Source organism: Caenimonas koreensis DSM 17982 (assembly GCF_009646335.1).
Taxonomy (GTDB): Bacteria; Pseudomonadota; Gammaproteobacteria; order Burkholderiales; family Burkholderiaceae_C; genus Ramlibacter; species Ramlibacter koreensis.
Window position 1 is genome coordinate 1 of the sequence record NZ_WJBU01000010.1, and the last position, 113,621, is coordinate 113,621.

Below are 113,621 nucleotides of genomic sequence, written 5' to 3' on the forward strand. Positions count from 1 at the left end.
GCAATCTGCCTCAGCGCCTCCAGCTTGAATTCGAGCGTGTACCTCGCCCTCGGCTTCTTACCCATTTGTCGTTTCTCCTTGCCAAATTACACCTCAGCAAGGAATCCGTTTTTCGGGGGCAAGGTCAGACATCGTGGGGCTCACTTCAGCCGGCTGGCGGCTGGTGGTGCCTGCCGGTGCCTGGGCCATGGCGGCGGTCGATGCGATGGTGACGAGTGCGATCAGTGCGAGTTTTTTCATGAGGGTCCTCAATGGGTCAGGGCAATTTGCCTGCTCTTCATCATGGGTGCGCGGGCTGCATCCGGGCTGTAGGCGGTGTGGTTCCACACGCGTCAGACGGCGCGCCTTCGCGCCCCGGCCAGCCAATGCCTGCCCACGGATGAGCGCATTTTTTTTCAGCAAACGTGATCGAGGTCACAAGCAGGCGCCTTCCCGTTACTTCCAGCAACGCACTTGACGTTCCGTGGGGTATTCGGCGGCACCGCCAGCGCGTTAAATGGGTTCAAACAGGAGTACCCATCATGAAATTCAGCAGTTTTGCCAAGACCGCCGCCGTGGCCCTTGTGGTTGCGGGCGCTGCCGGCGCCGCCCAGGCCCGCAGCAATGTGTTCTTCAGCGTGAGCGCGCCCATCGCCCCTGGCGTGGTCATCGGCGCATCCAACGCGCCGTATTACCCGCAGGTGTATTCGCAGCCTTACTACGCACCGGCACCGGTGTACTACTCGTCGAACTACTACCCGGCAGAGTACTACCCCACCACGTACTACCCCACCACGTACTACCCCACCACGTACTACCAGCCGACTTACTACGTGCGCCCGGCCCCTGTGATCTACGGTGGCTACTACGGCCGCCCCGTGTATCGCGCCGGGCACTACAGGCACCACGGTTACCGCTAAGCGCGCCGCGCTTTTTTGATCCAGATCTGACAGAGTTCTCCAAGGCTGGGCCCCGCCGCATGAGCGTCGGGGCCTTTTTTTTGCGTGTGCTGCAAAGGCGCTACCCAAAAAAAGAGGCCCCAGTCACAAGGACTGGGGCCAACATGCCAGTTCCGGGACGGAGGGCCGGTTCCAGCTCACCCCGGAGGAGGAGGGGACTCAGAGGAGTCGGGGTGATTGATTCGCAGTAAACAGCGCCGGCGCAGTGGCATCACGTAGGACAAGGACCACATCAATTGACGGACGCGAGCGCGGCGGCTCTGCCTTACATCGCGCGGTAGAAGATGTAGTCGGCCTGGTACTTCACGACTTGCTTGGCACCCATGTTCGCGGCGCCGCAGGCCATTGCCGGTGCAACGCCGCCCATCGTGGCCACGCGCTGTATGTAGGTGGTGCCATTCATCATGCCGTTGCCCATGGCGGGGTTGGCTTTGACGAGCTGGTAAGGAATGCTGCCGGCCATGGCAGGGGCCACGGCGACTTGCGCGCCCGTGACCTTCGAGCCGTCCATGTTCTCCCACGTGGCGGGCGGGCCGAAGTAGCGGCCCACTTGCTTGCCGCTGCGGTCCATGAGTTTGGCGTCGGGGCCGACGAACACCCACTCGTGCTCGCCGGGCATGTTCGCCTTGGCGCGGCATTCATACGTGATGTCGCCAGCGCCCACGGTTTCCATCGCCACCTTGTGGCCGGCAGGCACTTGCACACCGGGGGGCAGCATGGCCTGGTCGTAGGGCTTGGCCATCATCATCCCGCCGCAGGCGGAAAGCAGGGTGGCAGATGCGGCACAGGCGGCAGCAAGAAGGGAAAGTCGAATCATGGATGGGCTCCTGAAATGTTGAGGTTGCCCGCCATGTACGCGGCGCTTGCCGCGGTGGATTCAACTACGCGCTCGGATCGCCTTGTGCGTCACATAAATTCCCAGCCGTGCGATTGCAGCCCTGCGAAGTCGATGTTGGCAAGGTTGAGCGGCGTGTCGCTGGCCAGCAAGGCGAGCGCGACGGGCGTGAAGCCACTCGGCCCGGTGAGTGACACGAAGTAGGCCAGCTCGCCTGGCGATGGCGCCTGGCCGGCCAGGTTCTGGTACACGAGCGCGACCATGTCCGCAGCGGTGTAGCCCGCGCCCAGCCGGAAGTCGAGCGCAACGCTCATCAGCTGAGTCGGCGTCATGCCGGAGTCCACCAGCGAAAGCGCGATGCCGGCGTAGTAAGGGCTGTCAACAACGCCTGCACCAAACACTGAGGCCAGCACCTTGGCTGCGGTGCCAGCATGCCCGTCGAGATCCATGGCGATAGAGCCATCTGCAAAGCGCAAGCGTTCAACACCGGCAAGCGTGTCGTTGCCATCGAAGCCCCATGTATCAGCAACGATCAACGCGCTGCCGTCATGCGCCAGGCTGTAGCCCGCTCGCACGCCCGCGTATTGCACGGTGTCGATGCCATCGCCGCCATAGACGTGGTCGTTGTCAGGCGAAGGGCTGATCACGACGGGTGCAATGGCCGCGCTGATTGCAACGTCGAAGCGCCCGCCGTGCACCGAATCGAAGCCGCCCGGCTGCGTCTGGCCTTCGGGCGTGACGTACACCAGCGACTGCGGCAGGTTCAACGGCACGCCATTGACGGTGATGCCTTCAATGCGCACAAACCGGTTGCCCTGCGGCGAAAAACCGAGAAAGGCCCAGTTGTCTTCACGGATGGTGAAGCCCGCCGGGTCGTCCGTGAGGAACTGGAGGTGCTCGGCCGGGCCGCTGTTGCCCGGTTGCGCCGGGTCGAGCGAGGCGGTGAGCGTGTGCGTGAGGAACGCGTGCCCGTCGGAGTCGAGGATCGAGACGACGGGTGTCGCACCGCCCGCGAGCACACCGCGCAGCGTGATGTCCACCATATAGCCAGTCAAGGGCGTGGAGTTGGCCGGCCCAGGCACAAATAAGTCATCGCCAACTGCGCCAACAAGCGTGTCTTGCCCTGCGCCGCCGGTCAACGTGTCGTGGCCATAGCCGCCGCTGACTTCGCCATTGTGGAAGTCGTCCACCACCGTGATGCCGGGGCCTTGCCGCAGCCCGTTGAACCACGCTGCCAGCACCGCTTCGGCGGGTTTGTTTTGTGGCGATTCAGACAGCGGGCCATCGAGAAAGCGCGCGGTGTTGACGGCGCCGTCGATGAAGTTGTTGAAGTTCTGGAACGAGACGCCCGCGAGCCAGCCGTCGTTGGTGGCCGTCATCACATGAAGAAAGCTCTCATACAGCCGGACTTGTTCCTGCAGGTCCTGCACGAGTGGAATTGTGGGGTCGAAGATGCGGCCTTCGTCGGCGGCCGCGCCGTCGAAGCTGTGAAACGCTTTGTCGGTGATCCACACCGGCTTGTCGTAACGATCGCCCAGGCCACGAATGAAGTCGAGCACGTCGTTGCCGTGGACGTCGCTGCTATAGGACGCTTCGAGCGCCTCTTGCGACGCATTGGTGTCGTGCGTGAGGTTGGGAAAAAGGCCCAGGCCGAGCATGTCCAATTGCTCGATCACGCTGGCCGGGATGGACGTGATCGAGTCGCCGTTGCCGGGTGTCCACCAGTTGGTCGTGAGGATACCCGAGTAGGTGGCGCGAATGCTCGCTGTCAGGTCGATCCATTGCTGGGTGATCGTCGGGTCGCGCAGCAGATGCTGTGTCTCGTCGCCAAAGGGGATGAAGGCCAGCGCCCCGATGTCCTGCGCAAACCCCGCCCAATGCAGCACCGATGCGCCGAAGTTCTGCATCCATAAAGCAGGGTCGGTCGGATGCGGCCTGTCCTGGCCGGTGCTGGTGCCAGTGATCGTGCTGGCGACATGCGCGAACAGGTTGATCGTGACGCTCAGCCCTGCTGCCTGAATCGCCTCGGCGAGTGCACGCACTGTCGCATCTGACGGCATGTAGCGCAGGCTTGGATCGAACGCGTTGTCGTCGTAGTGGGCCAGCACGCCCGCTGACAGCATGAGCGTGACGTTGTTAGCGCCGTCGGCCTTGATGGACTGGATCACGTCTGACCACGGCGTGTACCAGTTGGTATTGAGCACGCCGCCCTGGAGATCGGCGTATTGGCCGAAGTCCTGCAACAGCGGAATCTTGATGCCCTGAATGTCGAAGGGCGCCACATCACTCATGCACTACATCGCTTTGACTACATTGCTTTGAATAAATGGCCATACAGCCGGCTCACGGCGAGTTTCTCGGCACGCCCGCGCAATTGCAAGTAGAGTTTTCCCGCTTCATCGCGCGAGACACTGTCGATCGCACTCGCACGCACGACCGTGCCGCGATGGATCTGCCAGAACTTCGATTCATCGAGCTGCGGAATCAGGTCTTTGAGCGGCGTGCGGATGAGGTATTCATGCGCTTCGGTCAGCACGCGCACGTACTTGTCGGCAGCTTCGAAATACACGATGTCTTCGATGGGCACCATGCGGATGTTCGTGCCCACGCTCACTTGCACCACGGACAGTTTTTGTGCCGTGGCGCCCGGCGCGTTCACGGCACCCAGCAGGCTGCGCAGCTTGTCCATGGCGGCGTCGATATCGCCAGGTGCTTCGCCCTGCGATCGCAGCGCGAGCGCTTCCTGCACCTTCTTCACGGTTTTTTGCAGGCGCGCGGCTTGCACGGGCTTGAGCACGTAGTCAACGGCTTGTGTCTCGAACGCCTGCACCGCGTATTGGTCATAGGCCGTGATGAACACCAGCGCAGGGAATGGCTTGCCCTCGGGCCATTCATCCGCCAGTTCCGCTGCTGCATCGAGGCCGCTTTGCCCCGGCATGCGAATGTCGAAGAACAGCACGTCGGGCAGGTGCTGCAATGCCTGCGTGACGGCCGATTGGCCATCGCCTGCAATGCCTGCCACGGTGAGCTGCGGCCACGCTTTTTTCAGCTCGATCTGCAGGGCCTGTGCGAGCAGCGGCTCGTCTTCGGCAATGAGGGCGGTGGGCGAGGTGGGGGCCGTGGTGGCGCTGGAGGCGTGAGGCATGGTCATGCTCCTGCCGGAATGCGAATGATCGTGCGGGTGCCGCCTTCGGGGGCTGCTGCGAAATCCATGGTGGCGCGCGCACCGTGCATGGTGCCCAGCCGCTCGCGCACGTGGCTCATGCCGTAGCCTTTGGGCGCGCCGTTGTTGTCTTGAAGGCCCACGCCCGTGTCGCGCACTTCCAGCACCAGCTCGCCGCCTTCGCGGCGCGCGCTCACGTCGATGCGGCCGCCTTCCAGCTTGGGCTCCAGCCCGTGCTTGATGCTGTTCTCGACGATGGGCTGCAGCATCAGCGCGGGCACAGGCAACTGCGCCAGCTCGGGCGGCAGCGCGAGCGTGAATGCCAGGCGCTGGCCCATGCGGATCGACATCAACACCAGGTAGTCGTGCAGGCGGTCGAACTCGGCCTGCAGCGGGTGCGTGGTGCTGCGCGATGCGCTGAGTGTGGCCCGCAGGTAGGCAATCATGTGGTCGAGCATCGTCTGTGCGCGCTCGGGGTCCACGCTGATCAACGCGCGCAGGTTGGCGAGCGTGTTGAACAGCATATGCGGCTCCAGCTGCGTCTCCAGCACCTTGAGCCGCGCGTCATCAGCCTGGCGGCGCGCCTCGCCCATCTTGCGTTCAAGGTAAGAGCTGCGGTTGATGCTATAGAAGTAGTAGCTGCAGACGACGCCGGCCACGACGGTGATGAGCACGGAGTTGCGAAACTCGTTGCCGTCGCCCGGCGGGGCGGGGCTTGGCGGGTAGAAGCCGTAATACAGGCAGACCTGGTTGGCCACGAGGTTGCCGAAGAACCAGCCCACCACAATGCCGCCGACCACCAGCGCAACACCGGCGATGCCCTTTGGCCAGCCTGTTTCGGCGCTGGAAGGAAACAGGTCCCGGCCGAGGTCGATGCACAGCCAGGTGATCAGGCCGATGAACATCGAATACACGACCGGGGTTGCATAAGACCGGTCCGGGCGAAAGGCGTACTGCAAGGTGGCGACGACGAGGCAGAACGCCATGACCTGCAGCAAGTGCCGCAGCTTGCTGATCCAGTCGATGTTCATTGCCCGCCGCTGCGCTGGCGCTGCAGGCGCTCGCGCTCCTGCTGCACCATCTTCTCGCGGATGCCGCCGCCCTGGCCGATCAGGAAGACCGACAGGCCATGCAGCGCCACACCCAGGCCCCAGCCGAGCACCGGGTACATCGACCAGGCGCGTTCACGCAGGCCAAAGTAAGACAGCGCGAACAGGAAGGTATTGACCACCACGTACACCGCGAAGTGGAAGTACCACCCCAGCTTGGCACCCGCACGCTTGTGGGCGAGTCGCTCGATTTCGTCATTGCTCAGGCGGTTCATGGCGGGGGGTGTTCTCAGGTTGCAAATCATTGTAGGCGTCTGCCATGCCGGGCTGCGAATACGCGCAGGCCACAGCCAGCAGGCAGACCAGGATGAAACTTTTCATGGCGCGCTCGTGGCCTGCCTGTTTATTGCTGGCCGTCGCGTTGCGCCTGCAGCCGCTCGCGCTCTTGCTGGACCATGCGGTCCTGCAAGCCGCCACCGCCGGTCGCAAGAAACACGACAACGCCGTGGATCGCCAGGCCAAGGCCCCAGCCCAGGGCCGGGAAGATGGCCCAGCTGCGATCGCTCATGGCGGACAGCACGGCGAGCATCAGGTTCACGACGATGTACACAGCGGCGTGGATGAAAAAGCCCATCTTCATGCCGGCGCGGCGGCGCGCGATGCGGTCGATGTCGTTCGGGTCGTAGTTCTTGCTCATGATGGTCTTTCAGAAGATTCGGTTGATGTGATGGATGTGATTTGTTGGCGCGGCCTGCTCAGGCCGGCACGCCCTTGTGGCCCAGGCCGAAGGCCAGCTTCAGCAGGCGTGCGGCGCGGCCGGCAAACAGGCCGCTGAACAGGCCATACAGGCCGCCGACGACCAGCGTGTATTGCGCATCGCGGGCCAGGCCGGGGTTCATGGCCGTATCAACGCCCACGATGTACTTCGTGAGGAAGATGCCCAGGATCAGCACCATCGGGATCCAGCTGCCGCGCATGAAGAACGTGCGGCTGAGCGGGTCGTACGTGGTGCCTTGGGGTACGCGTTGCGGCGCGACCAGCGCGAGCATCACGGCGGCCGCAAACATCCAGGTGATCATGACCCAGCCGAACATCGGCGAGTTGCCGAAGGCCGAGACCATGCCCCAGATGGACAGGCCGGTCATGACGACGGGCATCACGGCGATGCGGGCGACGCTGGCCGTACGGTCGCGCGCTTGCGATGCGCCGAGCACTGTGAGGCCGGCGAGCAGGCCGCCGACCCATGCGGGCGTGTTCTTGAGCACCTGGCCGATGGCTTCGGGGTGTTGGGCGATGAGTTGAATCAGCAGCATGGTTTTCTCCGGAAGATGAATGTGTGGCGAACGGGTTGGCGGGGCGAATCAGGCAAAGAGGAAGTTGCCGACGATGCGGCTGGGTAGCAGGGCGAAGGCACCGGCGCCGACGCATGCGCCCCAGTACAGGTTGGTCATGAACTTGCGGTGGGCGACGACGTTGCCCTTGGCCAGCGCCCAGAAGGCGCGCACCAGCCCGAAGAACACGAACGGGATGAACAGGTGGATGGGGCTGAAGCCGTTGATGTTGGGCAGGTGGCCGCCGCGGATGAAGAAGGCGGAAGCCGCGGCAATGATCATCAGCGTGACCCAGGCGTAGCCGAAGGCGCGGTGCAGCTTGGGGCGTTGCAGGGCGCCCTTGCGGGCCCACAGGGCGATCGGGCCGGTCACGACAGCCAGGATCGCAGCGGTCATGTGGATCGCGATGACGGGGGTGACGGGTGACATGTTCGGCTCCTTGGTTGCGGGGGCTGCGTTCTGCAGCGATGGAGCGGACTTTGCCGGGCGGCCTGCCCCCGCGCCACGGCGCTGGGACGAAATGAAAAAAGGGCGCCGCGAAATGCAGGCGCCCGGGAGCGAAATGCAGGCCCGCCGGGGCGAGATGCACGCTCGCCGGGGCGAGATGCACCCTCGCCGGGGGGAGAGGCGGGCGCGCCGCAGCGCTAGACCAGCTGTTCGGACCGGGGCGACGCGCCGCGCAGGTAGATGACGCAGCCCTCGTCGCTGGAGCTGTCGCAGTCGAGCACGTCTTTGCGCACGGCGTGGAAGCTGCCTGGCGGCAGCAGGTGGTCGCCAATGCGCAGCGTGCCTTCGAGCACGACGCATTCCTCGTCGACCGGGTGGCGGTGCGCGGGCAGCACGGCGCCCGGGGCGAACTTCAACAGGTACGACATGACGCCCGCCTGCTCCTGCAGCACCTTGCGCTGGATGCCGGGCAGGAAGTTGCGCCACGGCCCTTGCCCGGCGGGCACGAACGTGTGGTGCGATGCCGAGTCGGCGGCGATGTTCTGCATCAGGCGCGACCGCACGCGTTCCACGGCAGCGTCGTCGCCGGCGCTGGATGTGGCGCGCTGGGCAGCGTTGAGTGCCTGCGCGATGTCGGGGTCGAGGGAGTCGCCTTTTTGGCTCATGGTGTCATTGTTGCTGAACGCTGCCTTGCAGGCATTCACGCAGCTTTTCCTGGGCACGCTTGATCTGGGACTTCACCGTGCCAAGTGGCAAGCCGGTGATGCGCGCGATCTCGCTGTGGGAGTGATCGCGAAAGTAGGCCAGGCCCAACACCCAGCGTTCGCTGCCGGACAGGTCGGCCAGTGCCCGGTACAGCCGCGACGAGGCCTCCACCGATTCGCAAATCGCTTGCGGACCGGGCTCGTCGCTGGCCTGCAGTTCAAGTGATTCGTCGGCGGGCGTGGCTTTCATGCCGGCGTGCCGCAGCTTTTCCTGGCGCAGGCGGTCGAGCGCGCGGCTGCGCGCCATGGTGAGAAGCCACGTCAGCCCGCTGCCGCGCTGCGGATCGAACTGGCCCACGTTGCGCCACGCCTGGAAATAGCAGTCTGCCAGCACGTCTTCGCCGAGCGAGTCGCCGACGATGCGCCGCACCACAGCCATGGCATAGCGGATGGTGGCGTTGTAGAACTGCTCGAAGGCGCGTGCATCGCCGCGCGCTGCTGCGGCCAGCTGGGCGGCGATTTGCGCGTCGCGAAGTGTGTTTGACGCGGTTGGATCGAGATCAGGCTCACGCATACCAGTCCATGAGGCTAGCACGGATGAGCTTGGCCGCGGTTCAAGCAATTCGAGGGCCGTCATGCACTGACTACGTGCCAGGACGGCAGGTGGATGCATCCACCCCCGGAAATTTCGCGTAAGGCCAGGATCCGGACCAATAATCGATCAGATGCCGTTCACCCCCATTCGCTGCCTCGTCTTTCTTTTGGCCTCGCTGGCCGCCTGCGCGGCCAGCGCCCATGAGTTCTGGCTGCTACCGGACCGCTTCAACGCGCCTGTCGGCAGCACCGTGCGCCTGCGCATGTTCGTGGGCGAGCAGTTCGCAGGCGAGCAGATCGGCTTTTACCGGGCGCTGGTGGCGCGGGCCCACCACTATTCAGCGACGCGCGATGTGGACCTGACTTCGACGGCGCCTGATGTGCCCGTAGGCGATTTCGCCGTGGCCCTGCGCGAGCCGGGCACGCACCTGCTGGCGATCGACTCGCAGCCGAGCCAGATCGAGCTGGAGGCGGGGCGCTTTTATGCGTATCTGCATGACGAGGGGCTGGACTTTGTGAACGAGGCCCGGGCGGCTGCGGGCAAGGCCGCCGCGCCGGGGCGTGAGCGGTACAGGCGCAATATCAAGACGCTGGTCACTGCGGGTGGGCCGGGCGCATCGGGCACAGCTGCCGACCAGACCTTTGCGCGGGTGACGGGGCAGCGGCTGGAGATCGTGCCGCTGAGTGACCCGCAGCGCGGCGGCGTCGGGCGTGACCTGGCGTTTCGGGTGTTGTGGGAAGGCAAGCCGCTGCCGAATGCGCTGGTGAAGTTCTGGCAGCGCAGCGGTGCGCAGTCGTTGCTCATTCGCGTGGTGACGGATGCGCGGGGGCAAGCCACTTACACACCGCCGTTGGCCGGCACGTGGATGGTGAGCGTGGTTCATATGGTGCCGGTGACGGATTCGCCCGATGTGGACTGGGACAGCTATTGGGGCAACCTCACGTTCTCGCTGCCTGCGGCAAGTCGCCAGTAACCCAGGTCGTCCTTAAGCCAAGCGCCAGCGATAATCCGCGCACTTTTCAAGGAGCGCGTGTGGACTTCGTGTTGCTGGCCAAGGCCGCGGTGATGGGTGTGGTGGAAGGGCTGACCGAGTTCCTTCCGGTGTCGAGCACGGGGCACCTCATCCTGGCGGGCGCGCTGCTGGGCTTTGATGACGAGAAAGCGAAGGTCTTCGACATCGCGATCCAGACAGGCGCGATCTTCGCCGTGATCATCGTGTACTGGCAAAAGATCCGCGAGACGCTGGTGGCGTTGCCCACGCAAAAGTCCGCCCAGCAGTTCGCGCTGAATGTGCTGATTGCGTTTGTGCCTGCTGTGGTGCTGGGCCTTCTGTTTGGCAAGGCCATCAAGGCGAACCTGTTCACGCCGGCTGTGGTGGCCAGCACGTTCATCATCGGCGGCTTCATTATTTTGTGGGCCGAAAAGCGCCCGCCTTCGGCGGTGCGCGTGAACTCGGTCGATGAGATGACATGGCTCGATGCGCTCAAGGTTGGCCTGGTGCAATGCCTCGCGATGATCCCGGGCACGAGCCGCAGCGGCGCGACCATCATCGGCGGCATGTTGCTGGGGCTGTCGCGCAAGGCTGCGACAGACTTTTCTTTCTATCTCGCCATTCCAACGCTGATTGGCGCGGGCGCGTACAGCTTGCTCAAGGAGCGCGCGCTGCTGTCGATGGCCGATTTGCCGCTGTTCGCTGTCGGCCTCGTTTTCTCGTTCGTGAGTGCGTGGCTGTGTGTGCGCTGGTTGCTGCGCTATATCTCGACGCACAGCTTCGTGCCGTTTGCGTGGTACCGGATCGCGTTTGGGATTGTGGTGCTGGGGACGGCCTGGTCTGGTTTGGTGAAGTGGGCTGCTTAGCGCTCGTTCGGGGCGCTTGCGGCAGGTGGACTCTGGCGAGACCTTCCATTGCCACGCCGACTCGGGCCATCGGTGTGCCGCGGCCATGGCCGTGTCGCCCATTGGCAGGCGCATAAGATTTTTGAACCGACGGATCAACTGCGCAACGTCGTCAGCAGCTTGACCAACTCCATGATGGCAGTGAACGGTTCTGGTTCGGTGTAGGCGCTGAAGCGCGCCGCCAGCCCTTCAGCTCGCTGGATGGCAACTGCCAGATGTCTGGCCGTGGTTGAGAATGCGTCGCCTGCACCCTTGTCATAGCCTGGAATGTGCAGTTTGAGGCGTCGCATCACTTCATTGCGATGCAGCGGTGCTTGAACTTCTTCGTAGTGAAGCAGCAGCCACAACTCGAAACTGGGCACAGATGCAATGGCCTGAAAGCGGATCGGCTGCCTGGCATCGTTCTTGAGCTTGCCGTTCAGGGACGCGGCCAGTGCCAGGGCATCGTGATAACTGGCGTGGTCGTCACGGTCAAAAACTGCATAGACCTGCTCGAATGCGCGGCGCTGAATATTCTTGTAGCGATCGCCTTCTTCGAATAGCGCCTGCGCGTATTGCACCACCTGAATCGGCGCAGTGCCCGACTCGCTGGGGCGGACTTCCACATTGGCCGTGTGCAATCGATAGGCTGCACGGATCTCCCGAAAGTAGTTTGGCTCCGTCTTGCTGCCTTCGGAAACGATCAGGATGCGGTCGTAACTTGCCCGCTGCCCCTGCTTGCGCTCCAGCTGTTTCTTCTGGCGCTCTTGCGGGGAGTTATCGCGAGCCATCAGTGTTTCAGCCCGAGAGTGTGGCCAAGAAACGGCACACCGCCGTACCGCCCCATCAGGTAGCCGCGCTCCAGAGCCTCGTTCTTGCGCGGGCTGAACTCAGACAAGCTGACCAATGCCGAGGCTTGATCCTGGTCCTTCTCAACAAACCACACCTGATCGCGACGCAGCAGATCGGGCGCGTCCAGCAGCGATGTGTCGTGGGTCGTAAAGATCAACTGCGCGCCCATTGTGTTGACTGTGGGGCGGTGGAACAACTGCACCAATTCACGCACCAGCAAGGTGTGCAAGCTGGTATCGAGTTCATCGATGACCAGCGTCAGCCCTTTGCTGAGGATGTCGAGCACTGGCCCGGCAAGAAACAGCAGATTGCGCGTGCCATTGGATTCATCCATCAACTCAAACACCGCCTTGCCCTGTTCAGTGACATGGTGGAAGCGCAGCCTGTGCTCCTCCATCTCTTCAGCGCGCACCTCGGTTTTGCCCGCCACCAGATCGAAGTGAATGGCCTGTCCCGGCACCCTGCGTGTTTCCACGTCGATGTCAGCGATGCTGATGTCTGCGGATGTTAGAAATCTGCAGACATCCCTGCGTCCGCCGGCCTCCTTGAGCATCTGGATAGAGACCTGCGCAGAGAGCTGGGCCAGCTCGTTGAAGATCACTAACCGATTTGAAAACCAGTCGAACACTGGCCTCAACGCATCACTGTTGAGTTGCACGGCCATCGACAGGAACAATGCGTTAGGGCGCGTCGCACCTTCCCACAAGTTCTTGGGCCCCTTCAGGCCGGGACCGAAGTCGTAAACGTCCTTGCCTGTTTCACTGTCAAAGTGGCGTTCAAACCAGCGCTGCGGCTTGAATGCCTTGTAGACCAGCAGGTGCTCGCCAACGATACGTTGTGCCGTCATGGCAAATCCGTACTGATAGCGCACACCGTCAAGCAGGAACGTGACTTCGAATTCACTGGGCTGACTGGCAGAGTCAGCGTCGAGTCGGAAGGGCTGCACGCCGAAGGTCTGACCCGGCTGGATCGCCGTCGCCGATTCGATCACCACGCCCCGCATGTATTGCAGTGCCTTGATGAGGTTGGATTTGCCGCCCGCGTTGGCACCGTAGATCACGGCACTGCGCAGCAGGGTGGGCGCTGCACTGATGCCCGTCGCCTGGGTGTGGGTGTCCTTCAAGGTCTTGTCCTTGGACGCAACAAGGCTTAGCACTTGCTCATCGCGCAGGCTGCGGAAGTTTTTGACGCGGAACTCGACCAGCATCGTATTCACCTCGGACAACAGAAATAAATCAAAATTATGCACCAACTGCACAAAATTTGAATTTATTAAAAAGCTAGCCTCGGTTTATCTTCGCGTGAGCACTGGGGCCAAGCTGCTGCCTAAAGCTCAAACCCCCGCAACGCCGCCTCAATCGCAGCGGCCGTTGCCAGCGGCTTCTCCATCGGGAACAGGTGTGAGCCGTCGAGCATCATGTTGCGGCCCCGCGTGACCTGCAGCGTCATGGTCAGGCCGACTTGCTTCATCTCGTCGGACCGCGTGCCGCCGATAAAGCCGACGCCACATTTGAGCGGATGCCTGCGCAGCAACCGGTCCAGATTGTCGGGAAGCGTGTTGTAGATGGCTGTCTCGATGTCACGGTCGAAAGCCAGCACGCGGTCACTGCCGTCGTCGACCATGCAGTGCTCGACATAGTCGCGCAGCACCTGCTCGTCCCAGTGCGCAAACGCCTTCTTGCTGCGGAAGTGATCGAACGCAGCCTGGTTTGACGGCCACCGATTCTTGCGCTGGCGGCTCACGCGCCCCGGTGAAATCGAGCCGACGATCTGCGTGCGCTTCATCGCGCCCAGCGCCGTCGCGCGCCAGCCGCCCAACAGCGGCGAGTCGAGCAGCAGCACGCCCCGGGCGAGGTCCGGGTGACGCGCAGCACACATCAAACTCAAAAAACCACCCAGCGAATGCCCGACGAGGAAAGCGGGCTCGCCCTCTTTGTCAACTTCGCGGCGTGCCAGGTCATGCAGCTGCTGCACCAGGTGCGGCCAGTTGTTCGTGACGGGGTAGTCAGGGTGATGGCCGAACTTGTCGACGGCCTTCACGCGGAACCCGCGTGAGCGCAGGCTCTTGAAGAGCACCGCGTATGTCGCGGCAGGAAAGCTGTTGGCGTGGGAAAAAACAATAAGACTCAAAACATCCGCCCGGTCGTTGGCTGACTCAGATCAGCCGCTCATCGGGCCGCGTGATCTTCTTCAAAGGCTTGCTCACGCTGCTATCGACCTTCAACGGCGTGTCGGTCTTGGCGTCGTCCCAGACCGGGTCATCAAGGCTGTCGAACACTTCGCGCAGCTTTTGCCCCCACGTGCTGTGCAGCATGCGGTAGTACGGGTTGTTCTGGTCGATGCTCACGATCTTGTCGGTCTTGAAGGTGTTCGCTTCGTACACCACGAGATCGAGCGGCGGGCCGACAGAGAGGTTCGATTTCATCGTCGAATCCATCGACACCAGCGCGCACTTGGCGGCTTCGTCGAGCGGCGTGTCAGGCGTGATCACGCGGTCGAGCACCGGCTTGCCGTACTTCGACTCGCCAATCTGGAAGTACTGCGTTTCACTGGTGGCCTCGATGAAATTGCCGGCGGAATATACATTGAACAGGCGCATGCCTTCGCCGCGAATCTGGCCGCCAAAAATCAGCGACACATTGAATTCCACGCCCGCGTTCTTCAGTGATTCGGCGTCGCGGTCATACACGTGGCGCACGGCCGTGCCCAGCACGCGTGCAGCGTCGAACATGCTGGTCGCGTTCCAGATCGTGAGCGCTTCTTTCTCGCCGGGTTCCTTGAGCTTTTCGACCTGCAGGATTTCGCGCACCGATTGGGAAATGCTCAGGTTGCCCGCCGACAGCAGCACCATGAAGCGGTCTCCTGGGCGCTCGTACACGATCATCTTGCGGAAGGTGCTGATGTTGTCCACGCCGCCGTTCGTGCGCGAGTCCGAGAGGAACACCAGGCCGGCGTTGAGTTTGATTCCGACGCAGTAGGTCATGTTGACCTCCGACGAGCCGCCTCTAGGAGGTCAGCCCCCTCGGGGGGCAGCGAACGAATGTGAGCGTGGGGGTTCATAGTTTGTCTTGCAGGTTCTTGAGTTGGTAGAGCGCGTCGAGGGCTTCGCGCGGGCTCATCGCATCGGGGTTGAGTGCGCCGACCGCTGCCTCGACGGCGCTGTGCATGGGCGCTTGCGCGGCAGGCGGTGCTTCAAACAAGTCTACCTGCTCACGGCTGAGGGTTTGCTGGTTTTCCAGTGCAGTCAATGCATGCCGCGCGTGATTGACGACGCCCGTGGGCATGCCGGCCAGTTTGGCGACCTGGATGCCGTAGCTGCGGCTGGCCGGGCCCGGCTGTATCTCATGCAGGAACACGATGTCGGTGCCGGACTCGGCGGCGCTCACATGCACGTTCACGGCCGCATGGTGCTTCGCCGGAAACTCCGTCAGCTCGAAGTAATGGGTGGCGAACAGCGTGAATGACTGGCTTTTGTCGTGCAGATGCGCGGCAATGCCCGAGGCGAGCGCCAGGCCGTCGAAGGTCGAGGTGCCGCGCCCGATCTCATCCATGAGCACCAGCGAATTCGCTGTGGCCGCATGCAGGATCTGCGCGGCCTCGGTCATCTCGAGCATGAAGGTCGATTGCGCGTTGGCGAGGTCGTCAGCCGCGCCGATGCGCGTGTGGATCGCGTCCATGGGCCCGAGGCGGCACGCCTGTGCGGGCACGTAAGAGCCCATGGCAGCCAGCAGGCAAATGATGGCCACCTGCCGCATGTACGTTGATTTACCGCCCATGTTGGGGCCGGTGATCACTTGCATGCGCTGCTTGGGGCCCAGGCGCGTGTCGTTGGCAATGAAGCTGCCGCCGGTGGTTTCTGCAAGGCGGCTTTCCACAACCGGGTGGCGGCCTTGCGTGATCTCGATGCCGGGTTCACGCGTGAACTGCGGGCGGCACCAGTTCAATACGAGCGAGCGTTCTGCCAGCGCGCACAGCGCATCGAGCGACGCCATGGCGCGCGCCAGGCGGGTGAGGGCGCCCACGTGCGGCTGCAGCTGGTCGAGCAGTTGTTCGTACAGCCACTTCTCGCGGGCGAGCGCGCGGTCTTGTGCCGACAACGCCTTGTCTTCGAATGCCTTGAGTTCGGGCGTGATGAAACGCTCGGCGTTCTTCAGCGTCTGGCGGCGGCGGTAGTCGGCGGGAATCTTGTCGAGCTGGCTTTGCGTGATCTCGATGTAGAAGCCATGCACTTTGTTGAACTGCACGCGCAAGTTGGCGATGCCGGTGCGCGCGCGCTCTTTCACTTCAAGTTCGAGCAGGAAGCCGTCGCAGTTGTCCTGGATGGCGCGCAGCTCGTCGAGCTCGGCGTCCAGGCCCGCTGCGATCACGCCGCCGTCGCGAACGAGCGCGGCAGGCTCGTCCTTGATCGTTCGGGCAAGCATCGTGTAGCAGCCGTCGGGTGGCGACATGCTGGCCGCGACTTCAGCCAGCAGTGGGTCGCTGACGGTGAGTTGAGTCGATAGCTGTGCCGCCCGCTCAATCGACTGCTTCAAGCCGACAAGCTCGCGCGGGCGCACTTGCCGCAGTGCGATGCGCGCTGTGATCCGTTCCACATCGCTTGTGCCTTTGAGGCTGGCGCGCAGCTGCTGCCAGAGGTTGTCGCGCAGCGTGGCGATCGCATCGTGACGCTGCAACGCCTGACTGCGCTCGCGCCTGGGCTCCAGCAGCCACGACTTCAGCATGCGGCTGCCCATGCCTGTCATGCACGTGTCGAGCAGCGAGAAGAGCGTGGGCGAGTCTTCGCCGCGCAGTGTCTGCACGAGCTCCAGGTTGCGCCGCGTCGTCACGGGCAAGTCGATCAGCTCGTCATCGCGCTGCACCTGCAGGCTCTGCACGTGCGACAGCGCCCGGCCCTGTGTGTGTTCGGCGTAAGTGAGTAGCGCGGCAGCGGCGGCGTGCGCCTGCACCAGCTCTTCTGCGTTCCAGGCTGCGAGCGTGGCGCTGTTCAACTGCTCCAGCAGTTTGCGCAGGCCCAGGCCCGAGTCGAATTGCCATTCGCCGCGCTCGGTGAGGGAGAACGATGCGGCTGAACGCATGGCCTTCAGCCGCTGCGCGAAGACGGGCGTCACGTCGGCGCTGAACAGCAGTTCGCTCGGCGATATGCGCGCGACCCATGCCTCGAGTTCATCGGCTGCGCACTCGGCCAGCTGCAGCGCGCCCTGCGTCACGCTCAGCCAGGCCAGGCCCAGCCGGTGCCGCGAGCCCTGGTGCACGGCGAGCAGGATGGCTTCGCTCTTGTCGTTCAGCAGTTCAGTGTCGGTGAGTGTGCCGGGCGTGACGACGCGCACGACCTTGCGTTCCACCGGCCCCTTCGATGTGGCGACATCGCCGACCTGTTCACAGATCGCCACTGACTCGCCCTGCTTGATCAGGCGGGCGAGATAGCCTTCAACCGAGTGGAATGGCACGCCCGCCATGACCACGGGCTCGCCAGCGGAGTTGCCGCGTTTGGTGAGCGTGATGTCGAGCAAGCGCGCGGCTTTTTCGGCGTCGGCGTAGAACAGCTCGTAGAAGTCGCCCATGCGGTAGAACACCAGCGTGTGCGGGTGCTGGGCTTTGATGGCGAGGTACTGCGCCATCATGGGGGTGTGGGCGGCCGGGGCGCTGGGGGCGGGAAGGGGACTCAAGGTAGGCGTTGGTCAGGTGATGCCGCCATTATCCCGGTGTCCATTTGAGAGCCACCTGGCAGCGGGCCGCACTTCGTAGGACATCGCCGACGCCGCTTCAGCAGTTTGGCGTCTGGCGCTCGCCGCCGCCGCGCTGCACAGTCACAGTCACATTCAGTGTCAACGCCTTCATGCGTGGACTCCTCCCATTGCCCTGAAGGCCCCGTGACTCTCTCGCAATTCATCACCGCCCATACAGAACAGATCCTGCAGGACTGGGACGAATTTGCCGCCAGCTGCGCGCACGATGGCAAAGAGCTCAACCAGCGCGAACTGCGCGACCACGCTGGCGAGATTCTCAAGTCGATTACACGCGACATCGAGCAGCCCCAGAGCCCTGAGCAGCAGGAGCAAAAGTCCAAAGGCAAGGGCCCGCGCTCCGCCACCTTGAGTGCAGCTGAAGTCCATGCAGACTTTCGCATCCGCTCCGGCTTCGCGATCGACACCATGATCACGGAATACCGTGCGCTGCGTGCCAATATCCTGCGGATGTGGTCTGCCTCAGGCGCCGCGAAGGAACCCGTGGGCGAGATGACCCGCTTCAATGAGTCGATCGACCAGGCCATCGCTGAGTCGGTGAGCCGCTACACCCTGCAGACCAAGAAATCGACCGATCTGTTCATCGGCATCCTGGGCCACGACATCCGCAATCCGTTGGGCACGATCGTCATGTCCGCCGAGATTCTCGCGCGTACCTCACAGGCGCCGCAGAAGGTGGTGACGACCATCATCAACAGTGCGGTACGCATCAACGGATTGATCGAGCAGGTGCTGGACTTCACGCGGGCGCAGGCGGACGGCGCCATGCCGATTCACCGCCTGCCCGGCAACCTGGGCGACCAGCTGGCGAAGGTGCTGCATGAAACGCAGGTGCGCCACCCCCAGCGGCAGCTGGAGCTGCAGCGCAGCGGCACGTTCGACGGCAACTGGGACGAAGGGCGCGTGGGGCAGCTGCTGTCCAACCTGTTGGGCAATGCGCTGCGGTACGGCGACCCGGTCGGGGCCGTGACGCTGGCGCTGTGGTCCGACGAAACGGATGCGTACTTCTCTGTCCACAACTGGGGAGGGCCCATTCGCGAGCAGGATCTGGGGCGCATCTTCGAGCCCATGGCCAGGGGGCCAGGTGTCGAAGGCGCGGAGCAGCGGCGTGAGCCCGCAGGGCTGGGCCTGGGGCTTTATATCTGCCGCGAAATCGTGCGCGCGCACGGCGGGGCGCTCACGGTGACTTCAAAAGCCGAAGAAGGCACGACCTTCACGGTTCGGCTGCCTCGCGTGGCGCCAGCTGTTCGCTGAGCTGTGAGTACTGCGCCATCATGGGTGTGTGTGCGGCCGGGGCGCTGGGGGCGGGGAGGGGACTCAAGGTAGGCGGGTTCAGTCAGGTGAGCTTTCGCAGTATCCGGGCATGGAACGGGCGAATGCGAAGGTCGCACCCGCAACTGTGGAACGCATAGGTGATTTTGGTTACTGACTGGGATCGCCAACTCGTTTAACAAGCCATGCCTGGGATTACTAACCCCTTTAAGTTTTGGAAGACCCGAAACGCCAGATGCACTGTCCATCCCGGAGCGCCTGAAGCGAGCAGCAGTTCGTCTGCCGGACGGCGTCCGTCGGCAACCCAATTGCCTGCGTCGAATCCCCGAGTCGATCCGCTTGTCCTGTCGCCCGCCAGACCCGCAGGCCCTTTGTCTGGTGAGTTCGCTCAGCCGGTTAAGTCGCGTGTCACGCCGGTCACGGTGGAAACGCCTGGAGCGCCGCGAGCGCAACTGCAGCCGGCGAGCTTGGCGCACGCCGGATTGGTTCCGGTCGAAGTGCCTGTTGAAATTCCGCCGCCTCCGCCGCCGGAAGAAGAGCTGAATCCGGAATCGCACCAGGAGGGTGCGGGCCCTCGCCAAGATGCTGACCCTGATCTGACGCGCCTTCGTCAACACGAAATTGCTCTTGAGGAAGAGGCGGCGAAAGCGCGAAGAGAGCTTGAAACACCGCTTCCTCCCGATGTGCCGCATCCGGATATTGAGGCCTCACGCATTAGAGCCGTCAAAGCGCATATGTTTGATGTTTTGCACTCTAACAGCGCGTCTTCGATCACGAGCCACTTTGAACTGGCCGAAAGTTTCTTCAAACCGCTCAGCGCGTCCGTGAATCTCGATATGCGTCATCCCGATCTGTTGGGACAGATTCACAAGATGAAGGAGTTCTTTTTTGAAGGTGCTATGGATGAGGATGGCTTGCGTCTTTTGCTCAAAGTACATGAGGCATTCTGGGCGATGGCAACAGGCGCGACGGAGACTGAACGGGGCGAGGGCGTGGATAGATTGATGGATTTACTGCGACTTGCCCGTCTCAGCGACAGCCCTCACGTCAAGCCGTCAACCGGTCAACTCACTTCATTTGCGGACATCGTGATGTCGTTCGAAGTCGAGTTAGGCGCTCGTGCCCACCCTGCATCCCGACTCGACGCTGGAACGGCGATGCTCTTCGACGCAGTAGGAAAATCTGGCTTCTACCGCAATCCCACCAAGGCGCCCCAAGCCATCGACGTACTGGCGGTTTGCCGTGCGCTCAGATACTTTCCTGCAACTCCGGTATGCCTTTGGACAGATGAGTACAAAAGCAAAGTCAATATACAGATCGACCCGAGTCGACTTACGCGGGACGAAGTCGCTGAGATCCTGAGCTCTGAGAGAAAACCGGCCTGGGCATGGCTGCCAGTCCTTGAATGGGAGGCGATGCTTGCAGCCAGCAAGGCGGCCAATGCCTATGGCGAAACGATGGCAGCAGTTCCGCTACATCCCGAGCTGACTGGCATGATTTAGCAATATGAATGACATTCGCACCGCCATCAGTGCTTTCGCACGGTGTCAATCTTCAGACGCACTGACTCGCACTCTGCGCAAAGCTGATCTGCCGCGTGCGAGGCAGGCACTGCGGATAGTCGCGCGCCACGAAGGCGATCAACTGCTCGCGCAACCAATGGCCCAGGTCGCCGGCAAGGCCTGAGTTCTCCGCCGACACCAGCACGCGAATCTTCATCGACGACTCTGTCGCGTCGATCACCGCGAGCTTGCCGACTCGCTTGTCCCATTCGGGCGCGACCGCGAGCAGCCGGTCGAGCTCGGCGCGCAGTGCCTCCAGCGGCATCGTGAAATCGACGAAGAAGAAGACGCTCTGGACGATTTTGGAGCTGGAGCGCGTCCAGTTCTCGAACGGGTTTTCGATGAACCAGTTCAGCGGCACGATCATGCGCCGCTCGTCCCACAGCTTCATCACGACGTAAGAGCCGGTGATCTCCTCGACGCGGCCGTGCTGGTCTTTGACGATCAGCACGTCGTCGATGCGAATGGGTTGCGCGAAGGCGAGTTGCAGGCCAGCAATCAAGTTGCTGAACACCGGCCGCGCGGCGATACCGCCCACCAGGCCCAGCACACCGGCCGATGCCAGCAAGCTCGCACCGAGTTGCCGGGCGCCCGGGAATGTCATCAGCGCCATCGATGCGCCGCCAATGACCAGCAGCACATTGGCGCTGCGGGAAAGCACATGGGCCTGCGTCTGGATGCGCCGCGCCTCGAGGTCGTCAGAAACTGACACGGGATGGCGCGCGATCAGCCCGTCTGCCAGGCCGTTGATCACGCCCATCACGAACCACGTCAGGGCCGCGATCAAGAGCAGTGCATTGCCGTGCCGCACGGTGCTGATGTGAGCCAGCGTGTCCGGCGCCAGCACCCAGATGATTTGCAGTGCGGCCAAGGGCAGTACTGCGCCGGCAGCGCGCTGTGTCGCTTCGATGATGGCTTTGACGACCACGGTGTCTCGCGCGACGCGGCGCAGCACCGCCAGGCCGACGCGGTGCACGACCAGCGCGGCAAAGACCGCGACCAGCGCGGCAGTGGCCGTGGCTGTCCAGACGTGCGTTTGCAGGATGTCGGGCAGCAGGCTCGTCAGGTCAGGATTCAGCGTCTCGGTGCGCACGGGTGTCGTCGGTGGTTGCGTCAGTCGTTGCGTCTGTGGCTGCATCGGCGGCTGCGTCGCCGATACCCAGCGGCTTGGTTTCGCGCGCCGCATAGTCAACCGCTTGCTGGCGCACGATGGCCTTGTCGCCAGCGCTGGCGAACTTGCTGTACTTGCTCAAAATGCCGACGAGCTGGCCGTAGATCTTCGGGTTGCCGGCCACGCATTCCTTTTGCTCCAGGAAGTCGGATTCGCCAGTGAAGTTGCCGATCAGCCCGCCGGCCTCCTGCACGAGCAGCGAGCCCGCAGCGACATCCCAGGGCGACAGCCCGGTTTCAAAAAATCCGTCGGTGAAGCCGGCTGCGACATACGCGAGGTCGAGCGCAGCAGCACCCGGGCGGCGCAGGCCGGCCGTGCGTGTCATCACGTCGGACATCATGCGCAGGTAGTTGTTGAAGTTGTCGCCCGGGCGGAAAGGAAAGCCCGTGGAGATGAGGCACTGGCGCAGGTCGATGCGCTTGGACACGCGCAGGCGGCGCTCGTTCATGTAAGCGCCGCGGCCCTTGGTGGCGGTGAACAGGTCGTTGCGGCTCGGGTCGTAAATCACGGCCTGTTCGACCTTGCCGCGCACGGCCAGCGCAATGCTCACGCAATAGACTGGAAAGCCGTGGATGAAGTTGGTGGTGCCGTCGAGCGGATCGATGATCCAGACGTTGTCGGCATCCTTGACGCCATGTGTCTTGCCCGATTCCTCGGCCCAGATGCCATGCGTGGGGTAAGCCGTGAGCAGGGTTTCGATAATCGCGTTTTCGCTCGCATGATCGACTTCGGTGACGAAATCGTTGACCTGCTTTTGCGAGATGCGGACTGCTTCAACGTCGAGCGCCGCGCGGTTGATGATCGCGCCTGCGGCACGCGCCGCCTTGACGGCGGTGTTGAGCATGGGGTGGAGGTTGGGTGACGACATGAGTTGTATGGAAGATCGGGGCGCGTCCGTGAGGAGCGAAACGCTGCCAGCGATGGGCAGCGACAATAGGCGTGATTTTACAGCCCAATGAAAACACGCTTCATCCTCATCAACACCAGCCATGCTGGCAATGTCGGCGGTGCTGCGCGCGCAATGAAAGTGATGGGCTTTGACGAGCTCGTGCTGGTCGCGCCGCGCTGGCCGAATGTGTTGCGCCGAGAAGAGACGATCCAGCGGGCGAGTGGCGCGCTCAACGTGCTTGAAAACGCGCGAATTGTCGAGACGCTCGATGAAGCGCTCGACGGCGTGACGTACCTCTGCGCCACAGCAATGACACCGCGCGATTTTGGGCCACCGACGTATTCGCCGCGCGAGCATTTGCCAACGCTGCCCGGCAAGACAGACAGCGTGGCGTTCCTGTTCGGCTCCGAGCGATTCGGCATGAGCAACGACGATGTGTATCGCTGCCATGCGGCGCTCACCATCCCGACCAATCCCTCGTTCGGCTCGCTCAATCTCGCAGCAGCGATCCAGGTGATTGCGTACGAGTGGCGCACGGCGCTCGGTGGCTTTGCGGCGCCGCCCGTCGAAGCACAAGAGCTCGCCGATGCGCAGTCTGTCGCCGGCATGCTGGCGCACTGGGAGCAGGCGCTGGTGGATATTGGCTTTCTCGACCCGGCTGCGCCCAAAAAGCTGATGCCGCGGCTGAACAGCCTTTTCAACCGCGCGCAGCTCACCCCTGAGGAAATCCACATCCTTCGTGGTGTTGCCAAGGCGATGCGCCAAGCAGCGGCCGGGGTAAAACGATAGACTGGTGTGGCTATGTTCAAGCGCATCCGCTCCGATATCCAGTGCATCCTCGACCGCGACCCTGCCGCGCGCAGCAAGTGGGAGGTGCTCACCTGTTATCCGGGGCTGCATGCAGTGGTGCTGCACCGCTTCTCGCACTGGTTCTGGACGCACGGCTTCAAGTGGCTCGGCCGCTTCACGTCGATGCTGACGCGCTGGCTCACGGGCATCGAAATTCATCCGGGCGCCGTGATTGGCGAGCGCGTGTTTTTCGATCACGCCATGGGCGTTGTGGTGGGTGAAACCGCCGAGATCGGCGATGGCTGCACGATCTACCAGGGCGTGACGCTGGGCGGCACATCGCTCTACAAAGGTGAGAAGCGGCATCCGACGCTGGGCCGCGACGTGGTCGTGAGCGCGGGCGCGAAGGTGCTGGGTGGCTTTGTGGTGGGTGACGGCGCCAAGATCGGCAGCAATGCTGTCGTCATCAAGCCGGTGCCTGCGGGCGCGACAGCGGTCGGTATCCCGGCGCGGATCATTCCGTCGAAAGAAGGAACCAGTGCCGACGTGACGGGCCAGCCCAGCAAGTTCTCGGCTTACGGCATCACGCTGGAAGACGATCCGCTGTCACTTGCGCTGAAGGGCTTGATCGACAACGCGACGGGGCAAGAGCACCAGATCGCCTTGCTGTGGCAGGCCATCGAGAAGTTGTCGAAGGTTGAAAAGACTGCCGATTGCGTGCCGGAAGATGCCGCACGCAAAGAGCAGTTCGAGCACGAGAAGCTGTCGCAGCTGGTGGGCAAATAGCGGCACAGCTACGAGGCCGCGCGGCGGGCCGACTTCGGCCTGAACGCGGCGCACACGTCGTCGTTCGTTTCAAGGTAAGGCCCACCGATCAAATCGATGCAATAGGGCACTGCGGCAAAGATGCCGTCGACCAGCTGTTCCCCGCCAGCCGCCCGCAAGCCTTCCAGCGTTTCCTGGATCGCTCTCGGCTGGCCCGGCAAATTGATGATGAGGCTCTTGCCGCGAATCACCGCCACCTGACGAGACAGAATCGCCGTCGGCACAAAGCGCAGGCTGATCTGGCGCATCTGCTCGCCGAAGCCGGGCATGACTTTGTCCGCGACAGCCAGCGTGGCCTCAGGCGTCACGTCGCGCGGTGCAGGGCCGGTGCCGCCCGTGGTAAGCACGAGCGAGCAGCCTGCGTCCACCAGTTCAATGAGGGCGCCGCTGATCGCGGGTTGCTCGTCGGGAATCAGGCGCGCATCGAACGTGATGTCGTTCTTCAGCGCCTTCGTGAGCCAGTCTTTCAGCGCGGGCAGGCCCTTGTCTTCATACACGCCCGACGACGCGCGGTCGCTGATCGAGACAATGCCGATGCGGACAGCTTCGTGTGCCATCAATGTTCGTGTGCGGCGCGATCCAGCTCTTCGCGCACGATCTGGAAAATCTCGCGGAAGGCGCGGCCATGGCGCGGCGCGAGGCCCTTGGACTCTGCGGCTTTATCGGGCGGCGTGTCTTTGCGGGCCTGGCGGATCAATGCGCGCAACTGCTGGGTGTCAGTTTGCGGATGGGCGAGGAGCCATTCTTCGAAAGCGCCATCGCGCGCAATCAGGTCATCGCGCCACTGCTCGGCTTGATGCAATGCCAGCGAATCGCGCGCGGAGCCGTTTTGCTGTGTCTCGAGCGCTTCGCGGATGGCGGCAAGCGTTTCTTCGTCGAGGCCGCGCATCAGCTTGCCGATGAATTGCATCTGCCGGCGCTTGCCCTCGAAGTTGGTGATGCGCTTGGCATCGGCGATTGCGTCGGCGAATTTTTCAGAGATGGGAAGCGCGCCCAGCAGGTCGGCGCGCAGCGTCAACAGAGCCTCACCGATCTTTTGCAGCTCGGTGCTCTCGCGTTTGAGGTCGGTTTTGCTGGCTTGCGTCGTGCCTTTGAGCTCAGCCTTGAGTTCGAGGTCGAGCTCACTGCCTTCGGCGACAAACTCGCCGCGGACGAAATAGCCTTTTTTGGGTTTACGTGACATGCGGCCAAGTATCATAGCCGCGACCATGAAGAACAAAGATACACAGGCCGCCCGCGGCTTCAGCTACAGCCGCGCGAAGTTCGAAGAGCTGGTCGATGCAGCGCTTGCACATGCAAAGAAAATCGGCGCCACGGATGCAGGCGCCGAAGCCTCGGAAGGCTGCGGCCTGAGTGTTTCCGTGCGCAAGGGCGAGCTGGAAAACGTCGAGCGCAATCGCGACAAGTCGCTGGGCGTGACGGTGTATGCGGGCAAGCGGCGCGGGAACGCAAGCACGTCAGATTTTTCGCAAGCCGCTATCGAACAGACGGTGCAGGCGGCTTTCGACATTGCCCGTTTCACCGCTGAAGATCCATTTGCCGGTCTGCCCGACGCGCAGGACATCGCGCAGGCCAAAGACCAGCCCGACCTCGACCTGTTCCACCCATGGGACATTGACAGCGAACGCGCCGCGAAGATCGCGCTGGCCTGCGAAGCCGCTGCCTTCAAGACCGACAAGCGCATCCGCAACAGTGAAGGCGCGGCGGTGTCGGCGCAGCAAAGCCATTTTTTCAGCGCCCACACAGCGGGCTTTTGCGGCGGCTATTCAAGCTCGCGTCACTCGATTTCGGTAGCGCCTATCGCGGGCAAGGGCGACGACATGCAGCGCGACGCCTGGTACACCTCCATGCGCGATGCGAGCGAGTTGTCTGCGCCCGAAGCGGTTGGCAGGTATGCGGCTGAGCGTGCGTTGTCGCGGCTGAAGTCACGCAAGATTTCCACGCGCGAATGCCCGGTGCTGTTCGAATCCCCACTGGCAGCGGGCCTGCTCGGCGCCTATGTGCAAGCGACGAGCGGCGGTGCGCTGTACCGCAAGAGCACGTTCCTGCTCGATTCGCTGGGCAAGAAAGTGCTGCCCGGCCACATCGACATCGTTGAAGACCCGCATGTCATGCGCGGCAAGGGAAGTGCGCCGTTCGATGAAGAAGGTGTCCGCACCCAGGCCCGCAAAGTGGTGGATGCCGGCAAGGTGCAGGGCTATTTCCTGAGCAGCTATTCGGCCCGCAAGCTCGGCATGAAGTCCACCGGTAACGCGGGCGGCTCGCATAACCTGTCGATGACGTCCCGGCTCACGAAGCCGGGCGATGACCTCGATGAGATGCTGCGCAAGCTGGGCACGGGCCTGTTCGTGATCGAGTTGATGGGGCAGGGCACCAATTACGTGACGGGCGACTACTCGCGCGGCGCGAGTGGCTTCTGGGTCGAGAACGGCGAGATCGCGTATCCGGTGCAGGAGATCACGATCGCCGGCAACATGAAGACGATCTTCACGGGCATCGAGGCTGTGGGCGCCGACGTTTACAACTACGGCGCCAAGAGCGTGGGCTCGATCCTGGTCAACAAATTGACCGTAGCCGGCTCCTGAAATAAGCCTTCAGGGAGCCAGCGCGGCCTTCACGGCGGCTGACACCTGGCCCATGTCTGCCTTGCCGGCCAGCCGGGTTTTCACGGCACCCATGACCTTGCCCATCTCGCCGGGGCCCGGTGTTTTGCCAAGTTGCTCGCCCAGTTCAGCGACGATGGCCTTCACTTCAGCCGCCACTTCATCTGCTGACAGGCGCGCGGGCAGGTAGGCCTGCAGCACGACAACTTCGGTCTTTTCCTTGTCGGCCAGGTCCTGGCGGCCGGCTTTCTCGAACGCCTCGATGCTGTCTTTGCGCTGCTTGAGCATCTTGTCGACGATGGCGATCACGGCCACGTCGTCCATTTCGATCCGCTCGTCCACTTCCTTTTGCTTCATGGCGGCTGTCAGCAAGCGGATGGTGCCCAGGCGCTCGCTGTCCTTGGCGCGCATGGCGGCTTTCATGTCGTCGGTGATGCGTTCCTTGAGGGTCATGTGTCTCTCCTGTCTGTCCAGATGAATTGGAATCGGAAACGACAAAGCCCGCTTGAGCGTCCCCAGGCGGGCTTTGGTGCGGTGCTTGCGCGCCGCGGCTCTTGCCAGGAAGTCTAGTAGAGCTTCTTGGGCAGCTGCATGCTGCGAACGCGCTTGTAATGGCGCTTGACGGCGGCTGCCTTCTTGCGCTTGCGCTCTGCAGTGGGCTTTTCGTAGAACTCGCGTGCGCGCAGTTCGGTGAGCAGGCCCAGTTTTTCGATGGTGCGCTTGAAGCGGCGCAGTGCCACGTCAAAGGGCTCGTTTTCCTTAACTCGGATAGTCGTCATTAGCTAATGAATCCAAAATTTGCTGCCAGAGGGTGCTCAGGAGATCGGGCCCGGGCGCCATGACAAGCGTTTGTTCCCCAACTTGAAAGGTGATCAGGCCGTTGGGGTTTGCCAGCAAAGCCCTAGATTATAGACCCAGACCCAGTCTTTGCCATGGCCTGGGCGCAGGCATGGGCGCTGGCCCAGGCCCACTGGAAGTTGTAGCCGCCCAGCCAGCCTGTGACATCGACCACTTCCCCAATGAAATACAGGCCCGGCTGCTTCGATTCCATCGTCTGCGACGACAGGTCGCGCGTGTCCACGCCGCCGGCCGTCACCTCCGCCTTTTTGTAGCCTTCGGTGCCCGACGGCACGAGTGGCCAGCGCGCGATGCGATCGGCCAGCTGCGCCAGGGATTTGTCGCTGGCTTCGTTGATGGGGCGCTTGAGCGTGGCGTCCTGCGCGACCCAGGCGTCGGCCAGGCGCGTGGGCACCAGCGCCGCCAGCTCGTTGGCCACCAGCTTTTTCGACGTTGCCTTTGCATGCTGCAGCGCCTGCACGATATCGACGTCAGGCGCCAGGTTGATGCGTATCGGCTCGCCCTCGCGCCAGTAGCTCGAAATCTGCAGCACTGCCGGGCCGGACAGGCCGCGATGCGTGAAGAGCAGGTCTTCATGGAAAGCGATGCGGCTTTTCTTCTCGCCCGTTTCGATGATCACGGGCAGCGACAAACCGGCCAGCTGCGAATAGGGCTCCCAGCTCGCGCCCTCGAAAGTCAAGGGCACCAGCGCAGGCCGCGGCTCCACCATCCGGATGCCGAACTGCCTGGCGATGCGGTAGCCGAAATCAGTCGCACCGATTTTCGGGATCGACAGGCCGCCCGTTGCAATCACGACGTTGTTCGCCGCGACGCTGCCGCGATCTGTCTCGATGCGATAGCGCGGGCCACTTTCGCTGGTGTGCACCGACTTCACCGCGCACGGCTGCCAGCGCGTGACGCCGCCAGCGTCGCACTCACTGACGAGCATGGTGATGAAGTCGTCAGACGAGCGGTCGCCGAAGAGCTGACCCTTGTGCTTCTCGTGGAAGGCGATGTGGTGCTTGCTGACGAGCGCCAGGAAGTCGGCGGGCGTGAAGCGCGACAGGGCAGAGCGGCAAAAGTTCGGGTTGTCGCCGATGAAGTGCTTTTGCGGCGCGCGAATGTCGAGATCGCGATTGGTGAAGTTGCAGCGGCCACCGCCGGAGATGCGGATCTTCTCGGCCACCTTCTCGCTGTGGTCGATGAGCAGCACCTTCAACCCGCGCTGGCCCGCCACTGCCGCGCAGAACAGGCCTGCCGCGCCCGCGCCAATGATGGCCGTATCGAATGCGGCCGGTCCGCTCATCACCTGTCCCCGTTGATTTCGAGCGGGCAGTGTAGCTGTGTTGGATCAGGCTGCGAGTGACTTCGCCGTCGAGCTGCTCGCACTTGCGGCTGCGCTCACCACATTGCCGATCACGATGACCGACGGGCTTGCGAGCTGTTCGCGCACGATCGTCTCGTAGAGCTGCGCGAGCGTTGTGATGGCATGGCGCTGGCCGGGCAGTGACGCATGCTGCACGATGGCCACAGGTGTCGAGCCCGGCAGCGCCGAGAGCAGCTCGTTCTGGATGCGCTGTGCGCCGCTCACGCCCATGTAGATCACCAGCGTGAGGCGGGCATCGCGAACGGCCCGCGCCAGCACTTGCCAGTCCGGGCCTTGCGCGTCGGAGTGGGCGTGCCCCGTGACGAAGACAACGCCGTGCGCATGCTCGCGGTGCGTCAGCGGCACACCCAGTGCCGTGACGGCAGCCAGGCCCGACGTGATACCGCTCACGATCTCGACATGGATGCCAGCCTCGCGCAGATGCTCTACCTCTTCGCCGCCGCGCCCGAAGATGAACGGATCGCCACCTTTGAGGCGCACGACGTTGCCGCCTTCGCGAGCGGCCATCACCATCAGTTTTTCGATGAAGGCTTGCGGCGTGCTTTTGCAGCCGCCACGTTTGCCGACGTACACGACGCGCGCGCCGGGCGGTGCGTACTTGACGATCTCATCACTGACGAGATCGTCCACCAGCAGCACGTCCGCCGCCTGGATTGCCTTCAGAGCCTTGATGGTCAGCAGTTCCGGATCGCCCGGTCCTGCACCCACCAGGGTGACCTTGCCTGTATCGATGTTCATGTCGCCTCGGGTCATTAATTTTGTGCTGAGGCCAGATGCAATATGTGTTCCACCTGCAAGGCCATCGACTCAGCCACAGACTTTTGTCCCGACAACACATGAAGGATGTAAGCAGCTGTAGTTGCAGCGTCAATTTCGCGCGGCAGATCGGGCAGGTCAGTGAGCGTTCCTTTGCGGCCTTCTTCGAGAGGGATGCGAACGCCGTTCACGAAACCATCCATCTGCGGCAGACGCCGCGCATCTGCAACAACCTCGCCTTCGGTGCCGCGCAGCAGCAACGCCGTGGACTTCATGAGTTCAAAGACGGCCGCCATTGAAATCGCGTATTCAGGATGGGTGTAGCTGCCAACAATCACGGCGGCGCCATCCGACGGGTTCATCAGTTTGACGAGGCTGTGCGCCGAGTTGCGCAGGCCGATGACGCGGCGCGCGTCGAGCAGGCGCTTGAGTCCCGGGCTCAGCAGTTCAGTCGGCACGTAGGCAACTTCACCGGGCTCGATCGCGCGGATCGCGGGCAGTGCGTGGATGCCCAATGCTTCGAGCACGTCGCGCACGAACACGCGGCTCGACTCAGTGGCCGTGCCGTGAATGACGACCGGCATGCCGCGCCGGGCCAGCAGCATGGCCAGCAGCGGCGTGAGCACCGGCAGCTTGCGCGCACCGTTGTAGCTCGGCAGTACAACCAGAGGCTTGCCGCTGGATGGGATTTTGTGGATGCGATGGTGTGTCGCATCCAGAAAGCCGGCCATCTCTTGCGGCGTTTCGCCCTTGACACGCATGGCGATGCAAAAGGCACCGACTTCTAGGTCGGTCACGCTGCCGTCCAGCAGCTGCGAAAAGAGGTCGGCCGCCTGTTCGCGCGTGAGCGAACGCGCGCCCTGCTTGCCGCGGCCGATTTCCTTGAGGTAGTGGCTGATGGCCATGGCGCGATTGTCCGCGATGCCTCATGACTGGACGCTATTTGGCGAATGACGAATCTTGTGGGGCCACTGCCCGCACCATGCGCTTGAGTTCAGGCATGCAGGAGCCGCAACTGGTGCCGCATTTCAGTGCTGATTGCACTGCAGCAAGACGGGTATCGTCGGAGCCGGCGACGGCGGCCAGCTGGTTCGCTATCTCTGCATCTGTCACGTTGAAGCACGTGCATACCTGCTTGCCGCGCGGCGCCACCGCCACGGGGGCTGTGGCGCCAGGCACGAGCAGCATGCGGCCATAGCTTTGCGCCGGCAGCTCATCCTGGAGCAGCGTCTTGATCCACGCCTGTGCACTCGTGTCACCCGCGAGCAAAAAGGCATCGAGATGAGCGTCGTTGCCGTGTCTCACGAGGCGCATCGCCCGGCGCTGCCCTTTCCGGCGGTCGGCGTAGCGCATCGTGTCGGGGCTGGCCAGGCCGAGCAGCTGTTCGATCCGCGCGATCAATTCGTCATCGGGTGCTTCGTGCGCAGCTGCGCGGAACAGCACGCCCGCGCGATCACGACCGAACGGAACGCAGGAGGCGAACGGCAGCATGCGCATGACTTGCTGCAACTCGGCGCGCGCGCGCAACGCGTCGTCGTCGGGCAACCATGCCGCGCCCAGCAGCGACCACGGCAATTCGGCCTTGATGATCTTGACGGCCGCATGCTTGAGCTCTGGCTGCTTCGAACTCGGGCAATACGCCGAAGTCGTGAGCGCGTTCACACCGGCCAGGCGCTGGCCTGTCGACGAGCAGCCGCCCAGGAATTCCGGCCCCCAATGCATCGCGATGAACGCCTGGCTCAGCGCGACCTCACCGCTGGCCTGCACCGGCACAACGATGGAGCCGCGCTTGCTGGTCACCTGCACCAGGTCGCCGTCTGCCAGCCGCAGGCGCAAGAGGTCCTGCGGATGCATCTGCACCGACGGCTCCGCCACGTGGCCGAACAGGCGGCCTATCGTTCCGGTACGGCTCATGCCGTGCCATTGGTCGCGCAGCCGGCCGGTGTTCAGCGAGAACGGATAGCGCGACTCACGCACTTCGGCGAGCGGGCGGTAAGCGACATTCGCAAACCGCGCCTTGCCATCGTCAGTGGGGAATACGCCGTCTTCGTAGAGCCGCGCTTTGCCCTGCGACTCGCCGGCTCGCATCGGCCATTGCAATGGCGTGTCGTCGAGCAGTGCGTAGCTCATGCCGGTGATGTCGAGGTCGCGGCCGCGTGTGGACTCGCGGTGCTCGTTCCACACCGCTTGTGCGCCGAGCTCTTCGTCTGCGAGCGAATAGGGGAACAGCGTGGCAAGGCCGGGCCGCAGCTTCTTTTCAAGGCGATGGCCGAACTCTGCGGCGATGGCCCAGTCGTGGCGTGTGCCGCCGGGCTTGGCAATCGCGGGCCGCACGCGGGAGACGCGCCGTTCGCTGTTGGTGACCGTGCCCGTCTTCTCGCCCCACGTGGTAGCGGGCAGCAGCAAGTCGGCAAACTCGCATGTTGCGGTCGTCGCGAAGGCCTCCTGCACCACGACAAATTCGGCTCGCTCCAGCGCGCGGCGCACGGTGGCCTGGTCGGGCATGGACTGCGCGGGATTGGTGCAGGCGATCCACAGCGCCTTGATCTGCCCGTCGGCGGCGGCCTGGAACATCTCGACGGCGGTCTTGCCTGGCTTGTCTGGCACCGTGGGCACACCCCACAGCGCCGCGACTTCCGCGCGATGGGCCGGATCGGCCAGATCGCGATGCGCGCTGAGCAGGTTCGCCATGCCGCCGACCTCGCGCCCGCCCATCGCATTCGGCTGGCCCGTGAGTGAGAACGGCCCCGCGCCGGGTTTGCCGATCTGCGCTGTTGCCAGATGCAGGTTGATCAGCGCCGCGTTCTTGGCGGCGCCGCTCGACGACTGGTTCAGCCCCTGGCAATACAGGCTGAGCGTGGTTGCCGACGTCGCAAACATCGCGGTCGCCTTGAACAAGTCTTCCTTGCGGATGCCGCAAGTCTGCGCAACGAGGTCTGGCGTGCACTCGCGCACGGTGTTCTTCAACTCGTCGAACCCTGTCGTGTGTGCGGCGATATACGCGTAGTTGACCCAGCCTTCCCACAGCATCACATGCAGCATGCCGTGCAAGAGCATCACGTCGGTGCCTGGCTGGATGGGCAGGTAGAGATCAGCAATCCCGGCCGTTTCGGTGCGGCGCGGGTCGCAACAGATGATCTTCAGCGAAGGGTTGGCAGCCTTTGCGTCCTCGATGCGCCTGAACAGGACCGGGTGCGCCCACGCCGTGTTGCTGCCGGCGATGAAGATGCACTGCGCGTGGTCGATGTCTTCATAGCAGTTGGGCGGCGCATCGGCGCCCAGCGTCATCTTGTAGCCAGCCACGGCACTGCTCATGCACAGGCGCGAATTCGTATCGACGTTGTTCGTGCCGATGAGGCCCTTGGCCAGCTTGTTGAAGACGTAGTAGTCCTCGGTGAGCAACTGGCCGGAAAGGTAGAAGCCGACGGCATCCGGCCCATGCTCGCGAATGGTCCGCACGAACGTTTCGACAGCCACCCCCATTGCTTCGTCCCACGACACGCGGGTGGGGCGCTCGCCGCGATGCGCGCGGCGCATCGGGTGCAGCAGGCGTGCCTGATGTGTGATCGGCGCGGAGGCGGTGAGGTGCAGGGTGGACCCCTTCGAGCACAGGCGCCCGAAATTCGCAGGGTGGTCCGGGTCGCCCCGCACGCCGGTGATCTGGTCGCCATCGCTTTCGATCACGACACCGCAGCCCACGCCGCAGTAGGGGCAGGTGGACTTGGTTTCGCGTGCCATCACGCCGACTGTGCAGGCGCGACGTCAATCGCGAGCGTTGCCAGCTCGACCGGGTCGAGGAGAACGTCACCGCTCTCAACGCGGCACGCGAACTTCGTGGTGCAACCTTCGTCAGGCGCCTTGGCGCAGCCGTCTTCCAGGCCAATGGTCCAGTTGTGCAGGGGGCACGCCACACTGGTGCCGAACACAATGCCCTGCGACAGCGGCCCGCCCTTGTGCGGGCAGCGGTCTAGCAGCGCAAAGACCTGGTTCTGGTCGTTGCGGAACACCGCCACATCGCCGCCGCGCGCACGCGCCACACGTCGAGCGCCGAGCACCGGTATGTCTTCCACCTTACAGATCACTTGCCAGTCGTTCATCTTCATGCTGCCTGCCCCACGGGTTGGAGCTTGTCGAACTGGCGCGCATCGACAGATGCCTTCTCGAAGTCGAACCACGGGTCGGGCTCGCCGTCGAGCGCGAACTGCAGGCGCTCCCACAATGCTTTTCGCAGTTCGTGATCTTCCAGAATCTTCTTCTTCACGTAGTCGAGGCCCACACGATTGACGTAGTGCACCGTGCGCTCCAGGTAAAAGCCTTCTTCGCGGTACAGCTGCAGGAAGGCGCCGCTGTACTCCAGCACTTCTTCAGATGTTTTCAGCTTGCAAAAGAAGTGCGCCACTTCGGTCTTGATGCCGCCGTTGCCCGCGATGTAGATCTCCCAGCCCGAGTCAACACCAATCACGCCAACATCCTTGATGCCCGACTCCGCGCAGTTGCGCGGGCAGCCCGACACGGCGAGCTTGACCTTGTGCGGCGCATACATGCGCCACAGCGCACGCTCAAGATCCTTGCCCATCTGCGTCGAATCCTGTGTGCCAAAGCGGCACCACTGCGAGCCCACGCAGGTTTTCACCGTGCGCAACGCCTTTGCATAGGCGTGGCCCGAAGGCATGCCGATGTCCTTCCACACGTTCTGCAGGTCTTCCTTCTTCACGCCCAGCAAGTCAATGCGCTGGCCGCCCGTGACCTTCACTGTCGGTATCTTGTACTTGTCCACCGCGTCTGCGATGCGGCGCAGTTCATCGGCCGTCGTCTCGCCACCCCACATGCGCGGGATCACGGAGTAGGTGCCGTCCTTCTGGATATTCGCGTGGCTTCGCTCGTTGATGTAGCGGCTCTGCGGATCGTCTTTCGCAAGCTTGGGCCAGGTCGAAAGCAGGTAGTAGTTGATGGCGGGGCGGCACGACGCGCACCCGTTCGGCGTGCGCCATTCAAGGAACTTGTAGGTGTCAGCAATCGTGAGCAGCTTGTTCGCCTTGATCGCATCGCGCACGTGCTGGTGGCTGTGGTCGGTGCAGCCGCACACGGCTTTCATTTTCGGCGCGGCGGAATAGTCGCCACCCGCTGTGAACATCAGGATCTGCTCGACCAGCCCCGTGCAGGAGCCGCAGCTCGCGCTCGCCTTCGTGTGCTTCTTGACCTCGTCGATCGTGAACAGGCCCTTTTCCTTGATCGCCTTGCAGATCGTGCCCTTGGTCACGCCGTTGCAGCCGCACACCTCAGCCTCGTCCGGCATGCTCGCGGCCTTGGTGTGGCCTTCGTGGCCCGCATCGCCCAGGCTCGACTCGCCGAACATCAGCTTGTCGCGAATGTCGCTCACGCTGCGGCCGTCGCGCAGCAGCTTGAAGTACCAGCTGCCGTCCACCGTGTCGCCGTACAGGCACGCGCCGATCAGCTTGTCGTTCTTGATGACGAGCTTCTTGTAAACGCCAGCGAATGGGTCCGACAGCACGATGGTTTCTGTTCCGCCATCGTCCGCGCGATCCTTCGTGTCACCCATGAAGTCGCCGCAGGAAAACAGGTCGATGCCTGTGACCTTCAGCTTGGTCGATGTGAGCGAGCCCGTGTAACGGCCGATGCCGAATTGCGCGAGATGATTCGCCGCCACCTTCGCCTGCTCGAACAGCGGCGCGACCAGCCCGTAGGCAATGCCGCGGTGCGCAGCGCATTCGCCCACGGAGTAAATGCGCGCATCAGTCACCGTCTGCATCGTGTCGTTCACCACAATGCCGCGGTTGCAATGCAGGCGCATCTTTTCGGCCAGCTCTGTGTTGGGGCGGATGCCGACAGCCATCACCACAAGGTCGGTTTCGAGCTTCGTGCCATCCTTGAAGGTGATCGCCGTGACTCGGCCGTCCGCACCGCCCACCAGCTCTTGCGTATGCGCGCCAATCATGAATTTCAGGCCGCGGTCTTCGAGCGACTTTTGCAGCAGCTTGCCCGCGATGTCGTCGAGCTGGCGCTCCATGAGCCACGGCATCACATGCACCACGGTGACATTCATGCCGCGCAACATCAGCCCGTTGGCTGCTTCCAGGCCGAGCAGGCCGCCGCCGATGACAACGGCATTCTTGTATTGCTTCGACGCGTCGATCATCGCGTTGGTGTCCGCAATGTCGCGATAGGCAATCACGCCTTTCAAGTCTTTGCCGGGCACGGGCAGGATGAACGGATTGGAGCCCGTGCACATCAGCAGCCGGTCGTATTCCTCTTCAGTCCCGTCTTCGGCGCGCACCACACGTTTGACGCGATCGACCTCCACCACCTTCTTGCCCGCATGCAGCTTGATGTGGTTTTCTTCATACCACTCCCAGGAGTTGAGGATGATCTCGTCCACCGTTTGTTCACCAGCGAGCACGGGCGACAGCAGGATGCGGTTGTAGTTGGGGTGCGGCTCCGCGCCAAATACGGTGATGTCGTACAGCTCGGGTGCGATCTTGATCAGCTCCTCGATCGTTCGCACACCGGCCATGCCGTTGCCCACCATCACGAGTTTCGATTTCTTCATGTCGTCCCTTCGGTCGCCAGCTTCGCCAGCCTTCAGGCAGCTTGTCTCTCAACGTGAGCCTGCCGCGTGTACAGGAAGTCGATCACCGCTTTGCGGTAGTGGACGTAGTCCGTGTTCTCGGCCAGCTCGATGCGGTCACGCGGGCGCGGCAGATCGACGGCAAGCACTTCGCCAATCGTGGCGGCAGGGCCGTTAGTCATCATCACGATGCGGTCGGACAGCAGCACGGCTTCGTCCACATCGTGCGTGACCATCACCACGGTGCTGCGTGTGTTCGCGACGATCTGCAGCAGCTCGTCTTGCAGCTTGGCGCGTGTGAGTGCGTCCAGCGCGCCGAAGGGTTCATCGAGCAGCAGCACATTCGGCTCCATCGACAGCGCGCGTGCAATGCCCACGCGCTGCTTCATGCCGCCGGAGATTTCGCCCGGGCGCTTTTGCGCAGCGTGGCTCAGACCGACCATGGCGAGTGCCGCCTCGGTGCGTTCGCGCAGTTGCGCGCGGCTTTCTGCCGGAATGCCGGCGTCGCGCGTCTGGCCGAACACCCGCTCCACCGCGAGGTACACGTTTTCAAAACACGTGAGCCACGGCAGCAGCGAATGGTTCTGGAACACCACGCCACGATCGGGGCCGGGGCCGGCGATCTCGCGGTTGGCGCAGATCAGCGTGCCGCGTGTAGGCTTCGTCAGCCCGGCAATCAGGTTCAGCAGCGTGGACTTGCCGCAACCCGAGTGGCCGATCATCGTCACGAACTCGCCCTTGGCGATCGTCAGGTCGATGTTCTGCAGTGCGACGAAAGGCCCCTTGGCCGTCTTGAACGTCTGCTCGACACCCTGGATCTGGATGTACTTGCTGGTCAGGTCTGCGCTGCTCATACCTTCACCTCTTCGAACGTGAATGCTGTGGCGAGGCGAATCAGAGCGAACTCAAGCAGCAGGCCGACCCCGCCAATCGTGAAGATCGCGACGATGATGTTCTTGACGTTGAGGTTGTTCCACTCGTCCCACACCCAGAAGCCGATGCCGACACCACCCGTGAGCATTTCAGCAGCGACGATCACCAGCCATGCCGTGCCGACTGCCAGGCGCACGCCGGTGAGCGTGTAGGGCAGCACTGCGGGAAAGAGGATCTTCGTGACGATCTTCCATTCCGACAGGTTCAGCACACGCGCAACGTTCATGTAGTCGCTGGGCACGCGTTGCACGCCCACGGCCGTGTTGATGATCATCGGCCAGATGGAGCAGATGAAGATCGTCCAGATGGCGGCGGGGTTCGCGCCCTTGAACACCATCAGGCCAATCGGCAGCCATGCGAGTGGCGATACGGGTCGCAGCAGGCTGATGAGCGGATTGAACATCCGCGAGAGAAACGTGAAGCGGCCGATCATGAAACCCAGCGGAATGCCCACCAGCGCCGCCATGCCGAAGCCCATGCCCACGCGCTTGAGCGACGAGAGCACGTTCCAGCCAATGCCCTGGTCGTTCGGGCCCTTTTGGTAGAACGGATCGCTGAAAACCTCGATGGCCTGCTTGAGCGTTTCGAGCGGTGACGGAAAGCTGCTGCCCGTCTTGATTGCGACGATGGCCCAGATGCCGATCAGGAAGGCGAAGCCGAGGATGGGTGGGACGACCTTCAGCCACAGGCTGCGCCAGTCATAGGGCATCTTGGCGCTTGGCTCCCTCCCCCTCTGGGGGAGGGCCGGGGTGGGGGCAACCTCGCCCACAGCCTTCGTCGCAGGCGCCGGCACGACAGCCGCCGCTTGCCCCCACCCCAACCCTCCCCCAGAGGGGGAGGGAGTCAATTCAGGCGAATGAAAAACGGCGCTGACCATATTGTTCTCCTTCGCGTTCAAGCCGCTGAACCCGCGTGGACCTTGAAGCCGTCTGCGTACTTCTTCGGGTCTTTCGGATCCCACGTCACGCCGTCGATCAGCTTGGCCGAGCGCATCACGTCCTTGGGCACCGGCGTCTTGGTCATCGCCGCTGCCTGCTTGTAGATCTCGACCTGGTTGATCTGTTTGGCGATGCCCAGGTAGTCAGGGTGCTCCTTGATCAGGCCCCAGCGCTTGTGCTGCGTGAGGAACCACATGCCGTCGGAGAGATATGGGAACGTGGCGAGGCCATCGTTGTAGAACTTCATGTGGTTCGGGTCGTCCCAGGTCTTGCCCAGGCCGTTCTGGTAGCGGCCCAGGATGCGCTGGTTGATCGCATCGACGCTGGTGTTCACGTAGCTCTTGTCTGCCACCGTCTCTGCCATCTTCATCTTGTTCTGCAGGCCGGTGTCGATCCACTTACCGGCTTCGAGGATCGCAGCAGTCACGGCGCGTGCCGTGTTCGGATACTTCTTGACGAATTCAGCCGTGGTGCCGAGCGTCTTTTCCGGGTGGTCTTTCCAGATGTCCTGTGTGGTCACGGCGGTGATGCCGATGCCGTCCATGATCGCGCGGTGGCCCCAGGGCTCGCCCACACAAAAGCCATCCATGTTGCCCACCCGCATGTTCGCAACCATCTGCGGAGGCGGCACCGTGATGGCCTTGGCGTCCTTCATCGGGTTGATGCCGGAAGCCGCGAGCCAGTAGTAGAGCCACATGGCATGCGTGCCAGTGGGAAATGTCTGCGCGAACGTGTATTCACGCTTTTCGGCCTGCATGAGTTTGGCGAGTGATGCGCCGTCCACTGCGCCTTTGTCGGCGAGCTTCTTCGACAACGTGATGGCCTGGCCGTTGTTGTTCAGGCTCATGAGCACGGCCATGTCTTTCTTAGGGCCGGAGGTGCCCATGTGCACGCCGTAGATCAGGCCATACAACACGTGGGCGAAGTCGAGTTCGCCGTTGACCAGCTTGTCGCGCACGCTGGCCCAGCTGGCCTCCTTTGACGGGATGATCTTCACGCCGTACTTCTGGTCGATGCCGAGTACCGATGCCATCACGACGCTGGCGCAGTCCGTCAGCGGAATGAAGCCGATCTTCACTTCTTTTTTCTCGGGTGCGTCGGAGCCTTGCGCCCATACAGCGCTGCGCAGCGCCGGCGATACGCCGGTGACGCCAACGGCTGCGGCTTGCAGCACCGAGCGGCGGGAGAGCTTGGTTTTCAAAAGATCGGTCATCACGTGGTGGGCTCCAGCAGTTTCGAAAAAGCAAAAAGGCGTCCGCACTCAACACCCAGGTGTTGGTGGGGACGCCTTCGTCCGGTATCGGCCTTGCACTGCTTCGCCGTTGAAACGGTGCATGGCTTCGAACCTTCATTGGTTCAATGCCCAGTGCGATGCAATAGGTGTGCCAGCTGTTCGATTGCCGCCGGATTCCGCGCTTTGCCCAATGACGGCGTGCCCAAACCACTGGTCTTGCGGGCAGCACGCGGCCTCAAGCGGGCGCACCCAATTTGTGCTGCGCACCACGTCGGCGCACGGGCGTGGCCCGTCAGCCGAGCAGGTCCGCCGCATCGAGCATGCGTTGGGCGATTTCGCCGAGCTTCAGGCCGCGGTCCATGGCTGACTTGCGCAGCAGCTCGTAGGCCTGCGGCTCGGTCAGGCCGCGCCTTTGCATGAGCAGGCCCTTGGCCCGGTCGATCACCTTGCGGTCTTGCAGCTCGCTTCTGGCATCGGCCAGTTCGCGGCGCAGCGACTCTTCATGCTGGAAGCGCGCCATCGCCACTTCCAGGATGGGCCTGATGCGCTCGGGCGCCAGGCCCGCCACGATGTAGGCGGTCACGCCCGCTGCCACGGCATCTTTCACATGGGTCGTGTCGTCGTCGTTGGTGAAGAGCACGATAGGGCGCCGCTCGTCGCGCGTGGCCATCACTACATGTTCGAGCGTGTCGCGTGCGCCGCTTTCGGCATCGACCACGATCAGGTCGGGCTGCAGCTGAGCGATGCGCTCGTCCAGGAACGTATCAGTGGGCAGCACGGCGATGACGTTGTAGCCGTTCTCCAGCAGCGTGATGCGCAGCAGGCGCGAGCGCTCGGCCAGCTCTATCGCCTCGGTGTCGTCGCTGTCGGGATGCAGGGTGTCCGGCGCGATGACCACGATGCGCAGTTGCTGGGAGGGCGTGGACTTGCCTGTCATGCCCTTGTGGTCCGCAAGTTTCGCGCCACCACTACACTCGGGCGATGCTGGTTCTTGGTATCGAATCCTCCTGCGACGAGACAGGTGTGGCGCTTGTTGAAGTGAGCGGCGCGGGCGTGCCCGTTCTGCGTGCTGACGCCCTGCACAGCCAGATTGAAATGCACCAGGCCTACGGCGGCGTGGTGCCCGAACTGGCCAGCCGCGACCACATCCGGCGCGTGGTGCCGCTGGCTGAGGCGGTGTTGCAGCGCTCTGGCGTGGCGCTGGCCGATATTGATGTGGTGGCGTTCACCCGGGGCCCGGGGCTGGCGGGCGCGCTGCTGGTAGGCGCTGGCGTGGCCTGTGCGCTGGGCGCGGCGCTGGACAAGCCTGTGCTGGGTGTGCACCACCTTGAAGGACACCTGCTGTCGCCGTTTCTCAGCGCAGACCCGCCTGAATTCCCCTTCGTTGCCTTGCTCGTCTCCGGCGGGCATACGCAACTGATGCGGGTGGATGGCGTGGGCCGCTACGAAATGCTCGGCGAGACGATTGACGACGCGGCGGGCGAAGCATTCGACAAGTCGGCGAAGTTGCTTGGCCTGGGCTACCCAGGCGGGCCGGCGTTGTCGTGGCTGGCCGAGCAGGGCGACCCCACAGCGTTCAAGCTGCCGCGGCCACTGCTGCACAGCGGCAATCTCGATTTTTCATTTGCGGGCCTGAAGACGGCTGTGCTCACGCAGGCCAAGAAGCTCGGCGATGAGCTGGACGCGCGCAAGGCGGACCTCGCTGCGTCGACCCAGGCGGCGATTGTCGATGTGTTGTTGAAGAAGTCGCTGAAGGCGCTGGAGCAGTCAGGCCTCAAGCGCATCGTGATCGCAGGTGGTGTCGGCGCGAACAAGTTGCTGCGCAGCGAGTTCAACGCTGCGTGCGCCGCGCGTGGCGTGCGCGTGCACTACCCGGAACTGCACTTGTGCACCGACAACGGCGCGATGATTGCGATGGCCGCTGCGATGCGCCTGCAGGCAAATGTGCAAACGGCCAGCAAGGTTTACGCCTTTGACGTGAAACCGCGCTGGCCGCTGGGCGATCTCACCGCCTGAGCGGTTGCCCGGGCGCTTACTTGATCGCCAGTGTGCGGGCGTTCGACACCGGCAGCTTCTTCACCAGCGTCAGTTCCAGCACGCCGTTTTCGAGCTTGGCTTCGCTGGAGTCGGCATCGATTTCCAGCGGCAGCTCGTAGGCACCCTTGAAGGCGCGCTTGGCTTCGGCCTTGGTTTCGATGCGGACGATCGCACCTTCGATGTTGATCGTGAGGTCTTCACGGGCAACGCCGGGCAGGTCGAACGACACGTTCCACGCGGTGTCGGTTTCCTGGAAGCTGAAGTTGGCCGGGCCGGTGCGGAAGAACGGTTCGTTGAGGAAGCGCTCGAACGTGCGGTCAAGCGGGCGGGAGGTAGGGACTGCGGTGCGGGCGACGGGTGCGAAGTAGAGGGACATGAATGGCTCCTTGTGGGCTACAGGGTGGTTACACTGCGCGGCTTTCATTCGCGATCGCCGCATGCAACCTATCTGGTCATCGCGCGAATCTTTTCAAGGGAAAACAAGTTTGAAAAACATGCGTCGCCGGGTCTTGAAAACGTTGGCAGCAACTCTATTTGCTCCCGCTTTCGTTCACGCACAGGGCTCACCGGCACCCGTGAAGCTGGCCATGATCGAGGGCCTGTCGGGTGGCAACGCCAATGGTGGCGAGGCGGTGTTTCGCAACCTCGTGTGGGCGGTGGAGCGGGTGAACCAGCGCGGTGGTGTGGTCACTGCCGAGGGCCGGCGGCCGCTGCAGCTGGACCGGTACGACAGCAAGGGCCAGATCGAAGAGGCGCTGTCGGCGATGCGCTCTGCCATTGACGATGGCGCACGCTTCATCCTGCAAGGCAATTCTTCTGCCGTGGCGGCTGCGTTGATCGAGGCCGTGAACAAGCACAACGAGCGTGAGCCTCTGCGGCGCGTCGTGTTCCTCAATTACTCCGCGGTCGACCCGATCCTCACCAACGACAAGTGCAGCTTCTGGCACTTTCGCTTTGATGCGCACGCCGACATGCGCATGGGTGCGTTGATGTCGGTGATCAAGCAGGACGCGCAGCTGAAGTCTGTGTATTTGCTGGGGCAGGACTACAGCTTTGGCCAGGCGGTGCTTCGCGAGGCGCGCAGGCAGCTTGCCGTGCAGCGGCCCGATGTGCAGGTTGCAGGCGAAGAGCTGCATCCGATGTTCCGCGTGAAAGACTTTGCGCCGTATGCCGTGAAGATCAAGGCCAGCGGCGCGGGCGCGGTGATCACGGGCAACTTCAGCACAGACCTGACGCTGCTTGTGAAAGCCGCGCGCGAAATCGGCTTCGAAGGCAAGTTCTATACGTTCTACGGCAATGCGCTCGGCGCACCTGCTGCCATCGGCGAGGCGGGTGTGGGCAAAGTGGTTGCAGTCGCCGACTGGCTGCCAAATGTGCAGACGGCGCAAAGCGAAGCGTTCTATCAGTCGTTTCGCAAGCGCTATCCGCGGCCCGAAGACGACTATGTTCACATGCGCATGCAGCTGATGATCGAATCACTTGCGAAGGCGATCGACACTGCGCGCTCGACAGATGCAGTCGCTGTGGCCACGGAGCTGGAGCGCACGAGCGTGACGTTTGCGGGCCAGCAGGGCGCGATGCGTGCGGCGGACCATCAGTTCCAGCAGCAGCTGGTCGTCGGCATCATGGAAAAGCAGGGCTCACCGGGCGTGAAGTTCGATGTCGAAGGCTCGGGCTACGGCTTTCGCGTGATTCGCAGCATCACGGCTGCGCAGGCCGAATTGCCGACGACTTGTAAGATGAGCCGCTTGTAATTCACCGATACGGACACCATGCGCCACGCGATCCAGAACCTTGAAGAATCAAAAATCCGCGAAGTAGCGAACGCAGGCATGGGCCGCAGCGATGTGCTCGCTTTCTGGTTCGGCGAAAGTGATGAGGTCACGCCCGAATTCATCCGGCAAGCCGCGATCGCCTCGCTGCAAAAGGGCGAAACGTTCTATTCGCACAACCTCGGCTTGCCGGAATTGCGCGAGGCCGTTGCCGCGTACACCAGCAAGCTGCATGGCCCGGTGGCGGCTGGCCGCATCGCGATCACCTCAGGCGGTGTGAACGCGTTGATGCTGGCAATGCAGGCGCTGGTCGATGCGGGTGATCACGTCGTCGCTGTCACGCCGGTGTGGCCCAACCTCACGGCGCAGCCGTTGATCATGGGCGCGAAGCTGCAATGCGTGTCGCTGCATCCGCACGGCGGCGCTTGGCGGCTTGATTTGCAAGAGTTGCTCGATGCGATCAAGCCCGGCACCAAGCTGCTGATCGTCAATGCACCCAACAACCCGACGGGCTGGACGCTCACGCGCGAAGAGCAGCAGGCCATTCTTGATCACTGCCGCCGCACAGGCACGTGGATCATGGCCGACGAGGTGTACGAGCGGCTGTACTTTGAAGACACGCCCAATCGCTGCGCGCCGAGCTTTCTTGACCTGGCGACAGCGGACGACAAGCTCGTCGTGGCGCACAGCTTTTCCAAGAGCTTTCTCATGACGGGCTGGCGGCTTGGCTGGCTGGTGATGCCGACCGCGATGACGCATCACATGGGCAAGCTGATCGAGTTCAACACCTCGTGCGCGAGTGTTTTCACGCAGCGTGCCGCGCTGGTGGCGGTCGAGCGCACTGATGAGGTGACGCCTCGCGTGGTGGCCCATCTCAAGACGTGCCGCGACAAGCTTGTTCCGATGCTGCAGGCGTTGCCGCAGGTGAGCGTGGAGCCTGCGCGCGGTGGCATGTATGCGTTCTTCAAGCTTGACGGCTATGACGACTCGCTCGACACGGCCAAGCGGCTTGTCGTGGAGGCAGGCCTTGGCCTCGCCCCGGGCAATGCGTTCGCTCCCGAGGCGCAGGGCTGGCTGCGGTGGTGCTTTGCGTCGAAGGACTTGTCGCGCCTGGACGAGGGCGTGTCGCGCTTGCGCAATTGGCTGCAGCGCTGAGGGTGACGCCGCGCGATGTCTGAGGGCCAGCCGAGCATCCTGTATGCGTCACCCATGTGCACGCTGGACTTCACCAGCGGTGCAGCCATCTCGATTCACGCGCTGCTCGCTTCGCTGGCCGCAAGGGGTTTTCGCTCTGTGGCGCTGGAGGCGCAGCTGTTTGACTCGCCCCAGGGCGGGGCACTCGTTGAAGCTGCTGCGCAGCAAGCGGCGCTTGCGGGCCATCCGGTCTTGCAGACCACGGTGCTCGGTGTCGAGCACCTGATGGTGCGCACCGTCGCGCGGCAACGCCCGGACATGACGTCGCGCGAGGAAGAGTTCTATATCGACCGCTATCGCAAGGAGCTGCGGTTTCGCCGGCCCGACATGGTGATTCTCTGGGGCGACTTGCTGTTGGAGAGTGTGGTGATGAGGGAGGCTCGCGCGCTGGGCATTCCTGTCGTGTTCTACCTGGCAAGCGGCGGGTACCAGCGCAAGGAAACCTTCCAGGACGTGTCGGTCATCGTCACCGATACGCAGGCAACTGCTGATCTGTACAAAGAGCGGCTCGGGCTGGACTGCATACCCGTCGGCAAGTTCATCGACCCGGCGATGTTCAAGGCGCGCGAGCGAAAGCCGCAATACATCACCTTCATCAATCCCGCGCCGGAGAAGGGCGTGAATGTGTTCATGCCGCTGGCCAGGCTCGCGGCGCGTGAGGCACCTGACGTGAAGTTCCTCGTCGTGCAGGGGCGCGGCCGGTGGGATGCAGCGCTGAAGTCATTGCATTGCAAGCCGGGCGACTTTCCAAACGTGCAGGTCATCGAGCACCAGCAGAACATGCTGCCGGTTTATGGCGCGACGCGTGCGTTGCTGGTGCCATCGGTGTGGCATGAGAGCGGCGGGCGGGTGGTTGTCGAGGCATTGATCAATGGCATTCCGGTGCTGGCCAGCAGTTCGGGCGGACCGCCTGAACTGGTGGGGCAGGCGGGCAGGATTTTCGATCTTCCGGACGAGGTGAAGCAGCACCGTGATGTACCGGCGCCGGAGGCCGTCGTCAGGCCATGGCTGCAGGAGATCGAGCGCATCTGGCGCGACCCTGTGTACCACGCTGACCTCGCCGCGAAGGCGGGTCAGGAGGCGTTGAAGCACGACATCGAGCGCAACACCGACAGGTTCCTGGCGGCCGTTCAAGCCGCAACCCAGCGGCGCTTGGGACGAGGCGATCAGGAAGAAAAGTAAGCCGAATTACCGAGTCCCCAAGGCTGATGCGCAGCCGCGCAACCGTAGGTATCGTGACTGAAAGATCACCGTACCTCCATGAAAAAACGCCTGCCTCCTGAAACCGTGAGACGACTCGCGCTCGAGCCGCGTATCGTTTTTGATGCGGCCATTGCCGAGTCGGTAGCTGCGGCGGTGGCCGACGCAGCACTGCCGCACGCGTTGTCTCCTTCGTCAGTCAGCACGCGGGAAGACACGAGCTTCAGTTTCACAGGTGCCAGCCAGATCGGCGTGTCACTGGCTGACCTGGGTCAAAGCGGCTATACCGGCAGCACCGACAATCACGTCATTCTCAGTGTCTCGCACGGGTTGCTGAGTGCGAATGGTGTCGGCACGGCAAGCACGCTCGTCTTTTCGGGCGATGAGGTGACGCTTAATTCGATAATCGCCACTCTCCAGTACGAGCCTGCTGCCGACTACAACGGTACGGACACGCTCACTGGGCTGTTGCAGATTCCCAGCGGTGGCCCGCTGTTGAGCTTCGGCAGTACGCTCATCGCGATCAAGCCTGTGGCCGATATCGTGGCCGACTCTATCGAGGCACTGGCCGCAACGCCGGTCAGATTCAACGTCTTCAACGCCAACCCGGCCGAGCCCGACAACTTTGAAGACCCGGGCCGCCACGTCACGTCTGTCAGCCAGCTCAGCCAGCCGAACGCCGGTGTGCTCAACTGGGACTTCAATGGCACGGGCAACGGCGCCATGAGATTCACGCCCAAGCCGGGTTTCAGCGGCACGGTGACGTTCGACTACACCGTCACCTCGGGCGGTGTCACCGAGACAGCGACGGTCACCATTACTGTCGCGCCCGCAGTCAACCTGGCACCCGAGCAAACTGTTCCGAGCGCTATCGGTGCTGTTGAAGACACGGCGCTGTCTATCAATGGGATCACAGTGGCCGACAAAGACAGCGCCAGCGTCACCACCACCGTGAGTGTGCAGCACGGCACCGTGAGCGCCAGCGGCAGTGGCGGCACTCTCGCAGGCAACGGCACCAGCAGCCTGACCGTCAGTGGCACCGTGGCGCAGGTCAATTCGGCACTTGCCAGCCTGAGCTACAGCAGCGTTGCAGACTACAACGGCGCCGACATGCTGACGCTCAACACTGGCGATGGAACGTCGAATGTGATCGACACCGTCGCGATCGAAGTCGCACCTGTGCCGGACATCGTGGGCGACACACTGGTCACCAATCAGGACATTGCGGTCACTGCCAACTTGCTCACCGGCATCAATGGTGCATCGGCAGACAACTTCGAGGGGCTGCCCGTCATCACGGCCGTGACGCAGGGCGCGCATGGCACCGTCGCTATTGGCGTTGGCGGCAATGTGACTTACACACCCAGTGCGAATTACAGCGGCGCAGATGGCTTCACCTACACCGTCAGCTCGGGTGGGGTGACGGAGACTACTAGCGTGGCGGTGACCGTCAACGCGACAGCGCCTCCTGCGGTGACTTTGATCAACACCGACGAAGACACGACGTTCAGCTTCACGGGCGCTGACCAATTCAGCGTTTCGTTCGCGCAGCTTGGTTGGTCGGGCTACGCAGGCTCGACCGGTAGCACCATCACGCTGGCGGTTGCCCACGGCTCGCTGGCCATTGCAGGCGGTGCATCAGGAAGTACGTTGAGTTTGATGGGCAATGAGGCCGCGCTGAATGCGGCACTGGCCACATTGCAATACACGCCAGCGGCAGACTTCAACGGCGCTGATACGCTGACGGGCGTGCTCCAGCTCGCAAGCGGCGCAGGGATGCTCAATTTCGCCAGTGTCGATCTCCACGTGGCACCCGTATCCGACATCGTCGCTGATGCACTGGCAACCGACCAGAACATGGCCATCACGGCCAACTTGATCACTGGCACCAACGGTGCGTCGGCAGACAATTTTGAAGGCGCACCGGTGATCACCTCGGTCACTCAGGGCGCGCATGGCAGTGTTGCTGTCGGTGCTGGCGGCAATGTGACTTACACGCCCGATGCAAACTTCAGCGGCACTGACGGCTTCACGTACACCGTCACCTCGGGCGGCGTCACGGAGACAGCCGACGTGACGGTATCGGTCAAGCCTGCCATCGTTGAGCCGGTGAATTCGCCGCCGGGTAACAACGCGCCCGCGGCGGTCGCCGCAACTGAAGATGTTCCCTTCAGCTTCTTCGGTGCCAGCCAGGTCAGCGTCACAGACATCGACAACAACATCACGAGCGTGCAGCTGGGGGTGGCGCACGGCGCACTGACCGTCACGCCAGCCGGTTCGGCCACCATCTTTGTCGGCGCGAACGGCAGCGTCACGCTCACACTGATCGGCAATCAGTCCGACATCAATGCCAGCCTCGCGAGCTTGACTTATGTGCCGGGCGCCGACTTCAACGGTAGCGACACGCTGGCCATCCTGACCAAAGACGCCGCCAACGCAACGGCCACGAGTAGCGTCGCTATCACGGTCGCACCCGTCGCCGATATCGTGGCCGACAAGCTCACGACGAATGAAGGCACTGCGGTCACGGCCAACCTGATCGTGGGCACGAACGGCGCGTCGGCTGACAACTTCGAGGCGTCCCCCGTCGTCACCTCCGTGACGCAAGGCCAGCACGGCAGTGTCGCGGTGGGGGCGGGCGGCCATGTGACTTACACGCCGAACGCGAATTTCGTCGGCACTGACAGTTTCAGCTATACGGTCATATCCGGCGGCGTTTCCGAAGTCGCCACCGTGACCGTGGACGTGAAGCCCAATCCGCCGCCTGCACGACTGTCCCCGGGCTTCGAGCGGCGTGCCATCGGGCAACGACCAGCTGCAGAAATCAGCCCCCAGTCCCGTGTGTTGTCCGTGCAGGATGCCGTGCGCGGCGAGCCCGCGCCGTTTGACCCCGCGCTGTTCATCCAGCCCGTGGTTCGCGCGAGCCAGGCGCAGGCGCAGTTGCTTGCCAGGGACATCGTTGATGCCCGCGTAGCTGCGATGCACGAGGCCTTGTTTGACCCATTCAGCCTTTCCGCGCCAAACACGCAATTCACCTCGCCTGTACAGCAGGCGCAGCAGGATGCAGAGCGGGCCGATGGCAATGCGTCAGCTGGCGCGCAAGCCAGGGCTGGTGACGCGAAGGTGGAGGTTGGGGCGCCGGTGGCGGCTGCCGCAGCCCGCCCGGTGGCATCCAGTTTTTCGTCGCAGTTGCGCCGCGCTGGCCAAACCCTTCGCACCGCAGCAGGTCGCGACGACGCGCCTGCCAAGCGCGCCAATCCTGCGCGCCGCTGAGCGCTATGCCAGCCACGGCCCGGCCGCTGAATTCGCCGTCACAGCAGCACGAAAGGATAGTCATTTAGTGCAATAGGAATATGCACATGTAAACTATTAGACGTACAAATGCCAAATGACCATGACGTCTATGAAATCGCGCCTTGCACCTGAAACCCTGACGCGACTCGCGCTGGAGCCACGAATTGTTTTTGATGCGGCCGTTGCCGCTTCATTGAGCGATCCAGAGTCACATCACATCAACCGCGCGACTGAAATGGCGGCACCCTTGGCGGCGTCGCCATCCACAGTCCATGTGAAGGAAGACAACGCTCTCATCTTCAGCGGGGCGACCGGGATCTCGATTTCACTGGCAGACATTGGTTGGGGAGGCTTCGAGGAGTATCCGGATAGCCGTGTCAGCGTGAGCGTCGCGCATGGGTCGCTGAGTGCACCTGGCGTTGACGCAGCTAGTGCGTTGTTCTTCATGGGAACCGAGGCGAGCTTGAATGCAGCGTTGGCAACACTTCAATACAGACCAGCGCCGGACTACAACGGCAGCGACAAGCTCACGGCTGTGTTCAGCTTTCCAAGTGCGAGCGCCCAAGTTGAATTCGCTAGTGTGCCCATCGCGATCGCGCCTGTGCCTGACATCGTCCCAGATACATTCACAACACCAGCCGGCACGCCGATCACGTTCAACGTCTATGCCGCCAACCCGAACAAGCCCGACAATTTTGAGGACCCCGGGCACAAGGTCACCTCCGTCACGCAATTGAGCAAACCCGATGCAGGCGTGCTGAACTGGAACATCCACGGCAATGGCGACGGTGCCATGACTTTCACGCCCAAGCCAGGCTTCACCGGCACGGTGACGTTCACCTACACGGTCACTTCTGGCGGCGTCACTGAAACCACGACGGTCACCATCGACGTGCTGCCGCCGCCCAACCAGGTACCTACGCAAACCTTGCCAGCCACGCTGTCTGCTGTTGAAGACACCGCGCTTGCCATTGGTGGCATCAGCGTCGCCGATCCGGATAGCACGAACGTGAGCACAACGGTCAGTGTCTTGCACGGTACGCTGAGCACGACAGGGGGTGGGGCCATAGTCGTCGGAAACGGGACCGACACGCTAACGCTCAGCGGCACCACGGTGCAGGTCAATGCAGTCCTGGCAAGTCTGAGCTACATCGGCGTTGCCGACTACAACGGCGCCGATTTGCTGACCGTGAAAACCAGCGATGGGCTCTCGAGCGTGACCAACACGCTCGCATTCAATGTGGCCCCCGTCGTCGATATCGTGGGCGACGCACTGAGCACATCGCTGAACACGCCCATCACGGCGAACCTGATTGGCGGCGCCAACGGCGCATCGGCCGACAACTTCGAGGGCGCGCCCGTAATCACGTCGGTCACGCAGGGCGCACACGGCAGCGTGGCTATCGGCATCGGCGGCAACGTGACTTACACGCCTGGCAACAACTTCAGCGGCACTGACAGCTTCACCTACACGGTGACCTCCGGTGGCGTGACGGAGACGGCTGCCGTCACCGTTAACGTCAGCCCGGCGTCTTCCATCCCGGGCAACAACGCCCCTGTCACGATAGCGACGCTGGAGGACGTCCCGTTCAGCTTCTCTGGTGCCAACCAGATCAGCATCAGCGATCCGGACAAGAACCTCGCGAGCGTGCAGTTGAGCGTGGTGCACGGCACGATTGCCGTGACGCCTGTCGGGTCTGCGGCCGTGGTTGCCGGTGCGAATGGCAGTGTCACGTTGACGTTGGGCGGCAGCCAGGCCGACATCAACGCCAGCCTCGCGGGCCTGACCTACGTGCCGTTCGCCGACTACAACGGAGCCGATACGCTGGGCATCCTGTCGAAGGACGCAACCAATGAAACGGCTGTGAGCAGCGTGGCCATTACCGTGGCGCCTGTCGCCGATATCGTGGCTGACCAACTGGCGACGAGCCAGAACACGGCCATCACGGCCAATCTGGTCACTGGCACGCATGGCGCGTCGGCTGACAACTTCGAGGGCGAACCGGCCATCACGTCGGTGACTCAGGGTGCGCACGGCAGCGTGGCTGTCGGTGTCGGTGGCAACGTGACCTATCTGCCTGGTGTCGATTACATCGGCAACGACACCTTCACCTACACCGTCAGCTCCGGCGGCGTCACGGAGACCGCGACTGTCACGGTGACGATCAGCCCCGGAACTTCCGCGCCGGGCAACGGTGCGCCAGCGACGATCGCCACGACGGAAGACCTGCCCTTCAGCTTTTCCGGCGCCAACCAGATCAGCGTCACCGATGCCGACAACAACGTCACGAGCGTGCAGCTGGGCGTGGCACACGGCACGCTTGCCGTGACGCCGGTTGGCTCTGCGACCATTTTTGCCGGTGCGAACGGCAGCGTGACGTTGACGCTGAGCGGCAATCAGGCCGACATCAACGCCAGCCTCGCGAGCCTGAAATACGTCCCCAGTGCCGACTTCAATGGCAGCGACACATTGACGATCGTGAGCAAGGATGCGACCAGCGCTGCGGCCGTGAGTAATGTGGCGATCGCGGTGGCGCCGGTTGCCGATATCGTGTGCGACCAGCTCACCACGAATGAAGGCATAGCTGTCACGGCCAACCTGATCATCGGCACCAGCGGCGCTTCGGCAGACAACTTTGAAGGCGCGCCCGTCATCACCTCGGTAACCCAAGGCGCGCACGGCAGCGTTGTGATTGGCGCCGGAGGGAATGTGACCTACACACCGAACGCCAATTTCACCGGGATCGACCGGTTCAGGTACACCGTTACCTCAGGTGGCGTGACCGAATCCACGACTGTGACAGTCGACGTGAAGCCAAATCCGCCGTTGCCAGTCTTTTCGGAAATCACCCACAAAGATGCAGGCCGTCCTAGAGCGGCGGAAGTGACTACCCAGCCGCATGCGCTCTTTGTGCACTACGCGGTGCATGGCAAGCCGGTGCCGTTTGACCCCGCGTTGTTTGTGCAGCATGCCGTTCGCGACAGCCAGGAGCAGTCGATACTGCTTGCCCGGGAGGTTTCGCAGGCAAGCACTGCGCCAATGCGTGAGGCGTTGTTCGATTCGTTCAGCCTGTCTGCGCCCAGAACCGAATTCGTGTCGCCCGCACAGCAGGCTCTGCAAGTTGCGCAGCGGGCAGCTGCAAGCCCTGCAGCAGACGCGCAGGCCGCGCCTGCCGCCGACGCAAGTGCGCGGGGCGACGCCTCTGGCGCAGCCGGCTCCTTTTCCTCCCAGTTGCGCCGGGCAGGTGAGGCCCTTCGCACCTCAGCCGGGCGTAACGAGGCCGGCGCCAAACGTGCCAGCCCTGCAGTGCGCCACAGGCCCCCGATCGAGGCAAGAGGCTGAAAAGCCTGGTCGGGCTATAATCGAAAGGCTTTGCATTCCGCAAGGCGCACGTTGGCCGGCAGATTCCAGCTGCCAACGCAAGTGAACCATCCATTCCAAGGAAATCCAATGCTCGCCACCACCAAGGCCGAAGTCGTCAAGGCCAATGCACGCAGCGCCGCCGATACCGGCAGCCCCGAAGTGCAAGTTGCCCTCCTCACGGCACGTATCAACGAACTCACGCCGCACTTCAAGACCCACGCCAAGGACCACCATGGCCGCCGCGGTCTGCTGCGTATGGTCAACAGCCGCAAGAGCCTGCTGGCCTACCTGAAGAACAAAGACGCCGAGCGTTACTCAGCCCTGATCGCCAAGCTGGGCCTGCGCAAGTAAGCCGGAAAACGAAAAAAATCAAGAAAGCGCCTGAGTTAGTCCACTAGCTCAGGCGCTTTTGACTTCGGAGACGGCAAGACGAATACGCGCTGTGTCATTCCAGCAGGGGCCCTGCAAGGCTCCTCCTGGAATGGCATCGTGTTCGACACCGCTTCTCTCCGGGCACAAGGCGCAGCCTGATGCGCTCTACAACCAGGAGTATTCACACATGTCCATCTTCAACAAAGTCACCAAGACGTTCCAATGGGGCTCGCACACCGTCAAGCTTGAAACGGGTGAAATTGCCCGCCAGGCAGCTGGCGCCGTCATTGTCGACATCGAAGGCACCGTTGTGCTCGCCACCGTGGCTGCTGCCAAGACCTCCAAGGCAGGCCAGGATTTCTTCCCGCTGACGGTCGACTACATCGAGAAGACGTACGCCGCCGGCAAGATCCCCGGCAGCTTTTTCAAGCGCGAAGCCAAGCCCAGCGAACATGAAACGCTGACCAGCCGCCTGATCGACCGCCCGATCCGCCCGCTGTTCCCTGAAGGTTTCTTCAACGACGTGCATGTGGTCATCCACACGATGTCGCTCAACCCTGAAGTCGACGCAGACATCGCTGCCATGATCGGCGTCAGCGCCGCACTGGCCATCTCCGGCATCCCGTTCGCCGGCCCCATCGGCGCCGCGCGCGTGGGCTACATCAACGGCGAATACGTGTTGAACCCCGGCCAGACGGCCCGCAAGGATTCGCAGCTCGAGCTGATCGTCGCCGGCACGGAGTCGGCTGTGCTGATGGTCGAGTCGGAAGCCAACCAGCTCTCCGAAGAAATCATGCTGGGCGCCGTGGTGTTCGGCCATGAGCAGGGCAACATCGCGATCAACGCGATCCATGAGCTGGTCCGCGAAGGCGGCAAGCCTTCGTGGGACTGGAAGGCCGCACCGAAGGACGACATCCTGATCAACAAGGTCGTTGCCCTCGCTGAAGAAAAGCTGCGCGCTGCCTACCAGCTGCGCAACAAGCAGGCCCGCACGCATGCCACGCGTGAAGTGACCACCTGGACGATGATGGGCCTGAAGGCCGAAGGCGTTGAGTTCGACAGCGTCGCTGTCGAGAACATGCTGTTCGACATCGAAGCCAAGATCGTCCGCGGCCAGATCCTTGCCGGCGAGCCGCGTATTGACGGCCGCGACACGCGCACCGTCCGCCCCATCGAAATCCGCACTGGCGTGCTGCCACGCACCCACGGCTCGGCGCTGTTCACGCGCGGCGAGACGCAGGCGCTGGTCATCACGACCCTGGGCACCGAGCGCGACGCGCAGCGCATCGACGCACTGATGGGCGAGTATGAAGACCGCTTCATGTTCCACTACAACATGCCCCCCTTCGCCACTGGCGAAGTCGGCCGCATGGGCTCCACCAAGCGCCGCGAAATCGGCCACGGCCGCCTGGCCAAGCGCGCACTGATCCCGGTGCTGCCGAGCAAGGAAGACTTCCCCTACACCGTGCGTGTTGTTTCGGAAATCACCGAGTCCAACGGCTCTTCGTCGATGGCTTCGGTCTGCGGCGGCTGCCTCTCGCTGATGGACGCTGGCGTTCCGATGAAGGCACACGTTGCCGGTATCGCGATGGGCCTGATCAAGGACGGCAACCGTTTCGCCGTGCTGACCGACATCCTGGGTGACGAAGATCACCTGGGCGACATGGACTTCAAGGTGGCCGGCACCACCAACGGCATCACCGCCTTGCAGATGGACATCAAGATCCAGGGCATCACGAAGGAAATCATGCAGGTCGCACTGGCGCAAGCCAAGGAAGCGCGCATGCACATCCTGGGCAAGATGCAGGAAGCGCTGGGCGAAGCCAAGACCGAAGTGAGCAACTTCGCGCCGCGCCTGACGACCATGAAGATCAACCCCGACAAGATCCGCGACGTGATCGGCAAGGGCGGCGCCGTCATTCGCGCGCTGACCGAAGAAACCGGCTGCCAGATCAACATCGAGGAAGACGGCACGATCACCATCGCCTCCGCTGATCCGGCCAAGGCCGAATTCGCGATGCAGCGCATCCAGCAGATCACCGCTGAAGTCGAAATCGGCAAGGTGTACGAAGGCCCGATCACCAAGATCCTGGACTTCGGCGCCCTCGTCAACCTGCTGCCCGGCAAGGACGGCCTGCTGCACATCAGCCAGATCGCGCACGAGCGCGTCGAGAAGGTCACCGACTACCTGAGCGAAGGCCAGGTTGTGCGCGTGAAGGTTCTCGAGACCGACGAAAAGGGCCGCGTCAAGCTGTCGATGAAGGCGCTGCTGGAGCGTCCGGCTGGCATGCCCGAGCAGCAAGACCGCCCGCCGCGCGAACACCGCGGTGACCGTGGCGATCGTGGTGATGGTGGCGAGCGTCGCGAGCGCCGCGAACCGCGCGGTGACTTCCAGCCGCGTGGCGACCAGCAGCAGCGTGACCAACAGCAGCGTGACCAACAGCCGCGCGAGCAGCGCGAGCCGCAGCAGCAATCGCTGCCGCACACGCCGGTTGACTCACAGGAGTAAGCCCCTGGGCCGCTCGCGCAAGCAGCGGCCCATTGGCTGGCAACACATCGCAGGCACATCATGAAAGCCGTTGAAATCACCTCGTATGGCGCGCCGGAAGTCCTGCGCGTCGGCGACCGCCCCGAGCCTGTGGCCGGTGCGGGCGAGCTGCTGATTCGCGTGAGCGCGAGCGGCGTGAATCGCCCTGACGTGCTGCAGCGCACGGGCAACTATCCGGTGCCGCCAGGCGCGTCGGATATTCCGGGGCTGGAAGTCGCGGGCGTTGTCGTCAATGGCGACGCCGCAGCGATGGCTGCTGCAGGGCTGAAGGTCGGCGATCGCGTTTGCGCGCTTGTGGCCGGTGGTGGCTACGCAGAACTTTGCGTGGCGCCGGTGGGCCAATGCCTGCCTGTGCCTGCGGGCCTTTCGGACATTGAAGCGGCTTCGCTGCCTGAGACGTTCTTCACGGTGTGGAGCAACGTGTTCGACCGCGCGCGGCTGCAAGCTGGCGAGACACTGCTGATCCAGGGCGGCTCGAGCGGCATCGGTGTCACGGCCATCCAGATGGCCAAGGCGCTGGGAGCCACCGTATTCGTGACGGCGGGCAGCGACGACAAGTGCGACGCATGCATCGAGCTGGGTGCCGATCACGCGATCAATTACAAGACGAAGGATTTCGTCGCCGAGGTGAGCGCGCTGACCGGCGGCAAGGGCGTCAATGTCGTGCTCGACATGGTGGCCGGCGCTTACGTCGCACGTGAAGTGCAGTGCATGGCCGAAGACGGCCGCATTGTCATCATCGCGGTGCAAGGCGGCACGAAGAGCGAGTTCAATTCCGGGCTGGTGCTGCGCAAGCGGCTGGTCATCACCGGCTCGACTTTGCGTCCGCGCCCCATTGAATTCAAGACGGCCATCGCCAAGTCCCTGAAAGACAAGGTCTGGCCGCTGGTCGAGCGCGGTGCCATCAAGCCCGTGATCCACAGCACGTTCCCTGCAGCCGATGCTGCCAAGGCGCATGAGCTGATGGAGTCGAACCAGCACATCGGCAAGATCGTCCTGACCTGGTAACCATGCCTTCACACAAGCTAATCGCTGGCAACTGGAAGATGAACGGCAGCCTGGCCGAGAACGAGGCGCTCGTGCGCGCCATCGCGGCCGGCATGGGTGAAGCGACATGCACGGTAGCCGTCTGCGCGCCTGCGCTGTACCTGGGCCAATTGCAGCAGCTGCGCGCGGGTTCGCGCCTGGAAGCCGGCGCGCAAGATGTATCGGCGCACACGCAAGGCGCGTACACCGGCGAAGTCTCCGCGAAGATGCTCAAGGAATTTGGCGTGCGCTATGCGATCGTCGGTCATTCCGAGCGCAGGCAGTATCACCACGAGAGCGATGCGCTGGTGGCAGACAAAGCCAAGGCGGCGCTTGCTTCGGGCATCACACCGATTGTCTGCGTGGGCGAAACCCTGGCCGAGCGCGAAGCGGGCAAGACCGAAGAGGTCGTCAAGCGCCAGCTGGCTGCGGTGATCCACACCAATGGGCATTGCATCAGCGAAGTCGTGGTCGCATATGAGCCCGTCTGGGCTATCGGCACGGGCAAGACAGCAACGCCGGAAATGGCGCAGCAAGTGCATGCGGTGCTGCGCGCGCAGTTGAAGGCCGCGACGGACCACGCCGATCGCGTGCACATTCTTTATGGCGGCAGCATGAATGCTGCCAATGCGCAGGCCTTGCTTGCGCAGCCGGACATCGATGGCGGGCTGGTGGGCGGAGCTTCGCTCAAGGCTGCCGATTTCCTGCAGATCGTTGCCGCAGCGCGTTGAACGCGGCGCGGCGCAAATCAGAACAACGGAGTTGATAGAAAAATGAACGTGATTCTCACCATCGTCCTGGCTGTCCAGATGCTGTCGGCACTGGGCATGATCGGCCTCATCCTCGTGCAGCACGGCAAGGGTGCCGACATGGGCGCGGCCTTTGGCAGCGGCGGCTCTGGCAGCCTCTTCGGTGCCAGCGGCAGCGCCAACTTCCTGTCGCGCACAACGGCCGTGCTTGCCGGCATCTTCTTCGTCTGCACGCTTGCGCTGGCTTACTTCGGCAACCTGCGTGCTCCTTCCGCGGGTGGCGGCAGTGTGCTCGACGGTGCTGCACCTGTCACGGCGCCAGCGGCCTCCGGCGCTGCTGCGCAGATCCCGGTCACTGCGGCGCCTTCAGCGGCACCTGCTTCAGCAGCAGTGGCACCGGTGCCTGCTGCGCCTGCTTCGGGCGCTGGTCAAATCCCGACGAAGTGAATCGTGTTTTCCTCTGCCATCGCGAGAGGAAAACGCTCAGTTTCAGGGTAAACTCCTACGCTGTCAGGAAGACGAATTTCCGTTGAAGACCTCGCGTCTTTCGGGCACACAAGTTACGACTGCCGTCGTGGTGAAATTGGTAGACACGCTATCTTGAGGGGGTAGTGGCGAAAGCTGTGCGAGTTCGAGTCTCGCCGACGGCACCAGAGAAGAAAATGGGGCTCCGGGCAACGCGTTCAACGCGTCCTTGCTGCCCCGCGAGAAGCCCACGATGAACCTCGATCAGTACCTGCCTGTCCTCCTGTTTATCCTGGTTGGCGTGGCAGTCGGTGTGATCCCCCAGGTACTTGGCTGGGTTTTCTCCAGCGCAATGGGCGTGCGCAAGCCGGACGCGCAGAAGAACTCCCCTTACGAATGCGGCTTCGAGGCCTTTGAAGACGCCCGCATGAAATTCGACGTGCGTTACTACCTCGTCGCCATCCTGTTCATCCTTTTCGACCTCGAAATCGCGTTCCTGTTTCCGTGGGCCGTGGCCCTCAAGGACATCGGCATCGTCGGCTTCTGGTCCATGATGCTTTTCCTGGGCATCCTGGTCGTCGGCTTCATCTACGAATGGAAGAAGGGCGCACTCGACTGGGAATGACCCGCGGGCGCATTCAACCATCAGCAAACCGGAAAGCAACGCGTCAATGGCTACTGAAGGCATTCTCGACAAGGGCATGGTCACGACCACCGTCGACTCGGTGATCAATTGGGCCAAGACAGGCTCCCTCTGGCCGATGACATTCGGCCTCGCGTGCTGCGCTGTGGAAATGATGCATGCGGGCGCAGCCCGCTACGACATTGACCGCTTCGGCATGCTGTTTCGCCCCAGCCCGCGCCAGTCCGACCTGATGATCGTGGCCGGCACGCTCTGCAACAAGATGGCGCCCGCATTGCGCAAGGTGTACGACCAGATGCCCGAGCCGCGCTGGGTGCTGTCGATGGGTTCATGCGCCAACGGCGGCGGTTACTACCACTACAGCTATTCGGTCGTGCGCGGATGCGACCGCATCGTGCCGGTCGATGTGTACGTGCCCGGCTGCCCACCCACGGCAGAGGCACTGCTTTACGGAATCATCCAGCTGCAGCAAAAAATCCGCCGCACGCAAACGATTGCGCGGGCCTGATATGGACGCCACACCTGTTTACGCAATCGACCCCGCAGCACTGAAAGACACAGTAGCTGCTGCATTGGGCGACAAGGCCAAGCGCGTTGACCTCGCCCTGGGTGAAGTCACCGTCACAGTCACTCCCGCCAACTACCTCGCCGCCGCGCAAATCCTGCATGACGCGCCCGGATGCCAGTTCGAGCAGTTGCTCGACTTGTGCGGGCTGGACTATTCCGACTATGGCAACGGCGGCTGGGAAGGCTCACGCTACTGCGTCGCTTCCCACTTGTTGTCGGTCTCGCTCAACCAGCGCGTGCGCCTGAAAGTTTTCGCCAGTGACGACGACATGCCTGTGGTCGATTCGATCAATGGCGTATGGAACTCGGCCAACTGGTTCGAGCGCGAGGCATTCGATCTGTACGGCATCGTGTTCGAAGGTCATGAAGACCTGCGCCGCATCCTGACCGACTACGGCTTTATCGGCCACCCGTTCCGCAAGGATTTCCCTGTGTCCGGCCAGGTCGAGATGCAATACGACGCCGAGCGCAAGCGCGTCATCTATCAGCCCGTGTCGATCGAGCCGCGAGAAATCACGCCGCGCATCATCCGTGAAGACCACTACGGCGGTATCAAATAATGGCCGAGATCAAAAACTACACGTTGAACTTCGGACCGCAGCACCCGGCCGCGCACGGCGTGCTGCGCCTGGTGCTCGAGCTCGACGGCGAAGTGATCCAGCGCGCCGATCCGCACATCGGCTTGCTGCACCGCGCGACCGAAAAGCTCGCGGAAACCAAGACGTACATCCAGTCGCTGCCCTACATGGACCGGCTCGACTACGTGTCGATGATGTCGAACGAGCATGCGTACTGCCTCGCGATCGAAAGACTCATGGGTATTGAAGTGCCTGTTCGCGCGCAGTACATCCGCGTGATGTATTCGGAGATCACGCGGCTGCTCAATCACCTGTTGTGGCTCGGCGCGCACGGCCTCGACTGCGGCGCGATGAACATCCTCATCTACTGCTTCCGCGAGCGTGAAGACCTGTTCGACATGTACGAGGCAGTGTCGGGCGCGCGTATGCACGCAGCGTATTTCCGCCCGGGCGGTGTCTATCGCGACCTGCCGGATTCGATGCCGCAGTACCAGGTGAGCAAGGTCAAGAACCAGCGCGCCATCGACCGGCTGAACGAGAACCGGCAGGGCTCGCTGCTCGACTTCATCGAAGACTTCACCAAGCGCTTTCCTGCGTACGTTGACGAATACGAAACCCTGCTCACGGACAACCGCATCTGGAAGCAGCGCACCGTTGGCATCGGCGTGGTCACGCCCGAGCGAGCGCTCAATCTTGGCTTCACTGGCCCCATGCTGCGCGGCTCCGGCTTCGCCTGGGACTTGCGCAAGAAGCAGCCGTACGAGGTGTACGGCCAGATGGACTTCGACATCCCCGTTGGCAAGACGGGCGACTGCTACGACCGTTACCTCGTGCGCGTGCAGGAGCTGCGTGAGTCGAACAAGATCATCAAGCAGTGCGTGGACTGGCTGCGCGCCAACCCGGGCCCCGTCATCACCGACAACCACAAGGTCGCACCACCGGACCGCGAATCGATGAAGAGCAACATGGAGGAGCTGATCCACCACTTCAAGCTCTTCTCCGAAGGCTTCCGCGTGCCCGAAGGCGAGGCCTATGCTTCCGTCGAGCATCCCAAGGGCGAGTTCGGCATCTACATCGTGAGCGATGGCGCCAACAAACCCTACCGCCTGAAGATCCGCCCGCCGGGCTTCGCGCATCTGGCCGCCATGGACGAAATGTCGCGCGGCCACATGATCGCCGACGCCGTCGCCGTGATCGGCACCATGGACATCGTGTTCGGAGAAATTGACCGATGATTTCAGATTCGATGCGTGCCTTGTTCGACAAGGAAGTCGCGAAGTACCCCGCTGAGCAGCGCATCTCCGCTGTGATGGCCTGCCTGGCCATCGTGCAAAAGGAAGACGGTTATGTCAGCGCCGGACGTGAAGCCGAGATTGCGGCCTACATCGGCGTCGAGCCTATCGCTGTGCATGAGGTCACCACGTTCTACAACATGTACAACCAGAAGCCGGTGGGCAAGTACAAGTTGAACGTCTGCACCAACCTGCCGTGCCAGTTGCGCGACGGCACCAACGCGCTGCACTATCTTGAAAAGAAGCTTGGCGTGCGCATGGGCGAGACAACGCCTGACGGCCTGTTCACGCTGCAGCAAACCGAATGCCTGGGCGCCTGCGCCGACTCGCCGGTGATGCTGGTGAACGACCGCACGATGTGCAGCTTCATGAGCAATGACAAACTCGATCAGCTGATTGATGGTTTGAAGGGTGCAACATCATGAACGCCGAACAAGTCCTGGCCCAGTTCAAGGCCACCGGCGTGCAAACATGCTTTCACGGCCGCCACATCAACCCGCAGATCTATAAAGACCTCGACGGCACGAACTGGCGCCTGAAAGATTATGAAAAGCGCGAAGGCTATGCAGCGCTGCGCAAGATCCTCACTGAAGGTCTGACGCAAGACCAGGTGATCGCCACGGTGAAGGAATCCGCACTGCGCGGTCGCGGCGGCGCAGGCTTTCCCACGGGCCTGAAGTGGAGCTTCATGCCCCGCCAGTTCCCGGGCCAGAAGTACCTCGTGTGCAATTCCGACGAAGGCGAGCCGGGCACCTGCAAGGACCGCGACCTGCTGCAATACAACCCGCACCAGGTGATCGAAGGCATGGCGATTGCCGCCTACGCCATGGGTATCACCGTGGGCTACAACTACATCCACGGCGAAATCTGGGACACCTTCGAGCGCTTCGGTGAAGCACTCGAAGAGGCGAGGGCGGCCGGCTATCTTGGCGACAAGATCATGGGCTCGAACTTCAGCTTCCAGCTCCATGCATTCCACGGTTTCGGCGCGTACATCTGCGGTGAAGAAACCGCGTTGCTTGAGTCGCTTGAAGGCAAGAAGGGCCAGCCGCGATTCAAGCCGCCGTTCCCCGCAAGCTTTGGCCTGTACGGCAAGCCCACGACGATCAACAACACCGAGACATTCGCGGCTGTGCCGTGGATCATCCGCAATGGCGGCCAGGCTTACCTGGAGTGCGGCAAGCCGAACAACGGCGGCACCAAGATCTATTCGGTCTCGGGCGACGTGGAGTTGCCGGGCAACTATGAAGTGCCACTCGGCACACCGTTCGCCAAGCTGCTTGAACTCGCAGGTGGCGTGCGCAAGGGCCGCACGCTGAAGGCTGTGATCCCGGGTGGCTCGTCGGCACCTGTCCTGCCGGCCGACATCATGATGCAGTGCACGATGGACTACGACTCCATCGCCAAGGCCGGCTCCATGCTGGGTTCGGGCGCTGTCATCGTCATGGACGACAGCCGCGACATGGTCGAGTCGCTCCTGCGCCTGTCGTACTTCTACATGCATGAGTCGTGCGGCCAGTGCACGCCCTGCCGTGAAGGCACTGGCTGGCTGTGGCGCGTGGTCGAACGCATCCATAACGGTCATGGCCGCCCGAGCGACCTCGACCTGCTCAATTCCGTGGCTGACAACATCCAGGGCCGCACGATCTGCGCGCTGGGTGACGCAGCTGCCATGCCCGTGCGCGCAATGATCAAGCACTTCCGCCACGAGTTCGAAGCAAAGATCCAGAAGGCGCAGCAACAAGCCGTGCAGGCCTGAACACGATATGGTTGAAATCGATCTCGACGGACAAAAAGTCTCGGTTACCGAAGGCAGCATGATCATGCATGCTGCGGACAAGGCCGGCACGTACATCCCGCACTTCTGCTATCACAAGAAGCTTTCCATCGCGGCCAACTGCCGCATGTGTCTGGTTGACGTGGAGAAGGCGCCCAAGCCCATGCCCGCCTGCGCCACGCCCGTGACCAACGGCATGATCGTGCGCACCAAGAGCGAGAAGGCGATCAAGGCACAAGCCTCGGTGATGGAATTCCTGCTGATCAACCATCCGCTGGACTGCCCGATCTGCGACCAGGGCGGTGAGTGCCAGCTGCAGGATCTGGCCGTGGGCTACGGCGGCTCATCGTCGCGCTACCAGGAAGAAAAGCGCGTCGTCATGCACAAGGACGTCGGCCCGCTGATCTCGATGGAAGAGATGAGCCGCTGCATCCACTGCACACGTTGCGTGCGCTTTGGCCAGGAAGTCGCCGGCGTGATGGAACTCGGCATGATCCACCGCGGCGAGCACGCGGAGATCACCACGGTGCTGAACGACACGGTGGACTCCGAAGTCTCCGGCAACATGATCGACCTGTGCCCGGTCGGTGCGCTCACGAGCAAGCCGTTCCGCTACCAGGCTCGCACTTGGGAGCTCTCGCGCCGCAAGTCGGTCAGCCCGCACGACTCCACCGGCTCGAACCTCATCGTGCAGGTCAAGGGCAACAAGGTCCTGCGCGTTCTCCCGTTTGAAAACAACGATGTGAACGAATGCTGGCTCGCCGATCGCGACCGCTTTTCCTATGAAGCGCTCAACAGTGACGAGCGCCTGACGTCCCCCATGATCAAGCAGGGCGGCGAGTGGAAGACGGTCGATTGGCAAACGGCGCTCGAATACGTTGCCAATGGCCTGAAGCAGATCAAGGCCGACCACGGCGCGCAAAGTATCGGCGCGCTGGTCAGCCCGCACAGCACATCGGAAGAGCTGTTCCTCGCAGCGCAGCTCGTGCGCGGCCTGGGCAGCGAGAACATTGATTACCGCCTGCGCAATGCGGAGTTCGCCAAGGGTGAGGGTGTCAAGTGGCTCGGCACGACGATCGCATCGCTGTCCACACTGCAAAGCGCATTCGTCATCGGCTCGAACCTGCGCAAGGACCATCCGCTGTTCGCGCTGCGCATTCGCGGTGCAGCGCGTCAGGGCGCGAAGGTTTCCGTGATTCACGACTGGGCCGACGACTGGGCGATGCCCATCGCCACTTCGGTGGTTGCTCCTGCGTCCGATTGGGTGCGTGAACTGTCGGCTGTCGCATCAGCCGTCGCCAGCGACAAGGGCGCCACGGCACCCGTGAATGCCACTGCTGGCGATTCGCACAAGGCCATCGCGCAATCGCTGCTCAGCGGCGAGCGCAAAGCCATCTTGCTGGGCAACGCGGCAGCGCACCACGCGCAAGCCTCAACCCTGCTGGCCATTGCCAACTGGATCGGTGAGCAAACCGGCGCGACCGTGGGCTACCTCTCTGAAGCAGCCAACACGGTGGGCGCGCAGCTTGTGAACGCACTCCCGGGCGAGGGCGGCCTGAACGCCGGCCAGATGCTCGACGGCGCGCTCAAGGCGGCGATCCTTCTGAACACCGAGCCCGAATTCGATTCGGCAGGGGGTGCAGACGCTGCAGCCGCCCTCACCAGTGCGCAGATGGTTGTCACGCTCAGCCCGTTCAAGGCCAACATGCCGTTCAGCGATGTGCTGCTGCCCATCGCGCCGTTCACTGAAACGCCGGGCACCTTTGTCAACGCCGAAGGGCGCGTGCAGAGCTTCCACGCCGTTGTCAAGCCGCTGGGCGAAGCGCGTCCTGCCTGGAAGGTGCTGCGCGTTCTCGCCAACATGCTCGGGCTCCAAGGCTTCGACTACGAAACCGCGAATGAAGTGCTCGCCGCTGCGCGTGGTGCTGAAGACGCAGGCAAGCCATTTGTGTCCGCCGGCGCCCTGGGTAACGGCACATCCGCCTACATGTCGGCATCCGGCACGGCGGGCAAGCCTGCAACCGCGGCGATCTACCAGCTCGATTCAATCGTGCGCCGTGCGCCTTCGCTGCAGCAGACCGCTGATGGCCGCGCTGCCGCGCCGCATGAGGAGGTCGCGGCATGATCGACCAGATCTATGGCTTCGGTAACGGGCTGATTGCAGCCACCTGGTGGACGGCCGCAGGCTGGCCCGTCCTGTGGACGCTCATCAAGATCGTCGTGGTCGTGGCCCCGTTGATGGGCGCTGTTGCGTACCTCACGCTGTGGGAGCGCAAGGCCATCGGCTTCACGCAGATTCGCGTCGGCCCCAACCGCATCGGCCCGCTCGGCCTGCTGCAGCCGATTGCCGATGCGGTCAAGCTGCTGACCAAGGAAATCATCATCCCGACGGTCGCGAACAAGGGCCTGTTCCTGCTCGGCCCGATCATGACGATCATGCCAGCGCTCGCTGCATGGGTCGTGATCCCTTTCGGCCCTGAAGTGGCTCTGGCCAACATCAACGCCGGTCTTCTGTTCCTCATGGCGATCACGTCGCTCGAGGTGTACGGTGTGATCATTGCAGGCTGGGCATCGAACTCGAAGTACGCGTTCCTCGGCGCATTGCGTGCGTCAGCGCAAATGGTGAGTTACGAAATCGCGATGGGTTTTTGCCTCGTCGTCGTGCTGATGGTCGCAGGCAGCATGAACCTGACGGACATCGTCATGACGCAAGGCCGCGGAATGATGGTCAACCAGGGCCTGAACTTCCTGTCGTGGAACTGGCTGCCGCTGCTGCCCATCTTCCTCGTGTATTTCATTTCGGGCCTGGCTGAAACCAACCGCCATCCGTTCGACGTGGTCGAGGGCGAGTCGGAAATCGTCGCCGGCCACATGATCGAGTACTCGGGCATGAGCTTCGCCATGTTCTTCCTGGCCGAGTACGCCAACATGTGGCTCGTCTCGATCATGGCCGTGCTGATGTTTCTGGGCGGCTGGCTGCCACCGTTCGAATTCCTGTCGTTCATCCCTGGCTGGATCTGGCTGGGCATCAAGACCTTCATGGTCGTCACCATGTTCCTGTGGGTCCGCTCGACGTTCCCGCGCTACCGCTACGACCAGATCATGCGTCTGGGCTGGAAGATCTTCATTCCGGTCACGCTCGTCTGGCTCGTCGTCGTCGCCGCCTGGATGCAGACGCCCTACAACATCTGGAAGTAGTCAAAAAAATGTCCACCTCCACATTGGCACGCCAGCCTTTCTCGCTGAAGGACTTCCTCAGCAGCTTCATGCTGCTCGAGTTGTTCAAGGGCCTGGCCATCACAGGCAAGTACGCCTTCGCGCGCAAGATCACGGTGCAGTTCCCCGAGGAAAAGACGCCGCTCAGCCCGCGTTTTCGCGGCCTGCACGCATTGCGCCGTTATGACAACGGCGAAGAGCGGTGCATCGCCTGCAAGCTGTGCGAGGCCGTGTGCCCCGCAATGGCCATCACGATCGAATCCGACCAGCGCGCCGACGGCACGCGCCGCACGACGCGCTACGACATCGACCTCACCAAGTGCATCTTCTGCGGCTTCTGCGAAGAGAGCTGCCCGGTGGACTCCATCGTCGAGACGCACATCCTCGAATACCACGGCGAAAAGCGCGGCGACCTGTACTTCACCAAAGACATGCTGCTCGCCGTGGGCGACCGCTACGAGCCGCAAATTGCCGCGGCCAAGGCCGCCGACGCGAAATACCGCTGAGCCCCACGAAGAAAAACAATGGACATCCGAACCGGCTTCTTCTATCTGTTCAGCGCGGTGCTGCTCTTCGCAGCCTTTCGCGTGATCACCGCGCGCAACCCCGTGTATGCCGCGCTCTACCTCGTGCTGGCGTTCTTTCAGGCGGCGGCCGTATGGCTGCTGCTCAAGGCGGAATTCCTCGCGATTTCGCTGGTGCTCGTGTATGTCGGGGCGGTGATGGTGCTGTTCCTGTTCGTTGTGATGATGCTGGACATCAACGTCGATGCATTGCGCGCGGGTTTCTGGAAGCACTTTCCGCTGGCGGCGTTCGTCGGCGCCATCATCGCCCTCGAAATGTCGGCGGTGCTGCTGGGCGGGTTCCGCCTGGGTGAGGAGCCGCGGTCGGTGCCTGTTGCTGCGCAGGCAGCCACGCAAGCTGCCACACAGGCGGCTGGCCAGTTCTCGAACACCAAGGAACTGGGCAAGCTGCTGTACACGCAATACCTGTATCCGCTGGAAATTGCCGCTGTCATCCTGCTCGTTGCGATCATTGCCGCGATTGCGCTGACGCTGCGTGACCGCAAGGACAGCCGCCACACCGACCCATCTGACCAGGTCCGCGTGAAGTCCACTGACCGCCTGTCCATCGTGAAGCTGGCGCCCACCGTGGCCGCGCCGGTGGCTGCGCCCGCGCCGGTCAATGCCAATCCGGCCGTGGAGGCCAAGCCATGACTCTGACCCTCGGCCACTTCCTGTCGCTGGGCGCGATTTTGTTCGCGCTGTCGGTGATCGGCATCTTTCTGAACCGCCGCAACCTCATCGTGCTGCTGATGGCCATCGAGCTGATGCTGCTGGCGGTGAACATGAACTTCGTCGCGTTCTCGTACTACCTGAACGACATGCACGGCCAGGTGTTCGTGTTCTTCATCCTGACCGTTGCCGCCGCCGAATCGGCGATCGGCCTGGCCATTCTCGTGCTGCTGTTCCGCAACAAGTCGAACATCAACGTCGATGAACTGAACACGCTCAAGGGATAACAACAACATGAGCGCAACCCTTAACGCATCCACCCTGCTGGCCGTACCGCTGGCGCCCCTGGCGGGCGCCATCCTTGCCGGCGTGCTTGGCACCAGCTTCGGCGGCAACTGGTTTGGCCGCCGCCTCTCGCACACACTGTGCATCCTGGGCGTGTTCATCGCCTTCGTGATCTCCGCCATGACGCTCAAGAGCGTCGCGGTGGATGGCGCCCGCTTCAACGAGACGCTCTACACCTGGATGACCATCGGCTCGCTGAAGATGGAAGTGGGCTTCCTTGTCGATGGCCTCACGGCCATGATGATGTGCGTCGTCACCTTCGTCTCGCTCATGGTGCACATCTACACCATCGGCTACATGGAAGAAGACGAGGGCTACAACCGCTTCTTTGCGTATATCTCGCTCTTCACGTTCTCGATGCTCATGCTCGTGATGAGCAACAACCTGCTGCAGCTGTTCTTTGGCTGGGAAGCAGTGGGCCTCGTGTCGTACCTGCTGATTGGCTTCTGGTTCACCAAGCCCACGGCGATCTTCGCGAACATGAAGGCGTTCCTGGTCAACCGCGTAGGTGACTTCGGCTTCATCCTGGGCATCGGCCTGATTGCGGCGTACGGCGGCACGCTCAGCTACACCGAAACATTCGCCAAGGCGGGTGAACTTGCGAAGATGGGCTTCCCCGGCACTGACTGGATGCTCGTCACCGTGATCTGCATCTGCCTGTTCATCGGCGCCATGGGCAAGAGCGCGCAGTTCCCGCTGCACGTGTGGCTGCCTGATTCGATGGAAGGCCCGACGCCCATCTCTGCGCTGATTCACGCGGCGACGATGGTCACTGCAGGCATCTTCATGGTCACGCGCATGTCGCCGCTGTTCGAGCTGAGCGATACGGCGCTGTCGTTCATGATGGTCATCGGCGCGATCACGGCGCTGTTCATGGGCTTTCTCGGCATCATCCAGAACGACATCAAGCGCGTGGTGGCGTATTCAACGCTCTCGCAGCTGGGCTACATGACGGTCGCGCTGGGCGCATCGGCCTATTCGGTGGCCGTGTTCCACCTGATGACGCACGCCTTCTTCAAGGCGCTGCTGTTCCTGGCGGCTGGCTCCGTGATCATGGGCATGCACCACAACCAGGACATCCGCTGGATGGGCAACGTGCGCAAATACATGCCGATCACCTGGATCACCGCGCTGCTCGGCTCGCTGGCGTTGATCGGCACGCCGCTGTTCGCGGGCTTCTACTCGAAAGATTCGATCATCGAAGCCGTGCACGAGAGTCATCTCTGGGGCTCGGGCTTTGCCTACTTCGCTGTGATGGCTGGCGTGTTTGTCACCGCGTTCTATTCGTTCCGCATGTACTTCCTGGTGTTCCACGGCAAGGAGCGCTACGACCAGAACCCGGACGCACATCACGGCCACCATGATGACCATGGCGACCACGCACATGATGACCATGCCAAGCCGCACGAGTCACCGTGGGTCGTCACAGCACCGTTGCTGCTGCTGGCGTTCCCGTCCGTCGTGATCGGTTACTTCACCATCGAGCCCATGCTCTTTGGCGACTTCATGAAAGACGCGATCTTCATCGACCGCGAAAAGCACGAAGCGCTCGTCAAGCTCGCAGAAGAATTCCACGGCCCGGTCCGCATGGCGCTGCACGGCCTGATGACCATGCCGTTCTGGCTGGCGCTCGCAGGCGTTGTGACGGCCTGGTACATGTACCTGGTCAACCCGGCGCTGCCCGCTGCGATCAAGTCGAAGGCGCAGCCGATCTACAAGCTGCTCGAGAACAAGTACTACATGGACTGGTTCAATGAGAATGTGCTCGCCCGCGGCGCGCGCATGCTCGGCGTCGGCCTGTGGAAGGGCGGCGACGAGACCATCATCGACGGCGGCCTGGTCAATGGCAGCGCACGCGTGGTGGGCTGGTTCTCCAGCGTGACACGCGTAGTCCAGACGGGCTACATCTATCACTACGCTTTCGCAATGATCCTGGGCGTGTTCGCGCTGATGTCGTGGTTCGTCTGGCACGAATCCATCATGAAGCTGCTCGGGTTCGGCCAATGAACAAGAAGAACAACAAGGAAAGTCAAGAATGGGTTTGCTGAGCCTTTCCATCTGGGTGCCGATCTTCTTCGGCCTCGTGCTGCTCGCCTTCGGGCGTGACGAACAAGCGCCCACGGAGCGCTGGATAGCCCTTGTCGGCGCCGTGGCCAGCTTCCTCGTGACGATTCCGCTGTACACGCGGTTCGACGCAACCACGGCTGCCATGCAGTTCGTCGAGAAGGCGCCATGGATCGAGCGCTTTGCCGTGAACTACCACCTGGGCGTGGACGGTATCTCGCTGTGGTTCGTGCTGCTCACTGCGTTCATCAACGTGATCGTTGTCATCTCCGCCTGGGAGGTGATCACCGAACGCGTGAACCAGTACATGGGCGCGTTCCTGATTCTGTCGGGCCTGATGATCGGCGTGTTCACCGCGCTCGACGGCATCCTGTTCTACACGTTCTTTGAAGCCACGCTGATCCCGATGTACCTGATCATCGGTATCTGGGGCGGCCCGCGAAAGATCTACGCAGCCTTCAAGTTCTTCCTGTACACGCTGCTTGGCTCGCTGTTGATGCTGATCGCGCTGATCTACCTGTACAGCAAGTCGGGCGGCAGCTTCGACATCCTGACCTGGCACAAGCTGCCGATCAGCGGCACAGCGCAGACGCTGCTGTTCTTCGGCTTCTTCGCTGCCTTCGCCGTCAAGGTGCCGATGTGGCCCGTGCACACGTGGTTGCCTGACGTGCACGTCGAAGCGCCCACCGGCGGCTCCGCTGTGCTGGCCGCCATCATGCTCAAGCTCGGCGCTTACGGTTTCCTGCGCTTTTCGATGCCGATCGCGCCCGACGCCGCGCACGAGTGGGCCGGGCTGATGATCGCGCTGTCGCTGATCGCCGTGATCTACGTTGGCCTCGTCGCCATGGTGCAGCAGGACATGAAAAAGCTCGTGGCCTATTCATCGGTCGCGCACATGGGCTTCGTCACGCTCGGCTTCTTCATCTTCAACGACCTCGGCGTCGCGGGAGGCGTCGTGCAGATGATCGCGCACGGTTTTGTATCGGCCGCGATGTTCCTGTGCATCGGCGTGCTGTACGACCGGATGCACTCGCGCGAGATTGCCAGCTATGGCGGTGTCGTGAACACGATGCCCAATTTCACGGCGTTCGCATTGCTGTTCGCCATGGCTAACTGCGGCCTGCCCGCCACCGCCGGTTTTGTCGGCGAGTGGATGGTCATTCTCGGTGCCGTGAAGTCCAACTTCTGGATTGGCATGGCTGCGGCCAGCGCGCTGATTTTCGGCGCGGCCTACACGCTGTGGATGTTCAAGCGCGTGTACCTCGGCCCGGTCGCCAATGACGAAGTGAAGGCCCTGACCGATATCAATGCGCGCGAATTCCTGATGCTGGCGCTGCTGGGTATTGCCGTGCTCTACATGGGCCTCTACCCGAAGCCATTCACCGATGTGATGAACGTGACGGTGACCGAATTCCTCAAGCACGTAGCCACGTCGAAACTGTGAACGAGAACAAGAATGCTGGACAAAGCTAGCCTGATCATCGTCGCGCCGGAGCTCATGCTCCTGGCCATGGCGTGCCTGATCGCCCTGGTCGACCTCGGCGTGAAGACGCGCCTGCGCACGCTCACCTATTGGCTCTCGATGGGCACGCTTGCGTTTGTCGCGTGGTCCACCGCCATGCTCGCGAGTGAAGCGCAAACATCGCTCTACGCTTTCGGCCACATGGTCGTGAGCGACCCGATGGGCAACTGGCTCAAGTGCTTCTCGGCGCTCGCCATGATGGTGTGCCTGGTCTATGGCCGCCCCTACGCGGCAGACCGCGACATGATGCGCGGCGGCGAGATGTTCACGCTGGCGCTGTTCTCGCTGCTCGGCATGTTCGTGATGATCTCGGGCAGCAACTTCCTCGTCATCTATCTCGGCCTCGAACTGCTCACGCTCTGCAGCTACGCGCTGGTGGCGCTGCGGCGCGATCACGCGCAATCGACCGAAGCTGCGATGAAGTACTTCGTGCTCGGCGCGATGGCCAGCGGCTTCCTGCTGTACGGCCTGTCGATGATCTACGGTGCGACGGGCTCGCTGGATATCGGTGAAGTCTTCAAGGCCGTCGGCAGTGGCCGCATCCGTCACGATGTACTGGTGTTCGGCCTTGTGTTCGTCGTGAGCGGCCTGGCGTTCAAGCTTGGCGCTGTACCGTTCCACATGTGGATTCCCGACGTGTACCAGGGCGCACCCACCTCGGTCACGCTGATGATCGGCGCCGCGCCTGAACTGGCCGCTTTTGCCATCACGATCCGCTTGCTGGTCGAAGGCATGATCCCGCTCGCTATCGACTGGCAGCAGATGCTGATCGTGCTGGCCGTCGGCTCCTTGCTGGTTGGCAACCTCGCCGCCATTGCGCAGACCAACCTGAAGCGCATGCTGGCCTATTCGACCATTGCGCAGATGGGCTTCGTGATTCTCGGCCTGGCTTCGGGTGTGGTGAACGGCAATACGCTCAATGGCCAGTACGCCTACAGCGCGTCGATGTTCTACGTCGTGACCTATGTGCTCACCACGCTGGCGAGCTTCGGCATCATCCTGCTGCTCGCGCGCGACGGCTTTGAAAGCGAAGAGATTGCGGACCTCGCAGGCCTGAACCAGCGCAGCCCGCTGTACGCCGGCGTGATGGCGGTGTGCCTGTTGTCGCTGGCGGGCATTCCACCCCTGGTGGGCTTCTACGCGAAGCTCGCCGTGCTGCAGGCGCTGGTGTCGTCGGGCGACATGTTCCACATTGGCCTGGCGATCTTCGCGGTGATGATGTCGCTGATCGGCACGTTCTATTACATCCGCGTCATCAAGGTCATGTACTTCGATGCGCCTATCACGGTGACCACTGTGTCTGCGCCTGCCGACGTGCGCGCCGTGCTCACGATCAACGGCGCGCTGGTGCTGATCCTCGGCATCCTGCCCGGTGGCCTGATGACACTGTGCTTCAACGCCGTCGTCAAGACGCTCGCAACCTAGCGGCTGTATGCACGGCATAGATCGCCCGGCGCCCGGCGACGACAGCCATCTGGTCGAGCGCAAGGTCTCCAGCCAGGAGATCCTCAAGGGCCACTTCCTGCACGCGTTCCGCGACACGGTCGAATTGCCCGACCAGACGCAGGCCACGCGCGAATATGTGATTCACCCCGGCGCGGTGATGATCATCCCGATGCTGGACGACGGCCGCCTCGTGATCGAGCGGCAGTACCGCTACCCCATGCAAGCGGTGATGATCGAATTCCCGGCGGGCAAGATCGACCCCGGTGAAGACCGGCTTGAATGTGCCAGGCGCGAATTGCTCGAAGAAACCGGCTATGTGGCCGCCGAGTGGGCGAGGGCGGGTGTGTTGCACCCTGTCATCTCGTACTCGACCGAGTTCATCGAAATCTGGTTTGCACGCGGCCTCACGCTGACCACCCGGTCGCTGGACGAGGGTGAATTCCTTGAGGTGTCCACAACCACTTTCGACGAGCTGATGGATGGCTGCCGCAGCGGTGCGGTCACCGATTCCAAAACCCTGATCGGCGCGATGTGGCTGCAAAACGTCCTTTCGAGTCAGTGGAAACTGGACTGGCGCTCATAATCGGGCGCATACACGCCTATGAAAGTCCTCAATCTCCAATGCCAATCGACCCATGCCTTTGAAGGCTGGTTCGGCTCGGAAGAAGAGTTTCAGCAGCAGCTGGCCGCTGGCAGCGTCGCCTGCCCGCTGTGCGGTGACACCGCCATCGTGAAGTTGCCGAGCGCGCCGCGCATCAACCTGGGCGCACAGCGGCCTGAGGCCAAGCACGAAGTGATGAATGCCTCGCAGGAGACGATGCAGGCCGCGTGGATGCGCGTCGTGCGCGAAGTGATGGCCAAGACTGAAGATGTCGGCGAGCGTTTCCCTGAAGAAGCGCGCCGCATGCACTACGGCGAAGTCGAAGAGCGTGCCATTCGCGGGCAGGCTACTCGCGAGGAGACGGAGTCGCTATTAGAAGAGGGCATCGGCGTCATGCCGCTGCCAATCCCCGATGCGCTCAAGGGCCCGCTGCAGTAGGCCCTGGCCATGTCCGCAATGGGCGGACCCTAGTCCATGAACTGCAACGCCGCCAGCCGCGCATAGACGCCATTCGCCGCCACGAGCGACTCGTGCGTTCCCTGCTCGACGATCCTGCCGTGGTCCAGCACGATGATGCGGTCGGCTTGCTGCACGGTGGCGAGCCGATGCGCAATCACCAGCGTCGTGCGGTCACGCATCGCGCACTCCAGCGCGGCTTGCACCATGCGCTCGCTCTCTGCATCGAGCGCGCTGGTGGCTTCGTCGAGCAGCAGCAGCGGCGGGTTCTTGAGCATCGCGCGGGCAATAGCGATGCGTTGCCGCTGCCCGCCAGACAGGCGCACACCACGCTCGCCGAGAAACGTCGAATAGCCCTCAGGCAACGCCATGATGAAGTCGTCTGCGAATGCGGCCTTCGCCGCTGCGATCACTTCGGCGTCACTCGCCTGGGGCTTGCCGTAGCGGATGTTCTCCAGCGCGCTGCTCGAAAAAATCACCGCCTCCTGCGGAACGATGGCGATGCGGCTACGCAAGTCCTGCAGCGACACGTCGCGATTGGACACCCCATCGAGCACGATGCGCCCTTGCAGCGGATCGTAGAAGCGAAGCAGCAGCTGGAACACCGTGCTCTTGCCGGCACCGCTGGGGCCTACAAGCGCCACCGTCTCGCCCGGCGCCACGCGCAGATCGAAGTCGCGAAGTGCCGGCGTCAATGGCCTGGAGGGGTAGTTGAACGTCACGCCTTCGAAAGCCACAGCACTGCCGCCGGGCGCATGCGTGAACACCACCGGATTCGCAGGTGACGCAACAGGCGAGCGGCTGTCGAGCAGCTCCATCAACCGCTCGGTCGCGCCGGCTGCGCGCAGCAGGTCGCCGTAGACCTCGCCGAGCACGGCCACCGCGCCCGCAAGAATGATCACGTACACGACCGTCTCGCCCAAATGCCCGGCGGTGATGCGCCCCGCGATCACCGACTGCGTGCCCTGGTAAAGGCCCCACAGCAGCAGTGCCGCGTTCGCGATGATGATGAATGCGACAAGAAATGCACGCGCCTTCGTACGACGCACGCCCGTATTGAATGCGTTCTCGGTCGCCGAGTCGAAGCGCGCAGCCTCTCGCGACTCGGCTGTGTAACTCTGCACCACGGGAATCGCGTTCAACACCTCCGCCGCAATCGCACTCGAATCAGCCACGCGGTCCTGGCTCGCCCGCGACAGGCGCCGCACGCGCCGGCCAAACCACATCGTCGGCAACACCACCAGCACGATGATCAGCATCACCTGCAGCATGATGTACGGGTTGGTGTACACCAGCATCACCAGCGCGCCTGCACCCATGAACGCATTGCGCAGACCCAGGCTCAACTGCGAGCCGACGACTGTCTGCACGAGCGTGGTGTCAGTCGTCAGCCGCGACAGCACTTCACCGGTCTGTGTCGTCTCGAAAAACTCGGGGCTTTGTTCCAGCACATGCGCATACACGGCGTTACGCAAGTCTGCCGTCACGCGTTCACCGAGCCAGCTCACCATGTAAAAGCGCCCGGCAGAAAACACGCCAAGCGCTGCGGCAACGCCGAAGAGCTCGAAGAAGTGGTCGCGCAGGTCCATGAGCTGCTGGCCCTTGTTCGCGCCGCCCAGGCCGTTGTCGATCAACCCGCGCAACGCCACAGGAAACAGCAGCGTCGCGGCCGCCGCGAGGATGAGGAGCACCACCGCCAGCGCGATACGGCCGCGATAGGGGCGGATGAAAGGCAGCAGCCCGGTGAGCGAGCGCGGTGAAGCTTTGGCGCCATCGGCGCGCGGTTGCGAAGTGGTAGCCATCGGCGCAGTGTAACAACGGTTGCCTAGCCAAAGGCAGACTTGACAATAATTGTCTAGTCAACTAATATCCGGCCCATGACCAACGCCCACGTCACCCGCCGCGCTGCAGGCACCTCGCGTGCCGCCAAGGCGAATGCGGTGCCCAACTTCTACAGGCCGGAGAGCTACAAGCCGGACGAAAGCATCGGCTACCTGATGCGGCGCATCATCAATGTGTTCTCGTCCGCGGTGGACCACGAGCTTGAACCTCAAGGCCTCACCAACGCGCAGTGGGTGCCGCTGCTCAAGCTCTACATGGGCCATGGCTCGACGGTGGCTGAGCTGGCCAGTGCCTGCAACCTCGACGCCGGCGGCATGACGCGCCTGCTCGACAGGCTGGAGACCAAAGGCCTGCTCAGGCGCGTGCGCTCCAGCGAAGACAGGCGCGTGGTCAACCTCGAACTCACCGATGCCGGCCGCGAAGTGGCCAAGGGCATCCCCGCGCTGTTGTGCGGCATGCAGAACTCGCACATGCGCGGCTTCACGGTGGAAGAGTGGCAGCTGCTGAAGTCGCTGCTGCGCCGCATCCTCGACAACGCGCTGGCCCTGCAGGCCGAGCGCGACCAGCAAGAAGGACAACCATGATTTGGCTTTTCAGGCGCGCGCCGCTTGGCGCGCTGGCAGCCGCGCTATGGCTGGCGGGCTGCGCCAGCTACCAGGGCATCAATGCCAGCTCCACATTCACATCGCCGCAAGCCATGGGCATCCCAGGCACTGCCGCGAAGTTTGAAACCACGACCGACTGGTGGAAGCAGTTCGGCGACGAGCAACTCGACAAGCTGATTGCGCAGGCACTGGAAGGCAACCCCAACCTGAAGATCGCGCGTGCACGCCTTGCGCGGGCCCAGGCCGTCACCGAAGTGGCAGACGCGGCCACGCTGCCGCAAGTCAACGGCTCGCTTGATGCCACGCGCCAGAAGTACAGCGCCAACGGTCTGTTCCCGCCGCCCATCGCAGGCTCGACGCGCGACAGCGGCACGCTGCAGCTCAACGTGAACTGGGAGCTCGACTTTTTTGGCAAGCACCAGGCCGCACTGGATTCAGCGCTCAGCGCAGCGCAAGCTGCGCAGGCGGATGCGCAAGCCGCACGCATCATGCTCGCCGCCAATGTGGCGCGCAGCTATTTCCAGCTGGCACGCATCAACGACCAGCTCGCCGTCGCACGCCGCACGCTCGCGCAGCGCGCCGAGTCGCTTAAGCTTGTGCAAGACCGCGTCAACGCGGGCCTGGACACCAACCTGGAGCTTCGCCAGAGCGAAGGCTCTTTGCCGGAAGCACGCCAGCAGCTTGAAGCGCTGCAGGAGCAGGCCGTTATGGCGCAAAACGCGATTGCCGCGCTCACGGCGCAAGGCAACCGCCAGCCCATTGCCACGCAGCCCACGCTCGCCGGATTCAAGCCCGCAGCCACGCCGCGCGAATTGCCTGCCGACCTGCTGGCGCAGCGCGCTGACATCACTGCTGCGCGCTGGCGCGTCGAAGCCGCAGGCAAAGACGTGGTGAACGCGAAGGCGCAGTTCTATCCCAACATCAACATCGTCGCGTTTGCGGGACTGAACTCGCTGGGCCTGGGCCGCTTGCTCAACACAGGCAGCGAGCAGTGGGGCGTCGGCCCGGCGGTGCGCCTGCCGATCTTCGACGCGGGCCGCCTGCGTGCCAACCTGCGCGGCAAGACGGCCGATCTCGACGTCGCGATTGAAAGCTACAACGCGGCCGTGCTGGATGCCATTCACGAAACCGCCGACCAGATCGCGTCAAGCCAGTCGATCGCCAGGCAACAGGCCGAGCAGCGCGACGCACAAGCCGCCGCCGAAGGCGCGTACGACATTGCAGTGCAGCGCTACAAGGTCGGCCTGGGCACTTACCTGAATGTGCTCGCGGCTGAGACGAGCGTGCTCAGCCAGCGCCGCCTAGGCGTCGACCTCGCCGCCCGCGCGCTCGACACGCAGGTTCAATTGATTCGTGCAGCGGGCGGCGGCTACCGGGCCGACGCATCTGCCGCCTCTGTGGCGGCCCGCTAAGCCCTGTAAGAAAGACATCATGAGCAACGACACCCCCAACACACCGGCCACCACGACGATCAAGGCCACCAATCCGCGCCGGCGCAAGGCACTCACGGCTATTGCTTCAGTGGTGGTTGTCGCGGGTCTCGGCTGGGCCGCCTACGAGTGGCTCGTCGCGAGCCACTACGAATCGACCGACAACGCGTACGTGCAAGGCAACGTCATCCAGATCACGCCGCAAGTCGGCGGCACGGTGCTGGCTATCCAGGCCGATGACACTGATTTTGTGAAGGCCGGCCAGCCGCTCGTGCAGCTCGACCCCGCCGACTCAAAGGTCGCACTCGACCAGGCTGAAGCCAACCTCGCGCAGACAGTGCGGCAGGTGCGCACGCTCTACGCCAACAACGGCTCGCTCGCGGCGCAAGTGAGCCTGCGCGAGGCCGACATTGCCAAGGCGCAGTCTGAAATCAGCCGTGCGAACGATGACCTCAACCGCCGCCAGTCGCTCGTCGGCAATGGCGCTGTGTCGCGTGAAGAGCTCAACCACGCGCAGTCACAGCTGGCCAACGCCAGGAGCGCGCTGGCCGCGGCGCAAGCCGGCGTTGCCGCTGCGCGCGAACAGCTCGCGAGCAACCAGGCCATGACGGAAGGCACAAGTGTCGAGCAGCACCCCAGCGTGCTTGCCGCCGCCGCGAAAGTGCGTGAAGCATGGCTTGCCACGCAGCGCGCATCCCTGCCCGCGCCGGTGGATGGCTATGTGGCCAAGCGCACTGTGCAACTCGGCCAGCGTGTGGCCGCAGGCACGCCGATGATGTCGATCATCCCGCTCAACCAGCTGTGGGTGGACGCGAACTTCAAGGAAGTGCAGCTGCGCAAGATCCGCCTCGGCCAACCGGTGAAGCTCACTGCCGACGTGTACGGCAAGCGTGTGGAATACAAGGGCACGGTCGCGGGCCTGGGTGCAGGCACAGGCTCGGCCTTTGCGCTGCTGCCGGCGCAGAACGCTACCGGCAACTGGATCAAGGTCGTGCAGCGCGTGCCCGTGCGCGTGGCGCTCGATGCAGGCCAGGTCGCAGCGAATCCGCTTCGCGTTGGCCTGTCGATGGACGCTGAAGTTGATGTGAGCGACCAGAGCGGCAAGACGCTGGCCGATGCACCGCGCGCCAATCCCGGCATCTCGACGCAGGCGTACAGCAGCATCGAAGCGGGCGCTGATGCGGAAGTCAAGCGCGTGATCGCGGCGAACTCGGGCCGCGGTGCGCGCGCTGCGGGCACAGCGTCTGCGCTGGCCGCGCCTGCGCCGCGCACGCTGGCAAGTGCTTCGTCCACGAGCGGACCAGCTGCGGCCACGCACTGAACTCCACAGCGCGAGGCACTGATGTCCACGGCCATTCCGATCCAGCCGCTGCAGGGCGCGGCACGTGTGTGGGGCACGATTGCCCTGTCCACCGCCACGTTCATGAATGTGCTGGACACCTCCATCGCCAACGTGTCGCTGCCTGCGATTGCGGGCGACCTGGGCGTCAGCCCCAACCAGGGCACCTGGGTCATCACCAGCTTCGCGGTGGCCAACGCCATTGCCGTGCCGCTGACGGGCTGGCTGTCGCAGCGCTTTGGCCAAGTGCGCCTGTTCGCCGCGAGCGTTTTCCTGTTCGTCATCGCCTCGCTGATGTGTGGCCTTGCGCCGAACATGGCAACGCTGATTGCCTTTCGCGCGCTGCAGGGTTTCGTGGCCGGGCCGATGATTCCGCTGTCGCAGTCGTTGCTGCTTGCCAGCTATCCACGGGCGCTCGCGGGCCTGGCGATGGCGATGTGGGCCATGACCACGCTCGTCGCGCCCGTGATGGGCCCGCTGCTCGGCGGCTGGATCACCGACAACATGAGCTGGCCATGGATCTTTTACATCAACGTGCCCGTCGGTATTGCCGCCGTCACCGCCACATGGGCCATCTATCGCAAGCGTGAGACGCCAACGCGCAAGCTGCCCATCGACTCGTTTGGCCTTGGCCTGCTGGTCGTGTGGATCGGTGCGCTGCAGGTCATGCTCGACATCGGCAAGGAGCATGACTGGTTCGCCTCGGGCGCCGTCATCACGCTCGCAGTCATTGCGGTGGTGGGCTTTGCCGTGTTCATTGCGTGGGAGTTGACCGACGATCACCCGGTGGTGGACTTGCGGCTGTTCGCGCGGCGCAACTTCTGGGCAGGCACCCTCGCCACCTCACTGGCCTACGGCCTGTTCTTCGGCAACATCGTGATCCTGCCGCTGTGGCTGCAGCAGTACATGGGCTACACCTCGACGGACGCGGGCGCGATCATGGCGCCGGTGGGGTTGCTCGCCATCGTGCTGTCGCCGCTGGTGGGCAAGACGGTGACACAGGTCGATCCGCGCAAGTACGCGAGCTTTGCCTTCGTCGTCTTTGCCATCGTGTTGTGGATGCGTTCGCACTTCAACACGCAGGCCGACTTCATGACGCTGATGGTGCCCACCATCATCCAGGGCATCGCCATGGCCTTCTTTTTCATTCCGTTGATGACGATCACGATGTCCGGCTTGCCGCCCGAGCGCATGCCTGCGGCGTCGGGGCTGACGAACTTCGTGCGGATCACTGCGGGCGCGATGGGCACTTCCCTGTTCACCACGTTGTGGGAGCGGCGCGCTGCGTTCCATCATGTGCATCTGTCGGAGATGATCAACCCGGGCAGCATTGCAGCGCAATCGACGATCGCTGGCCTGACGAGTTCCGGCCTGACGAACGAGCAGGCGCTCGCGCAGATCAACCGCATCGTCGACCAGCAGTCGTTCATGCTCGCGGCCAACGACATCTTCTACATGTCGGCCGTGTTGTTCCTGCTGCTGATCCCGTTTGTGTGGCTCACGCACCCGCAAAAGAGTTCTGCCGGTGCGGCGGATGCTGCAGCCGGGGCGCACTGAGGTTTTGGGGGAGGGACGCGGCCGCCGGGTGGCCGATTCACGCTGTGTCCACGGCAAAGCGCTCAATGACATACTCGTGCGCAAATGACAAACCGCACCCGCGACCAAATCTCCGACCTGCATATCGCGCGTGAAGACGCGCTGCCCGCGCCGAGCGAACTGCTGGCTGAATTGCCATGCAGCGCCGAACAGGCTGCTTTCATCGCTGGCTCGCGTGACGCGATCCGCCGCATCCTGCGTGGCGACGACGACAGGCTGATTGTCATCGTCGGGCCGTGCTCGATCCATGAGCCTGCGTCGGCCATCGAGTACGCGCAGCGGCTGCAGGAACTCGCGCGGCAGACCTCGCGCGACTTGCTGGTCGTGATGCGCGTGTACTTCGAGAAACCCCGCACGCGGATGGGCTGGAAGGGCCTGATCTATGACCCCAGCCTCGACGGGAAGGGCGACATCGGCGAAGGCCTTCGCACAGCGCGGCGGCTGTTGATCGACTGTGCACGGCTGGGCTTGCCCGCAGCATCGGAGATCCTCGACCTCGTCACGCCGCAGTACTACGCCGAACTGCTGAGCTGGGGCGCGATAGGCGCGCGCACGGTCGAGAGCCCGCTGCACAGGCAGATGGCCTCTGCGCTGTCGGCGCCGGTGGGCTTCAAGAACCCGACGCATGGCAGCGTCGATATCGCCATCGACGCGATCCATGTGGCCGCGCAGGCGCACCGCTTCCCGAGTATTTCCATGGCGGGCCAGGCGATCGTGGTCAGTACCACCGGCAACCCGGATGCGCACCTCGTTCTGCGTGGCGCGAGCGGCGGCCCCAACTACGACGAGCAAAGCATCGCCAGAGCCTGCGCTGCCCTGGCCACTTCAGGCCTGGCGCCGCGGCTGCTCGTCGATTGCAGCCACGGCAACAGCAGCAAGGACTACCGGCGCCAGCCTGAAGTAGCTGCTGAGCTGGCGCGGCAGGTGGCCGCGGGCTCGCATGCAATTTGCGGCGTGCTGCTGGAAAGCCACCTGGTCGAAGGCAGGCAGGACATCATGGATGGGCGGCATGGCCTGGTGTACGGGCAAAGCGTCACCGATGGGTGCATTGGCTGGGAAACCACGGTGCAAACCCTCGATGCGCTGGCGGTGGGTACACGCCAGCGGCGCGAGCGGCGTTGAGGCAGCAGGCGGCCTGCGGAACTTGAGGCCGGCCCGGCGAATCGCACAGTCATGGGCAACACCTGCGGGACCACAATGAATGCACTGAAATCGAAGTTGTTGAATGCGGCGCTTGCCGCTGCTGTCGCGTTCTCCGCGATCCCGGCGCAGGCGCAGATCGAGACAGCGCTGCATGAGGCCACCCACGAGAGCCCGGCCCTGTTCGAAGGGCTGTGGTGCGGCACGGGCCTGCTGCGAGGCGGCAGCCTGGAGCTTTCGCAGCACCGCGCAAAGTTCGAGGGCATGCTGCGCTATCGCAACCGCGAGCGGCCCGTCAAAGGCGATATCGAAGGCCGCATCCTGCGCACCTTCACCGAAAAGGCGGGCGAGCTCGTGCTGGAGCTGCAAGGCGCGCAGCTGCGCATCCAGCAAGCAGGTGGCAATCTTGTACTGGCGCGGGGCCAGTCGTTCGTGCGGGCCAGCGCTGGAAGCTGCGTTTGAAGCCTACTTGACCAGCAGCACCGGCACGTCGCAGCCCGCCACCACACGTTGGGCAACGCTGCCCATCACGGCGCGCATCAGCACGTTGTGGCCATGCGTGCCCATGACCACCATGTGAGCCTTGCTCTCCTTGGCGGCGGCAACGATCTCATTGGCGATGTTGCCGACTTTCCAGCTGCACTTCGCGTCGATCTTGTGTTTGGCCAGGAAGGTCTTGATCGGGTCGAGCACGGCGTTGGCCTCGTCACGGTGGTAGGCGGCCACCGTGCCTGCACCCATCATCGTTTTGACGCGCGGCGGCACAGGCGCCTGCACATGCAGCACGACTAGTTCGTCGTCCGGTCCGCACAGGCTCTCGTGCGTGACGAGAAAGGCCAGGGCCTTCTTGGTGAACTTGCTGCCATCAACGGCCAGAAGGATTTTCATGTGTGTCTCTTTTCTTGTCTCAACGAAGTACCAGAACCGGGATTGTGCAGTGTGTGAGCACATGCTGGGTTTCGCTGCCCAGCAGAAGTCGCTTGATGCCCTTGCGGCCATGGGAGGCCATCATCACGAGGTCGCACTTGTACTTCTTCGCGGCGCCGACGATGGACTCGGCCACCAGGTCGGATTTCGTGATCACGCCCTTGGCCGTCACGCCCGCCGAGCGTGCCTGCGTCACCACGGCGTCCACGATCGCCTGGCCCTTTTCGGCCCAGCGCTTTTCGGTGGAGGCGAGCTCCTCGGGGTTCATCGAGATCGAGCCTTCGAAGTAGCTCACCGGGTAGCGCGGCACGACGTGGAGCGCGATCAGCTCGGCCCCCGTGGCCGATGCAAGCTCGATGGCGCTGCGCACGGCTTTTTTCGACAGGGTCGAGCCGTCGGTGGTGACGAGAATCCTGGTGTACATGTCTGCCTCCGGTTGAATGGATGATCGCAGCCTAAGTGCGATACATACAGCGCGGGTTGATCCATGTCAACGTCGCGGCACATCGTCCGGGCTAGCCTTGCAGCATGCCTGCAACCGCCTTTGCGATCCCGCCAGCCCAGTCGTCGGCCCTGCCGTGGGCTGCGCTTGACGATGCGGCCGAGTGGCAGTCGTTCAGCCGCCCGCTCAACAGTGCCGGCAAGGGCAGCGACGATCTCCAGGAGTCGTTCCTGTCGATCGAAGGCATGCACTGCGCCACCTGCTCACTCGCCGTGGAAGAGGCGCTGCTGCGGGTCGACGGCGTGAGCTGCGTGCAGGTCAACGGCGCCACCGCAACAGCGCGTATCGAATGGTCGCCACAAGTCGCCAGACCTTCGAGCTGGCTCGCCGCCTTGAAGCAGGCAGGCTACGGCGCCGTGCCCGCCGCCGACTTGCTGGACAGCGCGCCGCGCGACAAGGAGCGGCGCGTGCTGTTGTGGCGCTGGCTCGTCGCGGGCTTTTGCATGATGCAGGTGATGATGTACGCGGTGCCGGCCTACGTGGCGCCCGAGGGCGAGATCACGCCCGATATCGTCCGCCTGCTCGGCTGGGCGTCGTGGGTGCTGACACTGCCCGTCGTGCTGTTCTCCTGCTGGCCGTTTTTTGCCTCGGCGCTGCGCGACATGCGCAACCGCGTCGTCGGCATGGATGTGCCGGTTGCGCTGGGCATTGCCATTGCATTCGGCGCGAGCAGCGTTGCCACGTTCGATCCTGCGAGCCCGCTGGGCCATGAGGTCTGGTTCGACTCGGTGACGATGTTCGTGTTCTTCCTGCTGTCCGGCCGCATCCTCGAGCAAAGGCTGCGCGACAAGACAGCCGGCTCGCTCGAAGCGCTGATGCGCCGCCTGCCACCCACCACGCTGCGCCGTAACGCCGACGGGCTCTATGAACGCGTGGCCGTCAGGCGCCTGGCCGCAGGCGATGTGGTGCAGGTGCTGCCTGGCGAAGCATTCCCCGCCGATGGCGTTGTGCTCGAAGGCCAGACGCGCGCCGACGAGGCGCTGCTCACGGGCGAATCGTCGCCGGTGCTGCGCCGTGTGGGTGACGCCGTGATTGCAGGCACACACAACCTCATCGGCGCCATCGTCATGCGCGTTGACCGCGCCGGTCGCGAGACCCGCTATGCGGAAATCGTCGCGCTGATGGAACGCGCGGCCATGGAAAAGCCGCGGCTGGCCCAGCTCGCTGACCGTATCGCGGGCCCCTTCATGCTCTTCGTGCTGCTCGCTGCAGCTGCCGCTGCCGCGTGGTGGTGGCCCGACAACCCCGCCCGCGCAATCGGTGTGGCAATTGCGGTGCTGATCGTCACGTGCCCGTGCGCGCTGTCGCTGGCAACACCAGCGGCCACGCTTGCCGCAGCGGGCGCGCTGGCGCGGCGCGGCGTGCTCGTGCGCCGGCTACAGGCTCTGGAAGCGTGCGCCTCGATCGACCTCGTGGCGTTCGACAAGACCGGCACGCTCACGCAGGACCGGATGGGCTTGTCGGCCACGCATGTGCGGCCAGGCTTCGACGCCAGGATGGCACTCGACATGGCGGCGGCGCTGGCGCGTCACTCCTTGCATCCGGCATCGCGCGCGATCGTTGCCGCAACCGTGGCCACACCGTGGGTGGCAACCGGGACCAGCGAAGTCGCGGGCAGTGGCGTGCGCGGGGATGTGTCCTCGCCGCTCTTTCCGCAGCCGCGCGCCATGCGGCTGGGCTCGGCCCTGCTGTGCGGCGCAGGCCCCGAATCTGCGCTGGGCGACCAGATGCAGGTTCACCTGGCCGACAGCGACGGCTGGCTCGCGACCTTCGATCTCGACGAGACCATGCGCCCCGACGCCGAAGCTGCAGTGGGCGAACTGCGCTCGCGGGGCATGCAGGTCGAACTGCTCTCCGGTGACCGCGACGCGGCAGTCCGCCGCCTGGCTGCGCGCGCCGGCATCGCAGCGGCCCATGGCAGTTGCACACCGGCCGACAAGCTCGCGCGTGTGCAGGCCGCGCAGCGCGAAGGCCACCACGTGTTGATGGCTGGCGATGGCGTCAATGACGGCCCGGTGCTGGCTGCAGCCAATGTTTCTGTCGCGATGGGGCAGGGCGCACCGCTCGCGCAGGCCAGATCCGATTTCATCGTGCCCGGCGGCCAGCTGAGGATGGTGCCCGCGCTGGTGCGTCATGCGCAGCGCACACGCTCCGTGGTGCGCCAGAACCTCGCCTGGGCCGCGGGCTACAACGCCGTGTGCGTGCCGCTCGCCATCGCAGGCGCGATGCCGCCTTGGCTGGCGGGGCTGGGCATGGCAGCCAGCTCGCTGCTGGTGGTGGCCAATTCAGCGCGGCTCGCGCGCATGGAAGACTGAACACGCGATGGACATTCTCTTTTTGCTCATTCCGCTGTCCGTCGTGCTGGCACTGCTGATTCTTGGCGCGCTCGGCTGGGCCGTGTGGCGCGGCCAGTTCGATGCAGTCGAAGCAGAAGGCGAGCGCATTCTCCGCTCCGATTGACTTGTATCAAGTCTTGTCCTGCAGCTGGACAGGAAACTCGCAGCATCTAGAACCGAAGGTGCTTGCAAATGACAGACAAATCCGCGCAGCCAGCGATCTACGACGACACCGTCGTCAGGCAGTTCTCCATCATGGCCGTTGTGTGGGGTGTGGTGGGGATGCTCGTTGGCCTCATCATCGCCGCGCAACTCGCCTGGCCTGAGCTGAATTTCGGCATACCGTGGCTCAGCTACGGCCGGCTGCGACCGCTGCACACCAACGCCGTGATCTTTGCGTTTGGCGGCTGCGCACTGTTTGCTTCGAGCTATTACGTCGTGCAGCGCACCTGCCACGTGCCGCTGTTCCTCTCCAAGCTTGCGCAGTTCCACTTCTGGACATGGCAGCTGGTCATCGTGGCCGCTGCAGTCACGCTGCCCCTGGGCTTCACGCAAGGCAAGGAATACGCAGAACTCGAATGGCCGATCGACATCCTGATCGCCGTGTCATGGGTTGCGTACGCCATCGTGTACTTCGGCACCATCGGCATGCGAAAGGTTCGCCACATCTACGTGGCCAACTGGTTCTTCGGCTCGTTCATCCTGGCCGTGGCCATTCTTCACATCGTCAACAGCGCCGCAATTCCGGCCGGCATGCTCAAGTCCTACTCGGCCTATGCAGGCGTGCAGGACGCGATGGTGCAGTGGTGGTATGGCCACAACGCAGTGGGCTTCTTCCTCACCGCAGCCTTCCTGGGCATGATGTATTACTTCGTACCCAAGCAGGCCGAGCGCCCCGTGTACAGCTACCGGCTGTCCATCGTTCACTTCTGGGCGCTGATCTTCACGTACATGTGGGCGGGCCCGCACCACCTGCACTACACAGCGCTGCCTGACTGGACGCAGTCCATCGGCATGGTCTTCTCGCTGATCCTGCTGGCACCCAGCTGGGGCGGCATGATCAACGGCGTGATGACGCTGTCTGGCGCCTGGCACAAGCTGCGCGACGACCCGATTCTTCGCTTCATGATCGTGTCGCTCTCCTTCTACGGCATGAGCACGTTCGAAGGCCCGATGATGTCCATCAAGACAGTGAACTCGCTGTCGCACTACACCGACTGGACCGTTGGCCACGTGCACTCCGGCGCGCTCGGCTGGGTGGGCCTGATCTCGATGGGCACGCTGTACTACCTGATCCCGCGCCTGTTCGGCCAGAAGAAGATGCACTCGGTGCCCGCCATCGAACTGCACTTCTGGATCTCCACCATCGGCATCGTGCTGTACATCGCCGCGATGTGGATTGCCGGCGTGATGCAGGGCCTGATGTGGCGCGCAGTCAATGCCGACGGCACGCTGACCTACACGTTCGTCGAATCAGTCAAGGCGACGTATCCGTTCTACGTCGTGCGCTTCACGGGCGGCCTGTTGTACCTCACCGGCATGCTGGTGATGGCCTGGAATGTCTGGATGACCGCCACGAGTGGCCGCGCGGCCCGCGTTCCGGTCGCAGCGCCTGCAATGGCCTGAAGAACAACAAAAGGGTAGCCACCAATCATGAGCGACAACTCCACCTCCACCGGCTTCTCGCACGAGAAGATCGAGACCAACAACTTCCTGATGATCGTGCTGATCCTCCTCGTGATCGCCGTGGGCGGCCTCGTGGAAATCGTGCCCCTCTTCTTCCAGAAGACCACCACGCAGGCGATCGAAGGCGTCAAGCCGCTCACGTCGCTGCAGCTGGCCGGCCGCGACATCTACACGCGTGAAGGCTGCTACAACTGCCACTCGCAGATGATCCGGCCGTTCCGCGCCGAGACACTGCGCTACGGCCACTACTCGGTGGCTGGCGAATTCGTCTATGACCACCCGTTCCAGTGGGGCAGCAAGCGCACCGGCCCGGACCTGCACCGCGTGGGCGGCAAGTACAGCGACGAATGGCATCGCATCCACCTGAACAACCCGCGCGACGTCGTGCCCGAGTCGAACATGCCTGCTTACTCGTGGCTCGAAAAGACGCCCGTTGATGCAGCTGCAATGCCTGCTCACATGAAGGCGCTGCGCATGGTGGGCGTGCCCTACACCGACGCGCAGATCGCCGCGGCCGAAGCAGACGTCAAAGGCAAGACCGAGATCGATGCGCTCATTGCGTACCTGCAGTCGCTCGGCCTGGCACTGAAGTAGCGCCCAGGAGATATAGACATGGACATTACCACCTTGCGCATTGCCGCAACACTCGCCTGCTTCGTGACCTTCATCGGGATCATGGTGTGGGCCTATTCACGCCGCAACCGCGCCAGCTTCGACGAAGCCGCGCGCATCCCGTTCGAGCAGGATTGAAGGACTGTCACGATGAGCGATTTCACTGCCAACTTCTGGTCCGTCTATGTAGCGGGCCTGACAATTCTCAGCATCCTGGGCTGCGTGCTGCTGCTGTGGGTCACCGCACGCAAGAAGGTTGCGTCCAGCAGCGACAACACGACCGGCCACGTCTGGGACGGCGACTTGCGCGAGATGAACAACCCCATGCCACGCTGGTGGGTGTGGCTGTTCGTCATCACCATCGTGTACAGCCTGCTGTACCTGGTGGCCTATCCGGGCCTGGGCAGCTACCAGGGTGAGATGGGCTGGACGTCGCGCGGCGAGCATGCCAGCGAGATGGACCAGGCCACCAAGGAACTTGCACCGCTGTACGCGCAGTTTGCCGCCAAGCCGGTTGAAGAGCTGGCCGGCGACCCGAAGGCCAAGGCCATTGGCGAGCGCCTGTTCGTCAACAACTGCGCGCAGTGCCACGGCTCCGATGCGCGCGGCAGCAAGGGCTTTCCGAACCTGACCGACGCTGACTGGCTGCACGGCGGCACGCCCGACAAGATCATCGAGACCATCACCAAGGGCCGGCGTGGCCAGATGCCACCGATGGCCGCGGCTGTGGGCGGCGCTGACGACGTGAAGAACGTTGCGCAGTATGTGCTGAGCCTGTCGAATGCACCGCACGACTCCGTGCGTGCACAACTCGGCAAGGCCAAGTTCACTGCGTGCGCTGCCTGCCACGGTGTGGACGGCAAGGGCAACCAGGCCATCGGCGCACCTAACCTGACTGACGACATCTGGCTGCACGGCTGGGGCGAGAACGCAGTCATCGCCATGGTCAACAACGGCAAGCTCAATGAGATGCCCGCACAGGAAAACAAGCTGACCGCCGAGCAGATCCGTGTGCTTGCGGCCTATGTGTGGGGCTTCTCGAACAAGCCGCAAGCAGCCAAGCCCTGAGCCGGCGCGCTTGCGGGCTTGCGTCGCGATCAGCCTGCGCTTGCAACGGCAGGCTGTCGCGGCTTGATTGCATTCAGTAGCTGGTTGACAACGCTCTCTTGCCGACTGTCCAAGTTTGCCGATTCCAGCATCCCTTGTATGTGGCCCCGCTGTATGTAAGTGAGCCGGCCCATGCTCGCGTCGAGGAAGCCCTGAGTCGTTGGACGACCGGGACTGGTTTGCGCGTCGATCGCTGAGATCAAGAACGCCAAGTCTTCAATTGCGCCACGGGCAACGCCCCGTTCTGTCGCGTCACTCGGGTCCCCCCTCATGTCGTGCAGCAAGGCATCGAACCGGTCTGCGCGCCATTGATCCAGCACGCCCGGCTCCACCGGGCCTGAAACCCGTCCAGCCTGGCGAAGGCTTTGTGCGATGGGTTCGGCGCCGGCGCGCATCTCCAGCACTTCTGCCAGCGACATGCTCAGCCGATCAAGCCGAACGTCGGGCTTCAACCTGCTGGGCGCGGTACGCAGCAGCGCCTGCGCGAAGCTGACGAGAGCATCGGTGTTCAGCGTGAGCAGCAAGTCCTCGGCATGCGCGAGAAAGCGCCTGCCTTCATCACTGTCGATTTGTGAGCCTTCGAAGTTGGCTTCTCGCATGAGTTTGACCAACGCCACGTCCAGGCCCGTGTCCGATGCGCGCGTGGTGGGCAGCGCCGATGCCACGGCATCTTCCATGGCATCGAAGATGGCGTCGCGGTAGTCCTCGCGCTGTGCGGCTTCACGCTCCACGCGTGATTGCGCAATGGCCTTCTCCGCGCCGCGGATTGTCTGCGTCATTGCTCGCACGCGGCGCAGCCCTGCGCCTTTGACTTTGGCGGCAATGCCTTCGGGTGCCGCCGGATTGATCCCTTCTTCTTCGATTCTTTGCTCGTACATGCTCTGCGCATCGAGTTGCTGCAGCACCTCGACGAGGCGCCGGTGCACGATAGCGCTACCTTCCGGCGCGGGCAGGCGATCGAGACGCGCCAGCGCCTTGGTGAGAACCTTGAGCGTGCGCGCGTCCATGTCGTCAAACGTCGCATGCAACGCATCGCGAAATAAATGAACCGCGTGCTTGAGGGTGGCGCCTTCACTCATCAGCCGCTGCACCTGCTCGACTGCCTGCATGAAAAAGTCTGAGATGAACAAAGCGTCTTCATCCCGCCCTGCAAGGGGGGCCTCGCCAAGCGTGAGAGCCAGCATTTTTGCAATTGCCTGGAGCTGCACGTGTGCGCTCGAGTTGTTCTGTGCAGCTGCAGCGTCCCCGATTGCAGGCGCTGGTTCCACGTCTGCATCCTGCAGCCGCATAGCGCGGTTGCGAAGATCGCGTTGCACGAGCCGATCTACGGTGATCACGCGGTGCTGGAGCTTCTTGGGATACACAAAATCGAGGTTCAGCTTGATCTGCCTGAGCTGCTCGTCAGTGCACCTTTCAAGCTCAAGCTGCAGGTTCTTGTTGAACGCGTGGTCTTCCTCGCTGGGCGGTATGACCGTGTGCAGCCCTACAAATATGGCCGTCACGAATTTCGACCCATTTGGCCTGGTGCGCACATCGGGCCGGGCCAGTGATTGCACAGCGTCTTCGATGCGTCCCGTAAGAAATCCATGCCGCGAGGCCGACCAGCCTGAGAGCTGCGTGTTGCGCAGTTGAAGAGTTGTCGCCTTGGTGCCCGGCCGCATCTCCAGCACATCATGCAGTGACTTGCCAAGCTTGTTGAGATGCTCGTTGATGGCCGTGCGTCCTGGGGCGGTTTCCAGCAGGGCCTGTGCGATGCTGACGAGCTCGTCTGTACTGCGCTTGATCAGGAAATCTTCGGCAAAGGCGAGGAATTCGTCCGGTGTCAGTCGCTGTTGCTCGGTATCAGCGCCGTCCAGTGCCATGGTCAGCAGCTTGATATTGATCGCAATTGTTGCGTCGCGGGCTGGCCCGCCCAAGCGGGCGACCTCCATTGTTTTTTGCAGCGTTGCCTCCAGCCCGGCGCGCCGCCGCGCACGAGCTTCGGCTGCCTGCCGCTCAAGCCTGTGGGCACCGCCGATCTTTCGGTCGAACTTTTCGCCGGTGCGTTTGGTCTTGCGCCATGTTTTGAGCCAGGCCTGCTTTGCTTTGCCTGCGGTGGTGTCGGCAGGCGGCTGTTGGGCCCGTTCTGCGTCAAGTGCAGCGCGCCGCAACTTCATGGGCTCCATCTCGATGATCGCCTTGGCGAAGGTGCGCTGTAGCAACCTGCGGTTCGAGTCGCTCGCAAACTGGGCGAGCCGGTCCAGGCTATCCAGTACCTTCGCGAGGTCCTCGGAGTTCATCTGCAGCAGTGTTTCGCCCGCAGACGCCGTAAACACATCCAGCGCATTGCCGAAGGGCACGTCGTGGGCCAGCAGTGCCTTGAATTTCTTGCCAGCTTCACGCATCAAAAGGTACATGGCGCTGTCGAAGCCTGCGTCGTCCAGCTCGACTTTCACCAGCGCTTGGACAAGAAGTTCGGCTTGCTTGCTGACTTGCTCCTGCGCTTGAAGGCAGGTGATGGGTGCCTTTGCAGCCTGCAGCGGCAGCGGCTGCGGCTCATCCGTGTACGGATCAACTTCAAGGTTGAAGCGCGAGAGACTCCCATTGAGAGGCGCTTCGTCGGCATTGCCATCCAGGTGGCCTTCGTGCTTGCGCTCGTAGTAGCCGTCGGATAGCGACCTGTTGCGCCTGGCCTGGGGCTCATAGGGCGAATAGTCGTGCGGCTCGCCAGGTTGCGTGAATTCATGCGTTTGCGAGATCGATGCCGCGCGGTTGCCTGCGTATGGCTCTTGCGGCTGCACCACTGATACGTCGCGGCCGGCGATCGTGCCGGTCGTTGGTGGAGGGTTGGGCACTTGGCTCGGATTGGCGGGTCTGTTGTTCGATACGCTGGCGCTCATGCGGTTGCTCTCAGTTATGTGGACGCGGCTGAGTGGCACCACAGCCGCAAAGGTTCCAAGACAGAAGTCCGCATGAGCTAGATCAAGTGGGGTTAGCGCCAGGTGGGTGAAAATCGGCGCGTGAATACGAATCTCCGGAAAATCATTCCAATCGTCCCCGCCGAACCGGGCGAGGGCGAGTCGCTGTACGAAGCGCATAAAAAAATCTACCCGCACCAGGTCACTGGGCGCTATGCGAACTGGCGCTGGGCGATGGTGTGGATCACGCAGCTGGTGTTCTACGGCGTGCCGTGGATCGAGTGGGGCAACCGCCAGTCGGTGCTGTTCGACCTGGCATCGCGGCGCTTCTACATCTTCGGCTTCGTGCTGTACCCGCAGGATTTCATTTACCTGACGGGGCTGCTGGTGGTGAGCGCCCTGTCGCTTTTCCTGTTCACTGCCATGGCAGGCCGGTTGTGGTGCGGCTTTGCGTGCCCGCAGACGGTGTACACCGAAATTTTCCTTTGGATAGAGCGCAAGGTCGAGGGCAGCCGCACTGCGCGCATGCGGCTCGACGGCGAGCCCATGTCACTCGAAAAGCTCGTCAAGAAGTGGTTCAAGCACCTGCTGTGGGTCGGTGTGGCGATGTGGACGGGCTTCACGTTCGTGGGCTACTTCACCCCCATTCGCGAACTGGGCCTTGAATTCCTGCAGACGCGCATGGGCTCGTGGGAAGTGTTCTGGGTGTTTTTCTACGGCTTTGCCACCTACGGCAACGCAGGCTTCATGCGCGAGCAGGTCTGCAAGTACATGTGCCCGTACGCGCGCTTCCAGAGCGCAATGTTCGACAAAGACACGCTCATCGTCAGCTACGACAGCGAACGCGGCGAGCCGCGCGGCGCGCGCTCGCGCAAGGCCGACCCGGCAGCGCTGGGCCTGGGCTCGTGTGTGGACTGTGATTTGTGCGTGGCCGTGTGCCCCACAGGCATCGACATTCGCAACGGCCTGCAGTACGAATGCATTGGCTGCGCCGGCTGCGTGGACGTGTGCAATGGCGTGATGGACAAGATGGGCTATGAACGCGGCCTGATCCGCTTCACCACACAGCACGCCGTGAGCGAAGGCCTGAGCTCGCCGCAGATCTGGCGGCGCACGCTGCGCCCGCGCATTCTGGTGTACGGCGCCATCCTCGCGGCCATCTGCATTGCGCTGCTGTCGAGCCTGGTCGCGCGCACGCCGCTGAAGGTGGACGTGATCCGCGATCGCGCGGCGCTCTCGCGCATCGTCGCCGGCGGCAAGCTTGAGAACATTTATCGGCTGCAAGTCATGAATGCGACTGAGAAGCCGCAACGCTACGTTGTTACCGCCACCGGCCTGCCTGACTTGCAGATCGCATCTGAGACAGAACTCGATGTCGGCCCCGCAGAAGCACGCTGGCTGGCAGTGCGCGTGCAGATACCGTACGGCTCGGCCGCACCGGGCTCGCACACTATCCACTTTGGCATCGGCACTGTGAATGGTGATGCGCATACCAGCGAGAAGTCGGTGTTTCTCGTGCCGAGATAACCAGGCAAACGATAGACATGCGTCGAAGAAGCAAAGGAGACAGCCTCATGGAACAAAGCCAACCTGCAACGCAACCCTGGTGGAAGTTTGGCCACGTGTGGCTGGTCCTGTCGGGCCCGGCCATCGTTGTGGTCGCAGGCTTCATCACGTTGTGGATCGCGGTGCAGTCGCCTGACCCGGTGATTGGTGACGGCTCTTCCTCCCAGACCGCGGAGATCCGCCGCCAGCTCGCTCGCGAGCGTGCGCTGATGCCCGCGTTGATCGGCCGCAACCACGCCGCCACACCGGCGCGGGAGAAGTAGCGTGGGGCGCCAACAGTTGCTGTGGGCGGCGTGGCCGGCATTCCTGGCGGCGTGCGCGCTGGAGCTGCTTGTGTTCGCCTTTGTCGATCCGACTGACATGCAGCTCGGCGGCCAGCCGCTCACGCTGTCACGCCAGGGCGTGTACAGCATCGCGTTCTTCCTGTTCTGGGGAATTTCATTCGCTGCAGGCGTGCTCGCGTCTGCATTGCGGCTGCCGGCTGACGATGTGGACCGCTGCCCGTTCAAGCCGGGCGACAGGCCCGACGACTGTTTGCGGCATTGAGGCTGATTGCCCGCGCTCGCCTGACTCGCCTCGCTGAGACAGGCGGAGCGCAAAACTCATCCCGACAAAGCGGCAAGCTCTTGCTTCACTTGTTCGATCTTGCCTGGCAGACTGTCCGCCTCGCGAATCCGATCATCAAAGTATTCAAGGTCGTTCGCATATTCGTGCCCCTGCGTGCCCATAATTACATCGGTGCAGTAGTCCAGCCTGGCTTCCAGTTTCTGCAGGCGCTGGGTGCAGTCGGCGATTCGCTCGCGCGTTTGCCGGATCGAGTCTTGCGCGGCACTCGCGTTGAGACGGTCAGTTAGCGCCTTAGACACGGCAGCGAGGCTGTTTAAGCTCTTTCCTCCTAGCGGCTGAACGATTGCCTTGTAGAGATCTTTTGGCAATCGCAGCAAAGGGCTGCGTGGGCCTTGCGAGGGCGTGATTGCAAGCAAGGGCGCATCGGTTTGCGTTGCCTGTGGCGGCTGCATGCTCAGCTGGCCAGGTTCATTCCGATTGGTTGTCGGAGTGACGGGGGCAACCGCATCACCATCAACCGGGCGTGATGTGATCGAGGTGCGTTGATGTCCAGTTTTGGAAATATCCATGGCAAGTCCTTGATTCGGTGCACTGTGTGGCACAGCGAAGGACATTTGTTCCCATGAATGCACATGCCTGCCGCGCGCCGAGACCTTTGGCTCGGTCATCTCGGGCGGGTGAGATGTGAGGCACGCGGCAACGAGCGAGTGCCCGCTGCCTAATGAGGTGACACCGCTCAGCCCCCACCACGCACGATCAGCACAGGCGTGGCCGCCGCGCGGATCACTTGCTCCGCACCGCTGCCCAGCAGCACGCGCTCCAGCCCCTTGCGGCCATGCGTTCCAACGACGATCAGGTCCGCGTTCCATTCACTCGCCTCACTGGCTACCGTCTCGCCCAGGCGCACGCCGAGCTTTTCGATGAACTTCCAGTCGGCGTCTATGCCCTTGGCCCTGGCGGAGGCTGCTGCTTCAGCCAGCAGGGTCTTGGCGTTTTCCTGCGCGACCGAGATCAGGTCGCCGCGGCGGTCGTGACCCGACATGAACGAGAGGTCGTCCAGCGCGTGAATGATGCGAATGCTCCCGCCTGCCTCACTCGCCATCTGCACGGCGACGCCCAGCGCCTTCTTTGATGTCTCGCTGCCGTCGATGGGGACCAGAATTCGCTTGAACATTTTTATCGCTCCTGTGCTGACGGGGGACTTCATCTTGGTTGATCGGGCGCATCGCAGGCTTGACTTGCGTCAAGGACCCGGCGCATGTGCACCAGGTTGTCGTCAGTGGCCCGCACGCTGAAGCCCTTTTGCGTTGCAAGCGCTGCCATGCCGCGGTTGTCCTTCAGGCACTGGCCCAGCACTTCGGCCGTGCCGCGCCGCTCCAGGTAGCGAAGCAGCTTGTCCATCAGCACGCTGCCCAGCCCGCGTTTTTGCCACTGGCTTGCGACCTGGATGGCGAACTCGGCCTGGCGGTTGTCGGGGTCGCACACTGCGCGCACTTCGCCTGCGATGGCATCGCCGTCCATGGCGACGAAGGTCATCTCGCGGTCGTAGTCGATCTGGCAGTAGCGCGCCAGTTCCGAGTGCGGCACCACGCGCCGCGCCAGGAAGAACCGCAGCCGCATGTCGTCGGGTGTGGCTGCTGCGTAGAAGGACTTCAGCCGCTCGCCGTCGTCGGGGCGAATGGGGCGCAGCAACATTGCGCTGCCGTCCACGGTTGCGCTTTGCTCCAGCTCTGATGGGTAGGGCCGCAGCGCGAGCCGGCCATCGCCCGGCAGCGCAGGCGTGCGCACGCGAATGCGCGCATCCACGGCCAGCACACCGTGCGGGCCGGCCAGCAGCGGGTTGATGTCCAGCTCGACCACGCCTGCCAGGTCGCAGGCGATGGCTGACAGCTGCAGCAGCGTTGCGGTCACGGCGTTCATGTCTGCTGGGGCCTTGCCGCGATAGCCTTTCAACAGGCGGCCTACTTGCGTGTGCGCGACCATGTCATTGGCCAGGACATCGTTCAACGGCGGCAGGCCAATGCTGCGGTCACCGCGCAATTCGACTTCCGTTCCGCCTTCGCCAAACAGCACGACGGGGCCGAAGACAGGGTCAGTCGAAATGCCGGCGATCAGCTCGCGCATGCCGCTTGCCACAGCCATTTTCTGCACCGTGTAGCCGGTGACGTGCGCGTGCGGAACATCGTGTGCCACACGCTGGCGCATGCGGATGGCCGCGTCGTGCACTTCATCGCCACTGCGCAGGCCGAGCACGACGCCGCCTACGTCGGATTTGTGCAGGATCTGCGCAGACAGGATCTTCAGGGCGACGGGATAGCCCAGGTGCGCTGCTGCAGCCACTGCCTCGTCGGGCGTGCGCGCCATGGCGGTGGCGACGGTGGGGATGCGGTAGCACTCCAGCAGCGCCATTGCCTCCACCTCGTCGAGCCACTCGCGGCCGTCGCGCAGCGCTTGCGCCACGATGGCCCGCGCCTTCTCGCGGCTGTGCGGGTCAGGCGCTGCAGCGCCATCGCTCGCAGCGTGCGGCCGTGCTGCTTCCGGCAACTGCAGCAGCGCCTGCTGGTTGCGCTGGTAGTCCTGCAGCTGCAGCCATGCGGCGACTGACCTTTCGGGCGTGCTGTAACACGCGATGCCTTGTGCCTCGCTCGTCTCACGCGCGGACTTCACGCTGGTGCCACCCAGCCAGCACGCGATGACGGGCTTGCCCGCACCTTTCATCAGTGGCAGGCAGGCATTGGCAATGTCGGGCGCAGGCACGATCGCCGTGGGCGCATGCATGAAAAGCACGCCATCGACTTCGGGCGCGGCAAGCAGCACTTTCAGCGCGTCGGTGTAGCGGCCCACCGGCGCATCGCCAATGATGTCGATCGGGTTGCCGCGCGACCAGCCTGTGGGCAGCGCTGCATCCAGCGCCAGCAGGCTTTCCTGGGACAGCTTTGCCGGTGTGCCGCCGCGCAGCTGCAGTGCATCAGCAGCAAGCACCCCGGCGCCGCCGCCATTCGTGAGGATGGCGAGCCGCTCGCCGCGCCACGGTTGCGGATGGGCCAGCGTCTCGGCCGCATCGAGCAGTGCTTCGAGCGTGTCCACGCGCAGCATGCCTGCACGTTTGACGGCCGCATCGAACACCGTGTCTGATCCGGCGAGCGCGCCCGTGTGCGACGCCGCCGCCTTCGCGCCGTCGGGTGCACGGCCTGCCTTGACCACGATCACCGGTTTGTTGCGCGCGGCGGCACGTGCGGCCGACATGAACTTGCGCGCATGCTTGATCGACTCGACGTACATCAGGATGGCGCGTGTGTTCGAGTCACTGCCGAGGTAGTCGAGCAGGTCGCCGAAGTCCACGTCGGCACTGTCGCCGAGCGACACAAAGTTCGAAAAGCCGATGCGCCGCTCGTTCGCCCAGTCGAGCATTGCCGTGGCCAGCGCGCCCGATTGCGTGAGGAATGCCAGGTGCCCCGGCAGCGCCTGGCCAGGCGCAAAGCTCGCGTTCAGGCCAATCGCGGGCGCGAGCAGGCCGATGCAGTTGGGCCCCAGCACGCGCAGCAGGTAAGGGCGCGCTGCATCGAGCATCGCCTGCTCGATCGTCACGCCCGGTGTGGCCGACGGCACCCGCAAGCCCGCGGTGATGACGATGGCTGCGCGCGTGCCCTTGCGGCCGAGCGCATCGATGATGCCGGGAATAGTCGCGGCGGGCGTGCAGATCACGGCCAGGTCGGGCGCGTGCGGCAGCGATTCGACATCGGCGAAGGTCTGGATGCCGCCTATCGTCTGCGGCTTGGCATTGACGGGCCAGAGCGGCCCGGCAAAGCCCCCCTGCACCAGGTTGCGCCAGACCACCGCGCCCAGGCTGGCCTCGCGCGACGACGCGCCGATGACAGCGATGGACTGGGGCTGGAAAAGCAGATCAAGATGGCGAACACTCATGGGCAAACTCCTGTGGACCGCATCTTCAGGTGCGCGACAGCGCGTGTGTTTGACACGCCTCAAGTGCGGGCGACTTGCCGGCAGGCAGCATCGGGGCTTCACAAGTGAGGTGTTTCATGTTCAAACATATCCTGCTGGCCACTGACGGCAGCCCCGCCAGCGAAAAGGCTGTCGCCATGGCCGTGGATCTGGCTCGTACGCACGGCGCAAAGATAACGGCTGTGTACGTCATCGACCCGTATCCGTACATTGGCATTGGCGATACCAACCCCATGGGCCTGCAGGCCTACATGTCGGCGGCGCAGGACCATGCGGCGCAAGCCCATGCACACGTGGAGGCCCTGTGCGAAGCGGCCAACCCGCGCGTCGAGCTGCAACTGCGCCTGCTCGAAGACGTGGCAACCGCCAAGGGCATCGTGCAATGCGCCAACGACGAGCAGGCCGATCTCATCGTGGCCGGATCGCATGGCCGCTCGGGCCTGTCGGGCCTGCTCCTGGGCAGCGTATCGAGCAAGCTGGTCACGCTCGCGCAGGTGCCCGTGCTGGTGGTGCGTTAAAGCCCTTGCGGGCGATCCCGCATCGCCCGGGCGTCAAGGCTCAGACCGTGTGACGGGCAGGTAGACCAGCGCGTCAGCGCGCGCCACGAGCAACGCCACCACAGGCACGTTGCCCACGCGCGACAGCGCCGCGTCGAACGCCGCCGCATCATCGACCGCGATACCGTTGACCGCCACGATGCGGTCGCCTGGCTCGACACCGGCCACCAGTGCGGGCCCCGCCACTGACTCGACGTAAAGGCCCGCTTGCATGGCCGCACGCCGGGCCGTGTCCAGGCTCAAGCCCAGCCTGGGAAGGGGTGTGTGCGGCTGGCTGCTTTGCAAAGGCATGTCGGGCGGCAGCGCAGCGGTGCGCAGGGCAATGGTGCGTTCGCTGCGGTCGCGCCAGATGGTGAGCGACAGCTCAGCGCCCACGGCGCTTGCGGCAATGCCTTCTTCAATGTCCGCCCATGAGCCAGCTGCTACGCCATTGATCGCCAGCACGATGTCACCGCTGCGCACACCGGCCCGCGCGGCGGGCCCGTCGCCAAGCACATCGACAACGATGCCGCCACGCGGACGGTCGAGGCCGAACGCCGTCGCCAGGCCCGCACTCACGCCCTGCAAGTGCGCGCCAATGGTCGCCGTACGCACATGCCCGCGCTGCTTCAGCTCGCCCACCACCTGCAGCACGCGGGCCACCGGCACCGCGAATGACACGCCCAGGAACATGCCGGTGTCTGAATAGACCATCGAGCTCATGCCCACGACATGGCCCCTGGCGTTGAAGAGCGGGCCACCGGAGCTGCCGGGATTCATCGCGACATCGGTCTGGATCATGCCCACGCCATTGCTGCCCGGCAGGTACCGGGGAAACGCGCTGACGATGCCTGCATTGACCGAATAGTCGAAGCCGAAGGGCGTGCCCAGCGATGCCACCCATTCGCCTGTGCACACCGGCCGCGGTGCTGCCTGGACCACCGGCAGGCCTCGCGTCTCGATCTTGAGCAGGCTCACGTCGCTGCGGCGGTCCAGGCCCGCGACGCGAGCGCGAAAAGTGCGGCCGTCCGCCAGCACCACCCATGTTTGCCCGGCGGACCTCACGGCGTGCGCGGCGCCCACGATGTAGCCATCCGCGTCGATGACGAAGCCCGATGAATAGGCGCGCTCGGCAGACGTCTCGCCCGATCGCTCACGCACGACCACGATCGTGACGACGGCGGGCGCGATGGCCGCCGCCGCCGCGGTGAAGTCCCGCGGGCGGCGGGGCGTGTCGAGATCGAGCGTGCACAGGTTGGCGGCGGTGTCCGCTCGATCGGCAGCGCGCGCGAGCGGCGACGCGAGCAGGCTGCACAGCGCAATCACCAGCAGCATCACGGGGGCGGCCGCACGCGAGCGCGCCGGATGAGCGCAGGCAGCAGGTTGAGCAGGACGAGTCATAGCGCAGGCCATGGCGGCAGAGTCTGTTCGCGTTTTGTCAGTGGCCATTGACGAGGATCAACACGCTGTGCGATCGGCGGGCGAAAAATGGAATGCATCACAGGAGACCCCTCGTCATGACCGCTACATCCACACCGATCCACACGGACTACCAGCAGGCGCTGGCTCGCCGGGAGGCCGAGTTGCGCTCGCTCATGAGTCTGGCGACGCAGGCGAGCGAGTCGGTGGACGACGGCGAAGTCAGCGACTTCAAGGACATCGCCGCTGTCGATGCGCAAGGCGAAGTCGATGAAGCGCGCGTCTGGAGCGCCGCGCAGGAACTCGCACAGGTGCAAGCCGCCTACGCACGCCTGCGCGAGGGCACCTACGGCACCTGCCAGGACTGTGGCGAGCCCATCGAGCCGGCGCGTTTGCATGCGCTGCCTGAAGCCGCGTTCTGCACGTCGTGCCAGTCTGCGCATGAGCGCCGCCGGCCAGCCTGAGTCGTGCCCCATACTGTTCACGCCATTCAAACCACGCGGGCGCACCGCCCCCAACCCAAGGAACTTGCAATGAAAGTCAATGAAGGAACTCTTGATCGTGCCGTGCGCGTCGTCGCGGGCCTGGTGCTCATTGGCCTGGCTGCCACCAACACGATAGGCATGTGGGGCTACATCGGCGTTGTGCCGCTGTTGACCGGTGCTGTTGGCATGTGCCCGCTTTACACGCTGCTGGGCATCAACACCTGCCCGGCGCCGGGCAACTCCGCCAAGTAAGGCAACGCCACCGCGGCGCGTGGACGCTACGCCCCACAACCGCTTGCGGCTGCGCCGCCTGGGTATCGACACGTACCAGCAGCCGGTGCTTTACATGCACCGCGACTGCCCCGTGTGCCGGTCCGAAGGCTTCGAGGCCGAGTCGCGCGTGCAAGTCACGCATGGCGACAAGTCGATCATCGCCACGCTCAACGTCGTGACGGGCGACTTCCTCGTGCCCGGTGAAGCGGGCCTGTCTGAAGCTGCCTGGCGCCTGCTCGACGGGCGCGAGGGCGACGAGGTGGCGCTGAACCATCCCAAGCCACTCGAATCGCTGGGCTTCGTGCGCGCCAAAGCCTATGGGCGCCGCCTGACCGAAGCAGCCATGCAATCCGTCGTCACCGACATTGCTGCGGGCCGCTACTCCGACTTGCAGCTTGCAGCCTTCGTGACCGCCTGTGCGGGCGACAGGCTGGCCGCTGACGAGACGGTCATGCTCACCCGCGCCATGGTCGATGCGGGCGAGCGCATCGAGTGGGGCGGCGGCACGGTGATGGACAAGCACTGCGTGGGCGGCCTGCCGGGCAACCGCACCAGCATGATCATCGTGCCCATCGTCGCCGCGTGTGGCCTGCGCATGCCCAAGACATCGTCACGCGCCATCACGTCACCCGCCGGCACGGCCGACACGATGGAAACACTCGCGCCTGTCGATCTCGATGTGCCGGCGATGCGCCGCGTGGTCGAGGCCACGGGCGGCTGCATCGTGTGGGGCGGCTCGGTGCGCCTGAGCCCGGCCGACGACGTGCTCATACGCGTCGAGCGGCCACTTGACCTGGACAGCCAGGGCCAGCTCGTCGCGTCGATCCTGTCGAAGAAAGCGGCCGCCGGATCGACGCATGTGCTGATCGACATGCCCATCGGCCCGACAGCCAAGGTGCGCAGTGCGGCTGCCGCAGATGACCTGTCGGCATTGCTGGAATTTGCGGCGCACGCCATCGGCTTGAACGTGCGTATCGCACGCACGGACGGCCTGGTGCCCGTGGGGCGCGGCATTGGCCCCGCGCTGGAAGCGCGCGATGTGCTGGCCGTGCTGCAAAACCAGAACAGCGCGCCGGCTGACCTGGTGGGCAGGGCGCTCGCGCTGGCTGGCGAACTGCTCGAGTTCGGCGGCGCCGCGCCGGCAGGTGAGGGTCTGGCGATGGCATCGCAGGTGCTTGCCGACGGGCGCGCCTGGCGCAAGTTCCAGGACATCTGCCAGGCGCAGGGCGGCATGCGCGCGCCGCCCGTTGCTGCCTATGTCGTGGAGTTCGAGTCGCGGCGCAGCGGTGTGGTGCTGGGCATCGACAACCGGCGGCTCTCGCGCATTGCCAAGCTGGCGGGCGCGCCGTCTTCACCTTGCGCGGGGCTGGACCTGCATGTGGCGGCCGGCGACTTTGTCGAGCGTGGCCAGCCGCTTTTTGCCATCCACGCACAGTCGCCCGGCGAGGCCGCGTATGCGCTCGAGTACGCCTCGGCGCAGATCGACACCATCCACATCCTGAGGGACGCCTGATGCTCCTGCTGACCCTGCCCGGCGGCGCTGCGCTGGCGGCGGCGCTGGCCACACAACTGCAGTGCAGCTGGTCACCCCTGGTGGTGCACCGGTTTCCGGATGGCGAGCAGCTCGTGCGCATCGGCTGCGACGTGCAGGGCCAGCGCGTGGTGCTCGTCGGCAGTCTTCACCAGCCAGATGCCAAAGTGCTGTCGCTGCTCTTTGCAGCCGATGCCGCACGCGAGCTCGGCGCGCTGTCGGTGGGTTTGCTGTGCCCGTACCTGGCCTACATGCGGCAGGACATGCGGTTCCAGCCAGGCGATGCGATCTCGTCGAAGACATTCGCGCGCGTGTTGTCGCAGGCGGTTGATTTCCTCATCACGGTCGATCCGCATTTGCACCGCTGGCACGACCTGTCGCAGATCTATTCCATCCGCACGCGGGTCGTGCCCGCGGCTGAGGCGATCGCGCAGTGGATACGCGGGCATATCGAGTCGCCCGTGCTGGTCGGCCCCGACTCGGAGAGCCGGCAGTGGGTCGAGCAGGTGGCGGCGCTCGCGCAGGCGCCGTTCTTCGTGCTCAACAAGACGCGGCATGGCGACAGGGATGTGACGCTCGATGCCGCACCCCGGCTGCTGCTCGGCTCGCACACGCCGGTGCTGGTGGATGACATCATTTCCTCGGGTGCAACGGTGCTGGCGGCAGGGCACGCGCTGCGCGCAGCCGGCTCGCGCCCGCCGGTGTGCATTGGCGTGCACGCGCTGTTCGCGCCTGAACTGCAGGCTGCATTGCTGCAAGCAGGCTACACGCAGGTGGTCACGTGCGACACCGTGCCGCATGCAACCAATGGCATCAGCATGGCCGGGCCACTGGCCGCAGCGCTGCTCGAGATGAACAGCGGCTGATTGATCCGCGTCAACTGGCCGCCCGCGCACAGGGCCATGATGAAACGGTGTTCATCCACTGACGGAGCTCCCATGTTCAAGCGCATTCTCGTGCCCATCGACGGCAGCCCCACGTCCAACAAAGCGCTGGTCGCGGCGCTGAATCTCGCTCGCGATGCGGGCGCCAGCATTCGCCTGGTGCACACGCTGGACCAGCTCGTGTACCTGGGTGCCTACGACTACAACCCCAACTTGCTCAGCGTGGTGCGCGAAGACGCCAGCCGCGTGCTGGCCGATGCGCTCGCTATTGCACAGGCCGCCGGCGTCGAGGCTGACACCGTGCTCATCGACGACCCGGGCCAGCGCCTGGGCATCAGCGTGGCCGAAGAGGCGAAGAAGTTCGGCGCCGACCTGATCGTGGTTGGCACGCACGGCAGGCGCGGTGCGGGTCGTGTGCTGCTGGGCAGCGGTGCGGAAGAAATCCTGCGCCTGGCGCCCGTGCCGGTGCTGACCGTGCGCAGCGAAGAAGACAAGGCGGCCTGATCGGCAACGAGCGGGAAATCGTCATGTACAAGAAAATCCTCGTTGCCGTTGACGGCAGCGATGTGTCCAACGCTGCGCTTGACTACGCAATCAAGCTCGCTTCCACGGTCTATGCAACGTTGCGTCTCGTGCATGTGCTGGAAGGCCCTTCGCACCTGCCTGGGGATGACCGCCGCAGGTCGCTCGCCCAAACCTATGTGGACGCACTGCGCCAGGAGAGCGACCGCGTGCTGTTCGAGGCTTCGGTGCGGGCCCGGCGCGCAGGCGTTGAGGTCGAATGCATGCTGGCCGAAAGCGATACCGAGCGTGCAGGGCATGCCATCGTCACGCAGGCCAAGCTGTGCAATGCCGACCTGATCGTGGTCGGCACCCATGGCCGCCGCGGGCTGCATCGGGTGCTGATGGGCAGCGACGCCGAGTACGTCGTGCGCCATGCAAAGCCGCATGTGATGGTCATCCGCAATGGGGCACTAACACCTTCGGCCTAATTGATGAGTTCGCTTTGGTGCATCCGTGAGCTAAATTCGGGATGTGCTCAACCTCATTGCCTCCGCCCTGGGAGACGACCCTTCGAATGCATCCGCGCTCCTGGCCGGCCTGCTCGACTCGGCAATGGATGCCATCATCACGGTGGACAGCCGGCAGCGAATCGTTTTGTGCAACCGCGCGGCCGAAAGGCTCTTTGGCTGGCCGCGCGAGCAGTTGCTGGGCGAGCCGATCGACAAGCTGATCCCGGTGCGCTTTCGCGCCGCCCATGCCGCGCACATCACGCGCTTCGGGGCGACGGGCGTCACGTCGCGGCGCATGGGCGGCGTCACCGCCATCAAGGGAATGCGCGCCAACGGCGAAGAATTCCCGATGGACGCGTCGATCTCGCACCTGGACACGCCCAATGGGCACCTCTACACAGTCATCCTGCGTGACATCACCGTGCGCGTGCTGGCCGAAGAACGCCATGTGCGCCTGTCGGCACGGCTGGCAGGGCTGCTCGATTCGGCAATGGACGGGATCATCACCGTCGACGAAGGCCAGCGCATCGTCATGTACAACCGCGCCGCCGAGCACATCTTCGGCTGGCCCACCGACGAGGCGATCGGCCAGCCGCTGGGCAAGCTCATGCCCGAGCGGTTCCGCCAGGCGCACGGCGATCACATCCGCAGGTTCGGCGAACACGGCGTGACGTCGCGGCGCATGGGCGACGGCACCCTGATCATGGGGCGGCGTGCCGACGGCGAGGAGTTCCCGATGGACGCCTCGATCTCGCAGCTCGATACGGTGGACGGCAAGCTGTTCACCGTGATCCTGCGGGATGCGACCGAGCGCGTGCGCGCGCAGGAAGAGCGCAGTGAGTTTGCCGTTGCCGCGCAGGCCATCCGCGAAGAGGAAAAGACGCGGGTGGCGCGCGAGCTGCACGACGAGCTCGCGCAGTCGCTCACCGCGCTGAAGATGGACACGATCTGGATTCGCGAGCATGCGCAGGAGTCGCCTGAGGAAACCTCGGTGAAAATCACCGGCATGCTTGACATGCTCGACCGTGCCGTGGCGTCCACTCGCCGCATTGCCGCTGATTTGCGCCCGCTGCTGCTGGACGACCTGGGCCTGGGCCCGGCCATCGACTGGCTGGCCACCAATTTCACGCAGCGCTCGGGCGTGAAGGTGGTGCTGGATGTGCCCGAAGACCTGGACCTGCGCGAGCCCTACGCCACTGCCGTGTTCCGCATCGTGCAGGAGTCGCTGCAGAACATCGCCAAGCACGCGCAGGCGCACAGCGCAGCGGTCTCCGTGACGATCGCGCCCCACATGATCCGGCTGGAGGTTCGCGACGATGGCAAGGGTTTCTCGCCGACGGCCACGCGCCGGCCCGAGTCGCTGGGGCTCATGGGTCTGCAAGAGCGCGCCCAGCTGCTCAAGGGCTCGGTCGAGATTGACAGCGCACCTGGGCGCGGCACCAGCGTGGTGGTGCGTATCCCCGTGAACGAGCAGGACGCGCGCGCATGATCCGCATCGTCATTGCCGATGACCACGCCATCGTGCGTGAGGGGTTGAAGCGCATCGTCTCCGAGGCCGAAGGCATGCAGGTGCTGGGCGAGGCCTGCGATGGCACCGAGGTGATGCAGCGTGTGCGCGAACTTGAATTCGATGTGCTCGTGCTCGACTTGTCGATGCCCGGGCGCAGCGGCATGGAGCTGATCAAGCTGGTGAAGGCCGAGCGGCCCAAGCTGCGCATCCTGATTCTGTCGATGCACCAGGAGTCGCAGTACGCCGTGCGCGCCATCAAGTCCGGCTCGAGCGGCTACCTGACGAAGGAGAGCGCGCCGTCGCAGCTGGTGCAGGCCATCCGGCGCATCGCAGCCGGTGGCGCCTATGTCACGCCCGAGGTCGCCGAACAGCTTGCGCTCGGCGCCATGCCCGGCGCGCAGGAGCAGGCGCCTCACCAGTCATTGACGGATCGTGAGTTCCAGGTGTTCCGGCTGCTGGTCGATGGTGAATCGGTGTCGGCGATTGGCGAGCAGCTGAGTCTGTCGGTCAAGACGGTGAGTACGCACAAGGCGAACCTGATGCAGAAAATGGGGCTGCATAACGCCAGCGAGCTCGTGCGGTATGCGGTCAAGCATGGGTTGGTGGACGCGGATTCTTGAGCTGTTTGTTGTGCTGTGGCCGCGGTTGTTCGGGGCGCTCTCTTCTTCAGGGCGCTCTGTTTGTTCAGGGCGCTCTGTTTGTTCAGGGCAGCTCGCGGCAGGCGGACTCTGGCGCGGCCTCCTGCTGTGACGGTTTGCGCTTGTCGCGCAAACTTCGCTTTGAAATTTTCCTTCGGACCGGTGCGAAAGAAACTCGCTGCGAGTTTGCAAGCAAACTCTCCGCTCAAACAACTTTCGCAAGTCAGTGCACGAGTCGCGCTAAAGCGCGATCCGGTCCGAAGGAAAATTTCAAAGCCGCTCACAAAAGTCGGCCGCGCCAGAGTCCGCCTACCGCGAGCCAACAGCTGCGCTTGATCAACGAGATACCGACCGCTGCGTGTCTTGTCGGTCAACGCGCGGACGAGTTGACCGCAAACAAGTTACCGCCTCACCGCGCCGTCCACCATTCCAGGCAATGCGAAGCGAGCCGAGACCTGGTCACACCCACCCAGTTGGTTAACTCGCGCCAGAGTCCACCTGCCGCGAGCGCCCTGAACAGAATTCAACCCCCAACAGCAAGTAACCCAAAAAGGACAACACCAGTCAGGACCAAAGCCACCCCATAGCAGACCAGCTTCGCAACAGCCCCAGAATGCACCCCCACATCGTGCAAGCTGTGGAAAATGCGATGCATCGCGTGCCATGCGAACAGGCTGATCACGACAAAGATGAAGCCCTTGCCGATCCAGTTTTGCGCAAACGCGAGCATGCGGGGGTAGCTCATGAAGTCAGCGCCAAACGGCCAGCCGAGCGGCGCCGCCAGGCCAGTGACCAGCACGAGTGCCGGCGCAAGCAGCGCCGCAAGCATGCCGCCTGCGCCGAACAGCAGCCAGAAAATGGGCGCGTTGGAGCGGCGGCTCATCGCAGCCACCCAGCAATCACAAGCACCGCGACAAAGGCCGCTGCTGCCGCCGCATAACCAATGCGCGAGATCGTCTGCGCAGCCACACGCTTGCCGCCCACGAAGATCATCGGCATCGTCTTGGGCATGATCTCGAACCAGCTTTGCGCATGCACGAGCATGCAGGCGAGCAGCACGAGATGCAGCGTGATCGAGACCGGGCTGCGCAGCGCACTGAGCCAGCCGTTCCACGCCGCTTCGCCCTGCGCCAGGCGTACAACGCCCACCGCAAGCACGATCGCATACGCGAGCACACCCAGCGCCGTCGCTTCACGCACCATGTAGCGCACGAAGAACGGGTCGCGCCGCCACCAGCCTTGCATGGGGCGCATGTAGCCGCGGCTAGTGGTTGTTGGATGCTGCGTCGCGTCTTTCATTTGCGCGCCCCTTTCGGTGACAGGAATCGAAGGAAGTAATCCTTCGCGCTGTTGACCTTGTTCTGGTTCACCGCATTCGCCGGGTCCACATGCTTGGGGCAGACCTCAGAGCAGTAGCCCACTGCGGTGCAGCTCCACACGCCTTCTTCGGTGCTCATGATCTTCATGCGCTCTCGTGCGCCGCCGTCGCGTGAATCCGCGTTGTAGCGGTGCGCCAGGGCAATGACGCCCGGCCCGAGAAACGCAGGGTCGAGCCCGAATTGCGGGCACGCCGCGTAGCACAGCATGCAGTTGATGCACGAGCTGAACTGCTCGAACTGCTCCAGCTGCATCGGCGTCTGCAGGTATTCGCCTTCACTCAGCGCACGCGGTGCTTCAGGAATGATCCACGGCTTGACGCTTTCGAGCTTCTTCACGAAACCCTCGACGTTCACCACCAGGTCGCGCTCGATGGGGAAGTGCGCCAGCGCCTCGATGCGCACCGGCCCTGGCGCGAGTTCGCGCAGGAAAGTCTGGCACGAGAGGTTCGGCTTGCCATTGATCATCATCCCGCAGCTGCCGCAGATCGCCATGCGGCACGACCAGCGAAAACTCAGCGAGCCGTCGAGCTCGTCCTTGATGTACTGCAGGCCCTGCAGCACCGACATGTCGTCGGTGTACGGCACGCGCCAGCTTTGCCACACCGGCTCGTCTTCGCGCTCCGGGCGATAGCGCAGCACCTGGATCTCGATCTGCTTGCCGTCATGCATGGTGCGCCTCTTCGTTGCTGCGGTCCGCCGCTTCACCCGCAGCGCCGTATGCACGTGTGCCGGGTTGCGAGCTTGTGATCGTCACGGGGCTGTAGTGGATGCGTGGTGCGTCGCGCTCGCCTGCATAAGTCGCCAGCGAGTGCTTGAGGTAGTGGGTGTCGTCGCGCTCCGTGTAGCCATCGAGCCGCTGGTGCGAGCCGCGGGACTCGCGCCGCTCCAGTGCCGAATGCGCCATGGCCTGTGCCACGTCGAGCAGGTAACCCAGCTCGATGGCAACCAGCCAGTCGGTGTTCCAGCCGCGCGAATGATCGTCGAGCTGGATGTGGCGGCTGCGTTCCTTGAGTTCGGCGAGCTTGTCGCAAGTCGCCTGCATGGTGGCAGCGGTGCGGTAGATGCCGCAGCCGTCTTCCATGGCCTGCGCCATCTCGCGGCGCAACGTGGCCACGCGCTGGTGGCCGCTCGTGCGAGTGGCAATGCCCGTCGCGCGAAGTTGCGCATCTGTCGCCAGCAATTCCAGCTTGGCTGTATTGCCAGCTGGCGTTGCCTTTGCAAATGCCGCTGCTTCAAGCCCGGCGACTTTGCCGAACACGAGCAGCTCGGTCAGTGAATTGGAGCCAAGCCGGTTCGCACCATGCAGCCCGACGCTGGAGCATTCGCCCACGGAGTACAGGCCCGGCAATGTCGATGCAGTGGATCTGTCTGCCACGATGCCGCCCATCGTGTAGTGCACAGCGGGCAGCACGGGGATCGGCGCGAGCGCAGGGTCCACGCCGAGGTACTGCAAGGCCAGCTCGTAGATCTGCGGCAGGCGCTCGCGCAGGTAGGCCTCGCCCAGGTGGCGCAAGTCCAGATGCACCACATCGCCGTGCGGGCCTGCAATCGTGCGGCCCTTCTGCTTTTCGTGCCACCACGCCTGGCTCAGGCGGTCGCGCGGGCCCAGCTCCATCGCCTTGTTCACTGGCTTCGGGCTGGCTGGCCCCAGGCCGTAGTCCTGCAGGTAGCGATAGCCGTCCTTGTTCAACAGAAAGCCGCCTTCACCGCGGCACGCTTCGGTGAACAGCAGCCCTGTGCCCGGCATGCACGTGGGGTGGTATTGAACGAACTCCATGTCGCGCAGCGGCACACCGTGGCGGTAGGCGAGTGCCATGCCGTCGCCCGTGACGATGCCGCCATTGGTGTTCTCACGAAAGACGCGGCCCGCGCCGCCGGTGGCGATGATCACGGCCCTGGCCTGGATCATCGTGAAGTTGCCGGTAGCGACTTCGATAGTGACCACGCCTTGCGCGCGGCCTTCATCGACCAGCAGGTCCACGCAGAAGTGTTCGTCGAAGCGGCGTATCGACGGGAACTGCATCGACGTCTGGAACAACGTGTGCAGCATGTGAAAGCCCGTCTTGTCGGACGCGAACCATGTGCGCTCGATCTTCATGCCGCCGAATGCGCGCACATTGGCATGGCCGTCCGCCTTGCGGCTCCACGGGCAGCCCCAGTGCTCCATCTGCACCATCTCTTCGTGGGCCTGGGCCACAAAGTATTCGACGACGTCCTGCTCGCACAGCCAGTCACCACCGGCCACGGTGTCATGGAAGTGCGCCTGCAGGCTGTCGTGCGCCTGCGTCACGGCCGCCGCGCCGCCTTCTGCAGCCACGGTGTGGCTGCGCATGGGGTAGACCTTGGAGACGAGCGCGATGCTCAGTGCGGGGTTGGCCTGCGCGGCGGCGATGGCAGCGCGCAGGCCCGCGCCGCCGGCACCGACGATGACGATGTCGCAGTGGTACGTTTCCATGGGGTGTTACGCGTGCTCAGCGAGTCAGCACGAGCTTCTGGTACAGCCCACCGAACCACGTTTGCAGCTCGGCCGAGGCCAGTGGTACATCGGCAGGCAGGAAGTGCTCCAGCTCGTGGTCCCACAGGTCCATCGCGAAGGGCTCGAGCTTGCGGAACACCAGCCGCATCAGCATGCGAAGCGGGTGCCACGCCACGGGCCGGTGGTAGTCAACGATCACGACCCTGCCGCCCGGCTTGACCACACGCAGTGCTTCGGCCAGTGTCTTGCGCCGCACGGCCTCGGGCTGCTCATGCAGCAGGAAGAACAGGAGCACCTGGTCATAGCTCGCGTCTTCGCAGGCGAGGGACGATGAGTCGCCGCGCAGCAATGCGACGCGCTCATCTGCAGGCATCTTGGCCGCGAGGTTGGCCAGCTGGATGGGCAGCACGTCCACGATGTCGAGCTGTGCATCAGGCGCGAGCCGCTCGCGCAGGCGCATGGTGAGGTTTCCGTAAACGCAGGCTACCTGCAGCGTTGCGCCGCGCACCACGCTGCCAAGCTCGGCCAGCGCCGCATCGCGCAGGCGCCCGTAGTTGCCGAACAGGATGAGGTTGACCAGCCATTCGCGCTCGAAGACGCGTACGGCATTGGGGTGCACATAGGCCCATGAGTAGACCTGCTCCAGGTAGTGCGGGATGGAGACGCCCGAAGGCGCGCTACCAGTCTCGGGATGCGGGGCCGCGACGGTCGCCGATGGTGGTGGCATGTTGGTGTGTCCTGGAAGGTCGATTGGCCGGGCCTATTGCGCCAGGATGTACTGGATCAGGTTCTTCATGCCGGCGGCGTCTTTGGCCGGGATCGCCTTGTGCTCTTCCTCGGTGCCGTCATCCATCTTGACCTTCGGGCTCTTGGTCAGAAACTCCGACAGCTTCGCCTCGGCATCGGCCTTGCCCTTGTACTTGGCAGCCGTTTTCTGGAACGACGGGCCCTTCTTGGTCTTGTCGACGGAGTGGCACTTTGTGCAACCCGCATCCTTGCTCATCTTGGTGGCTGCGTCCGCATCGACTGCAGCGGACGCAGGGAGCATGAATGAAAGCGCGAACAGTGCGCTGGTGGCCAGGTGGGCAGCTTTGAGTTTCATGGCGGACTCCGCAACAGTAAGGTGGATGAAAGGCAATTGCATGGTGCGACCTCGCGCGGTGGCTTCTGTTGACGAGGATCAACAGAAGCCATCGCGCGTGCGGCAGCGCGCGTGTGCGGCTTACGGCCAGCGGCGGATATAGGACAACCCCAAGGCGCTCACGTTCTGCACATGCTTGCGGCTGACGGTGGTGCCGTCCGAATAGGTGAACGCCGTGCCGCTGTAGCCCCAGGCCCAGTCGTTCCAGCTGGTGCGCGCCAGGGCAATGTCCAGCCGCACCAGGGATTGCTTGTCGAGCGTGTACTTGCCGAACAGCTTCACGACTTGCTGGCGGAAGATGATGTCGGGCAGCCCACCGGTTGCGGCCAGCAGGGCAACGCTTTCGCCGCCCGCCGTGGCGTCCAGCGTCTGTGCGTAGATGCTGCGGTCATGCGCATACGACAGCGTGCCGCCCACTTCCAGCCCGCTGCGGGGCTTGCCGGTGAAGCCCAGGCCCAACGTGGTCGAGCGGTTGTCGAACGCCATGATGGCGCTGTCAGGGCGCGACTGGTCCAGCCCTTGCCGGCCGGCCGATGCGAAGGCGGTGATGTTCCACTTGTCGTTCACGGCCCAGGTGGCGTCAACATTCACGGACTCGAGCGCCGAGCGGCTCACGCCGTAGCGGCTTGGCGAGCTGTAGCTGTCGCGCCCGGTTTCTGCGCTCAGTTGCAGGGCCACGCTCTCGCTGGCTTGCCAGTCGGCCTGGAACTTGATCTTGTCGCGCTTGCGGTCCGCCAGTGTCGGCATGAAGATGCCCGAGGTGTAGCCCACGCCTTGCGCGGCCGCATCGGTGACTTCAGTCACGCCGGTCCCGCTGTTGTCGCGCAGCCAGGCCGAGCCGCCACGCCGGCTGCTCTCCACGCTGATGGCACCACTCAAGTCATCGGTCATGCGCCGGCGCACTTCGGCCCGCAAGCCAGTCTCTTCGGTTTTCTGGCGCAGCGCCGTGATGCCTGCCACGGCGCTCGTGGGCGTGAAGACGCCGCGGTCGATCGATTCGTACGTGGCCGCGAGCGTGCCGCGCCAGTCGCTGTTGAACTGGTAGGTACCTTGCACGCGCGCGCGCATGTCGGTGCGCGGCAGGCGCCGGTTGGTATAGGCGGAAGTGCCTTCGACGTTGTAGAGCGCCAGCGGCGTCTGGTCGTCCTTGTTCTCGTAGTGCAGCGTGGCCGACATCGACAGCTTGGGGGCAGGGCGCGCCGTGAGGCCGAGCTGCGCGAGCGTGGTGGTGACTTTGCCGCCCAGGTCGGTGACGCCAGCGGGTGCGCCTGTCAGGCCCGCGTCTGCAAACGACTGGTGCTGTGTGGCCTGCGAGCGGGCCAGCTTGAAGTTCATCCGCGTTGTGTCGGTGAATCGATAGCTTCCCGTGAGGTCGAGCTGCCACGCCTGGTTGTCGGGCGACAGGGCCACCGGCTGCCCGAGCACGCCAGCAAATCCGGCAGACAAGGGCAGGGGATTGCCCAGCGCGTTGCGCAGTGCCGCCGGCACGGTGGGCGCGAGGCTGCCGTAGTCGTTGCGGTAGATCGAGCCGTAGTAACCGCCGGATACGCTCAGCCGGTCTGCGGCGTAGCTCACCCGGGCCTGCAGCTGTGTGTGGGTTGCATGGACCGGCTCTGGTAACAGCAGTACGGCCCAGCCGACTTCAGTGCCGGTGGTGCCGCGGCAGCCCGGCGCGTTGGGCGAAGGGCAGTTCATGCCGATGCCCCACAGGCGCGAGCCTTCCTTCTTTTCGCTTTGCACGCTGGCATCGACTTGCCAGTGCTCGCCGAGCACCTTCGACAGCTCAAGGCCCAGGCCGGTGCGCTTGAGCTTGAAGTCGAGTTCCTGGCCGCTGGCTGTGGTGGCCAGTGCGCTCTCGCGGCGCACTTGCTCGCGGTATTCGGCGGACACTTTCCAGTCGCCCTGCTTCTTCCAGCGCAGGCCCAATTCGCGATTGCCGCCGAACAGGTCGCTCGCCCGGAAATCAACGGACGTGCCCTTGCTTTCATCGGCACGCCAGTAGTCGCCGCTCAACGCGCCGAACGCGCTCGTGCCAGGGCGCAAGCCGGTGTACTGGTCGACCACCGTGCGGTCCGCGCGACTCCCATCGATGACGCTGGCGCCAATGGTGATCGAGCCTTCAGCGACGGACTGCGCGTGGGCCGGGCCGAACCCGGAGACGATTGACAGCGCAAGTAGCGAGAGCGAGAAAGACAAGGGGGGGCGGGGGCGCGGAATCATGTGGGTCTTCCTCGATTCAGCGGGTCAGCAGGCGTGGCGTCGGGTTGGTGGCCGACGGGTTGTTCGAACCGTGCACCTGCGTATGGCAGTTGGTGCAGCTGCGGCCCTGCCAGATGTTCACCACGTTCTTGCCGCCGCTGATGCCGGTGATGGACGACGTGGCCTGTGCGCCCACGGCGGGCGGGAACACCCCGGGCTGCCCGCCCAGCGCGCCGACGCCGCCTGCCACGTGCGGCGTGTGGCACTGCTGGCACAGCATGGGCGGGCGCGCCTTGAGCATGGACGCCACGGTGCTGCCGTGCGGGTTGTGGCAGCTTGCGCAATCCTGGTCCACTGGCTCGTGCGCATGCACGAAGGGGCCGCGCTTTTCGGCATGGCAGGTGTAGCAGGTCGTGTTGGTGCTGTCGCGCTTGGCCAGCTTGGGCCCGGCCGAGCCGTGCACGTTGTGGCAGTCCGAGCAGCTCATGCGACCTTCGGGCACAGGGTGGTGCGAGGGCCGTGCGTGCTGCGCGCGCTGCTCCTTGTGGCAGGTGTAGCAAACCTCGGTTTGTGATGCGCGGGCCAGCACCTTGTCGTTGCTCGTGTGGTTCTTGTGGCAGGTGGAGCACGCAAGGTCCGACGTGTCATGCTGGCTGCCGCCCCACAAGGCCCGCTTTGCATCTTTCTGGTGGCAGGTGAGGCAAGCATTGTTGAGTGTGCTGGCCGGCACCTTGGCGTTCTTGCCGAATACACGGTCGGGCGCGGGCCGCTCTTTCGCGTCAGCTGGCTTTGTCACGTGCGTGGGGCTCATGCCGTGGCAGGTCACGCAAGTGGGTGTGCGCGCATCGGCAAGCACCGAGTGGGCGTGCCGCCTGCTCTCGGGCAGGTCTTCCTCGTCGTGGCATTTCACGCAGGCGGCCGAGGCCGCCGCGTCAACGCCAGCA

General features: G+C 63.6%; 109 protein-coding genes and 1 tRNA gene (1 of these 110 running past the window's edge). 60 read left to right on the forward strand and 50 right to left on the reverse strand.

What is annotated here, in order from left to right:
* Nucleotides 1-93: 93 nt before the first annotated feature.
* Nucleotides 94-240, reverse strand: coding sequence for a hypothetical protein (locus GHT07_RS11030; RefSeq protein WP_153585146.1), 147 nt, complete (start codon nt 238-240; stop codon nt 94-96).
* A 281-nt stretch (nt 241-521) separates the two neighbouring features.
* Between GHT07_RS11030 and GHT07_RS11035 the strand changes: the two genes are divergently transcribed.
* Nucleotides 522-899, forward strand: a complete 378-nt coding sequence (locus GHT07_RS11035; protein ID WP_153585147.1) for a hypothetical protein — start codon at nt 522-524, stop codon at nt 897-899.
* A 304-nt stretch (nt 900-1,203) separates the two neighbouring features.
* Here GHT07_RS11035 and GHT07_RS11040 read toward each other — a convergent pair whose 3' ends face one another.
* The 11 genes from GHT07_RS11040 to GHT07_RS11085 form a co-directional block, all read right to left on the reverse strand.
* Nucleotides 1,204-1,755, reverse strand: coding sequence for a DUF3455 domain-containing protein (locus tag GHT07_RS11040; protein ID WP_153585148.1), 552 nt, complete (start codon nt 1,753-1,755; stop codon nt 1,204-1,206).
* Nucleotides 1,756-1,844: 89 nt separating this feature from the next.
* Nucleotides 1,845-4,064 carry a glycoside hydrolase family 113 gene (locus GHT07_RS11045; protein WP_153585149.1) on the reverse strand — a complete coding sequence of 740 codons (2,220 nt, stop codon included), beginning with the start codon at nt 4,062-4,064 and terminating at the stop codon, nt 1,845-1,847.
* 17 nt (nt 4,065-4,081) lie between these two features.
* The gene (locus GHT07_RS11050; RefSeq protein ID WP_153585150.1) at nt 4,082-4,918 is read right to left on the reverse strand and encodes a LytR/AlgR family response regulator transcription factor; all 837 of its coding nucleotides are present in this window, start codon (nt 4,916-4,918) and stop codon (nt 4,082-4,084) included.
* 2 nt (nt 4,919-4,920) lie between these two features.
* Nucleotides 4,921-5,967 (reverse strand): sensor histidine kinase, encoded by a 1,047-nt coding sequence (locus GHT07_RS11055; protein WP_153585151.1) that lies wholly within the window; start codon nt 5,965-5,967, stop codon nt 4,921-4,923.
* A complete protein-coding gene (locus GHT07_RS11060) occupies nt 5,964-6,260 on the reverse strand; it encodes a 2TM domain-containing protein (RefSeq protein ID WP_228488302.1) in 297 nt (98 codons plus the stop codon). Before GHT07_RS11060 ends, GHT07_RS11055 begins: the two co-directional genes overlap by 4 nt.
* The gene (locus GHT07_RS21630; RefSeq protein ID WP_267237620.1) at nt 6,241-6,366 is read right to left on the reverse strand and encodes a hypothetical protein; all 126 of its coding nucleotides are present in this window, start codon (nt 6,364-6,366) and stop codon (nt 6,241-6,243) included. The genes GHT07_RS11060 and GHT07_RS21630 overlap by 20 nt, the downstream gene beginning before the upstream one ends.
* 22 nt (nt 6,367-6,388) lie before the next feature.
* Nucleotides 6,389-6,682: a 2TM domain-containing protein gene (locus GHT07_RS11065; RefSeq protein WP_153585153.1), complete on the reverse strand. Its 294-nt coding sequence runs from the start codon at nt 6,680-6,682 to the stop codon at nt 6,389-6,391.
* 58 nt (nt 6,683-6,740) lie between these two features.
* The gene (locus tag GHT07_RS11070; protein WP_228488303.1) at nt 6,741-7,298 is read right to left on the reverse strand and encodes a DUF6622 family protein; all 558 of its coding nucleotides are present in this window, start codon (nt 7,296-7,298) and stop codon (nt 6,741-6,743) included.
* A 48-nt stretch (nt 7,299-7,346) separates the two neighbouring features.
* Entirely contained in the window at nt 7,347-7,745 is a 399-nt protein-coding gene (locus GHT07_RS11075; RefSeq protein ID WP_153585154.1) for a DUF2306 domain-containing protein, read from the reverse strand.
* A gap of 215 nt (nt 7,746-7,960) precedes the next feature.
* A complete protein-coding gene (locus tag GHT07_RS11080; RefSeq protein ID WP_228488304.1) occupies nt 7,961-8,428 on the reverse strand; it encodes a cupin domain-containing protein in 468 nt (155 codons plus the stop codon).
* A gap of 4 nt (nt 8,429-8,432) precedes the next feature.
* On the reverse strand, nt 8,433-9,041 hold the full coding sequence (locus tag GHT07_RS11085; RefSeq protein ID WP_194792904.1) for an RNA polymerase sigma factor: 609 nt from the start codon (nt 9,039-9,041) through the stop codon (nt 8,433-8,435).
* Nucleotides 9,042-9,192: 151 nt separating this feature from the next.
* Between GHT07_RS11085 and GHT07_RS11090 the strand changes: the two genes are divergently transcribed.
* Together GHT07_RS11090 and GHT07_RS11095 are read left to right on the forward strand one after the other, a co-directional pair.
* Nucleotides 9,193-10,035, forward strand: a complete 843-nt coding sequence (locus tag GHT07_RS11090) for a DUF4198 domain-containing protein (RefSeq protein WP_153585156.1) — start codon at nt 9,193-9,195, stop codon at nt 10,033-10,035.
* A 59-nt stretch (nt 10,036-10,094) separates the two neighbouring features.
* Nucleotides 10,095-10,919, forward strand: coding sequence for an undecaprenyl-diphosphate phosphatase (locus GHT07_RS11095; RefSeq protein ID WP_323740893.1), 825 nt, complete (start codon nt 10,095-10,097; stop codon nt 10,917-10,919).
* Between the two features lie 134 nt (nt 10,920-11,053).
* On the opposite strand, the gene GHT07_RS11100 is transcribed toward GHT07_RS11095, so the two are convergent.
* From GHT07_RS11100 to mutS, 5 genes are all read right to left on the reverse strand, one after another.
* Nucleotides 11,054-11,728 carry an RloB family protein gene (locus GHT07_RS11100; RefSeq protein ID WP_153585157.1) on the reverse strand — a complete coding sequence of 225 codons (675 nt, stop codon included), beginning with the start codon at nt 11,726-11,728 and terminating at the stop codon, nt 11,054-11,056.
* Nucleotides 11,728-12,996 (reverse strand): AAA family ATPase, encoded by a 1,269-nt coding sequence (locus tag GHT07_RS11105; protein WP_153585158.1) that lies wholly within the window; start codon nt 12,994-12,996, stop codon nt 11,728-11,730. Before GHT07_RS11105 ends, GHT07_RS11100 begins: the two co-directional genes overlap by 1 nt.
* A gap of 119 nt (nt 12,997-13,115) precedes the next feature.
* Complete coding sequence (locus GHT07_RS11110) at nt 13,116-13,919, reverse strand: alpha/beta hydrolase (protein ID WP_153585159.1); 804 nt, start codon at nt 13,917-13,919, stop codon at nt 13,116-13,118.
* Between the two features lie 25 nt (nt 13,920-13,944).
* A complete protein-coding gene (locus tag GHT07_RS11115; protein WP_153585160.1) occupies nt 13,945-14,772 on the reverse strand; it encodes a proteasome-type protease in 828 nt (275 codons plus the stop codon).
* Nucleotides 14,773-14,845: 73 nt separating this feature from the next.
* Entirely contained in the window at nt 14,846-17,410 is a 2,565-nt protein-coding gene (gene mutS / locus GHT07_RS11120) for a DNA mismatch repair protein MutS (RefSeq protein ID WP_153585372.1), read from the reverse strand.
* 249 nt (nt 17,411-17,659) lie between these two features.
* On the opposite strand from mutS, the gene GHT07_RS11125 reads away from it, so the two are divergent.
* Nucleotides 17,660-18,787, forward strand: a complete 1,128-nt coding sequence (locus GHT07_RS11125) for a sensor histidine kinase (protein ID WP_194792905.1) — start codon at nt 17,660-17,662, stop codon at nt 18,785-18,787.
* 485 nt (nt 18,788-19,272) lie between these two features.
* The gene (locus tag GHT07_RS11130; protein WP_153585162.1) at nt 19,273-20,307 is read left to right on the forward strand and encodes a hypothetical protein; all 1,035 of its coding nucleotides are present in this window, start codon (nt 19,273-19,275) and stop codon (nt 20,305-20,307) included.
* A 52-nt stretch (nt 20,308-20,359) separates the two neighbouring features.
* Here GHT07_RS11130 and GHT07_RS11135 read toward each other — a convergent pair whose 3' ends face one another.
* Together GHT07_RS11135 and GHT07_RS11140 are read right to left on the reverse strand one after the other, a co-directional pair.
* The gene (locus GHT07_RS11135) at nt 20,360-21,505 is read right to left on the reverse strand and encodes a mechanosensitive ion channel family protein (protein WP_153585163.1); all 1,146 of its coding nucleotides are present in this window, start codon (nt 21,503-21,505) and stop codon (nt 20,360-20,362) included.
* A complete protein-coding gene (locus tag GHT07_RS11140) occupies nt 21,435-22,406 on the reverse strand; it encodes an inositol monophosphatase family protein (RefSeq protein WP_153585164.1) in 972 nt (323 codons plus the stop codon). Before GHT07_RS11140 ends, GHT07_RS11135 begins: the two co-directional genes overlap by 71 nt.
* A gap of 87 nt (nt 22,407-22,493) precedes the next feature.
* Here GHT07_RS11140 and GHT07_RS11145 point away from each other — a divergent pair, with 87 nt between their 5' ends.
* Nucleotides 22,494-23,216 (forward strand): RNA methyltransferase, encoded by a 723-nt coding sequence (locus tag GHT07_RS11145; protein WP_153585165.1) that lies wholly within the window; start codon nt 22,494-22,496, stop codon nt 23,214-23,216.
* 12 nt (nt 23,217-23,228) lie between these two features.
* A complete protein-coding gene (gene cysE / locus GHT07_RS11150) occupies nt 23,229-24,002 on the forward strand; it encodes a serine O-acetyltransferase (protein WP_153585166.1) in 774 nt (257 codons plus the stop codon).
* An 8-nt stretch (nt 24,003-24,010) separates the two neighbouring features.
* On the opposite strand, the gene mog is transcribed toward cysE, so the two are convergent.
* Nucleotides 24,011-24,598 carry a molybdopterin adenylyltransferase gene (gene mog, locus GHT07_RS11155; protein WP_153585167.1) on the reverse strand — a complete coding sequence of 196 codons (588 nt, stop codon included), beginning with the start codon at nt 24,596-24,598 and terminating at the stop codon, nt 24,011-24,013.
* Nucleotides 24,598-25,224, reverse strand: coding sequence for a ribosome biogenesis factor YjgA (yjgA, locus tag GHT07_RS11160; RefSeq protein WP_153585168.1), 627 nt, complete (start codon nt 25,222-25,224; stop codon nt 24,598-24,600). The genes mog and yjgA overlap by 1 nt, the downstream gene beginning before the upstream one ends.
* A 25-nt stretch (nt 25,225-25,249) precedes the next feature.
* Here yjgA and pmbA point away from each other — a divergent pair, with 25 nt between their 5' ends.
* Complete coding sequence (gene pmbA, locus GHT07_RS11165; protein ID WP_153585169.1) at nt 25,250-26,626, forward strand: metalloprotease PmbA; 1,377 nt, start codon at nt 25,250-25,252, stop codon at nt 26,624-26,626.
* 9 nt (nt 26,627-26,635) lie between these two features.
* Here the strand turns inward: pmbA and GHT07_RS11170 are convergent, their stop codons facing one another.
* From GHT07_RS11170 to GHT07_RS11225, 12 genes are all read right to left on the reverse strand, one after another.
* The gene (locus tag GHT07_RS11170) at nt 26,636-27,097 is read right to left on the reverse strand and encodes a GatB/YqeY domain-containing protein (RefSeq protein WP_153585170.1); all 462 of its coding nucleotides are present in this window, start codon (nt 27,095-27,097) and stop codon (nt 26,636-26,638) included.
* Between the two features lie 113 nt (nt 27,098-27,210).
* Complete coding sequence (rpsU, locus tag GHT07_RS11175) at nt 27,211-27,423, reverse strand: 30S ribosomal protein S21 (protein WP_012346814.1); 213 nt, start codon at nt 27,421-27,423, stop codon at nt 27,211-27,213.
* A 122-nt stretch (nt 27,424-27,545) separates the two neighbouring features.
* Nucleotides 27,546-28,787, reverse strand: coding sequence for a BaiN/RdsA family NAD(P)/FAD-dependent oxidoreductase (locus GHT07_RS11180; RefSeq protein WP_153585171.1), 1,242 nt, complete (start codon nt 28,785-28,787; stop codon nt 27,546-27,548).
* 45 nt (nt 28,788-28,832) lie between these two features.
* Nucleotides 28,833-29,606, reverse strand: a complete 774-nt coding sequence (cobA, locus tag GHT07_RS11185) for a uroporphyrinogen-III C-methyltransferase (protein WP_153585172.1) — start codon at nt 29,604-29,606, stop codon at nt 28,833-28,835.
* Nucleotides 29,607-29,620: 14 nt separating this feature from the next.
* Complete coding sequence (gene ybiB, locus GHT07_RS11190) at nt 29,621-30,529, reverse strand: DNA-binding protein YbiB (protein WP_153585173.1); 909 nt, start codon at nt 30,527-30,529, stop codon at nt 29,621-29,623.
* 34 nt (nt 30,530-30,563) lie between these two features.
* On the reverse strand, nt 30,564-33,362 hold the full coding sequence (locus GHT07_RS11195; protein WP_153585174.1) for a nitrate reductase: 2,799 nt from the start codon (nt 33,360-33,362) through the stop codon (nt 30,564-30,566).
* Nucleotides 33,362-33,721, reverse strand: coding sequence for a nitrite reductase small subunit NirD (gene nirD / locus GHT07_RS11200; RefSeq protein WP_153585373.1), 360 nt, complete (start codon nt 33,719-33,721; stop codon nt 33,362-33,364). Before nirD ends, GHT07_RS11195 begins: the two co-directional genes overlap by 1 nt.
* Before the next feature lie 2 nt (nt 33,722-33,723).
* A complete protein-coding gene (nirB, locus tag GHT07_RS11205) occupies nt 33,724-36,192 on the reverse strand; it encodes a nitrite reductase large subunit NirB (protein ID WP_153585175.1) in 2,469 nt (822 codons plus the stop codon).
* A gap of 32 nt (nt 36,193-36,224) precedes the next feature.
* Nucleotides 36,225-37,064 (reverse strand): ABC transporter ATP-binding protein, encoded by an 840-nt coding sequence (locus GHT07_RS11210; protein WP_153585176.1) that lies wholly within the window; start codon nt 37,062-37,064, stop codon nt 36,225-36,227.
* Nucleotides 37,061-38,020 (reverse strand): nitrate ABC transporter permease, encoded by a 960-nt coding sequence (gene ntrB, locus GHT07_RS11215; RefSeq protein WP_153585177.1) that lies wholly within the window; start codon nt 38,018-38,020, stop codon nt 37,061-37,063. The genes GHT07_RS11210 and ntrB overlap by 4 nt, the downstream gene beginning before the upstream one ends.
* A gap of 17 nt (nt 38,021-38,037) precedes the next feature.
* Complete coding sequence (locus tag GHT07_RS11220; protein ID WP_153585178.1) at nt 38,038-39,294, reverse strand: CmpA/NrtA family ABC transporter substrate-binding protein; 1,257 nt, start codon at nt 39,292-39,294, stop codon at nt 38,038-38,040.
* A gap of 313 nt (nt 39,295-39,607) precedes the next feature.
* Nucleotides 39,608-40,252 (reverse strand): ANTAR domain-containing response regulator, encoded by a 645-nt coding sequence (locus GHT07_RS11225; protein WP_153585179.1) that lies wholly within the window; start codon nt 40,250-40,252, stop codon nt 39,608-39,610.
* A gap of 44 nt (nt 40,253-40,296) precedes the next feature.
* Here GHT07_RS11225 and tsaD point away from each other — a divergent pair, with 44 nt between their 5' ends.
* Nucleotides 40,297-41,331: a tRNA (adenosine(37)-N6)-threonylcarbamoyltransferase complex transferase subunit TsaD gene (tsaD, locus tag GHT07_RS11230; RefSeq protein ID WP_153585180.1), complete on the forward strand. Its 1,035-nt coding sequence runs from the start codon at nt 40,297-40,299 to the stop codon at nt 41,329-41,331.
* Nucleotides 41,332-41,347: 16 nt separating this feature from the next.
* On the opposite strand, the gene GHT07_RS11235 is transcribed toward tsaD, so the two are convergent.
* Nucleotides 41,348-41,728 (reverse strand): Hsp20/alpha crystallin family protein, encoded by a 381-nt coding sequence (locus GHT07_RS11235; RefSeq protein ID WP_153585181.1) that lies wholly within the window; start codon nt 41,726-41,728, stop codon nt 41,348-41,350.
* A gap of 118 nt (nt 41,729-41,846) precedes the next feature.
* Here GHT07_RS11235 and GHT07_RS11240 point away from each other — a divergent pair, with 118 nt between their 5' ends.
* The 27 genes from GHT07_RS11240 (at nt 41,847) to GHT07_RS11370 (ending at nt 73,060) form a co-directional block, all read left to right on the forward strand.
* Complete coding sequence (locus GHT07_RS11240; RefSeq protein ID WP_194792907.1) at nt 41,847-43,106, forward strand: branched-chain amino acid ABC transporter substrate-binding protein; 1,260 nt, start codon at nt 41,847-41,849, stop codon at nt 43,104-43,106.
* 18 nt (nt 43,107-43,124) lie between these two features.
* A complete protein-coding gene (locus GHT07_RS11245) occupies nt 43,125-44,279 on the forward strand; it encodes a pyridoxal phosphate-dependent aminotransferase (protein WP_153585183.1) in 1,155 nt (384 codons plus the stop codon).
* A gap of 15 nt (nt 44,280-44,294) precedes the next feature.
* Complete coding sequence (locus tag GHT07_RS11250; protein ID WP_153585184.1) at nt 44,295-45,500, forward strand: glycosyltransferase family 4 protein; 1,206 nt, start codon at nt 44,295-44,297, stop codon at nt 45,498-45,500.
* A 78-nt stretch (nt 45,501-45,578) separates the two neighbouring features.
* Entirely contained in the window at nt 45,579-48,791 is a 3,213-nt protein-coding gene (locus GHT07_RS11255) for a beta strand repeat-containing protein (protein ID WP_153585185.1), read from the forward strand.
* A 115-nt stretch (nt 48,792-48,906) separates the two neighbouring features.
* Nucleotides 48,907-52,155: a beta strand repeat-containing protein gene (locus GHT07_RS11260; protein WP_153585186.1), complete on the forward strand. Its 3,249-nt coding sequence runs from the start codon at nt 48,907-48,909 to the stop codon at nt 52,153-52,155.
* A gap of 108 nt (nt 52,156-52,263) precedes the next feature.
* A complete protein-coding gene (rpsO, locus tag GHT07_RS11265) occupies nt 52,264-52,527 on the forward strand; it encodes a 30S ribosomal protein S15 (RefSeq protein ID WP_153585187.1) in 264 nt (87 codons plus the stop codon).
* 208 nt (nt 52,528-52,735) lie between these two features.
* A complete protein-coding gene (gene pnp, locus GHT07_RS11270) occupies nt 52,736-55,057 on the forward strand; it encodes a polyribonucleotide nucleotidyltransferase (protein WP_153585188.1) in 2,322 nt (773 codons plus the stop codon).
* A gap of 60 nt (nt 55,058-55,117) precedes the next feature.
* Nucleotides 55,118-56,104 (forward strand): NAD(P)H-quinone oxidoreductase, encoded by a 987-nt coding sequence (locus tag GHT07_RS11275; RefSeq protein WP_153585190.1) that lies wholly within the window; start codon nt 55,118-55,120, stop codon nt 56,102-56,104.
* Between the two features lie 2 nt (nt 56,105-56,106).
* The gene (gene tpiA, locus GHT07_RS11280) at nt 56,107-56,853 is read left to right on the forward strand and encodes a triose-phosphate isomerase (RefSeq protein WP_153585192.1); all 747 of its coding nucleotides are present in this window, start codon (nt 56,107-56,109) and stop codon (nt 56,851-56,853) included.
* Between the two features lie 42 nt (nt 56,854-56,895).
* Complete coding sequence (gene secG / locus GHT07_RS11285; RefSeq protein ID WP_153585193.1) at nt 56,896-57,318, forward strand: preprotein translocase subunit SecG; 423 nt, start codon at nt 56,896-56,898, stop codon at nt 57,316-57,318.
* A gap of 121 nt (nt 57,319-57,439) precedes the next feature.
* Nucleotides 57,440-57,524: transfer RNA gene (locus GHT07_RS11290), tRNA-Leu, on the forward strand.
* Nucleotides 57,525-57,589: 65 nt separating this feature from the next.
* On the forward strand, nt 57,590-57,961 hold the full coding sequence (locus GHT07_RS11295) for an NADH-quinone oxidoreductase subunit A (RefSeq protein WP_153585194.1): 372 nt from the start codon (nt 57,590-57,592) through the stop codon (nt 57,959-57,961).
* A gap of 46 nt (nt 57,962-58,007) precedes the next feature.
* On the forward strand, nt 58,008-58,487 hold the full coding sequence (locus GHT07_RS11300; protein ID WP_153585196.1) for a NuoB/complex I 20 kDa subunit family protein: 480 nt from the start codon (nt 58,008-58,010) through the stop codon (nt 58,485-58,487).
* Between the two features lies 1 nt (nt 58,488).
* Nucleotides 58,489-59,106: an NADH-quinone oxidoreductase subunit C gene (locus GHT07_RS11305; RefSeq protein WP_153585197.1), complete on the forward strand. Its 618-nt coding sequence runs from the start codon at nt 58,489-58,491 to the stop codon at nt 59,104-59,106.
* Entirely contained in the window at nt 59,106-60,359 is a 1,254-nt protein-coding gene (locus GHT07_RS11310; RefSeq protein WP_153585198.1) for an NADH-quinone oxidoreductase subunit D, read from the forward strand. The genes GHT07_RS11305 and GHT07_RS11310 overlap by 1 nt, the downstream gene beginning before the upstream one ends.
* A complete protein-coding gene (gene nuoE / locus GHT07_RS11315) occupies nt 60,356-60,841 on the forward strand; it encodes an NADH-quinone oxidoreductase subunit NuoE (RefSeq protein ID WP_153585199.1) in 486 nt (161 codons plus the stop codon). The genes GHT07_RS11310 and nuoE overlap by 4 nt, the downstream gene beginning before the upstream one ends.
* Nucleotides 60,838-62,175 (forward strand): NADH-quinone oxidoreductase subunit NuoF, encoded by a 1,338-nt coding sequence (nuoF, locus tag GHT07_RS11320; protein WP_153585200.1) that lies wholly within the window; start codon nt 60,838-60,840, stop codon nt 62,173-62,175. The genes nuoE and nuoF overlap by 4 nt, the downstream gene beginning before the upstream one ends.
* A 7-nt stretch (nt 62,176-62,182) precedes the next feature.
* Nucleotides 62,183-64,318 carry an NADH-quinone oxidoreductase subunit NuoG gene (gene nuoG, locus GHT07_RS11325; RefSeq protein WP_153585201.1) on the forward strand — a complete coding sequence of 712 codons (2,136 nt, stop codon included), beginning with the start codon at nt 62,183-62,185 and terminating at the stop codon, nt 64,316-64,318.
* Nucleotides 64,315-65,391: an NADH-quinone oxidoreductase subunit NuoH gene (gene nuoH / locus GHT07_RS11330; protein ID WP_153585202.1), complete on the forward strand. Its 1,077-nt coding sequence runs from the start codon at nt 64,315-64,317 to the stop codon at nt 65,389-65,391. Before nuoG ends, nuoH begins: the two co-directional genes overlap by 4 nt.
* An 8-nt stretch (nt 65,392-65,399) precedes the next feature.
* Nucleotides 65,400-65,915, forward strand: coding sequence for an NADH-quinone oxidoreductase subunit NuoI (nuoI, locus tag GHT07_RS11335; protein ID WP_153585203.1), 516 nt, complete (start codon nt 65,400-65,402; stop codon nt 65,913-65,915).
* Between the two features lie 18 nt (nt 65,916-65,933).
* Nucleotides 65,934-66,626 carry an NADH-quinone oxidoreductase subunit J gene (locus GHT07_RS11340; RefSeq protein WP_153585204.1) on the forward strand — a complete coding sequence of 231 codons (693 nt, stop codon included), beginning with the start codon at nt 65,934-65,936 and terminating at the stop codon, nt 66,624-66,626.
* On the forward strand, nt 66,623-66,931 hold the full coding sequence (nuoK, locus tag GHT07_RS11345; protein WP_153585205.1) for an NADH-quinone oxidoreductase subunit NuoK: 309 nt from the start codon (nt 66,623-66,625) through the stop codon (nt 66,929-66,931). The genes GHT07_RS11340 and nuoK overlap by 4 nt, the downstream gene beginning before the upstream one ends.
* Nucleotides 66,932-66,938: 7 nt before the next feature.
* Nucleotides 66,939-68,996, forward strand: coding sequence for an NADH-quinone oxidoreductase subunit L (gene nuoL / locus GHT07_RS11350; RefSeq protein ID WP_153585206.1), 2,058 nt, complete (start codon nt 66,939-66,941; stop codon nt 68,994-68,996).
* A gap of 28 nt (nt 68,997-69,024) precedes the next feature.
* Nucleotides 69,025-70,497 (forward strand): NADH-quinone oxidoreductase subunit M, encoded by a 1,473-nt coding sequence (locus GHT07_RS11355; RefSeq protein ID WP_153585207.1) that lies wholly within the window; start codon nt 69,025-69,027, stop codon nt 70,495-70,497.
* A 12-nt stretch (nt 70,498-70,509) separates the two neighbouring features.
* Entirely contained in the window at nt 70,510-72,000 is a 1,491-nt protein-coding gene (gene nuoN / locus GHT07_RS11360; RefSeq protein ID WP_153585208.1) for an NADH-quinone oxidoreductase subunit NuoN, read from the forward strand.
* Between the two features lie 7 nt (nt 72,001-72,007).
* Nucleotides 72,008-72,604 (forward strand): NUDIX domain-containing protein, encoded by a 597-nt coding sequence (locus GHT07_RS11365; protein WP_153585209.1) that lies wholly within the window; start codon nt 72,008-72,010, stop codon nt 72,602-72,604.
* Between the two features lie 18 nt (nt 72,605-72,622).
* Entirely contained in the window at nt 72,623-73,060 is a 438-nt protein-coding gene (locus tag GHT07_RS11370; RefSeq protein ID WP_153585210.1) for a DUF1178 family protein, read from the forward strand.
* Nucleotides 73,061-73,089: 29 nt separating this feature from the next.
* On the opposite strand, the gene GHT07_RS11375 is transcribed toward GHT07_RS11370, so the two are convergent.
* A complete protein-coding gene (locus tag GHT07_RS11375) occupies nt 73,090-74,880 on the reverse strand; it encodes an ABC transporter transmembrane domain-containing protein (protein WP_153585211.1) in 1,791 nt (596 codons plus the stop codon).
* A 75-nt stretch (nt 74,881-74,955) separates the two neighbouring features.
* On the opposite strand from GHT07_RS11375, the gene GHT07_RS11380 reads away from it, so the two are divergent.
* The 6 genes from GHT07_RS11380 to GHT07_RS11405 all read left to right on the forward strand — a co-directional run bounded on the left by GHT07_RS11380 (nt 74,956) and on the right by GHT07_RS11405 (nt 81,492).
* On the forward strand, nt 74,956-75,504 hold the full coding sequence (locus GHT07_RS11380) for a MarR family winged helix-turn-helix transcriptional regulator (protein WP_153585212.1): 549 nt from the start codon (nt 74,956-74,958) through the stop codon (nt 75,502-75,504).
* Nucleotides 75,501-76,937, forward strand: coding sequence for an efflux transporter outer membrane subunit (locus GHT07_RS11385; RefSeq protein ID WP_153585213.1), 1,437 nt, complete (start codon nt 75,501-75,503; stop codon nt 76,935-76,937). Before GHT07_RS11380 ends, GHT07_RS11385 begins: the two co-directional genes overlap by 4 nt.
* A gap of 19 nt (nt 76,938-76,956) precedes the next feature.
* Nucleotides 76,957-78,276, forward strand: a complete 1,320-nt coding sequence (locus tag GHT07_RS11390) for an HlyD family efflux transporter periplasmic adaptor subunit (RefSeq protein WP_153585214.1) — start codon at nt 76,957-76,959, stop codon at nt 78,274-78,276.
* 21 nt (nt 78,277-78,297) lie between these two features.
* Nucleotides 78,298-79,851, forward strand: coding sequence for a DHA2 family efflux MFS transporter permease subunit (locus tag GHT07_RS11395; RefSeq protein ID WP_153585215.1), 1,554 nt, complete (start codon nt 78,298-78,300; stop codon nt 79,849-79,851).
* Between the two features lie 84 nt (nt 79,852-79,935).
* The gene (locus tag GHT07_RS11400) at nt 79,936-81,012 is read left to right on the forward strand and encodes a 3-deoxy-7-phosphoheptulonate synthase (RefSeq protein WP_153585216.1); all 1,077 of its coding nucleotides are present in this window, start codon (nt 79,936-79,938) and stop codon (nt 81,010-81,012) included.
* A 75-nt stretch (nt 81,013-81,087) separates the two neighbouring features.
* Nucleotides 81,088-81,492 (forward strand): hypothetical protein, encoded by a 405-nt coding sequence (locus GHT07_RS11405; RefSeq protein ID WP_153585217.1) that lies wholly within the window; start codon nt 81,088-81,090, stop codon nt 81,490-81,492.
* Nucleotides 81,493-81,495: 3 nt separating this feature from the next.
* Here GHT07_RS11405 and GHT07_RS11410 read toward each other — a convergent pair whose 3' ends face one another.
* Nucleotides 81,496-81,918 (reverse strand): universal stress protein, encoded by a 423-nt coding sequence (locus GHT07_RS11410; RefSeq protein WP_153585218.1) that lies wholly within the window; start codon nt 81,916-81,918, stop codon nt 81,496-81,498.
* A 19-nt stretch (nt 81,919-81,937) separates the two neighbouring features.
* Nucleotides 81,938-82,381, reverse strand: a complete 444-nt coding sequence (locus GHT07_RS11415) for a universal stress protein (RefSeq protein ID WP_153585219.1) — start codon at nt 82,379-82,381, stop codon at nt 81,938-81,940.
* Between the two features lie 104 nt (nt 82,382-82,485).
* Between GHT07_RS11415 and GHT07_RS11420 the strand changes: the two genes are divergently transcribed.
* From GHT07_RS11420 to ccoP, 6 genes are all read left to right on the forward strand, one after another.
* Entirely contained in the window at nt 82,486-84,774 is a 2,289-nt protein-coding gene (locus tag GHT07_RS11420) for a heavy metal translocating P-type ATPase (protein ID WP_153585220.1), read from the forward strand.
* Nucleotides 84,775-84,781: 7 nt separating this feature from the next.
* A complete protein-coding gene (gene ccoS, locus GHT07_RS11425) occupies nt 84,782-84,919 on the forward strand; it encodes a cbb3-type cytochrome oxidase assembly protein CcoS (RefSeq protein ID WP_153585221.1) in 138 nt (45 codons plus the stop codon).
* Between the two features lie 68 nt (nt 84,920-84,987).
* Nucleotides 84,988-86,421, forward strand: coding sequence for a cytochrome-c oxidase, cbb3-type subunit I (gene ccoN / locus GHT07_RS11430; RefSeq protein WP_153585222.1), 1,434 nt, complete (start codon nt 84,988-84,990; stop codon nt 86,419-86,421).
* A gap of 27 nt (nt 86,422-86,448) precedes the next feature.
* On the forward strand, nt 86,449-87,075 hold the full coding sequence (ccoO, locus tag GHT07_RS11435; RefSeq protein WP_153585223.1) for a cytochrome-c oxidase, cbb3-type subunit II: 627 nt from the start codon (nt 86,449-86,451) through the stop codon (nt 87,073-87,075).
* An 18-nt stretch (nt 87,076-87,093) separates the two neighbouring features.
* The gene (locus GHT07_RS11440; protein WP_153585224.1) at nt 87,094-87,231 is read left to right on the forward strand and encodes a cbb3-type cytochrome oxidase subunit 3; all 138 of its coding nucleotides are present in this window, start codon (nt 87,094-87,096) and stop codon (nt 87,229-87,231) included.
* A gap of 12 nt (nt 87,232-87,243) precedes the next feature.
* On the forward strand, nt 87,244-88,161 hold the full coding sequence (gene ccoP / locus GHT07_RS11445) for a cytochrome-c oxidase, cbb3-type subunit III (RefSeq protein ID WP_153585225.1): 918 nt from the start codon (nt 87,244-87,246) through the stop codon (nt 88,159-88,161).
* 29 nt (nt 88,162-88,190) lie between these two features.
* Here ccoP and GHT07_RS11450 read toward each other — a convergent pair whose 3' ends face one another.
* A complete protein-coding gene (locus GHT07_RS11450) occupies nt 88,191-91,034 on the reverse strand; it encodes a hypothetical protein (protein WP_194792908.1) in 2,844 nt (947 codons plus the stop codon).
* Between the two features lie 165 nt (nt 91,035-91,199).
* Here GHT07_RS11450 and ccoG point away from each other — a divergent pair, with 165 nt between their 5' ends.
* The 3 genes from ccoG to GHT07_RS11465 are packed head-to-tail and all read left to right on the forward strand — an operon-like array spanning nt 91,200 to nt 93,209.
* Complete coding sequence (ccoG, locus tag GHT07_RS11455; protein ID WP_323740894.1) at nt 91,200-92,624, forward strand: cytochrome c oxidase accessory protein CcoG; 1,425 nt, start codon at nt 91,200-91,202, stop codon at nt 92,622-92,624.
* 47 nt (nt 92,625-92,671) lie between these two features.
* Entirely contained in the window at nt 92,672-92,926 is a 255-nt protein-coding gene (locus GHT07_RS11460) for a FixH family protein (RefSeq protein WP_153585227.1), read from the forward strand.
* A 1-nt stretch (nt 92,927) separates the two neighbouring features.
* Nucleotides 92,928-93,209: a hypothetical protein gene (locus GHT07_RS11465; protein ID WP_323740895.1), complete on the forward strand. Its 282-nt coding sequence runs from the start codon at nt 92,928-92,930 to the stop codon at nt 93,207-93,209.
* 56 nt (nt 93,210-93,265) lie between these two features.
* Here the strand turns inward: GHT07_RS11465 and GHT07_RS11470 are convergent, their stop codons facing one another.
* The 3 genes from GHT07_RS11470 to GHT07_RS11480 all read right to left on the reverse strand — a co-directional run bounded on the left by GHT07_RS11470 (nt 93,266) and on the right by GHT07_RS11480 (nt 97,154).
* A complete protein-coding gene (locus tag GHT07_RS11470; protein WP_153585228.1) occupies nt 93,266-93,799 on the reverse strand; it encodes a hypothetical protein in 534 nt (177 codons plus the stop codon).
* A 167-nt stretch (nt 93,800-93,966) separates the two neighbouring features.
* A complete protein-coding gene (locus GHT07_RS11475) occupies nt 93,967-94,404 on the reverse strand; it encodes a universal stress protein (RefSeq protein ID WP_153585229.1) in 438 nt (145 codons plus the stop codon).
* A 29-nt stretch (nt 94,405-94,433) separates the two neighbouring features.
* On the reverse strand, nt 94,434-97,154 hold the full coding sequence (locus tag GHT07_RS11480; RefSeq protein ID WP_153585230.1) for a bifunctional acetate--CoA ligase family protein/GNAT family N-acetyltransferase: 2,721 nt from the start codon (nt 97,152-97,154) through the stop codon (nt 94,434-94,436).
* 116 nt (nt 97,155-97,270) lie between these two features.
* Here GHT07_RS11480 and GHT07_RS11485 point away from each other — a divergent pair, with 116 nt between their 5' ends.
* The gene (locus GHT07_RS11485) at nt 97,271-97,711 is read left to right on the forward strand and encodes a universal stress protein (RefSeq protein ID WP_153585231.1); all 441 of its coding nucleotides are present in this window, start codon (nt 97,271-97,273) and stop codon (nt 97,709-97,711) included.
* A gap of 33 nt (nt 97,712-97,744) precedes the next feature.
* Here GHT07_RS11485 and GHT07_RS11490 read toward each other — a convergent pair whose 3' ends face one another.
* Nucleotides 97,745-99,130 carry a trypsin-like peptidase domain-containing protein gene (locus tag GHT07_RS11490; protein WP_194792909.1) on the reverse strand — a complete coding sequence of 462 codons (1,386 nt, stop codon included), beginning with the start codon at nt 99,128-99,130 and terminating at the stop codon, nt 97,745-97,747.
* 116 nt (nt 99,131-99,246) lie between these two features.
* Here GHT07_RS11490 and GHT07_RS11495 point away from each other — a divergent pair, with 116 nt between their 5' ends.
* The 8 genes from GHT07_RS11495 (at nt 99,247) to GHT07_RS11530 (ending at nt 105,464) form a co-directional block, all read left to right on the forward strand.
* Nucleotides 99,247-99,612 (forward strand): TraR/DksA family transcriptional regulator, encoded by a 366-nt coding sequence (locus GHT07_RS11495; RefSeq protein WP_228488305.1) that lies wholly within the window; start codon nt 99,247-99,249, stop codon nt 99,610-99,612.
* Between the two features lie 69 nt (nt 99,613-99,681).
* Entirely contained in the window at nt 99,682-99,885 is a 204-nt protein-coding gene (locus tag GHT07_RS11500; protein ID WP_153585234.1) for a YgaP family membrane protein, read from the forward strand.
* Between the two features lie 19 nt (nt 99,886-99,904).
* Nucleotides 99,905-101,419 carry a thymidine phosphorylase family protein gene (locus GHT07_RS11505; protein WP_323740896.1) on the forward strand — a complete coding sequence of 505 codons (1,515 nt, stop codon included), beginning with the start codon at nt 99,905-99,907 and terminating at the stop codon, nt 101,417-101,419.
* A complete protein-coding gene (locus GHT07_RS11510) occupies nt 101,419-102,303 on the forward strand; it encodes a ribose-phosphate pyrophosphokinase (protein ID WP_153585235.1) in 885 nt (294 codons plus the stop codon). The genes GHT07_RS11505 and GHT07_RS11510 overlap by 1 nt, the downstream gene beginning before the upstream one ends.
* 72 nt (nt 102,304-102,375) lie before the next feature.
* Nucleotides 102,376-102,825, forward strand: a complete 450-nt coding sequence (locus GHT07_RS11515; protein WP_153585236.1) for a universal stress protein — start codon at nt 102,376-102,378, stop codon at nt 102,823-102,825.
* Between the two features lie 23 nt (nt 102,826-102,848).
* Complete coding sequence (locus GHT07_RS11520) at nt 102,849-103,313, forward strand: universal stress protein (protein WP_153585237.1); 465 nt, start codon at nt 102,849-102,851, stop codon at nt 103,311-103,313.
* 43 nt (nt 103,314-103,356) lie between these two features.
* Entirely contained in the window at nt 103,357-104,823 is a 1,467-nt protein-coding gene (locus tag GHT07_RS11525; protein ID WP_323740897.1) for a PAS domain-containing sensor histidine kinase, read from the forward strand.
* The gene (locus GHT07_RS11530) at nt 104,820-105,464 is read left to right on the forward strand and encodes a response regulator (protein ID WP_153585238.1); all 645 of its coding nucleotides are present in this window, start codon (nt 104,820-104,822) and stop codon (nt 105,462-105,464) included. Before GHT07_RS11525 ends, GHT07_RS11530 begins: the two co-directional genes overlap by 4 nt.
* 541 nt (nt 105,465-106,005) lie before the next feature.
* Here the strand turns inward: GHT07_RS11530 and frdD are convergent.
* The 8 genes from frdD to GHT07_RS11570 form a co-directional block, all read right to left on the reverse strand.
* Nucleotides 106,006-106,365 (reverse strand): fumarate reductase subunit FrdD, encoded by a 360-nt coding sequence (gene frdD / locus GHT07_RS11535; RefSeq protein ID WP_153585239.1) that lies wholly within the window; start codon nt 106,363-106,365, stop codon nt 106,006-106,008.
* Complete coding sequence (locus GHT07_RS11540) at nt 106,362-106,781, reverse strand: fumarate reductase subunit C (RefSeq protein ID WP_153585240.1); 420 nt, start codon at nt 106,779-106,781, stop codon at nt 106,362-106,364. The genes frdD and GHT07_RS11540 overlap by 4 nt, the downstream gene beginning before the upstream one ends.
* On the reverse strand, nt 106,778-107,530 hold the full coding sequence (locus GHT07_RS11545) for a succinate dehydrogenase/fumarate reductase iron-sulfur subunit (protein WP_153585241.1): 753 nt from the start codon (nt 107,528-107,530) through the stop codon (nt 106,778-106,780). Before GHT07_RS11545 ends, GHT07_RS11540 begins: the two co-directional genes overlap by 4 nt.
* Complete coding sequence (frdA, locus tag GHT07_RS11550; RefSeq protein ID WP_153585242.1) at nt 107,523-109,316, reverse strand: fumarate reductase (quinol) flavoprotein subunit; 1,794 nt, start codon at nt 109,314-109,316, stop codon at nt 107,523-107,525. The genes GHT07_RS11545 and frdA overlap by 8 nt, the downstream gene beginning before the upstream one ends.
* A 16-nt stretch (nt 109,317-109,332) precedes the next feature.
* A complete protein-coding gene (gene rquA, locus GHT07_RS11555; protein WP_153585243.1) occupies nt 109,333-110,064 on the reverse strand; it encodes a rhodoquinone biosynthesis methyltransferase RquA in 732 nt (243 codons plus the stop codon).
* Nucleotides 110,065-110,097: 33 nt separating this feature from the next.
* Nucleotides 110,098-110,439: a c-type cytochrome gene (locus GHT07_RS11560; protein ID WP_153585244.1), complete on the reverse strand. Its 342-nt coding sequence runs from the start codon at nt 110,437-110,439 to the stop codon at nt 110,098-110,100.
* 120 nt (nt 110,440-110,559) lie between these two features.
* Nucleotides 110,560-112,698 (reverse strand): MtrB/PioB family decaheme-associated outer membrane protein, encoded by a 2,139-nt coding sequence (locus GHT07_RS11565; protein ID WP_153585245.1) that lies wholly within the window; start codon nt 112,696-112,698, stop codon nt 110,560-110,562.
* Between the two features lie 16 nt (nt 112,699-112,714).
* Nucleotides 112,715-113,621, reverse strand: partial view of a DmsE family decaheme c-type cytochrome gene (locus GHT07_RS11570; protein ID WP_153585246.1) — the 3' portion only. It continues 83 nt past the right edge of the window; 907 of the gene's 990 nt are visible here — the last part of the coding sequence; its start codon lies off the right edge, out of view — the gene reads right to left on this strand; the stop codon is at nt 112,715-112,717.

Coding starts and splice junctions, on each gene's coding strand:
- GHT07_RS11255 (WP_153585185.1), top strand. CDS start 45,579: ATGAAAAAACGCCTGCCTCCTGAAACCGTGAGACGACTCGCGCTCGAG.
- GHT07_RS11180 (WP_153585171.1), bottom strand. CDS start 28,787: ATGAGCGGACCGGCCGCATTCGATACGGCCATCATTGGCGCGGGCGCG.
- nuoG (WP_153585201.1), top strand. CDS start 62,183: ATGGTTGAAATCGATCTCGACGGACAAAAAGTCTCGGTTACCGAAGGC.
- mog (WP_153585167.1), bottom strand. CDS start 24,598: ATGGCACACGAAGCTGTCCGCATCGGCATTGTCTCGATCAGCGACCGC.
- GHT07_RS11045 (WP_153585149.1), bottom strand. CDS start 4,064: ATGAGTGATGTGGCGCCCTTCGACATTCAGGGCATCAAGATTCCGCTG.
- frdA (WP_153585242.1), bottom strand. CDS start 109,316: ATGGAAACGTACCACTGCGACATCGTCATCGTCGGTGCCGGCGGCGCG.
- GHT07_RS11305 (WP_153585197.1), top strand. CDS start 58,489: ATGGACGCCACACCTGTTTACGCAATCGACCCCGCAGCACTGAAAGAC.
- GHT07_RS11420 (WP_153585220.1), top strand. CDS start 82,486: ATGCCTGCAACCGCCTTTGCGATCCCGCCAGCCCAGTCGTCGGCCCTG.
- GHT07_RS11140 (WP_153585164.1), bottom strand. CDS start 22,406: ATGTCGTCACCCAACCTCCACCCCATGCTCAACACCGCCGTCAAGGCG.
- GHT07_RS11515 (WP_153585236.1), top strand. CDS start 102,376: ATGTTCAAGCGCATTCTCGTGCCCATCGACGGCAGCCCCACGTCCAAC.
- GHT07_RS11135 (WP_153585163.1), bottom strand. CDS start 21,505: ATGCAGCCACAGACGCAACGACTGACGCAACCACCGACGACACCCGTG.
- GHT07_RS11340 (WP_153585204.1), top strand. CDS start 65,934: ATGGACATCCGAACCGGCTTCTTCTATCTGTTCAGCGCGGTGCTGCTC.
- GHT07_RS11510 (WP_153585235.1), top strand. CDS start 101,419: ATGCTCCTGCTGACCCTGCCCGGCGGCGCTGCGCTGGCGGCGGCGCTG.
- nuoF (WP_153585200.1), top strand. CDS start 60,838: ATGAACGCCGAACAAGTCCTGGCCCAGTTCAAGGCCACCGGCGTGCAA.
- GHT07_RS11070 (WP_228488303.1), bottom strand. CDS start 7,298: ATGCTGCTGATTCAACTCATCGCCCAACACCCCGAAGCCATCGGCCAG.
- GHT07_RS11495 (WP_228488305.1), top strand. CDS start 99,247: ATGACCGCTACATCCACACCGATCCACACGGACTACCAGCAGGCGCTG.
- frdD (WP_153585239.1), bottom strand. CDS start 106,365: ATGAGCCGCCGCTCCAACGCGCCCATTTTCTGGCTGCTGTTCGGCGCA.
- GHT07_RS11295 (WP_153585194.1), top strand. CDS start 57,590: ATGAACCTCGATCAGTACCTGCCTGTCCTCCTGTTTATCCTGGTTGGC.
- nuoN (WP_153585208.1), top strand. CDS start 70,510: ATGCTGGACAAAGCTAGCCTGATCATCGTCGCGCCGGAGCTCATGCTC.
- cysE (WP_153585166.1), top strand. CDS start 23,229: ATGTTCAAGCGCATCCGCTCCGATATCCAGTGCATCCTCGACCGCGAC.
- pnp (WP_153585188.1), top strand. CDS start 52,736: ATGTCCATCTTCAACAAAGTCACCAAGACGTTCCAATGGGGCTCGCAC.
- GHT07_RS11040 (WP_153585148.1), bottom strand. CDS start 1,755: ATGATTCGACTTTCCCTTCTTGCTGCCGCCTGTGCCGCATCTGCCACC.
- GHT07_RS11105 (WP_153585158.1), bottom strand. CDS start 12,996: ATGCTGGTCGAGTTCCGCGTCAAAAACTTCCGCAGCCTGCGCGATGAG.
- GHT07_RS11545 (WP_153585241.1), bottom strand. CDS start 107,530: ATGCATGACGGCAAGCAGATCGAGATCCAGGTGCTGCGCTATCGCCCG.
- nuoE (WP_153585199.1), top strand. CDS start 60,356: ATGATTTCAGATTCGATGCGTGCCTTGTTCGACAAGGAAGTCGCGAAG.
- GHT07_RS11380 (WP_153585212.1), top strand. CDS start 74,956: ATGACCAACGCCCACGTCACCCGCCGCGCTGCAGGCACCTCGCGTGCC.
- secG (WP_153585193.1), top strand. CDS start 56,896: ATGAACGTGATTCTCACCATCGTCCTGGCTGTCCAGATGCTGTCGGCA.
- GHT07_RS11030 (WP_153585146.1), bottom strand. CDS start 240: ATGAAAAAACTCGCACTGATCGCACTCGTCACCATCGCATCGACCGCC.
- GHT07_RS11415 (WP_153585219.1), bottom strand. CDS start 82,381: ATGTACACCAGGATTCTCGTCACCACCGACGGCTCGACCCTGTCGAAA.
- GHT07_RS11275 (WP_153585190.1), top strand. CDS start 55,118: ATGAAAGCCGTTGAAATCACCTCGTATGGCGCGCCGGAAGTCCTGCGC.
- ybiB (WP_153585173.1), bottom strand. CDS start 30,529: ATGGCCATCAGCCACTACCTCAAGGAAATCGGCCGCGGCAAGCAGGGC.
- GHT07_RS11395 (WP_153585215.1), top strand. CDS start 78,298: ATGTCCACGGCCATTCCGATCCAGCCGCTGCAGGGCGCGGCACGTGTG.
- GHT07_RS11560 (WP_153585244.1), bottom strand. CDS start 110,439: ATGAAACTCAAAGCTGCCCACCTGGCCACCAGCGCACTGTTCGCGCTT.
- ccoN (WP_153585222.1), top strand. CDS start 84,988: ATGACAGACAAATCCGCGCAGCCAGCGATCTACGACGACACCGTCGTC.
- mutS (WP_153585372.1), bottom strand. CDS start 17,410: ATGATGGCGCAGTACCTCGCCATCAAAGCCCAGCACCCGCACACGCTG.
- GHT07_RS11260 (WP_153585186.1), top strand. CDS start 48,907: ATGACCATGACGTCTATGAAATCGCGCCTTGCACCTGAAACCCTGACG.
- ntrB (WP_153585177.1), bottom strand. CDS start 38,020: ATGGTCAGCGCCGTTTTTCATTCGCCTGAATTGACTCCCTCCCCCTCT.
- GHT07_RS11475 (WP_153585229.1), bottom strand. CDS start 94,404: ATGTTCAAGCGAATTCTGGTCCCCATCGACGGCAGCGAGACATCAAAG.
- GHT07_RS11355 (WP_153585207.1), top strand. CDS start 69,025: ATGGGTTTGCTGAGCCTTTCCATCTGGGTGCCGATCTTCTTCGGCCTC.
- GHT07_RS11375 (WP_153585211.1), bottom strand. CDS start 74,880: ATGGCTACCACTTCGCAACCGCGCGCCGATGGCGCCAAAGCTTCACCG.
- tpiA (WP_153585192.1), top strand. CDS start 56,107: ATGCCTTCACACAAGCTAATCGCTGGCAACTGGAAGATGAACGGCAGC.
- nuoL (WP_153585206.1), top strand. CDS start 66,939: ATGAGCGCAACCCTTAACGCATCCACCCTGCTGGCCGTACCGCTGGCG.
- GHT07_RS21630 (WP_267237620.1), bottom strand. CDS start 6,366: ATGAAAAGTTTCATCCTGGTCTGCCTGCTGGCTGTGGCCTGCGCGTAT.
- GHT07_RS11540 (WP_153585240.1), bottom strand. CDS start 106,781: ATGAAAGACGCGACGCAGCATCCAACAACCACTAGCCGCGGCTACATG.
- pmbA (WP_153585169.1), top strand. CDS start 25,250: ATGAAGAACAAAGATACACAGGCCGCCCGCGGCTTCAGCTACAGCCGC.
- nuoK (WP_153585205.1), top strand. CDS start 66,623: ATGACTCTGACCCTCGGCCACTTCCTGTCGCTGGGCGCGATTTTGTTC.
- ccoS (WP_153585221.1), top strand. CDS start 84,782: ATGGACATTCTCTTTTTGCTCATTCCGCTGTCCGTCGTGCTGGCACTG.
- nirB (WP_153585175.1), bottom strand. CDS start 36,192: ATGAAGAAATCGAAACTCGTGATGGTGGGCAACGGCATGGCCGGTGTG.
- nuoI (WP_153585203.1), top strand. CDS start 65,400: ATGTCCACCTCCACATTGGCACGCCAGCCTTTCTCGCTGAAGGACTTC.
- GHT07_RS11410 (WP_153585218.1), bottom strand. CDS start 81,918: ATGAAAATCCTTCTGGCCGTTGATGGCAGCAAGTTCACCAAGAAGGCC.
- GHT07_RS11240 (WP_194792907.1), top strand. CDS start 41,847: ATGCGTCGCCGGGTCTTGAAAACGTTGGCAGCAACTCTATTTGCTCCC.
- GHT07_RS11460 (WP_153585227.1), top strand. CDS start 92,672: ATGGAACAAAGCCAACCTGCAACGCAACCCTGGTGGAAGTTTGGCCAC.
- cobA (WP_153585172.1), bottom strand. CDS start 29,606: ATGAACATCGATACAGGCAAGGTCACCCTGGTGGGTGCAGGACCGGGC.
- GHT07_RS11385 (WP_153585213.1), top strand. CDS start 75,501: ATGATTTGGCTTTTCAGGCGCGCGCCGCTTGGCGCGCTGGCAGCCGCG.
- GHT07_RS11225 (WP_153585179.1), bottom strand. CDS start 40,252: ATGACAGGCAAGTCCACGCCCTCCCAGCAACTGCGCATCGTGGTCATC.
- GHT07_RS11500 (WP_153585234.1), top strand. CDS start 99,682: ATGAAAGTCAATGAAGGAACTCTTGATCGTGCCGTGCGCGTCGTCGCG.
- GHT07_RS11480 (WP_153585230.1), bottom strand. CDS start 97,154: ATGAGTGTTCGCCATCTTGATCTGCTTTTCCAGCCCCAGTCCATCGCT.
- GHT07_RS11060 (WP_228488302.1), bottom strand. CDS start 6,260: ATGAACCGCCTGAGCAATGACGAAATCGAGCGACTCGCCCACAAGCGT.
- GHT07_RS11065 (WP_153585153.1), bottom strand. CDS start 6,682: ATGAGCAAGAACTACGACCCGAACGACATCGACCGCATCGCGCGCCGC.
- ccoO (WP_153585223.1), top strand. CDS start 86,449: ATGAGCGACAACTCCACCTCCACCGGCTTCTCGCACGAGAAGATCGAG.
- GHT07_RS11245 (WP_153585183.1), top strand. CDS start 43,125: ATGCGCCACGCGATCCAGAACCTTGAAGAATCAAAAATCCGCGAAGTA.
- GHT07_RS11390 (WP_153585214.1), top strand. CDS start 76,957: ATGAGCAACGACACCCCCAACACACCGGCCACCACGACGATCAAGGCC.
- GHT07_RS11210 (WP_153585176.1), bottom strand. CDS start 37,064: ATGAGCAGCGCAGACCTGACCAGCAAGTACATCCAGATCCAGGGTGTC.
- GHT07_RS11075 (WP_153585154.1), bottom strand. CDS start 7,745: ATGTCACCCGTCACCCCCGTCATCGCGATCCACATGACCGCTGCGATC.
- rquA (WP_153585243.1), bottom strand. CDS start 110,064: ATGCCACCACCATCGGCGACCGTCGCGGCCCCGCATCCCGAGACTGGT.
- GHT07_RS11490 (WP_194792909.1), bottom strand. CDS start 99,130: ATGACTCGTCCTGCTCAACCTGCTGCCTGCGCTCATCCGGCGCGCTCG.
- ccoP (WP_153585225.1), top strand. CDS start 87,244: ATGAGCGATTTCACTGCCAACTTCTGGTCCGTCTATGTAGCGGGCCTG.
- GHT07_RS11250 (WP_153585184.1), top strand. CDS start 44,295: ATGTCTGAGGGCCAGCCGAGCATCCTGTATGCGTCACCCATGTGCACG.
- GHT07_RS11405 (WP_153585217.1), top strand. CDS start 81,088: ATGAATGCACTGAAATCGAAGTTGTTGAATGCGGCGCTTGCCGCTGCT.
- GHT07_RS11370 (WP_153585210.1), top strand. CDS start 72,623: ATGAAAGTCCTCAATCTCCAATGCCAATCGACCCATGCCTTTGAAGGC.
- GHT07_RS11170 (WP_153585170.1), bottom strand. CDS start 27,097: ATGACCCTCAAGGAACGCATCACCGACGACATGAAAGCCGCCATGCGC.
- nuoH (WP_153585202.1), top strand. CDS start 64,315: ATGATCGACCAGATCTATGGCTTCGGTAACGGGCTGATTGCAGCCACC.
- GHT07_RS11115 (WP_153585160.1), bottom strand. CDS start 14,772: ATGACCTACTGCGTCGGAATCAAACTCAACGCCGGCCTGGTGTTCCTC.
- GHT07_RS11100 (WP_153585157.1), bottom strand. CDS start 11,728: ATGGCTCGCGATAACTCCCCGCAAGAGCGCCAGAAGAAACAGCTGGAG.
- GHT07_RS11485 (WP_153585231.1), top strand. CDS start 97,271: ATGTTCAAACATATCCTGCTGGCCACTGACGGCAGCCCCGCCAGCGAA.
- GHT07_RS11300 (WP_153585196.1), top strand. CDS start 58,008: ATGGCTACTGAAGGCATTCTCGACAAGGGCATGGTCACGACCACCGTC.
- GHT07_RS11440 (WP_153585224.1), top strand. CDS start 87,094: ATGGACATTACCACCTTGCGCATTGCCGCAACACTCGCCTGCTTCGTG.
- GHT07_RS11085 (WP_194792904.1), bottom strand. CDS start 9,041: ATGCGTGAGCCTGATCTCGATCCAACCGCGTCAAACACACTTCGCGAC.
- GHT07_RS11565 (WP_153585245.1), bottom strand. CDS start 112,698: ATGATTCCGCGCCCCCGCCCCCCCTTGTCTTTCTCGCTCTCGCTACTT.
- GHT07_RS11365 (WP_153585209.1), top strand. CDS start 72,008: ATGCACGGCATAGATCGCCCGGCGCCCGGCGACGACAGCCATCTGGTC.
- tsaD (WP_153585180.1), top strand. CDS start 40,297: ATGCTGGTTCTTGGTATCGAATCCTCCTGCGACGAGACAGGTGTGGCG.
- GHT07_RS11520 (WP_153585237.1), top strand. CDS start 102,849: ATGTACAAGAAAATCCTCGTTGCCGTTGACGGCAGCGATGTGTCCAAC.
- rpsO (WP_153585187.1), top strand. CDS start 52,264: ATGCTCGCCACCACCAAGGCCGAAGTCGTCAAGGCCAATGCACGCAGC.
- GHT07_RS11235 (WP_153585181.1), bottom strand. CDS start 41,728: ATGTCCCTCTACTTCGCACCCGTCGCCCGCACCGCAGTCCCTACCTCC.
- GHT07_RS11035 (WP_153585147.1), top strand. CDS start 522: ATGAAATTCAGCAGTTTTGCCAAGACCGCCGCCGTGGCCCTTGTGGTT.
- yjgA (WP_153585168.1), bottom strand. CDS start 25,224: ATGTCACGTAAACCCAAAAAAGGCTATTTCGTCCGCGGCGAGTTTGTC.
- GHT07_RS11080 (WP_228488304.1), bottom strand. CDS start 8,428: ATGAGCCAAAAAGGCGACTCCCTCGACCCCGACATCGCGCAGGCACTC.
- GHT07_RS11400 (WP_153585216.1), top strand. CDS start 79,936: ATGACAAACCGCACCCGCGACCAAATCTCCGACCTGCATATCGCGCGT.
- GHT07_RS11090 (WP_153585156.1), top strand. CDS start 9,193: ATGCCGTTCACCCCCATTCGCTGCCTCGTCTTTCTTTTGGCCTCGCTG.
- GHT07_RS11050 (WP_153585150.1), bottom strand. CDS start 4,918: ATGCCTCACGCCTCCAGCGCCACCACGGCCCCCACCTCGCCCACCGCC.
- GHT07_RS11195 (WP_153585174.1), bottom strand. CDS start 33,362: ATGGCACGCGAAACCAAGTCCACCTGCCCCTACTGCGGCGTGGGCTGC.
- GHT07_RS11310 (WP_153585198.1), top strand. CDS start 59,106: ATGGCCGAGATCAAAAACTACACGTTGAACTTCGGACCGCAGCACCCG.
- nirD (WP_153585373.1), bottom strand. CDS start 33,721: ATGAACGACTGGCAAGTGATCTGTAAGGTGGAAGACATACCGGTGCTC.
- GHT07_RS11145 (WP_153585165.1), top strand. CDS start 22,494: ATGAAAACACGCTTCATCCTCATCAACACCAGCCATGCTGGCAATGTC.
- rpsU (WP_012346814.1), bottom strand. CDS start 27,423: ATGACGACTATCCGAGTTAAGGAAAACGAGCCCTTTGACGTGGCACTG.
- GHT07_RS11220 (WP_153585178.1), bottom strand. CDS start 39,294: ATGACCGATCTTTTGAAAACCAAGCTCTCCCGCCGCTCGGTGCTGCAA.
- GHT07_RS11055 (WP_153585151.1), bottom strand. CDS start 5,967: ATGAACATCGACTGGATCAGCAAGCTGCGGCACTTGCTGCAGGTCATG.
- GHT07_RS11530 (WP_153585238.1), top strand. CDS start 104,820: ATGATCCGCATCGTCATTGCCGATGACCACGCCATCGTGCGTGAGGGG.
- GHT07_RS11470 (WP_153585228.1), bottom strand. CDS start 93,799: ATGGATATTTCCAAAACTGGACATCAACGCACCTCGATCACATCACGC.